This is a genomic window from Vibrio fluvialis, from assembly GCF_900460245.1.
GTDB classification, from domain to species: Bacteria; Pseudomonadota; Gammaproteobacteria; order Enterobacterales; family Vibrionaceae; genus Vibrio; species Vibrio fluvialis.
The window spans coordinates 115,343-230,685 of sequence record NZ_UHIP01000001.1 but is presented as its reverse complement, the minus strand read 5'-3'; the positions used below and the strand labels follow the sequence as shown (position 1 = coordinate 230,685).

General features: G+C 51.3%; 118 protein-coding genes (2 of these 118 running past the window's edge). 36 read left to right on the top strand and 82 right to left on the bottom strand.

All coding sequences use genetic code 11. The features are described from left to right. Both fbp and ppa read left to right on the top strand, forming a co-directional pair. Positions 1–345, top strand: the final stretch of a protein-coding gene (fbp, locus tag DYA43_RS01125) for a class 1 fructose-bisphosphatase (RefSeq protein ID WP_020329516.1). It extends 666 nt beyond the left edge of the window; only the last 345 of its 1,011 coding nucleotides appear in the window; its start codon lies beyond the left edge, outside the window; it ends in the stop codon at positions 343–345. 228 nt (positions 346–573) lie between these two features. Then, the gene (gene ppa / locus DYA43_RS01120; RefSeq protein ID WP_020329515.1) at positions 574–1,104 is read left to right on the top strand and encodes an inorganic diphosphatase; all 531 of its coding nucleotides are present in this window, start codon (positions 574–576) and stop codon (positions 1,102–1,104) included. 50 nt (positions 1,105–1,154) lie between these two features. Here the strand turns inward: ppa and DYA43_RS01115 are convergent, their stop codons facing one another. From DYA43_RS01115 to tamA, 3 genes are read right to left on the bottom strand one after another with little or no spacing between them, the layout of a single operon-like run. After that, complete coding sequence (locus tag DYA43_RS01115; protein WP_047458682.1) at positions 1,155–1,502, bottom strand: gamma-glutamylcyclotransferase family protein; 348 nt, start codon at positions 1,500–1,502, stop codon at positions 1,155–1,157. Between the two features lie 46 nt (positions 1,503–1,548). Continuing rightward, the gene (gene tamB, locus DYA43_RS01110) at positions 1,549–5,310 is read right to left on the bottom strand and encodes an autotransporter assembly complex protein TamB (protein WP_062789283.1); all 3,762 of its coding nucleotides are present in this window, start codon (positions 5,308–5,310) and stop codon (positions 1,549–1,551) included. Further along, positions 5,307–7,022: an autotransporter assembly complex protein TamA gene (gene tamA / locus DYA43_RS01105; protein WP_062789281.1), complete on the bottom strand. Its 1,716-nt coding sequence runs from the start codon at positions 7,020–7,022 to the stop codon at positions 5,307–5,309. Before tamA ends, tamB begins: the two co-directional genes overlap by 4 nt. A 146-nt stretch (positions 7,023–7,168) precedes the next feature. Here tamA and msrA point away from each other — a divergent pair, with 146 nt between their 5' ends. The 8 genes from msrA (at position 7,169) to DYA43_RS01065 (ending at position 13,358) form a co-directional block, all read left to right on the top strand. Continuing rightward, the gene (msrA, locus tag DYA43_RS01100) at positions 7,169–7,804 is read left to right on the top strand and encodes a peptide-methionine (S)-S-oxide reductase MsrA (protein WP_061057173.1); all 636 of its coding nucleotides are present in this window, start codon (positions 7,169–7,171) and stop codon (positions 7,802–7,804) included. A 110-nt stretch (positions 7,805–7,914) separates the two neighbouring features. Next, the gene (locus tag DYA43_RS01095) at positions 7,915–8,466 is read left to right on the top strand and encodes a YtfJ family protein (protein ID WP_055451919.1); all 552 of its coding nucleotides are present in this window, start codon (positions 7,915–7,917) and stop codon (positions 8,464–8,466) included. 105 nt (positions 8,467–8,571) lie between these two features. Beyond that, entirely contained in the window at positions 8,572–8,865 is a 294-nt protein-coding gene (locus DYA43_RS01090) for a DUF2607 family protein (RefSeq protein WP_061057172.1), read from the top strand. Between the two features lie 64 nt (positions 8,866–8,929). Beyond that, positions 8,930–9,607: a zinc uptake protein ZrgA gene (gene zrgA / locus DYA43_RS01085; protein WP_061057171.1), complete on the top strand. Its 678-nt coding sequence runs from the start codon at positions 8,930–8,932 to the stop codon at positions 9,605–9,607. A 54-nt stretch (positions 9,608–9,661) separates the two neighbouring features. Then, positions 9,662–10,378: an ABC transporter ATP-binding protein gene (locus tag DYA43_RS01080; protein ID WP_061057170.1), complete on the top strand. Its 717-nt coding sequence runs from the start codon at positions 9,662–9,664 to the stop codon at positions 10,376–10,378. After that, positions 10,375–11,634 (top strand): ABC transporter permease, encoded by a 1,260-nt coding sequence (locus DYA43_RS01075; RefSeq protein ID WP_061057169.1) that lies wholly within the window; start codon positions 10,375–10,377, stop codon positions 11,632–11,634. The genes DYA43_RS01080 and DYA43_RS01075 overlap by 4 nt, the downstream gene beginning before the upstream one ends. A gap of 25 nt (positions 11,635–11,659) precedes the next feature. Then, positions 11,660–12,160, top strand: a complete 501-nt coding sequence (locus tag DYA43_RS01070) for a DUF3299 domain-containing protein (protein ID WP_020429090.1) — start codon at positions 11,660–11,662, stop codon at positions 12,158–12,160. Between the two features lie 298 nt (positions 12,161–12,458). Beyond that, the gene (locus DYA43_RS01065) at positions 12,459–13,358 is read left to right on the top strand and encodes a TIGR03899 family protein (RefSeq protein WP_020329503.1); all 900 of its coding nucleotides are present in this window, start codon (positions 12,459–12,461) and stop codon (positions 13,356–13,358) included. Between the two features lie 69 nt (positions 13,359–13,427). On the opposite strand, the gene cysC is transcribed toward DYA43_RS01065, so the two are convergent. The 5 genes from cysC to cobA all read right to left on the bottom strand — a co-directional run bounded on the left by cysC (position 13,428) and on the right by cobA (position 19,154). Continuing rightward, complete coding sequence (gene cysC, locus DYA43_RS01060) at positions 13,428–14,048, bottom strand: adenylyl-sulfate kinase (protein WP_020329502.1); 621 nt, start codon at positions 14,046–14,048, stop codon at positions 13,428–13,430. A 29-nt stretch (positions 14,049–14,077) separates the two neighbouring features. Continuing rightward, positions 14,078–15,802 (bottom strand): SLC13 family permease, encoded by a 1,725-nt coding sequence (locus tag DYA43_RS01055; RefSeq protein WP_020329501.1) that lies wholly within the window; start codon positions 15,800–15,802, stop codon positions 14,078–14,080. Positions 15,803–15,848: 46 nt separating this feature from the next. Continuing rightward, the gene (gene cysN / locus DYA43_RS01050; protein ID WP_061057168.1) at positions 15,849–17,276 is read right to left on the bottom strand and encodes a sulfate adenylyltransferase subunit CysN; all 1,428 of its coding nucleotides are present in this window, start codon (positions 17,274–17,276) and stop codon (positions 15,849–15,851) included. Positions 17,277–17,293: 17 nt separating this feature from the next. Beyond that, positions 17,294–18,202, bottom strand: a complete 909-nt coding sequence (cysD, locus tag DYA43_RS01045) for a sulfate adenylyltransferase subunit CysD (RefSeq protein WP_020329499.1) — start codon at positions 18,200–18,202, stop codon at positions 17,294–17,296. A 73-nt stretch (positions 18,203–18,275) separates the two neighbouring features. Beyond that, entirely contained in the window at positions 18,276–19,154 is an 879-nt protein-coding gene (gene cobA, locus DYA43_RS01040) for a uroporphyrinogen-III C-methyltransferase (protein WP_020329498.1), read from the bottom strand. A 304-nt stretch (positions 19,155–19,458) separates the two neighbouring features. Here cobA and cpdB point away from each other — a divergent pair, with 304 nt between their 5' ends. Further along, a complete protein-coding gene (gene cpdB / locus DYA43_RS01035; RefSeq protein ID WP_061057167.1) occupies positions 19,459–21,420 on the top strand; it encodes a 2',3'-cyclic-nucleotide 2'-phosphodiesterase in 1,962 nt (653 codons plus the stop codon). Between the two features lie 85 nt (positions 21,421–21,505). Continuing rightward, positions 21,506–22,072, top strand: a complete 567-nt coding sequence (locus DYA43_RS01030; protein WP_024373769.1) for a Crp/Fnr family transcriptional regulator — start codon at positions 21,506–21,508, stop codon at positions 22,070–22,072. A gap of 3 nt (positions 22,073–22,075) precedes the next feature. Here the strand turns inward: DYA43_RS01030 and dbpA are convergent, their stop codons facing one another. Then, positions 22,076–23,458 (bottom strand): ATP-dependent RNA helicase DbpA, encoded by a 1,383-nt coding sequence (gene dbpA, locus DYA43_RS01025; RefSeq protein ID WP_020329495.1) that lies wholly within the window; start codon positions 23,456–23,458, stop codon positions 22,076–22,078. A gap of 170 nt (positions 23,459–23,628) precedes the next feature. On the opposite strand from dbpA, the gene DYA43_RS01020 reads away from it, so the two are divergent. Beyond that, positions 23,629–24,081, top strand: coding sequence for a GNAT family N-acetyltransferase (locus DYA43_RS01020; RefSeq protein ID WP_061057166.1), 453 nt, complete (start codon positions 23,629–23,631; stop codon positions 24,079–24,081). Beyond that, the gene (locus tag DYA43_RS01015; protein ID WP_081094793.1) at positions 24,078–24,983 is read left to right on the top strand and encodes a DMT family transporter; all 906 of its coding nucleotides are present in this window, start codon (positions 24,078–24,080) and stop codon (positions 24,981–24,983) included. Before DYA43_RS01020 ends, DYA43_RS01015 begins: the two co-directional genes overlap by 4 nt. Here DYA43_RS01015 and DYA43_RS01010 read toward each other — a convergent pair. Continuing rightward, positions 24,929–25,507: a LysM-like peptidoglycan-binding domain-containing protein gene (locus DYA43_RS01010; protein ID WP_020429107.1), complete on the bottom strand. Its 579-nt coding sequence runs from the start codon at positions 25,505–25,507 to the stop codon at positions 24,929–24,931. The two genes, DYA43_RS01015 and DYA43_RS01010, sit on opposite strands and share 55 nt — an antisense overlap. Before the next feature lie 230 nt (positions 25,508–25,737). Here DYA43_RS01010 and bamJ point away from each other — a divergent pair, with 230 nt between their 5' ends. Both bamJ and DYA43_RS01000 read left to right on the top strand, forming a co-directional pair. Next, entirely contained in the window at positions 25,738–26,358 is a 621-nt protein-coding gene (bamJ, locus tag DYA43_RS01005) for a BamJ family beta-barrel-assembly machinery protein (RefSeq protein ID WP_020329492.1), read from the top strand. A 99-nt stretch (positions 26,359–26,457) separates the two neighbouring features. Beyond that, positions 26,458–26,946 (top strand): DUF2780 domain-containing protein, encoded by a 489-nt coding sequence (locus tag DYA43_RS01000; RefSeq protein ID WP_020429109.1) that lies wholly within the window; start codon positions 26,458–26,460, stop codon positions 26,944–26,946. Positions 26,947–27,012: 66 nt separating this feature from the next. On the opposite strand, the gene rplQ is transcribed toward DYA43_RS01000, so the two are convergent. From rplQ to rnr, 30 genes are all read right to left on the bottom strand, one after another. Further along, positions 27,013–27,399 (bottom strand): 50S ribosomal protein L17, encoded by a 387-nt coding sequence (gene rplQ, locus DYA43_RS00995; protein ID WP_001216360.1) that lies wholly within the window; start codon positions 27,397–27,399, stop codon positions 27,013–27,015. A gap of 26 nt (positions 27,400–27,425) precedes the next feature. Then, positions 27,426–28,418: a DNA-directed RNA polymerase subunit alpha gene (locus DYA43_RS00990; protein WP_004728619.1), complete on the bottom strand. Its 993-nt coding sequence runs from the start codon at positions 28,416–28,418 to the stop codon at positions 27,426–27,428. A gap of 24 nt (positions 28,419–28,442) precedes the next feature. Further along, the gene (gene rpsD, locus DYA43_RS00985) at positions 28,443–29,063 is read right to left on the bottom strand and encodes a 30S ribosomal protein S4 (RefSeq protein WP_020329490.1); all 621 of its coding nucleotides are present in this window, start codon (positions 29,061–29,063) and stop codon (positions 28,443–28,445) included. A gap of 27 nt (positions 29,064–29,090) precedes the next feature. Beyond that, the gene (rpsK, locus tag DYA43_RS00980) at positions 29,091–29,480 is read right to left on the bottom strand and encodes a 30S ribosomal protein S11 (RefSeq protein WP_001118870.1); all 390 of its coding nucleotides are present in this window, start codon (positions 29,478–29,480) and stop codon (positions 29,091–29,093) included. Between the two features lie 19 nt (positions 29,481–29,499). Then, positions 29,500–29,856: a 30S ribosomal protein S13 gene (gene rpsM / locus DYA43_RS00975; RefSeq protein ID WP_020329489.1), complete on the bottom strand. Its 357-nt coding sequence runs from the start codon at positions 29,854–29,856 to the stop codon at positions 29,500–29,502. 149 nt (positions 29,857–30,005) lie between these two features. Next, on the bottom strand, positions 30,006–30,119 hold the full coding sequence (rpmJ, locus tag DYA43_RS00970) for a 50S ribosomal protein L36 (protein ID WP_000868186.1): 114 nt from the start codon (positions 30,117–30,119) through the stop codon (positions 30,006–30,008). A gap of 37 nt (positions 30,120–30,156) precedes the next feature. After that, positions 30,157–31,491 (bottom strand): preprotein translocase subunit SecY, encoded by a 1,335-nt coding sequence (gene secY / locus DYA43_RS00965; protein WP_004728616.1) that lies wholly within the window; start codon positions 31,489–31,491, stop codon positions 30,157–30,159. A gap of 20 nt (positions 31,492–31,511) precedes the next feature. After that, positions 31,512–31,946: a 50S ribosomal protein L15 gene (rplO, locus tag DYA43_RS00960; protein ID WP_020329488.1), complete on the bottom strand. Its 435-nt coding sequence runs from the start codon at positions 31,944–31,946 to the stop codon at positions 31,512–31,514. Positions 31,947–31,951: 5 nt separating this feature from the next. After that, a complete protein-coding gene (gene rpmD, locus DYA43_RS00955; RefSeq protein ID WP_000201159.1) occupies positions 31,952–32,128 on the bottom strand; it encodes a 50S ribosomal protein L30 in 177 nt (58 codons plus the stop codon). A 7-nt stretch (positions 32,129–32,135) separates the two neighbouring features. Further along, entirely contained in the window at positions 32,136–32,639 is a 504-nt protein-coding gene (gene rpsE, locus DYA43_RS00950) for a 30S ribosomal protein S5 (RefSeq protein ID WP_004728614.1), read from the bottom strand. Positions 32,640–32,654: 15 nt separating this feature from the next. Further along, positions 32,655–33,008: a 50S ribosomal protein L18 gene (gene rplR, locus DYA43_RS00945; RefSeq protein WP_020329487.1), complete on the bottom strand. Its 354-nt coding sequence runs from the start codon at positions 33,006–33,008 to the stop codon at positions 32,655–32,657. A gap of 9 nt (positions 33,009–33,017) precedes the next feature. Further along, positions 33,018–33,551 carry a 50S ribosomal protein L6 gene (gene rplF, locus DYA43_RS00940; protein WP_020329486.1) on the bottom strand — a complete coding sequence of 178 codons (534 nt, stop codon included), beginning with the start codon at positions 33,549–33,551 and terminating at the stop codon, positions 33,018–33,020. 12 nt (positions 33,552–33,563) lie between these two features. Next, a complete protein-coding gene (rpsH, locus tag DYA43_RS00935; RefSeq protein WP_020329485.1) occupies positions 33,564–33,956 on the bottom strand; it encodes a 30S ribosomal protein S8 in 393 nt (130 codons plus the stop codon). A 29-nt stretch (positions 33,957–33,985) separates the two neighbouring features. Next, the gene (gene rpsN, locus DYA43_RS00930; RefSeq protein ID WP_020329484.1) at positions 33,986–34,291 is read right to left on the bottom strand and encodes a 30S ribosomal protein S14; all 306 of its coding nucleotides are present in this window, start codon (positions 34,289–34,291) and stop codon (positions 33,986–33,988) included. Between the two features lie 17 nt (positions 34,292–34,308). After that, a complete protein-coding gene (gene rplE, locus DYA43_RS00925; protein ID WP_020329483.1) occupies positions 34,309–34,848 on the bottom strand; it encodes a 50S ribosomal protein L5 in 540 nt (179 codons plus the stop codon). A 24-nt stretch (positions 34,849–34,872) separates the two neighbouring features. After that, the gene (gene rplX, locus DYA43_RS00920) at positions 34,873–35,190 is read right to left on the bottom strand and encodes a 50S ribosomal protein L24 (protein WP_020329482.1); all 318 of its coding nucleotides are present in this window, start codon (positions 35,188–35,190) and stop codon (positions 34,873–34,875) included. A 14-nt stretch (positions 35,191–35,204) separates the two neighbouring features. Then, positions 35,205–35,576, bottom strand: a complete 372-nt coding sequence (rplN, locus tag DYA43_RS00915) for a 50S ribosomal protein L14 (RefSeq protein ID WP_004394532.1) — start codon at positions 35,574–35,576, stop codon at positions 35,205–35,207. 162 nt (positions 35,577–35,738) lie between these two features. Beyond that, positions 35,739–35,993, bottom strand: a complete 255-nt coding sequence (rpsQ, locus tag DYA43_RS00910) for a 30S ribosomal protein S17 (protein ID WP_020329481.1) — start codon at positions 35,991–35,993, stop codon at positions 35,739–35,741. Further along, the gene (gene rpmC / locus DYA43_RS00905; RefSeq protein WP_020329480.1) at positions 35,993–36,184 is read right to left on the bottom strand and encodes a 50S ribosomal protein L29; all 192 of its coding nucleotides are present in this window, start codon (positions 36,182–36,184) and stop codon (positions 35,993–35,995) included. The genes rpsQ and rpmC overlap by 1 nt, the downstream gene beginning before the upstream one ends. After that, on the bottom strand, positions 36,184–36,594 hold the full coding sequence (rplP, locus tag DYA43_RS00900; protein ID WP_004728605.1) for a 50S ribosomal protein L16: 411 nt from the start codon (positions 36,592–36,594) through the stop codon (positions 36,184–36,186). The genes rpmC and rplP overlap by 1 nt, the downstream gene beginning before the upstream one ends. 11 nt (positions 36,595–36,605) lie before the next feature. Further along, positions 36,606–37,307 (bottom strand): 30S ribosomal protein S3, encoded by a 702-nt coding sequence (gene rpsC / locus DYA43_RS00895; RefSeq protein ID WP_020329479.1) that lies wholly within the window; start codon positions 37,305–37,307, stop codon positions 36,606–36,608. Positions 37,308–37,326: 19 nt separating this feature from the next. Beyond that, positions 37,327–37,659 carry a 50S ribosomal protein L22 gene (rplV, locus tag DYA43_RS00890; protein ID WP_020329478.1) on the bottom strand — a complete coding sequence of 111 codons (333 nt, stop codon included), beginning with the start codon at positions 37,657–37,659 and terminating at the stop codon, positions 37,327–37,329. A 10-nt stretch (positions 37,660–37,669) separates the two neighbouring features. Then, entirely contained in the window at positions 37,670–37,948 is a 279-nt protein-coding gene (rpsS, locus tag DYA43_RS00885) for a 30S ribosomal protein S19 (protein WP_004394525.1), read from the bottom strand. 21 nt (positions 37,949–37,969) lie between these two features. Next, positions 37,970–38,794, bottom strand: coding sequence for a 50S ribosomal protein L2 (gene rplB, locus DYA43_RS00880; RefSeq protein WP_061057165.1), 825 nt, complete (start codon positions 38,792–38,794; stop codon positions 37,970–37,972). A 16-nt stretch (positions 38,795–38,810) separates the two neighbouring features. Further along, the gene (gene rplW, locus DYA43_RS00875) at positions 38,811–39,113 is read right to left on the bottom strand and encodes a 50S ribosomal protein L23 (protein WP_020329476.1); all 303 of its coding nucleotides are present in this window, start codon (positions 39,111–39,113) and stop codon (positions 38,811–38,813) included. Next, positions 39,110–39,712, bottom strand: a complete 603-nt coding sequence (gene rplD / locus DYA43_RS00870; RefSeq protein ID WP_020329475.1) for a 50S ribosomal protein L4 — start codon at positions 39,710–39,712, stop codon at positions 39,110–39,112. The genes rplW and rplD overlap by 4 nt, the downstream gene beginning before the upstream one ends. Positions 39,713–39,728: 16 nt before the next feature. After that, on the bottom strand, positions 39,729–40,358 hold the full coding sequence (rplC, locus tag DYA43_RS00865) for a 50S ribosomal protein L3 (protein WP_020329474.1): 630 nt from the start codon (positions 40,356–40,358) through the stop codon (positions 39,729–39,731). Between the two features lie 14 nt (positions 40,359–40,372). Further along, entirely contained in the window at positions 40,373–40,684 is a 312-nt protein-coding gene (gene rpsJ, locus DYA43_RS00860; protein ID WP_001181007.1) for a 30S ribosomal protein S10, read from the bottom strand. A 426-nt stretch (positions 40,685–41,110) separates the two neighbouring features. Beyond that, on the bottom strand, positions 41,111–41,851 hold the full coding sequence (gene rlmB / locus DYA43_RS00855) for a 23S rRNA (guanosine(2251)-2'-O)-methyltransferase RlmB (RefSeq protein WP_061057164.1): 741 nt from the start codon (positions 41,849–41,851) through the stop codon (positions 41,111–41,113). Between the two features lie 10 nt (positions 41,852–41,861). Beyond that, entirely contained in the window at positions 41,862–44,309 is a 2,448-nt protein-coding gene (gene rnr, locus DYA43_RS00850; protein WP_020329472.1) for a ribonuclease R, read from the bottom strand. Positions 44,310–44,491: 182 nt separating this feature from the next. Here rnr and DYA43_RS00845 point away from each other — a divergent pair, with 182 nt between their 5' ends. Next, on the top strand, positions 44,492–46,327 hold the full coding sequence (locus DYA43_RS00845) for a DUF3413 domain-containing protein (protein ID WP_061057163.1): 1,836 nt from the start codon (positions 44,492–44,494) through the stop codon (positions 46,325–46,327). A 53-nt stretch (positions 46,328–46,380) separates the two neighbouring features. Here DYA43_RS00845 and motX read toward each other — a convergent pair whose 3' ends face one another. From motX to kefG, 7 genes are all read right to left on the bottom strand, one after another. Further along, entirely contained in the window at positions 46,381–47,016 is a 636-nt protein-coding gene (gene motX / locus DYA43_RS00840) for a flagellar protein MotX (protein WP_024373776.1), read from the bottom strand. 225 nt (positions 47,017–47,241) lie between these two features. Further along, positions 47,242–48,558, bottom strand: a complete 1,317-nt coding sequence (locus DYA43_RS00835) for an adenylosuccinate synthase (RefSeq protein ID WP_020329470.1) — start codon at positions 48,556–48,558, stop codon at positions 47,242–47,244. A gap of 127 nt (positions 48,559–48,685) precedes the next feature. Beyond that, positions 48,686–49,627 (bottom strand): isoaspartyl peptidase/L-asparaginase family protein, encoded by a 942-nt coding sequence (locus tag DYA43_RS00830; protein WP_020329469.1) that lies wholly within the window; start codon positions 49,625–49,627, stop codon positions 48,686–48,688. Between the two features lie 154 nt (positions 49,628–49,781). Continuing rightward, on the bottom strand, positions 49,782–50,351 hold the full coding sequence (gene slyD / locus DYA43_RS00825) for a peptidylprolyl isomerase (RefSeq protein WP_020329468.1): 570 nt from the start codon (positions 50,349–50,351) through the stop codon (positions 49,782–49,784). Between the two features lie 164 nt (positions 50,352–50,515). Beyond that, positions 50,516–50,731, bottom strand: a complete 216-nt coding sequence (locus tag DYA43_RS00820; RefSeq protein WP_047458615.1) for a YheV family putative zinc ribbon protein — start codon at positions 50,729–50,731, stop codon at positions 50,516–50,518. A 13-nt stretch (positions 50,732–50,744) separates the two neighbouring features. Continuing rightward, positions 50,745–52,547 carry a glutathione-regulated potassium-efflux system protein KefB gene (gene kefB, locus DYA43_RS00815; protein ID WP_020429265.1) on the bottom strand — a complete coding sequence of 601 codons (1,803 nt, stop codon included), beginning with the start codon at positions 52,545–52,547 and terminating at the stop codon, positions 50,745–50,747. 1 nt (position 52,548) lies between these two features. Further along, on the bottom strand, positions 52,549–53,118 hold the full coding sequence (kefG, locus tag DYA43_RS00810; protein ID WP_061057162.1) for a glutathione-regulated potassium-efflux system ancillary protein KefG: 570 nt from the start codon (positions 53,116–53,118) through the stop codon (positions 52,549–52,551). 136 nt (positions 53,119–53,254) lie between these two features. Between kefG and DYA43_RS00805 the strand changes: the two genes are divergently transcribed. The 6 genes from DYA43_RS00805 to crp all read left to right on the top strand — a co-directional run bounded on the left by DYA43_RS00805 (position 53,255) and on the right by crp (position 58,876). Further along, on the top strand, positions 53,255–55,177 hold the full coding sequence (locus DYA43_RS00805) for an ABC transporter ATP-binding protein (protein WP_020329464.1): 1,923 nt from the start codon (positions 53,255–53,257) through the stop codon (positions 55,175–55,177). After that, positions 55,174–55,647 carry a TIGR02444 family protein gene (locus tag DYA43_RS00800; protein WP_020329463.1) on the top strand — a complete coding sequence of 158 codons (474 nt, stop codon included), beginning with the start codon at positions 55,174–55,176 and terminating at the stop codon, positions 55,645–55,647. Before DYA43_RS00805 ends, DYA43_RS00800 begins: the two co-directional genes overlap by 4 nt. Before the next feature lie 112 nt (positions 55,648–55,759). After that, positions 55,760–56,737, top strand: coding sequence for a hydrolase (locus DYA43_RS00795; protein ID WP_020329462.1), 978 nt, complete (start codon positions 55,760–55,762; stop codon positions 56,735–56,737). A gap of 91 nt (positions 56,738–56,828) precedes the next feature. Beyond that, a complete protein-coding gene (locus tag DYA43_RS00790) occupies positions 56,829–57,038 on the top strand; it encodes a YheU family protein (protein ID WP_061057161.1) in 210 nt (69 codons plus the stop codon). 94 nt (positions 57,039–57,132) lie between these two features. After that, positions 57,133–58,002 carry a phosphoribulokinase gene (locus DYA43_RS00785; RefSeq protein WP_004728583.1) on the top strand — a complete coding sequence of 290 codons (870 nt, stop codon included), beginning with the start codon at positions 57,133–57,135 and terminating at the stop codon, positions 58,000–58,002. 241 nt (positions 58,003–58,243) lie between these two features. Further along, positions 58,244–58,876: a cAMP-activated global transcriptional regulator CRP gene (gene crp / locus DYA43_RS00780; RefSeq protein WP_004728582.1), complete on the top strand. Its 633-nt coding sequence runs from the start codon at positions 58,244–58,246 to the stop codon at positions 58,874–58,876. A 119-nt stretch (positions 58,877–58,995) separates the two neighbouring features. Here the strand turns inward: crp and DYA43_RS00775 are convergent, their stop codons facing one another. From DYA43_RS00775 to DYA43_RS00755, 5 genes are all read right to left on the bottom strand, one after another. Next, complete coding sequence (locus DYA43_RS00775; RefSeq protein ID WP_020329460.1) at positions 58,996–59,790, bottom strand: DUF1338 domain-containing protein; 795 nt, start codon at positions 59,788–59,790, stop codon at positions 58,996–58,998. A 185-nt stretch (positions 59,791–59,975) separates the two neighbouring features. Further along, on the bottom strand, positions 59,976–61,433 hold the full coding sequence (astD, locus tag DYA43_RS00770; RefSeq protein WP_024374086.1) for a succinylglutamate-semialdehyde dehydrogenase: 1,458 nt from the start codon (positions 61,431–61,433) through the stop codon (positions 59,976–59,978). A gap of 33 nt (positions 61,434–61,466) precedes the next feature. Further along, positions 61,467–62,486, bottom strand: a complete 1,020-nt coding sequence (gene astA, locus DYA43_RS00765) for an arginine N-succinyltransferase (protein WP_020329458.1) — start codon at positions 62,484–62,486, stop codon at positions 61,467–61,469. Positions 62,487–62,585: 99 nt separating this feature from the next. Further along, positions 62,586–63,797, bottom strand: coding sequence for an aspartate aminotransferase family protein (locus DYA43_RS00760; protein WP_020329456.1), 1,212 nt, complete (start codon positions 63,795–63,797; stop codon positions 62,586–62,588). Between the two features lie 432 nt (positions 63,798–64,229). Then, a complete protein-coding gene (locus DYA43_RS00755; protein ID WP_061057160.1) occupies positions 64,230–64,808 on the bottom strand; it encodes an aminodeoxychorismate/anthranilate synthase component II in 579 nt (192 codons plus the stop codon). Between the two features lie 177 nt (positions 64,809–64,985). Between DYA43_RS00755 and DYA43_RS00750 the strand changes: the two genes are divergently transcribed. Next, complete coding sequence (locus DYA43_RS00750; protein WP_061057159.1) at positions 64,986–66,257, top strand: NAD(P)/FAD-dependent oxidoreductase; 1,272 nt, start codon at positions 64,986–64,988, stop codon at positions 66,255–66,257. A gap of 75 nt (positions 66,258–66,332) precedes the next feature. On the opposite strand, the gene DYA43_RS00745 is transcribed toward DYA43_RS00750, so the two are convergent. The 13 genes from DYA43_RS00745 to pilM all read right to left on the bottom strand — a co-directional run bounded on the left by DYA43_RS00745 (position 66,333) and on the right by pilM (position 80,674). Continuing rightward, complete coding sequence (locus tag DYA43_RS00745) at positions 66,333–68,951, bottom strand: ExeM/NucH family extracellular endonuclease (protein WP_061057158.1); 2,619 nt, start codon at positions 68,949–68,951, stop codon at positions 66,333–66,335. A 308-nt stretch (positions 68,952–69,259) separates the two neighbouring features. Beyond that, the gene (trpS, locus tag DYA43_RS00740) at positions 69,260–70,276 is read right to left on the bottom strand and encodes a tryptophan--tRNA ligase (protein ID WP_004728575.1); all 1,017 of its coding nucleotides are present in this window, start codon (positions 70,274–70,276) and stop codon (positions 69,260–69,262) included. A 154-nt stretch (positions 70,277–70,430) separates the two neighbouring features. Next, positions 70,431–71,111 (bottom strand): phosphoglycolate phosphatase, encoded by a 681-nt coding sequence (locus DYA43_RS00735; protein WP_020329452.1) that lies wholly within the window; start codon positions 71,109–71,111, stop codon positions 70,431–70,433. Positions 71,112–71,148: 37 nt separating this feature from the next. Then, positions 71,149–71,820, bottom strand: coding sequence for a ribulose-phosphate 3-epimerase (gene rpe, locus DYA43_RS00730; protein ID WP_020329451.1), 672 nt, complete (start codon positions 71,818–71,820; stop codon positions 71,149–71,151). Between the two features lie 125 nt (positions 71,821–71,945). Beyond that, complete coding sequence (locus DYA43_RS00725; protein WP_020329450.1) at positions 71,946–72,776, bottom strand: Dam family site-specific DNA-(adenine-N6)-methyltransferase; 831 nt, start codon at positions 72,774–72,776, stop codon at positions 71,946–71,948. Between the two features lie 94 nt (positions 72,777–72,870). Beyond that, positions 72,871–74,379, bottom strand: a complete 1,509-nt coding sequence (locus DYA43_RS00720) for an AAA family ATPase (protein WP_061057157.1) — start codon at positions 74,377–74,379, stop codon at positions 72,871–72,873. A gap of 45 nt (positions 74,380–74,424) precedes the next feature. After that, complete coding sequence (gene aroB, locus DYA43_RS00715) at positions 74,425–75,510, bottom strand: 3-dehydroquinate synthase (RefSeq protein ID WP_024374091.1); 1,086 nt, start codon at positions 75,508–75,510, stop codon at positions 74,425–74,427. A gap of 27 nt (positions 75,511–75,537) precedes the next feature. After that, positions 75,538–76,056, bottom strand: coding sequence for a shikimate kinase AroK (gene aroK, locus DYA43_RS00710; protein WP_004728569.1), 519 nt, complete (start codon positions 76,054–76,056; stop codon positions 75,538–75,540). A 187-nt stretch (positions 76,057–76,243) separates the two neighbouring features. After that, positions 76,244–77,980, bottom strand: a complete 1,737-nt coding sequence (locus tag DYA43_RS00705) for a type IV pilus secretin PilQ (protein WP_061057156.1) — start codon at positions 77,978–77,980, stop codon at positions 76,244–76,246. A 24-nt stretch (positions 77,981–78,004) separates the two neighbouring features. Next, complete coding sequence (locus DYA43_RS00700; protein WP_020429290.1) at positions 78,005–78,517, bottom strand: pilus assembly protein PilP; 513 nt, start codon at positions 78,515–78,517, stop codon at positions 78,005–78,007. Then, a complete protein-coding gene (locus DYA43_RS00695) occupies positions 78,507–79,097 on the bottom strand; it encodes a type IV pilus inner membrane component PilO (protein ID WP_020429291.1) in 591 nt (196 codons plus the stop codon). Before DYA43_RS00695 ends, DYA43_RS00700 begins: the two co-directional genes overlap by 11 nt. Then, the gene (locus DYA43_RS00690) at positions 79,090–79,680 is read right to left on the bottom strand and encodes a PilN domain-containing protein (protein ID WP_061057155.1); all 591 of its coding nucleotides are present in this window, start codon (positions 79,678–79,680) and stop codon (positions 79,090–79,092) included. The genes DYA43_RS00695 and DYA43_RS00690 overlap by 8 nt, the downstream gene beginning before the upstream one ends. After that, positions 79,670–80,674 (bottom strand): type IV pilus assembly protein PilM, encoded by a 1,005-nt coding sequence (gene pilM, locus DYA43_RS00685; RefSeq protein WP_061057154.1) that lies wholly within the window; start codon positions 80,672–80,674, stop codon positions 79,670–79,672. The genes DYA43_RS00690 and pilM overlap by 11 nt, the downstream gene beginning before the upstream one ends. A 142-nt stretch (positions 80,675–80,816) precedes the next feature. On the opposite strand from pilM, the gene DYA43_RS00680 reads away from it, so the two are divergent. Next, positions 80,817–83,297, top strand: a complete 2,481-nt coding sequence (locus tag DYA43_RS00680) for a penicillin-binding protein 1A (RefSeq protein ID WP_032081685.1) — start codon at positions 80,817–80,819, stop codon at positions 83,295–83,297. Between the two features lie 60 nt (positions 83,298–83,357). Here the strand turns inward: DYA43_RS00680 and oxyR are convergent, their stop codons facing one another. Beyond that, entirely contained in the window at positions 83,358–84,254 is an 897-nt protein-coding gene (gene oxyR, locus DYA43_RS00675; RefSeq protein WP_020329438.1) for a DNA-binding transcriptional regulator OxyR, read from the bottom strand. A gap of 143 nt (positions 84,255–84,397) precedes the next feature. Between oxyR and DYA43_RS00670 the strand changes: the two genes are divergently transcribed. Then, a complete protein-coding gene (locus DYA43_RS00670) occupies positions 84,398–85,132 on the top strand; it encodes a glutathione peroxidase (protein ID WP_061057153.1) in 735 nt (244 codons plus the stop codon). Positions 85,133–85,261: 129 nt separating this feature from the next. Then, positions 85,262–85,525 (top strand): DUF3624 domain-containing protein, encoded by a 264-nt coding sequence (locus DYA43_RS00665; RefSeq protein ID WP_061057152.1) that lies wholly within the window; start codon positions 85,262–85,264, stop codon positions 85,523–85,525. Between the two features lie 198 nt (positions 85,526–85,723). On the opposite strand, the gene argH is transcribed toward DYA43_RS00665, so the two are convergent. The 4 genes from argH to argC form a co-directional block, all read right to left on the bottom strand. Further along, on the bottom strand, positions 85,724–87,598 hold the full coding sequence (argH, locus tag DYA43_RS00660; RefSeq protein ID WP_020429301.1) for an argininosuccinate lyase: 1,875 nt from the start codon (positions 87,596–87,598) through the stop codon (positions 85,724–85,726). A gap of 252 nt (positions 87,599–87,850) precedes the next feature. Then, a complete protein-coding gene (locus DYA43_RS00655; protein WP_020329434.1) occupies positions 87,851–89,068 on the bottom strand; it encodes an argininosuccinate synthase in 1,218 nt (405 codons plus the stop codon). Positions 89,069–89,152: 84 nt separating this feature from the next. After that, positions 89,153–89,944 (bottom strand): acetylglutamate kinase, encoded by a 792-nt coding sequence (gene argB, locus DYA43_RS00650; RefSeq protein ID WP_020429303.1) that lies wholly within the window; start codon positions 89,942–89,944, stop codon positions 89,153–89,155. Positions 89,945–89,953: 9 nt separating this feature from the next. Then, positions 89,954–90,958: an N-acetyl-gamma-glutamyl-phosphate reductase gene (gene argC / locus DYA43_RS00645; RefSeq protein ID WP_024373662.1), complete on the bottom strand. Its 1,005-nt coding sequence runs from the start codon at positions 90,956–90,958 to the stop codon at positions 89,954–89,956. 156 nt (positions 90,959–91,114) lie between these two features. Between argC and argE the strand changes: the two genes are divergently transcribed. The 3 genes from argE to DYA43_RS00630 all read left to right on the top strand — a co-directional run bounded on the left by argE (position 91,115) and on the right by DYA43_RS00630 (position 96,010). After that, positions 91,115–92,251, top strand: coding sequence for an acetylornithine deacetylase (argE, locus tag DYA43_RS00640; RefSeq protein ID WP_061057151.1), 1,137 nt, complete (start codon positions 91,115–91,117; stop codon positions 92,249–92,251). A gap of 229 nt (positions 92,252–92,480) precedes the next feature. Beyond that, on the top strand, positions 92,481–95,114 hold the full coding sequence (gene ppc / locus DYA43_RS00635; protein ID WP_020429309.1) for a phosphoenolpyruvate carboxylase: 2,634 nt from the start codon (positions 92,481–92,483) through the stop codon (positions 95,112–95,114). A 356-nt stretch (positions 95,115–95,470) separates the two neighbouring features. Continuing rightward, positions 95,471–96,010, top strand: coding sequence for a PadR family transcriptional regulator (locus DYA43_RS00630; protein WP_020429311.1), 540 nt, complete (start codon positions 95,471–95,473; stop codon positions 96,008–96,010). Between the two features lie 58 nt (positions 96,011–96,068). On the opposite strand, the gene cysE is transcribed toward DYA43_RS00630, so the two are convergent. The 5 genes from cysE to epmA form a co-directional block, all read right to left on the bottom strand. Further along, the gene (cysE, locus tag DYA43_RS00625; protein WP_020329428.1) at positions 96,069–96,890 is read right to left on the bottom strand and encodes a serine O-acetyltransferase; all 822 of its coding nucleotides are present in this window, start codon (positions 96,888–96,890) and stop codon (positions 96,069–96,071) included. Between the two features lie 93 nt (positions 96,891–96,983). Further along, positions 96,984–98,018: an NAD(P)H-dependent glycerol-3-phosphate dehydrogenase gene (gene gpsA, locus DYA43_RS00620; protein ID WP_061057150.1), complete on the bottom strand. Its 1,035-nt coding sequence runs from the start codon at positions 98,016–98,018 to the stop codon at positions 96,984–96,986. Between the two features lie 190 nt (positions 98,019–98,208). Beyond that, entirely contained in the window at positions 98,209–98,679 is a 471-nt protein-coding gene (gene secB, locus DYA43_RS00615) for a protein-export chaperone SecB (protein WP_061057149.1), read from the bottom strand. A gap of 162 nt (positions 98,680–98,841) precedes the next feature. Then, positions 98,842–99,276, bottom strand: coding sequence for a rhodanese-like domain-containing protein (locus tag DYA43_RS00610; RefSeq protein ID WP_020329424.1), 435 nt, complete (start codon positions 99,274–99,276; stop codon positions 98,842–98,844). Between the two features lie 170 nt (positions 99,277–99,446). Next, positions 99,447–100,421 carry an elongation factor P--(R)-beta-lysine ligase gene (gene epmA, locus DYA43_RS00605; RefSeq protein WP_024373666.1) on the bottom strand — a complete coding sequence of 325 codons (975 nt, stop codon included), beginning with the start codon at positions 100,419–100,421 and terminating at the stop codon, positions 99,447–99,449. Between the two features lie 306 nt (positions 100,422–100,727). Here epmA and frdA point away from each other — a divergent pair, with 306 nt between their 5' ends. From frdA to frdD, 4 genes are read left to right on the top strand one after another with little or no spacing between them, the layout of a single operon-like run. Next, the gene (frdA, locus tag DYA43_RS00595) at positions 100,728–102,533 is read left to right on the top strand and encodes a fumarate reductase (quinol) flavoprotein subunit (protein WP_020329420.1); all 1,806 of its coding nucleotides are present in this window, start codon (positions 100,728–100,730) and stop codon (positions 102,531–102,533) included. Continuing rightward, positions 102,533–103,273, top strand: coding sequence for a succinate dehydrogenase/fumarate reductase iron-sulfur subunit (locus DYA43_RS00590; RefSeq protein WP_020329419.1), 741 nt, complete (start codon positions 102,533–102,535; stop codon positions 103,271–103,273). Before frdA ends, DYA43_RS00590 begins: the two co-directional genes overlap by 1 nt. 2 nt (positions 103,274–103,275) lie before the next feature. Continuing rightward, a complete protein-coding gene (gene frdC, locus DYA43_RS00585) occupies positions 103,276–103,659 on the top strand; it encodes a fumarate reductase subunit FrdC (RefSeq protein ID WP_020429317.1) in 384 nt (127 codons plus the stop codon). Between the two features lie 10 nt (positions 103,660–103,669). Next, positions 103,670–104,032, top strand: coding sequence for a fumarate reductase subunit FrdD (frdD, locus tag DYA43_RS00580; RefSeq protein WP_020329417.1), 363 nt, complete (start codon positions 103,670–103,672; stop codon positions 104,030–104,032). Positions 104,033–104,144: 112 nt separating this feature from the next. Here frdD and efp read toward each other — a convergent pair whose 3' ends face one another. Continuing rightward, the gene (gene efp, locus DYA43_RS00575; RefSeq protein ID WP_020329416.1) at positions 104,145–104,711 is read right to left on the bottom strand and encodes an elongation factor P; all 567 of its coding nucleotides are present in this window, start codon (positions 104,709–104,711) and stop codon (positions 104,145–104,147) included. Positions 104,712–104,743: 32 nt separating this feature from the next. On the opposite strand from efp, the gene epmB reads away from it, so the two are divergent. Continuing rightward, the gene (gene epmB / locus DYA43_RS00570) at positions 104,744–105,766 is read left to right on the top strand and encodes an EF-P beta-lysylation protein EpmB (protein WP_061057148.1); all 1,023 of its coding nucleotides are present in this window, start codon (positions 104,744–104,746) and stop codon (positions 105,764–105,766) included. A 100-nt stretch (positions 105,767–105,866) separates the two neighbouring features. After that, a complete protein-coding gene (locus DYA43_RS00565) occupies positions 105,867–106,340 on the top strand; it encodes an MgtC/SapB family protein (protein WP_020329414.1) in 474 nt (157 codons plus the stop codon). Between the two features lie 59 nt (positions 106,341–106,399). On the opposite strand, the gene DYA43_RS00560 is transcribed toward DYA43_RS00565, so the two are convergent. From DYA43_RS00560 to groL, 6 genes are all read right to left on the bottom strand, one after another. Further along, on the bottom strand, positions 106,400–106,957 hold the full coding sequence (locus DYA43_RS00560) for a VC2662 family protein (protein WP_020329413.1): 558 nt from the start codon (positions 106,955–106,957) through the stop codon (positions 106,400–106,402). A 108-nt stretch (positions 106,958–107,065) separates the two neighbouring features. Then, positions 107,066–108,514, bottom strand: a complete 1,449-nt coding sequence (gene modF, locus DYA43_RS00555; protein WP_061057147.1) for a molybdate ABC transporter ATP-binding protein ModF — start codon at positions 108,512–108,514, stop codon at positions 107,066–107,068. 247 nt (positions 108,515–108,761) lie between these two features. Next, complete coding sequence (locus DYA43_RS00545) at positions 108,762–109,064, bottom strand: Ea8.5 family phage-derived protein (protein ID WP_061057146.1); 303 nt, start codon at positions 109,062–109,064, stop codon at positions 108,762–108,764. A gap of 37 nt (positions 109,065–109,101) precedes the next feature. After that, complete coding sequence (ltrA, locus tag DYA43_RS00540) at positions 109,102–110,796, bottom strand: group II intron reverse transcriptase/maturase (protein WP_061057252.1); 1,695 nt, start codon at positions 110,794–110,796, stop codon at positions 109,102–109,104. Positions 110,797–112,270: 1,474 nt separating this feature from the next. Further along, entirely contained in the window at positions 112,271–113,929 is a 1,659-nt protein-coding gene (ltrA, locus tag DYA43_RS00535) for a group II intron reverse transcriptase/maturase (protein WP_061057251.1), read from the bottom strand. A gap of 1,023 nt (positions 113,930–114,952) precedes the next feature. Then, positions 114,953–115,343, bottom strand: partial view of a chaperonin GroEL gene (gene groL, locus DYA43_RS00530; RefSeq protein ID WP_020329411.1) — the 3' portion only. 1,247 nt of this gene lie beyond the right edge of the window; the window shows 391 of its 1,638 coding nt (coding positions 1,248–1,638); the start codon falls outside the window, past its right edge — the gene reads right to left on this strand; the stop codon is at positions 114,953–114,955.

Here is a 115,343-nt window from a genome sequence, read left to right as displayed (position 1 = left end):
AAAAAGTACATTAAGTACTGTCAGGAAAATGTGCCGGAAGATGGCCGTCCTTACACTTCACGTTACATCGGTTCCTTGGTGGCGGATTTCCATCGCAACCTGCTCAAAGGCGGTATCTACCTCTATCCGAGCACGCAGAGCCATCCGAACGGCAAACTGCGTCTGCTGTACGAATGCAACCCGATGGCATTCCTGATTGAACAGGCTGGCGGCACCGCCTCTGACGGCGTCAACCGCATCATGGACATCAAACCGACCGAACTGCACCAGCGCGTCCCGTTCTTCGTTGGTTCGAAGAACATGGTGGCGAAAGTGGAAGAGTTCCTCGAAGCCAACCCAGATTAAGTCAGATAGCGCCGCACTTGCGGCGCTGTTTTTTAGGGCTGATAAAATTCAGGCAGTTAGCGGTAAGCTGTGGCCAATTGTCGTGCTTAGACTTAGGTTTACTTGGGAATCGGGCAATTTGAGAGTAAACTCTCTGCTTTGCTGTGCGTTGATTTTTGCACCTCAGCTAATCTTGAATAATAATAAGTCTCGATTTTTTGAAGTCCGGCTAACGAAAAGGAAACCTTAATGAGCTTAAACAATGTGCCAGCGGGCAAATCGCTTCCTGATGACATCTACGTTGTAATCGAAATTCCAGCGAACGCTGATCCGATCAAATACGAAGTAGACAAAGAGTCTGGCGCTGTGTTCGTAGACCGTTTCATGTCTGCTCCAATGTTCTACCCATGTAACTACGGTTACGTGAACCACACTCTGTCTCTGGACGGTGATCCGGTAGACGTACTTGTCCCAACTCCATACCCGCTTATCCCGGGTTCAGTCATTCGCTGCCGTCCGGTTGGCGTACTGAAAATGACTGATGAGTCAGGTGAAGACGCGAAAGTTGTTGCGGTACCGCACTCTAAACTGTCTAAAGAGTACGACCACATTCAGGACGTAAACGACCTGCCAGAGCTTCTGAAAGCACAAATCACTCACTTCTTCGAGCGCTACAAAGAGCTTGAATCAGGCAAGTGGGTTAAAGTAGATGGTTGGGAAGATGCAGCTTCAGCTCGCGCTGAAATCCTGACTTCTTACGAGCGTGCTCAGCAAAAATAAGCGCTAAGCAACGTTAAAAAAGCCAGCACGATGCTGGCTTTTTTTGTGGCTTAAATCCGTTGACACCAGTCACCGGAATCAATGATGGAATCGAGTCGGCTGGCATCCTGATAGATGTATATCCAGGCGGTGCCATAGGGGGTTTCAATCGTTTCACGTCGGTACTCCACTGGTACATCTTCCAGAACGTCCAGCTTCGCCAGCGTCTCCTCATCAACCCGATACACTTCACCATGAATCGACTGATGACCGGCGACTAAGCCCGGATACGGCCCCAAGTCGTGCAGCGCATATTCTGGCTGCGTATCAAACCGTCCGAGTTGTTCACTGTCGGTCAGATAGTTGTGATTGCTTTCGCCCTGACGCAACGTGCCATAAACAAATACCAGATGCTGCACACTCTTCTCCCTGTTTGCATTCGGCTCATTTTCGGCCGCCAACGCGTTAGTCAAACTCAAACCGGTACAGCAGATCGACACCACTGTCGAGACCTGAAACCGCCTCAAGATACAGATCTTTCATCAATCGGTAGCGAACCGTAAACTCGCCAACCGAGTTAAAAATACCCACACCGTACTTCACTTGCAAGCCTGGCAGAATGTAACCACTTACGGTGACCTGTGAGTCATCGCCCGAGCCGGCGGTATCAAGCTGCAAATCCTGCACGCCCAGCTCTTCGCCAATCTGGCCAACCACTTTACCGCTTTTCGCCAGACTCAGACCAATCAGGGTCGTGGTCATCGCGTTGCCACCCGTTTCACCATCAATGTCCTGACCGCGCAGCAAGTAAGACAGCGCGTTGGCCTGCGGCATACTCGGGTCGGAGAAAATCGACACCGTCGGTTCATCTGCCGGGCCCGTCACCTGCACCCCGGCAACCACATCGTCCTGAGTGTTGTCCGGGTTACGAATCGCTTTGATCGACACGTATGGCTGATCCACCGGGCCATTCATCAGAATCTTACCCTCCTGAATGATCAAGTCCTGACCAAACGAGCGGTACTGACCATCCTGAATATTCACCTCACCGGTCACAAATGGCCCCTGGTCTTTCTGGCTGACCTGCAAACGTCCCACCAGACCACCTTCCAAACCAAACGCACTCAGTTTGAAGTCATTACCAATCACGATGCTGACGTTGGTTTCGACGTTAAACGGTATGCTACTCTGCTCTGAAATCGGCTGCAGATCCGCATTCACCAGCACCTGATCTTTCGAGACACTGATCGCGCTCGGCGGCAGTTCTTCGACCACAATCCGTCCCCACGGCAGCGCTATCGAACCGTCGATTTTCGCCAGTTTCGGCTGCATTGCCAGCGTCAGATCGGGCACCACTTTCATTTTCACCATCGGCGGCAGATCCACCAGCAAAGACTCCGCTCCGACATGGGCATTGACCCGCCAGTCATCGAGTTGCTGCCAGTTGGCATCACCAGTCACGTTGAGTTTGCCATCGGTGGTTTCAATGCCCGCGTCCAACGTCGCCTGATAGCCGTTGAAGTTAACCGCCAGGGTGCCAGCGTTGATTTCCACTGGCGAAATGTCACCGCGTACCTGCATATCGCTGACACTAAAACGGCCATTGACCTGAGGATGCAACATCGCGCCGCTGAAAGTCACATCGGTTTCAATGTTGGATTTCACTTCGCTGTATTCGCCAATCAGCGGCGCGAGAAAATCGATGTTGAACGTAGTGAGCTTAAGCGCGCCCTGCATCTGCTTGTCTTCAGCGATGACATTCGGAATCGTCAGCTTGCCGCTGACATCTCCGTTGTCCGTCACATCCACCTGCCAATCGGCCTGCAGGCGGTTTTTCACCAACATCGCGTTGAGCTCAATCTTGTCCCAGCCGAGTTTGAGTGTCTGTTCCAGTTTCTGTTCCACATTGCCTTCAGGCATGCGAATTTTTGCCTTCACCTGCGGCGGTTGATCCGGTGACCACTTGGCCCACACGTCAGCATCCACGGAACCACGCAACAATGTTTCGGGTGGTAAGAAAGCTTTCACCTGAGCAAAGTCAAACTGATTGACCGACAGCTGCGCTTCGCCACTTGCACCGACGGTAGCTGGTTTATCCAGACACAGGGACGAACCCGCCTGGCGCCAGCAGTGAGCGGCGATCGTTGCGTTCTGCTGGTCAATATTGGCTTTGATCTCGGTTGCGTGATTGAGCTCCCACACGCCCTGTTGAGACTCAATCCGCGCACGCTCTAAACGCCCGTCCCAGATCATCGCGGGTTTCTCCAACAAGCTCCCCGCCACCGCAAGCTGCGTCGAGACTAAATCGGAGTCTACGTCGAGCGTCAGCTCATGCTGCGCCTGCGTGCCACGCGCAACCAGATTCACCGTGCGCACCACCTGATCCTGATACTCCATTCCTTGTACACGCAGACTGATATCCGCCTGCGGCGTTGGCATCGGCACCACACTGCCACTCAGAGTCACGTGTTTTACCTTTGCTTCTTGCTGCCAGGCGAGGCGGTCAGCATCAAGCGCCAGCTTCACTTTCGGCTCTTTAAGCGGCCCCAGCAACGTCACATCGCCAATCACCCTGCCTGTTAAATCCGGCATACTTTTGGCTAAATCCGGCAGATCGAGAGACAATCCTAAACGCCATGTTTTGTCCAACTGGCCCTGCGCCGTGACTTTGTTCGGCCCGTGCGCCAGTGTCAGTCCGGGAGTAGAAAATTTGAAATCACTATTTCCGCTGACATCCGACGCACTGAGCATGCCGTTAATGTCCAGCGGGTAGTCACGCACCATGCCATGAATCGCCAGAGTCGGCAGTTCAACTTGCCAGCCCCCCTGCTTGGTCAGTTGTCCTGAGGTCGCCACATCGCCGCTGACTACGCCTTCGGCTTGCGGCCATTGCAGTCCGGGCTGAATTTGCTTGAGGTTCAGTGAAGCCTGCCATTTGACCAATGCACTCCAGTCGGCACTGGCCTGCCCTTGAATATCCCCGCCCAGAGTATGAACCTTCAGTTCATTGAGCGAAATGCGTTGCAGATTCCCTTCACCTTGCAGAGCGACATCCACTTCCGGCACCGCATTGCCCTTCAGATGGCTTTGCAGCTCAAGCTGATAGCCTTGCAGCGATCCTTTGGCGGCGATACGCGGCGCTTCAACAAAATACTCGCCCTTTTCCACCAGCGGCCACTGCGCCTTGAGTGTGTCGATGGTGACATCAAACGGAAACTCTCTGTTCAGCGGTTGCAGTTTGGCATTTAATTGAGCTTCAGCGCGGCCTGCCAGCTGAGCTTTCAAGGCCAGATTGGCGACGCTGCCACTGGCGTTGAGCGTCAGCGTCTGCCCTTTGGCTTCTGCCAGTTTCGCGGTGGCATCGAGAGCGAGCGACAACGGATAATCGCCGCTCAGCGTGATTTGCGTATTGAGCTTGGCGTTCACTTGCGGCATGTCGAGTTCCAGCGTATCAACACTCACTTGTGACTGATAGGCGCTGGCTTTGAGCCCCAAATGATGAATCTGAATCGGCGTCTCTTGCACCAGCGTGAAATCACGCAGATCAAAGCGGTTCAGTTCGATTCGCAGCGGAATGATCACCTCTGGCAACACGATATCCTGAGCCGGTTCATTGGCGGCTGGCGGCGCAGCGGGGGTTTGTGTCTCAACTGCCGGGGCCAGTGCCACGCGCACGCCCTGCCAGTCGGTCTGGCCGATTCTCAGACGATTGCTCTGAAAGGCCGCGCTGGTCGCGAAATGTTGCCAGTCAAGCTGGTGACCCAGCACATTGAGGTGAATATCATCCAGCACCAAACGGCCCAGTTTGATCGGCACCGGCGTCGATAGATTGGTCAGCGGCTCAGACGGCGCGCTTGGAGGCTCGTCACTGGAAGCGGGCAGCGAAGGCAAATTGAGATGCAGGCCGCTAATGGCGACTTCATTCACACACAACACCGGATCCAGCAGGCAGCTGGCTTTCACTGCCAGCGTCAGACTGTCGACCTCGGTGTCGATGTTGAGCTCAGCATCGTTGAAGCGAACCTGCTGCAGAGTAAAACGGGGGAACAGCGCCCCCTGCGTGGCGCCAACGGAGAACTGAGGCAGCGCTTTTTGCGCCCCCCACACCACCAGATTCAAGCCTTGGTTGGTAAACAGCAATCCGGCAATCGCCAGCGTCAGAATGATGGTCAGAGCAACCAGAGCTGCGGTGAACCATTTGGTCCATTTGATCGCGCGCCTGATCATAATTCCGGCCCCAGCGTGAAGTGGATCTTGAAGCGGCTACCCGGATCTGAGTCTAACCCCCAGGCAAAGTCGAGGCGGATCGGGCCGACTGGCGAGATCCAGCGAATGCCAAAACCGGTACCGGTTTTCCAATCCGGTGTATCGTTAAATGCATCACCGTAATCAACAAACAGTGCGCCCCACCAGTTCCCCGTCAGACGGTACTGATACTCCAGCGAGCTGGTGGCGATGTATTTCGCACCGGTCAACGAACCACTTTCATCGCGTGGTGAAATCGATTCATAGCCGTAACCACGCAGGTTATTGTCGCCACCAGCAAAGAAACGCAACGATGGCGGCAACTTATCGAAATCTTCGGCAAAGTTCGCACCGCCATCCAGACGAATCAGACCGCGGTGGTTATTTCCGAGGCTGCGCAACCAGGAAGTGCCCGCCTGTACCCGTGTCACTCGAGTATCCGAGATAAAAGCCGGGTCGCCATATTCCAGCGTCATGGTTTGTTTGTCGCCCCAGGTGAGCAGCGAACCGTTCATGCGCGAACGGGTGCGCGTATAGGTCACACCGGGTAAGACGAATTGAGCCGCATCGTCCTGTATACCCTGTTCATAGTTTTCAATCAGATAACGAACGAACAGCGTGCGGTGCCAGCCGTTGTCCAGCAGCCAGTGGCGCTCCAGCGACAAGTTGGATTCAATACTTTTCGTATCACGATTATCGACGTGCTTCATCCCGTATTGAATGCGATAGTACTCATGCAATACGTCTTCGAGCGGAATCTTGTAGCCGGCAGTAATGCTCTGCTCTGGTGCGGAAATGGAAAAGCTGCTGTCAAAACTGTGGCCGCGTTCATTTACCCACGGTTTTTTCCACTTGAGTGAGCCACGCACCCCGACGTCGGTTGAATAACCGATACCCGTTTCGAGCTGGTTACGCGATTGCGGTGCCAATGAAACATTCATCGGCAGCTCGCGGCCATTGGTCAACTGACTGAGATCGGGTTCAACCAACACCGACGAAAACCAATCGGTATTAGAGAGGTTCTGGTTAAACAGCCCCACCTGTGACACCAGATACGGGTCACCCTGTTTGAACGGTTGTAGCGAGCGCACACGGTTTTCGTAGATTTGGCTACCGGTAATCGTGCTGGCACCAAAGTGATAGCGAATGCCACTGGCATAATGCAGACGCACAAACGCTTCATTGAGCTCTGGCGCGACTTCAAGTTTGCTGACGATGTACTCGCCATCAAAATAGCCTTTTTGCAGCGCCAAGTTGCGCAGACCCGATTTCAAGCTGTCGTACTGACCATGATTGAGCGGCTCACCAACCGTCAGACCGCTGCGGCGAATCAGGCGCTGAAAGTCTTTGTCGCTCTCCGCTTCGCCTGTGATCACGATGTCCACCAGCTTAAGACGCACCACTTCCCCCGGCTCCACCGTCAGGGTCATCGCCTGATTAGGTTTGGTGACATCAAAGTCAAATTGCGGGTGGTAGTAGCCCAGTGCATTGAGCGCCTCGGTGATGGTTTTCTCCAGACGCGACTGAAAGCGCAACTGAGTGGAGTAGTCGCTCTTGGGTATAGAAGAGAGATAAGCATCGACATTGTCTTTCAGCCCGCTTTCCAGCCCTTTAATGGTTAAATCCACGTCGGCGAAAGAAGCAGCAGAAAAGCATAAAGCCGAGATTAGCACTGGTAATGGGGTTCGTCTCATGCTTAATTATTGGCGTTATACAGCAGTTAAGATTTAGCTAGTTGAGAATCATACCGTCAATATGCAATTTAGTCTGTATGAAAACAGTCAATTATCCGGTCTCTCTGTTCATGGTCACACAGTCAGCGAATTAAAAAGGAAATATCATGTTAGACAAACAAGTGATGGTCACCGCTGAAACGGCATTACCAGGACGCTCGACTCCTATGAGTCTAGAAGACACTCACTTCGTCAATCAAACCAGTCTTTCGGCAGCACCCGCAGCGGGTCAGGAAGAAATTCTGATCGGCATGGGCTGTTTCTGGGGCGCAGAACGCCTGTTCTGGCAACTGGATGGCGTAGTCTCAACGTCGGTTGGTTACGCAGGCGGCTACACGCCAAACCCGACTTACGAAGAAGTGTGTACCGGACGCACTGGCCATACCGAAGTGGTACGCGTCATCTACAACCCAAGTGTACTGTCACTGAACGCCCTGCTGCACGCATTCTGGGAACGCCATGACCCGACGCAAGGCATGCGTCAGGGGAACGATTTGGGTACTCAGTACCGCTCCGCGATTTACACCTACAGCGACGAGCAGCAGGCTATTGCCGAGCAGAGCAAAGCCGATTATCAGGCGCTGCTGGAAGAGCACCAACGCGACCTGATCACCACTGAGATTCTGCCAGCGGGTCCTTACTACTTCGCGGAAACCTACCACCAGCAATATCTGGCGAAAAATCCACAAGGCTATTGCGGCTTGGGCGGCACTGGTGTGTGCTTCCCGCCGAACCTGGCGTAAACCGCTCTGATGCTTCAGGTTGCCGGAACCCACATTCCTGTAACCTGAATTTTTCGCAACCTCATTTTCTGTGCTATACCTTTGGGTGCTCAACCAAAGGAACAAAAACAATGAAAAATAAAACACTTATCGCCTTAATGCTGGCGTGCTCTCCAACCCTCGCTCTCGCTCACAACATTCAGCTCGGCCAATCGGTGCCGAATGTCGAAGTCGACAGTTACGGGGAAGTTGTTCTGCAAAACAAAGATACCACCTTCCAACCCTGGAACAGTGCTCAGATGCCGGGCAAAGTTCGCATCATTCAGGCGATTGCCGGGCGGAGCAGTGCGAAAGAGATGAACGCGGCGCTGATGGCCGCCATCACTGCCGCGCACTTTCCAGAAGAGCAGTACCAAACCACCTCGATCATCAACCAGAATGATGCAATTTGGGGAACCGGTTCATTCGTGAAATCGTCCGCGCAGGACAGCAAGAAAGAGTTCCCATGGTCCTCTATCGTGCTGGATAAAGCCGGAAAAGTTGCGAAAAGCTGGGATCTTCAGGAAGAATCCTCTGCAATTATCGTTCAGGATAAAGCGGGGAAAGTGCTGTTTGTTAAAGAAGGTTCACTCAGCGAACCGGAAATCGAACAAGTACTTGGCCTGGTGAAACAGAGCCTGTAATTCTCATGCCGTGAGGAGAAATCTCTGCTCACGGCACAATCCGTACTTGCCTCTACGTCTAATTGTTATACTATAACAATTCTTTTTTCATCCAGTGGATTCACCATGAACCATAGCCTGCACAGTCTGCGACTGCATGCTCGGGTAGTCACCTTAATGGCTATCCTGCTGACGCTATGGCTCAATTTTGCTTACGTCGAACATCAACTGGATATCACGCCATCGCATCACACGCAGCATCATTGTCAGCTATTTTTCGGTGCCCATCACGGCCTTGCCGCTACACTGCCAGAACTGCCGGTGTGGATCGAACACGATTATCTGCAGCCCGTCGCGGCCACGCTGAACATTACTCGGCTCTATCTGGCCTATCTGGCCCGCTCACCGCCCACTCTGTAAATCACTGCTATTTCCGCGTGCTGTGCGCGCCTATTACCTATTTCAGTATTTATGGAGTCAAACAATGTTTACTAAACCTGTGCTGGCACTCAGCATTTCTGCCGCTCTGTGTGGCAGCGCTTTCGCTCAAGAAGAATTTCGCCAACACGAAGCCCATGTCCATGGCCATGTCGAACTCAATATCGCTCAGGATGGTCAGGATCTTTTGATTGAAATCACCGCGCCAGGCGCTGACGTGGTGGGTTTTGAACACGCACCGCAAACAGATGAGCAGACACAACGCCTCAATCAGGCGCTGGATAACCTCAACAACGCCGAAGCGATTTTCACCCTGAGTGACGGTGCGCGTTGTCATCTGGAAACGGCCAACGTCAAGCATACATTGGGTGGGGCGGACGACCACGACCACGACCACGACCACGACCACGACCACGACCACGACCACGACCACGACCAGCATGATGATCATGACCACGAGCAACATCAAGGCCATGATGACCATGAACACCACGATGATCATGAACAGGCGCATGAAGGTCATGAGCATCACGACGAGCACCAGCACGGTTCGTTCACAGTACAATATCAGTACCATTGCGATCAGATTACTGAGCTGAAGCAAATCGATAGTCACTGGTTTGAATTGTTCCCGAACACCCAGGAAATGGACGTGAATCTGCTGACCGACAGCGTACAGACGGCGACGGAACTGCGTCCGGGTCAGGCTCGAATTTCACTGTAATGGACCTCTCGGGTAAGTACTTACTTACCCGAGACTATTTTGCAAGGAACTGTTATGAGTGAACTCCATCTCTATTCGGCCAAGCAGGTGATCGAACTCAATCAGGTCACTTTTCGCTGGCCAGACAGCGACAGCCCGACATTAGATATCGAAAAGCTGAGTGTCGCAGCCAAAGAGCATCTGTTTATCAAAGGCCCAAGCGGGTGCGGTAAATCCACCCTGCTCAGCTTGCTGACCGGCATCAATACCGCCAGCAGCGGCGAAGTGCGCCTGCTCGGACAAGATTTGAGTCAGCTAAAAGCCAGCGCCCGCGATCGCTTTCGCGCCGATCATATTGGCTATATCTTTCAGCAGTTTAATCTGTTGCCTTATCTGTCAGTGATCGACAACGTTATTCTGCCGTGCCAGTTCTCGGCCCTGCGCCGCAGCAAAGTCAACGAGCCTTTAACTGAGCGGGCCAAAGCACTGCTGACGCGTCTGCACTTGCCGCAAGCTCTGCTGGAAAAACCAGTTGTAGAACTGAGTATCGGCCAACAGCAGCGCGTGGCCGCCGCGCGCGCCTTGATTGGCGAGCCACATCTCATCATCGCCGATGAACCGACTTCGTCACTCGATTACGACAATCGCAGCGCTTTCATTGAATTGCTGCTGGAAGAGGCAAACCGTGTCGGCTCTACCTTGGTGTTTGTCAGCCATGACCCGACACTGGAAAGCTTGTTCAGCCGCAGTGTTCACTTACCTACTCTCAACCGTGCGCGAGGGATGTTATGAGCGTCACCGTCAAACTGGCCTGGAAAAGCCTGCTCAACCGCAAGACTACCGCGCTGCTGACGGCTCTGACCGTCGCCATTTCCGTTATTCTGCTGCTGGGTGTAGAACGCATTCGTACTCAGGCCAAAAGCAGTTTTGCCAACACCATATCGGGTACCGACCTGATCGTGGGTGGCCGCAGCGGACAGGTCAATCTGCTGCTCTACTCGGTCTTTCGCATTGGTAATGCCACCAACAATATCGACTGGAAAAGCTATCAGGAATTCAGTACTCATCCGGCCGTGAAATGGGCGATTCCGATTTCACTGGGCGACTCGCACAAAGGCTTCCGTGTGATGGGGACTAACCATAGTTACTTTGAACACTATCGCTATGGAAGTAAGCAACCACTTACTTTCTCGCAAGGTCGCGAGTTCAACGGTTTGTTTGAAACCGTGCTGGGCGCCGATGTCGCCCGTCAATTGGGTTACCACATTGGCAGCCAAATCATTATTGCTCATGGTATCAGTGACGTCGGTTTTGCCCGTCATGACAATCTGCCCTTTACCGTGGTGGGTATTCTGGCGCCAACAGGTACCCCGGTTGACAAAACCGTTCATGTTTCGCTTGGTGCCATTGAAGCGATTCACGTTGGCTGGGAGTCCGGAGCGCATCTGGGAAATACTCCGGATGCCGCTCAGCTAGAGCAGCGTCAGTTCGAACCCAAGCAGATCACCGCGATGATGATTGGTCTCAAATCCAAAATTCAGACATTTGCACTGCAACGCCAGATCAATGAGTATCGCAAAGAGCCGCTCAGTGCCATTATGCCTGGGGTCGCGCTGCATGAATTATGGGGCATGATGTCGGTGGCAGAACAGGCGCTGATGGCGGTCTCAGTATTTGTGGTGGTCGCCGGGCTGCTCGGCATGCTCAGCAGCCTGCTTACCAGCTTGCAGGAGCGCCGACGGGAAATGTCGATTCTGCGTGCCATGGGTGCCCGGCCACAGCATGTATTCGCGCTGTTGGTGAGTGAAGCCAGTGTACTGACATTCTCAGGCATCGTGCTCGGGCTGGCCGGACTCTATGCCCTGCTGGCGATCGCCGCACCATTGATTGAAAGTCAGTATGGCATCCGTCTGCAGCTGGAATCGCTGTCCGGTTATGAGTGGCAGCTGCTCGGCTATGTGCAAGCGGCTGGCATCGTGATTGGCTTTATTCCCGCGCTGCGCGCCTATCGCCAGTCGCTCAGCGACGGCATGACGATTCGACTGTAAACAACCTGAATAACTGGGGAAAGAGATGAAAAAATGGCTGGCGAGCGCCGCCCTGATGCTAATGACTGTCGTCGCGGCACCTGCATTTAGCAGTGATGAGGTCTTGAAACTGGACTGGATCGATTTGATTCCGGAAAACGAACGCAATCTGTTTGATCAGCAGGGCATGCCGATGCCGGATCACAACGGCAGCGCACCAGCCAAGCAATCCAAAATCGGCCATGTGCGTTCTGAACTTAATGGCAGCACGGTAAAAATTCCCGGCTTCGTGATCCCATTGGAAGGGGATGAAAATACCGTCACGGAATTTTTGTTGGTGCCGTATTTTGGTGCCTGCATTCATGTGCCACCACCGCCACCGAATCAGATTATTTACGTGAAATTCCCGAAAGGTGCGCCAGTGCAGGAGCTATGGGATGTGGTGTACGTGATTGGGACGCTCAAGACGGAATCGGTCAGTTTGGATCTGGCGGAAACAGGCTATGTGATTGAAGGCAGTGAGATCGCCGAATACGACGATATGTAAATCGTGTTAACAACCAAGTAACCTATTGATTGTGCTGTCTAAACGATGTACTTGGAGAGATACGTCAGTACTCCCAGATAAACAACGAATAGTAGAGCAATCGATAGGTGCTTGCGCAGCTTTATATCCTTCCCGTATTTCATTGGCACCCCCACAAACAGCGGTAACAATTTTAACAAATTATTATCATTTGGCATAGCGCAAATTTGTGCGCTGCAACCAAGAGTTTCGCTGGAGGCAACACGGCAGACAGGGTACATTTTAAACCATGTCCGAGAAGCATAACTGCTGGTAAAACATGGCCGAATCGAAACAACCTGTAGTGATTGATCACGAGCCGACTTCCGGTTCATCGCAGGAAAGAAAATCCAATTACGTCAAAGACAGCGCCAACCGCATTTTTAGTATCGCGCAGCAGCATGGTGTTGATGCTCTGCTGCTGAGTGAAGCTCCGAAGAAAACCCCGCTCGACCGCGCGTTGAAGCGCGAGCGTGATCGTAAAGAGCAGCGTCAGAAGAATCTGGAGCAGATTGTGCGTCTGGCCCATGTCTCATGTCGCAATGAGACGGCCGGCGATCCGGATCAGGACTGGCTGTACCGCTTTTTCGACATGGCACAGGACATTCACAACTCGTCCATGCAGCGCTTGTGGGCTCAGGTACTCAAACGTGAAGTGACCAACCCGGGCTTTACCTCGATGAAAGCGCTAAAAGTACTGCAGGACATGACGCCCAAAGAAGCACAGATTCTGCAACGCGCGGCGGGGCTGGCTTGCAGTTTTGGCAGTGACCAGAGCCTGAAACTGCTGTTCGGGCTGAAGATTCAAAACAGCTTGTTCAGTTTTGGCAAGCGGGCGGTGACCAACACCCTGAATATCGGCAGCCACCAGATGCCCTACTCCAACTTACTGGTGTTGATTGAGCTTGGTCTGCTGCATGCCACCGAACTGGAATCCGGCGAAATTGAACTCGACCCGCCACTGACGCTGAGCTATCAGGGCAAGCATTTATCGCTCAACGCCAACTCGCGCGGCGTGCGTCTGCTCTACTACCGCTTCTCCCCTACCGGCAATGAACTGTGTCGCCTGCTCGGCAACAAGCCGAACATGGGCTACTACGATCAGCTGGTGGCACTGCTGAGCCAGAAATTTACCGTGCACACCGAAGCCAGTGCGTCGACCATTCACCACACGGTGTAATGGCAAACCGCAGAGACAAAAAAGTCAGGCTAAGCCTGACTTTTTGTTTATCGCTTTCAGTCCATGGATTTACTGAGCAATGATGCCGCGCGCGTTCAGCTCAGCCACACACTGCGCCACCAGCTCATCGATACTGGCATCGCCGGCAGGCAGGTCGATTTCCGGATTGAGCGGCGCTTCATACGCAGAATCAATCCCGGTAAAATTGGCGATCTCGCCGGCACGAGCTTTCTTGTACAGCCCTTTCGGATCGCGCTGCTCGCACACTTCCAGTGACGTATTGACGAACACTTCGATGAACTCTCCCTGCGGCAACAAGTCACGCACCAACTGACGCTCTGCGCGGTGCGGCGAGATAAATGCCGTCAGCACAATCAGGCCTGCATCGACCATCAGTTTGGCCAGTTCACCAATACGGCGAATATTTTCGCGGCGATCCTGCTCAGAAAAACCCAAATCACTACACAGGCCGTGACGCACATTGTCGCCATCCAGCAGATAGGTGTGATAACCCAGCGTCGCCAGACGGCTTTCCAGCGCGCCAGCCACGGTTGACTTGCCCGCACCAGACAGGCCAGTAAACCAGAGTACCGCTGGTTTCTGCTTTTTCAGCTCAGCGCGAAAGTGTTTATCAACCGAGTGTTGATGCCACACGATGTTGTCGTCTTTCACATTCGATGCGGTGCTCATATGTCATCCTTTTGCACAGATTTTAAAAATTAAAACGGAAAAAATACCGGGATCAGCGTCAACACCAACGTTGAGTAAACCAGCGAAATCGGAATGCCGACTCGCACATAATCACTCAGTTTGTAATTGCCCACGCTGTACACCAACAGATTGGTCTGATAACCGTAGGGCGAGATAAAACTCGCGCTGGCGCCAAACAGCACCGCCATGATGAACGGCATCGGATCCACGCCATAGCCCACAGCCATGCTGTAGCCAATCGGAAATGCCAGCGCCGCCGCCGCGTTGTTGGTAATGAGTTCCGTCAGTACCAGAGTGACCAGATAGGTCGCCACCAGCGCCCCGAAGACACCCCAGCCATTAAAGGCCTGAATAAACATTTGGCCCATGCGCTCGGATAAGCCGGACGAAATCATCAACTGCGCAATCGACAACGCCGAGCCGACGATCACCACGATGTCGACCGGGAAACGGCGACGTAGCTCACTGATTTGCACAATGCCAAACACAAACAGCAGCAGCAGATACGCCAATAGCCCTTTGATGATCGGCACAAACCCCAGTAGCGACGCGCCAATCACAGCGGCAAACCCCACCAGCACCAGAGTGGATTTACTGGTGTCGAGTTTGGCGCTGGAATCCAGATCGTTGATCAGCACGAACTCGCGACTGTTGGCACGGCGCTGCGCATCGAAGCGTTTGCCCGGCACCAACACAAGTGTGTCACCTGCGGTCAGCGTAATATTGCCCAGCCCGCCTTCCAGCCGTTCATGCCCACGACGAATCGCCACCACCACCGCATCAAAACGGTCGCGAAAACGGCTCGATTTGAGGGTTTTGTTGCAGAAGCTTGCCGAGGAGCTGACGACCACTTCAACGAAGTTCTGACCGTTAAGGTGATGCTGGCCAAACAGTGTCAGACCCTGAATTTCCTGCAGCGTCGAGACACTTTCCACATCGCCACAGAACAGCAGACGATCGCGCGCCTGCAATACGAAATCCGGACCGACCGACGGTACGCTTTCACCATCGCGAATCACTTCGGCGAGAAACAGCTTACGCAATGCGCGCAGGTTGTTTTCGGCAATACTGTGTCCAACCAACGGCGAGCCCGGCTCAACAATCGCTTCAAGGAAATACGGCAGATCGTCCTGATTCTGTTCATCATAACTGGGCAGCAGATAGCTCAGCGGGATCAAAATGATCACCCCGCCCACCAGCACCGCCAGACCGATCATCGAGGGCGCGAAAAAGTTGAGGCTTGGCAGTCCGGCATCTTCGACAAAGCTGTTGATGATCAGATTGGTTGAGGTGCCGATCAACGTCAGCGTGCCCCCAAAGATCGCGGTGTACGACAGCGGGATCAATAACTTCGACGGCGCATGCTGTTGATTGCGTTTGATCGCGCCAATCAGCGACACCACCACAGCGGTGTTATTCGTGAATGACGAGAGAAACGCGGTCGACAAGCCCAGTTTGGCCACCACGGTGCCCAAGTTGCCTTCTGAAATATTGCGGCTCACCCAGCTTACCAAACGCGTTTTTTCCAACGCGCTGGAGGCTAAGATCAACAAAACCAGAGTCAGCAGAGACGTGTTGGTGAAGTTCGACGCCAGCGCGTTCACATCCATCATGCCGGACATAAACGCCACAAACGCCGCGCCGGCAAAAATGAAACTCGGCTTAATTCGCGTGACCAGCAGACAGGTCACGATGCCCAGCAGAATCGCCAGTACCAGCCCTTGTTCCCACATAACACATCCCTCAACACGAGGGTGGTTACCCACCCTCCATCACTTATTACTTAAGCAATTGACTCAGATCCTTGGCATCCCAGTGTGGGAAGTGCTTACGAATCAGCGCGTTGAGTTCAACTTCAAACGCAGAGAATTGACCTTCGGCTTGCGCCACGCTTTGCAGACTGTCACGCACCAGGCCTGCGCCAACGGTGACGTTGGTCAGACGGTCGATGATGATGAAACCACCGGTGTCTGCGCAGTCGAGATATTTGTCCAGTGCGACAGACTGATTGAACGTCCACTCACACAGACCAATGCCGTTCAGTGGCAGTTCTGCTGCCTGATAAGTCGACAGATTGTTGATGTCGTATTGGTGACGAATCGCTGAAACCTGACCGACCGTCTTCTTACCGGCGATCTTCACATCGTAATCACGGCCCGGTTGAAGCGGTTGCTCCGTCATCCACACCACATCGGCCAGCAGATGATTGGTGCTTTCAACCTGATCCTGCTCCAGCACAATCAGATCGCCGCGGCTGATGTCAATTTCATCCGCCAGCGTCAGCGTCACCGCCAGACCAGCGCGCGCTTCTTGCAGATCGCCATCAAACGTCACGATGCGAGCGACTGTGGAGGTTTTGCCTGACGGCAGTGCTTTGATCTTGTCGCCCACTTTGACTGAACCCGACGAGATCGTGCCAGCAAAGCCGCGAAAATCGAGGTTTGGACGGTTAACATACTGCACCGGGAAACGGAACTCGCCGCTGCCTTTTTCCTGATCAACATCGACGGTTTCCAGCAATTCGAGCAGTGACGGACCTTGATACCAGTCCATGTGCGCGCTTTTATCTACCACGTTGTCGCCTTCCAGCGCCGACAGCGGAATGATCTGAATATCGATATCGCCGTGCAGGTGTTTAGAAAACTCAAGGTACTCGGCACGAATCTCTTCAAAACGCGCTTGCGAGTATTCAACCAGGTCCATCTTGTTGACCGCTACCACGAAGTGTTTCAGGCCCAACAAGTTCGAGATGAACGAGTGACGACGCGTTTGATCCAGCACGCCTTTACGCGCATCAATCAGGATCACCGCCAGATTACAAGTCGACGCACCCGTCGCCATGTTACGGGTGTACTGTTCGTGTCCCGGCGTATCGGCAATGATGAATTTGCGCTTCTGCGTCGAGAAGTAACGGTACGCAACATCAATGGTGATGCCCTGTTCGCGTTCAGCTTGCAGGCCATCGACCAGCAGCGCTAAGTCCGGGCGCTCACCCGTGGTACCGACACGTTGGCTGTCGGAATGCACCGCGGCCAGTTGATCTTCATAAATCTGTTTTGAGTCGTGAAGCAGACGACCAATCAGTGTACTTTTACCATCGTCTACCGAGCCACAGGTGAGGAAGCGAAGTAGCGATTTGTGTTGGTGTTGATTGAGGTAACCTTCAATACCTAGCTCAGCAAGTTGAGCTTGAACTGCACTATTCATTTTCTTTCCTTAGACCCTTAGAAGTAACCTTGACGTTTTTTCAGTTCCATCGATCCAGATTGATCGTGGTCGATCGCTCGGCCTTGACGCTCACTCGACGTCGCCACCAGCATCTCTTCGATGATTTCCGGTAGTGTTTTGGCGTTCGATTCAATTGCGCCAGTCAGTGGGTAACAGCCAAGCGTTCGGAAGCGCACGCTCTTGTGTTCAATCTTTTCGCCTGGTTGCAGCTTCATGCGGTCGTCATCCACCATGATCAGCATGCCGTCACGCTCGACCACCGGACGCACGTCCGACAGATACAGCGGTACAATTTCGATGCCTTCTAAGTAGATGTATTGCCAGATATCCAGTTCGGTCCAGTTCGACAGTGGGAACACACGAATGCTTTCGCCTTTGTTGATCTGGCCGTTGTAGGTTTTCCACAGCTCAGGACGCTGGTTTTTCGGATCCCAGGTGTGGTTCTTATCGCGGAATGAATAGACACGCTCTTTCGCACGAGATTTTTCTTCGTCGCGGCGCGCGCCACCAAAGGCCGCATCAAAACCGTACTTGTTCAACGCCTGTTTCAGACCCTGAGTTTTCATGATGTCGGTGTGCTTCGAAGAGCCGTGATCAAACGGGTTGATACCCATCGCCATCCCTTCCGGGTTTTTGTGCACCAGCAGCTCGAAACCGTATTTCTTCGCTGTCGCATCACGGAACGCGATCATGTCGCGGAATTTCCAGTCGGTATCGACGTGTAACAATGGGAATGGGATCTTGCCCGGATAAAACGCTTTGCGCGCCAGATGCAGCATGACCGAAGAGTCTTTACCGATCGAATACATCATGACGGGATTGGCAAATTCCGCAGCCACTTCACGAATGATGTGGATACTTTCTGCCTCAAGCTGTTTTAAATGGGTTAAGCGTTGTTGATCCATTTTGCGTGCTTCCTTTTAGCTGCCTGTTGGCTTGAAAGACCCGCGACCGGGTCTCGCAATTTGAATAATTGGGTTATGCGTATTGGTATTGAGCTGACGGGTTGGTGTTGTCACCAAACCAGGCCAGTTTGTCGGCCAGCGTCACGACTTCACCAATGACAATCAGTGACGGCGACTGAGCATGTGCCGCTAACTGAGGTAACTCACTGAGTGCGCCGCGAAAAACTTTCTGCGTTGACTGCGTGCCACGTTCGATGATCGCAATCGGCGTACTGGCGTTACGGCCATGTTCAATTAGCTGCGTGGCGATGGTGCTCGATTTCATCAGCCCCATATAAATCACCAGCGTCTGTTGACTGCGAGCGAGCGTTGACCAGTCCATATCGGCGGCTTCGGCTTTCAAATGACCAGTGACAAACAGCGCGGACTGCGCGTAATCACGGTGGGTCAGCGGAATACCGGCATAGGCCGTTGCACCAGCAGCGGCAGTAATGCCCGGAATAACCTGAAACTGAACGCCAGCATCAAACAGCACTTCCAGCTCCTCACCGCCACGACCAAACATAAAAGGATCGCCGCCTTTGATGCGCACCACACGGTGGCCTTGCTTGGCAAAATCGACCAGCAACTGGTTGGTTTTTTCCTGCGGCACGCTGTGATGACCCGCGCGTTTACCCACACACACCAGAATGGTGTCACTTGGGATCAGGGCCATAATGTCGTCAGACACCAAGTAGTCATACAGCACCACATCCGCCTGTTGCAGATAGCTGAGCGCTTTCACCGTCAGCAGCTCCGGATCACCCGGCCCGGCACCCACCAGTGCCACCTCTCCCGGCTGCAGTTGGCTGCGGGCAATCTTGGACCATGTCTGGTTGTGTGCGCCGCCATCGACCGCCACTAAGCGTGGAGCTGCTGTTGTCAGCGTTGACACTGTTTGTGAACCCGCCATGTTTTGTCATCCCTTACCCGATTGATGATTGCATTATGGGCAGTTCCTTTTATTACCTGAAATTCTAAAATTTCATTTTTTATTCGAAAAACTGATATAGGATTGGCACAGTTGAAGCATTGAGGGGGCAAAAATAGCGGGCAAGGGGTGAATAAGAAGTGCGCGAACGGTCCGGAAAATCTCGCTTTCTGTACGCAATAAGGTGCTTAAAATCACATTTCACTATCCATTGAAGTCATTGTTTCATCACTATTTGTTACATTTATCGAGTTATTGACTTCCCTCAACCCGATTGGAGCGCACCATGACAGCGGCAATCAAACCATTATCTGTCGCCATTCTCGGCGGCCTGCTGACGTTAGCTGGCCCGGCGATGGCAGAAACGATCAAACTTCGCATTATCGAAACCACCGACATCCACACTAACCTGATGGATTACGATTACTACAAAGACAAACCATCGCAACAGATTGGTCTGGCGCGAGCGGCCAGTCTGGTCAAAGAAGCGCGCAGCGAAGCCGCCAACAGCATTCTGGTGGATAACGGCGATTTGATTCAGGGCAGCCCGATGGGCGATTACATGGCGGCCAAAGGCATTAAGCCGGGCGAAGTCCATCCAGCCTACAAAGCGATGAATCAGCTCAGCTACGATGTGGGCAACATCGGTAACCACGAATTCAACTACGGGCTGAAATTTCTGCTCGAAACGATCAACGATGCGAACTTCCCCTACATCAACGCTAACGTCTACGACGCAAAATCAGGCGAGCACTTCTTTAAGCCGTATCTGATCAAAACGCACACCTTTAAAGACACCGATGGCAAGGCGCATCAAGTTAAAGTCGGTTACATCGGTTTTGTGCCACCGCAAATTCTGGTGTGGGATAAGAAGAACCTTGACGGCAAAGTGATTGCCAAAGACATCAAAGCCACCGCCGAAAAGCTGGTGCCGGAAATGCGCGCTCAGGGCGCGGATGTGATTGTGGCCATTCCTCACTCTGGCGTCTCTTCCGACCCATACAAACTGGGCGCGGAAAACTCGGTTTACTACCTCACGCAGGTACCGGGTATTGATGCCATTGCCTTTGGTCACTCACACGCGGTGTTCCCGGGTAAAGACTTCTCCTCTCTGCCAGGGGCTGACATCACGCAAGGCACGATTAACGGCGTGACCGCCGTGATGCCGGGTCGCTGGGGCAGCCATGTCGGGGTTATGGATTTGACGCTGGAACAAAAAGGCGGCCAGTGGGTAGTAACGCATGGTCAGTCAGAAGCGCGCCCTATCTTCGATAAAGCGCACAACCAACCGCTGGTTGATGCCGACAAGGGCATCGTTAAAGCGCTGGAAGCCGATCACAAAGGCACGCGTGACTTCGTCAACCAGCCGATCGGACAAGCCAACGATGTGATGTACAGCTATCTGGCACTGGTACAGGACGATCCGACGATTCAAATCGTCAACCTGGCGCAGAAAGATTACGTCGAGCGCTTCATTCAGGGCGACCCGAATCTGGATGGTCTGCCGGTACTGTCTGCCGCCGCGCCATTTAAAGTCGGTGGACGCAAAAACGATCCTTCTAACTTTACCGAAGTGGAATCAGGCGAGCTGACATTCCGCAACGCCGCCGACCTTTACCTTTACCCGAATACGCTGGTGGCAATGAAGGTGTCCGGTAAAGAGGTCAAAGAGTGGCTGGAATGTTCTGCGGGACAATTCAATCAGATCGACGTGAATTCTGAGCAACCGCAATCGCTGATCAACTGGGATGGTTTCCGTACCTACAACTTTGATGTACTCGATGGCGTGAACTATCAGATTGATGTAACTCAGCCAGCCAAATACGATGGCGAATGCAAGGTAACCCATCCGAATGCGCAGCGTATCGTCAATCTGACCTATCAGGGCCAAGCGATTCGTGATGATCAAACCTTCCTGATCGCGACCAATAACTACCGCGCCTACAGCAACAAGTTCCCGGGTACGGGTAGTGAGTTCATCGCGTTTGATTCTCCGGACGAGAACCGTACTGTGGTCGCCGATTACATTTCGCGTGTCAGCAAAGAGCAAGGACAAGTGACGCCAAGTGCGGACAACAACTGGTCATTTGCGCCCATCCACAGCACGCATAAACTCGACATTCGTTTTGAGACCTCACCGAGTGACAAAGCGGCGCAGTTTATTGCCGATAAAGGCCAGTATCCGATGAGTAAAGTGGCCACCGATGAGGTGGGCTTTGCGGTGTACCGTATCGATCTACAAAAGTAACCCGATATTGAGTACAGTATCAGCCGCAGCATGTGCTGCGGCTTTTTTATGGGAGCAAACCGGCATGTCATTCGCCGAGACAGACATTCAGCAGCAGTTTCATCAGTTGATGAGCGAACACGGTTTTAGCAGCGACGAGACAGCCGAACTGCTGGCAGCCGCGACACCGCTGGAGCTGCCGACACGCCATATTCTGGTCAATCAGGGGGAAAACCCGACGCATTTTTACTTCATCTGTAAGGGAATTTGCCACGCCAGCTACCTGACGCCAGAAGGCAAGGAGTTCAGTAAGGAGTTTTACTGGGAACAGGATTGGATCATTGGTTTTGAAAGCCTGATTCACCGTGCTCCGTCGCCGTATCTGCTCGAGAGCCTCACGCCGGTCACGCTGCTGTGCTTACCGATTGAGTATCTGCACCAATGGCGTCAACGCTTTCATCCGTTGTATATCAAGCTGCTGGAAGCGCAGCTGATGCACAAGGAAAACAAAGAACGGTTTATGTTGCTCTATCGCCCAGAACAGCGTTATCAGGTGATGTGTCAGCAGTTTCCGGAATTAATTCCGCGCGTCAGCGACACCCACATCGCCGCCTATCTGGGGATCACGCCCATCAGTCTCAGCCGAATCAAAGCCCGGCTGAGAAACGAGTGATGCTTATTTGATGTAACGGGCGCGGAACTGACGGCCTTTCATTTTGCCGTTGCTGAGTTTTTCCAGCGCCACTTTAGCCACGCTCTTTTGCACCGCGACATAGGCGCGCATCTGGAACAAGTTGATCTTACCGATCTGATCCGCCGTCAGGCTGCCATCGCTGGTCAGCGCGCCAAGAATATCACCCGGGCGCACTTTCTGTTTCTTACCGCCGTCGATCTGAATCGTCACCATGTTCGAACGGTATGGCGCGACACCTTTCACCGGTGCAGGCAGTTCAGCTGGTGACACCACGATGTCCATGTACTCTTCGATCTGCGCGATGCGATACATCTCTTTATCGCTGAAGAAACTGATCGCCAGACCTTTACTGCCCGCGCGACCGGTACGGCCGATGCGGTGTACGTGCACTTCCGGATCGCGAGACAGTTCGAAGTTAAATACCGCGTCCAGGTTGTCGACATCCAGACCACGCGCCGCAACATCCGTGGCGACCAGAATTGAGATACTCTTGTTGGCAAACTGCACCAGCGCCTGATCGCGCTCGCGCTGTTCCATATCACCATGCAGTTCAATCACACTGAAGCCTTTGTGGTGCAGCTCATCGGCCACGCTCTGCACTTCACGTTTAGTGTTACAGAACACCACCGCCGATTCCGGTTGGTGATTCAGCAGCAGTGTCGCCAGCGCTTCATCACGCGCTTCCGTGCCTTCAACTTTGTAGAACTGTTGGCGAATACTCGATGCTTCATGTGTCGAGGCCACTTTGATCATCAGCGAATCGTGGGTCACCGATTGAGCGATCTCTTGAATCGCTTGCGGATAGGTGGCACTGAACAGCAGTGTCTGACGCTGTTTTGGCGCTTCGGCGATGATCGCATCCAGCGCTTCCTGAAACCCCATCTCCAGCATACGATCCGCTTCGTCGAGTACCAGAGTGTTAAGTTCTGACAGGTCGATACGTCCTTTGGACAGGTGATCCAGAATACGCCCCGGTGTACCCACCAGAATGTGCGCGCCGTGCTCCAGCGAACCAATCTGAGGCCCCATCGGCATACCGCCACACAGAGTCAGCACTTTGATGTTGTGAATCGCGCGTCCGAGCGTGCGAATATCGGTGGCGACCTGATCGGCCAGCTCACGAGTCGGACACAGCACCAGTGACTGCACACGAAAACGCTTCACGTTGAGGTTTTGCAACACGCCCAGACCAAACGCTGCGGTTTTACCTGAGCCGGTTTTCCCCTGACCAATCACATCCTGACCGTTGAGGATTGCTGGCAGAGATTGCGCCTGAATCGGCGTCATATGAGTAAACCCCATGGTATCGAGGTTTGAGAGCAGTTCTGGCTTGAGGTTCAAAGCAGCAAAAGATGTTGGGTTCAAGGGAGTGTCCTTAGGTCAGACGAAAAAACGAGCGGCTATTATCGTTATTTTAATCGTCAGCACCAGTGAATATTGATTTAATTTTTTTGCTGCCGACGCTTAACTTTTGTTAATGCTGAAGCCGGAGTGCGCTGCTAGAGTAAAGCGCTAACCATCCTAAGGAGTGACGCATGGTAACCTGGCAATGCCTTTCTTTTTCTGAACTCACCAACCACCAACTGTACGAACTGCTTAAACTGCGGGTCGACGTGTTCGTCGTTGAACAAACCTGTCCCTATCCGGAACTCGACAACAAAGATATTGCCGAAGGCGTCAAGCATCTGCTTGGCTACCGAAATGGGCAGTTGATCGCCTGTTCTCGTCTTCTACCAGCCGGAGTCAGCTACCCCAGCGTCAGTATCGGCCGTGTCGCGACATTGCAGACCGCCCGCGGAGATGGTCTTGGCCATCAACTGATTCGCGAAGCACTCGAGCAGTGCCAAAGCTTGTGGCCCAATCAGGCAATTGAGATCGGCGCGCAGGAGCATCTGTCGGAGTTTTATGCCCGTCACGGTTTTGTACGAACCTCATCCACCTATCTCGAAGATGGCATTGCGCATGTGGACATGAAGCGCGGCGCATGACTCCTCATACCCTGGCACTGTGGTTACTGGTTCTGGGCAATCTGGCCGCGTCACTCTCGGATGTTGCGGTCAAGCTGCTTGATGGGGAAGTGTCGCCCTTTCAGTATATGTTTTTGCGCCAGTTGATTTCGTTGGTTGTCATTCTGCCCATGTGGTGGCGGCAACCTCGCGCGCAGCGCGCATTGCTGAATCCAGGCGTAACCACATTACGCGCCCACCTGGTATTAATCGGCAGTGGCTGCATGTTGGTTGCGATTACCTATTTGCCGCTGGCGACCGCGAATGCGGTGTTTTACGCCGCGCCATTGTTGATGCTGCCGCTCTCAATCGTATTGCTTAAGGAAACACCCGGACTGGGCAAAGTCGTGGCGACGGTATTGGGGTTTATTGGCGTGTTGGTGGTACTGCGTCCCTCGCAGTTTCACTGGGCAGCCATGTTTGCACTCGGGACAGCGATGACGTTAGCCCTGTTTAACATTCTGGCGCGGAAGATTCCCGCGAGGCAGACAGTCGTCACGACCCTGATGTGGACTTCGCTGTTTTCGTTGCCGCTGTCGGCGACTCTCACCTTGTGGCGATGGCACCCGATGACTCTGGAACAGATCGGCTGGGTTGCCAGCAGTGCGCTGTTAGTTCTGACCTACAACGGCCTCGCTGTCGCCGCCTACCGACGTGCGCCAGCCAGCCAGATTGCGCTGGCGGAGTATTCGGGATTGATTTTCGTCGCACTGATGGGAATGTGGTGGTTCAACGAGATGCCTGATAGCCTGACCTGGCTTGGCATCGCGCTGATTGTGTTACCGCTGCTGCCCGTCAGAATTCTCAAACGGGCAAGCCAAGCAGGGCGTCATTTGCTGCGGCCAAAGCCGCCGTCGGACAAACGGAAAAACATCACCGATTGATTATTTTTCTCGAGTTGCAGAATGTCCAACTTACCCTCACTGGAGAGTTTAAACCGAATCAGTTGGCCCTGTTGAATTTGGCTCAGTGGTTTGTCACTGCCTTCGATTTTCACCAGATCGTTCAAATCGGCCATTGGCAGTTCGTTGTTACGAAACACCTGCGAAAGCGTATCACCTTGCTGCACGATGTATTCATGCCACGCAGTCGATTTGAGTTTGCTTTGCTCTGCTGACTGCTGCTCACTCAAACCACGGGTATTAATGTTCACTTCCACACGCTGGCCTGACGCTGGCGTTTGTGGTGCTTCAGCCGAATGCTGAGGCAACGGAATCACCATCAATATTAAAACCACCGGCACCAACACCATCAGAGCACGTTGATGCAACTTTGGCAGTCGTTGCCAGAACTGCACCACTTTTTGCTGATATTGGCGCCAGTCAAATTGGAAGTCGATAGCTGCCCACTTGCTTTGAATCAGTGCGAGATAATCTGTCTGTTGCTTTTTCTTATGTCGACGATTCATGTTAATCCGTCCCTAAAATCCTTGCCACAGTATAAAAACTCATGTGCCGAGAGTATAGAGGCAGGCCCCTAATCTGCTAAAGGTTGACATAATCCTGAAGATTTTCCTCTGGTATTCTGCACAAAGTCACACCTTGCGCCCTTATTGTAACGATTTCCCGCCGGGCGTTTCATCCCTATGCTGAACCTGTTATCCTGTGGCCTTTATTGATACGACAAAGAGTGACTTTTATGTCTGACGTAAAATTTGAAACCGTAGAACAGAAAGCAAGCTACGGTATCGGTCTGCAAATGGGCCAGCAACTGGCAGGTAGCGGTCTGGAAGGCTTGAGTGTTGATGCAATTGCAGCGGGTATTGCCACTGCACTGGTTGGCGACATGCCAGCAATTGAAATCGATGAAATCAACCAAGCTCTGCAAGCTCTGCACATGCGCGCTGAAGAAGCACGCCAAGAAGCAGCAAAAGCAGCAGCCTCTGAAGGTGATGCATTCCTGAAAGACAACGCTCTGCGTTCAGAAGTAACCGTTCTGGAATCTGGCCTGCAGTACGAAGTGATCACTGAAGGTACTGGTGAAATCCCAACTGCAGATAAAGCAGTACGTGTTCACTACCACGGTGAACTGGTAGACGGTACGGTATTCGACAGCTCAGTATCGCGCGGTCAACCAGCTGAGTTCCCAGTGACTGGCGTAATCAAAGGTTGGGTTGAAGCACTGCAACTGATGCCTGTGGGTTCTAAATGGAAACTGTACATTCCACACGATCTGGCATACGGCGAGCGTGGCGCAGGTGCCGCTATCCCTCCATTTGCTGCCCTAGTATTTGAAGTGGAACTGCTGGACATTCTGTAAGCAGAACGAATTAGCAAAGAATTAACATCAAGCGGCGCTCAGCGCCGCTTTTTTTATCTAAACTTAAACTTCAGCCAACATTTAGGAATGACCGTCATCATGAAACACTCTCTCGTCTGGACACTGATGCTAGGAACCGTATTCAGTGCCCCAAGTTATGCCTTCCTCAACCTAGGCAGCAGTAACGATGATCTCGCCAGCATGGTCAGCAGTACGCTCAGTCAGGCAGAAAGTAATTCAGCACTCATCTCTCAAGTAACCAGCCAACTCCCGATCTCCGATCAACAAGCCACTGGTGGGGTTGGAGCACTATTATCTTTGGCACAAAACCAATTATCCGATAGCAACAGCGCTGAGCTCAGCAAACTCATTCCGGGTATGGATCAACTGACCAATCTTAATCTGTCAGGCAGCAAAGACATGTTGTCGGGCATTCAAAGCTTAGAGTCGGTGAATAAAGTGTTTGAGCAACTGGGTCTGGATTCGAGTATGGTGTCGCAGTTTGCACCACTTCTACTGCAATATCTGACGGGTCAGGGTGCCAGTGAAGGTTTGCTCAGCTCGCTGAGCAGTTTGTGGGGAGCATAAAGCTTTTCAGAAACATCAGATACAAAAAAGCCGAGCAGATGCTCGGCTTTTTTAATCACGAACTGATTACTCAGCAGCAGCTTCAACAGCAGCTTCTGGGCGATCAACAAGCTCAATGTAAGCCATTGGAGCTTTATCGCCTGCACGGAAACCACACTTCAGAATGCGAGTGTAGCCGCCTTGACGTGCAGCGAAACGTGGACCTAGTTCGTTAAACAGTTTAGCAACGACTTCGTTGTCACGAGTGCGTGCAAATGCTAGACGACGGTTAGCAACACTGTCAGTCTTAGCTAGTGTAATCAAAGGCTCAACTACGCGACGTAGCTCTTTAGCTTTTGGCAAAGTAGTCTTGATAACTTCATGACGTACTAGAGAGCTAGCCATGTTGCTGAACATCGCTTTGCGATGACTGCTGTTGCGGTTGAGTTGACGACCACTCTTACGATGGCGCATGACCAAATCCTTCTAACTAGTATCGATTAATCTTCAGCGATTGACGCTGGCGGCCAGTTTTCTAGGCGCATGCCCAGAGACAGACCACGTGATGCAAGCACGTCTTTAATCTCTGTAAGAGATTTCTTACCAAGGTTAGGCGTTTTAAGTAGCTCAACCTCAGTGCGCTGTACTAGATCACCGATGTAGTGAATCGCTTCTGCTTTCAGACAGTTAGCAGAGCGAACTGTTAGTTCAAGATCGTCTACAGGACGCAGTAGGATCGGATCGAATTCAGGCTTCTCTTCTTTCTCCTCAGGAACTCGTACATCACGTAGATCTACGAATGCATCCAGTTGTTCAGCAAGAATAGTTGCTGCACGACGGATTGCTTCCTCAGGTTCAAGAGTACCGTTAGTTTCCATATCGATAACTAGCTTGTCCAGGTCAGTACGTTGTTCAACACGCGCTGCATCAACAGAGTAGGCAATTTTGTCTACTGGGCTGAAAGTCGCGTCGACAAGCAGACGACCAATTGGACGCTCGTCTTCTTCGGTATGGATACGCGCAGAAGCTGGAACATAACCACGACCACGTTCAACTTTGATACGCATAGCGATCTCAGCGTTGTCATCAGTTAGGTGACAAATAACGTGTTCAGGGTTTACGATCTCTACATCACCATCATGGGTGATGTCACCTGCAACCACAGGGCCCGAGCCTGATTTGTTTAGTGTAATGAACACTTCATCTTTGCCTTCGGCAACGCGAACAGCCAAACCTTTCAGGTTCAGTAGAATCTCAAGGATATCTTCCTGAACACCTTCTTTGGTGCTGTACTCGTGAAGTACGCCTTCAATCTCTACTTCTGTTACGGCACAACCCGGCATAGAAGATAGAAGAATACGGCGAAGTGCATTACCCAGAGTATGGCCGAAACCACGCTCTAATGGCTCAAGAGTTACTTTTGCGTGTGTCGTGCTGATTTGTTCGATATCAACAAGACGTGGCTTAAGAAATTCTGTTACAGAACCCTGCATTGTGTCCTCTCTTTAGTTTAAACCTTACTTAGAGTAAAGCTCGACGATCAATTGTTCGTTGATGTCAGCTGATAGATCTGAACGTTCAGGCAAACGCTTGAAAGTACCTTCCATCGTGCTAGCATCTACTTCAATCCAAGTTGGTTTTTCGCGTTGTTCTGCAACTTCTAGAGCTGCTTTAATGCGAGATTGCTTTTTCGCTTTCTCACGGATTGCAACAACGTCGTTAGCCGCAACATTGAAAGAAGGAACGTTTACAACTTTACCGTTAACTAGGATAGCTTTGTGGCTAACTAGTTGGCGTGCTTCTGCGCGAGTTGCGCCAAAGCCCATGCGGTAAACTACGTTGTCTAGACGACCTTCAAGAAGCTGAAGTAGGTTCTCACCAGTGTTACCTTTAAGGCGAGCTGCTTCTTTGTAGTAGTTACGGAATTGTTTTTCTAGAACGCCATAGATACGACGAACTTTTTGCTTCTCACGAAGCTGAACGCCATACTCAGATAGACGACCGCGACGAGCGCCGTGTACACCTGGTGCGTTATCGATTTTACACTTGGTATCAATCGCACGAACGCCTGACTTAAGGAACAAGTCAGTACCTTCGCGGCGGCTAAGCTTCAGCTTAGGACCCAAATATCTTGCCATGATCTTTCTCCAATGTTCCCAGAAACGTTAAACGCGACGTTTCTTAGGTGGACGACAACCGTTATGAGGGATTGGTGTCGCATCAACGATGTTAGTGATACGGAAACCAGCGGCGTTCAGTGCGCGAACAGTAGATTCACGACCTGGACCAGGACCCTTAACCATAACTTCCAGGTTCTTCAGGCCATATTCTTTAGCCATTTCAGCACAACGCTCAGCAGCAACCTGTGCAGCGAACGGAGTTGATTTACGAGAACCACGGAAACCAGAACCACCTGCAGTAGCCCAAGCTAGTGCATTACCTTGACGGTCAGTAATGGTAACGATTGTGTTGTTGAAAGATGCATGAATGTGCGCTACGCCATCAGCAACTTGCTTGCGTACACGCTTACGTGCGCGAGTTGGTTGTTTAGCCATTGTACTCTACCCTTCCCGATTATTTCTTGATCGGCTTACGCGGACCCTTACGGGTGCGAGCATTGGTTTTAGTACGCTGTCCACGTAGTGGTAGACTGCGACGATGACGAAGACCACGGTAACAACCAAGGTCCATTAGACGCTTGATGTTCATGGAAACTTCACGACGTAGATCACCCTCTACAGTGTATTTAGCTACACCATCACGCAGTTGATCGATCTGCTCTTCAGTTAGTTCACTGATCTTAACACTTTCAGCAATACCCACTTCAGCTAGGATAGCTTTAGAACGAGTTTTGCCGATACCGTAGATCGCTGTTAGTGCGATTACAGCATGTTTTTGATCAGGAATGTTAATGCCTGCTATACGGGCCACTATTCACTCCTAGTACTTTCTATAAAAGAATTATCCGCAGCAAAGCCCGTAGAGGATACGCTGCGGGATACTACTTCTTTTGCACGCAAAAGGTAGGCCGAGGAATATACTCGACCGACCTTTACTTTTCAAGTAAAAATTTCTGCTTATTAGCCTTGGCGCTGCTTGTGCTTTGGCTCACTGCAAATCACGCGAACGACACCGTTACGCTTGATAACTTTACAGTTACGGCAGATTTTTTTAACGGAAGCACGAACTTTCATTGCTAAACTCCGTAAATCTACTCTGAATGGCGACCGATTAACGGCCGTAACCCTTCAGATTTGCCTTTTTCAACACAGACTCATATTGATTTGACATCATATGTGTCTGTACCTGTGCCATAAAGTCCATGATTACGACAACTACAATCAGTAGTGATGTGCCGCCGAAGTAGAAACGTACGTTCCAAGCGACCATCATGAACTCAGGGATCAGACAGATGAAAGTAATGTATAGCGCACCAGCAAGGGTTAGGCGAGTCATTACTTTATCAATGTATTTAGCTGTCTGTTCACCTGGGCGGATACCGGGTACGAATGCACCAGACTTCTTCAGGTTATCTGCTGTTTCACGTGGGTTAAATACCAACGCTGTATAGAAGAAACAGAAGAAAATAATCGCTGCTGCATAAAGCATTACATACAGAGGCTGGCCTGGGCTAAGAGCCAAAGACACATCAGTTAGCCAACCGAATGTGCTGCTCTCACCGTTCTGACCGAACCACTGAGCCAGTGTTCCAGGGAACAGGATAATGCTTGATGCAAAAATCGCAGGGATAACACCCGCCATGTTGATTTTCAACGGCAGATGCGTGCTCTGCGCTGCAAATACTTTACGACCTTGTTGACGCTTCGCGTAGTTCACGACGATTCGACGCTGACCACGTTCCATGAAAACAACGAAGTAAATAACAGCAAAAGCTACTACTGCGATTAACAGTAGAAGAAGTACATGCAGTTCACCTTGACGCGCTTGCTCGATTGTTTGTCCGATTGCTTTTGGCAATCCAGCAACAATACCTGCAAAAATTAGCAATGAAATACCATTACCAATTCCACGCTCTGTAATTTGTTCACCTAACCACATCAGGAACATGGTGCCGGTTACTAAACTCACGGTAGCAATTAGCGTAAACATGGTTTGGTTGATAACAACCAGATTGTCGACCATGTTTGGTAAGCCAGTTGCAATACCAATAGCTTGGAAAGTTGCAAGTACAAGCGTGCCGTAGCGCGTATATTGGCTGATCTTACGACGGCCTGCTTCACCCTCTTTTTTGAGTTCCGCTAACGCTGGATGAACTACAGTCAACAACTGAACAACAATAGATGCCGAGATATACGGCATGATGCCCAGTGCGAATATAGATGCACGCGAAAGTGCACCACCAGAGAACATGTTAAACATTTCAATGATGGTGCCTTTTTGCTGTTCGAACAAATCGGCAAGTACAGCAGCGTCAATACCAGGAATCGGCACAAAAGAGCCTGCTCGGAATACTAGAAGCGCACCCACTACGAATAACAAGCGCGACTTCAGTTCACTTAAGCCGCTCTGAGCACTACGAAAATCTTGTCCTGGTTTCTTAGCCATCTGTACCTCAATCCTCGAGATTATTCCTCGATTTTACCGCCTGCAGCTTCGATTGCAGCTTTAGCGCCTTTAGTCACGCGCAGACCTTTAACAGTCACTGCTTTGTTGATCTCGCCAGAAAGAACAACTTTAACAAACTCGATGTTCTTAGTAACGATGTTAGCCGCTTTCAGGCTGTTCAGATCAACTACGTCACCAGTTACTTTCGCTAGCTCAGCTAGACGAACTTCAGCAGACACTAGGCTCTTGCGAGAAGTGAAACCGAATTTTGGTAGACGTTGTTTCAGAGGCATTTGACCGCCTTCAAAACCTGGACGAACAGTACCGCCAGAACGTGACTTTTGACCTTTGTGGCCACGGCCACCAGTTTTACCAAGGCCAGAACCGATACCACGGCCTAGGCGCTTCTTAGAAGGCTTAGAACCCGCAGCCGGTGATAGAGTATTCAAAAGCATTATGATTACTCCTCAACTTTAACCATGTAGTAAACCTTGTTGATCATACCGCGCACGCACGGAGTATCTTCAAGTTCTACTGTGTGGTTGATTTTACGAAGGCCTAGACCGCGCAAAGTAGCTTTGTGCTTAGGCAGGCGACCAATTGAGCTTTTAGTTTGAGTTACTTTAATAGTTGCCATGGTGTTCTTACTCCGAAATAGATTCAACAGTCAGACCACGTTTAGCAGCAACCATTTCAGGTGACTTAACGCTTGCTAGTGCATCGATCGTTGCACGAACGATGTTGATAGGGTTCGTAGAACCGTATGCTTTAGACAGAACGTTGTGTACACCAGCAACTTCAAGTACTGCACGCATCGCACCACCTGCGATTACACCAGTACCTTCTGCAGCAGGCTGCATGTAAACTTTAGAGCCCGAATGGCGACCTTTCACCGGGTGGTGAAGAGTACCTTCGTTCAGAGCGATCGTAGTCATGTTACGACGCGCTTTTTCCATTGCTTTTTGGATCGCTGCAGGTACTTCACGAGCTTTGCCGTAACCGAAACCTACACGACCGTTACCGTCACCAACTACAGTCAGTGCAGTAAAGCTCATGATTCGACCACCTTTAACCGTCTTAGAAACGCGGTTAACGGCGATTAGCTTTTCTTGCAAATCATTCGCTTGAACTTGTTGTTCTTTAGCCATCTTTCCAACCCTACCTTAGAATTTCAGACCAGCTTCGCGAGCAGAGTCTGCTAGCGCCGCCACTCGACCGTGGTATTGGAAACCAGAACGATCGAATGCAACTACCGTTACGCCTTTTTCAAGCGCACGCTCAGCAACTGCTTTACCAACTGCTTTTGCTGCTTCGATGTTACCAGAGTATTTCACTTGCTCACGGATCGCTTTTTCTACAGTAGAAGCGGCTGCGATAACCTCAGAGCCATTAGCTGCAATCACTTGAGCGTACACGTGACGAGGAGTACGGTGTACTACTAGGCGAGTTGCACCCAGTTCTGCAATCTTACGACGTGCACGTGTAGCACGACGGATGCGAGATGCTTTCTTATCCATAGTGTTACCTTACTTCTTCTTAGCTTCTTTACTACGCACATTTTCATCTGCGTAACGAATACCTTTGCCTTTGTATGGCTCAGGCGCGCGGTAAGAACGAATGTCAGCCGCAACTTGACCGATGACTTGTTTATCACAACCAGTCAGGATGATCTCAGTTTGGCTTGGACATTCGGCTTTAACGCCCTCTGGCAGTTCATGCTCAACAGGGTGAGAGAAGCCTAGGGTCAGACCTACAGCGTTGCCTTTGATAGCAGCACGGTAACCAACACCTTTAAGAACTAGCTTCTTCGTAAAGCCTTCAGTAACACCAACAACCATGTTGTTTACAAGAGCGCGAGCAGTACCTGCTTGAGCCCATGCATTTTCAACACCTTCACGAGGGCCGAAAGTCAGGTTGTTTTCTTCCTGTGCGATCACTACGCCATTGTGAACAACGCGAGTTAGTTCACCTTTAGCGCCTTTAACAGTGATCTCTTGGCCGTTCAGTTTCACCTCTACGCCAGCTGGAATAGCGACAGGTGCTTTAGCAACACGAGACATTTTCTACTCCTATTACGCTACGTAAGCGATGATTTCACCACCAAGACCTGCTTTGCGAGCAGCGCGGTCTGACATCAGACCTTTGGAAGTGGAAACAACAGCAACACCAAGACCGCCCATCACAGATGGCAGCTCGTCTTTCTTCTTGTAAACACGAAGACCTGGACGAGAAACGCGTTTGATTTGCTCGATTACTGGTTTTGCTTGGAAATACTTAAGAGTAATTTCCAGCTCAGGTTTTGCTTCGCTTTCAACAGCGAAGTCAACGATGTAACCTTCAGCTTTAAGTAGTGCAGCAATTGCAACTTTAAGCTTTGAAGAAGGCATTTTAACAGCAACTTTGTTTGCTGCCTGACCGTTACGAATACGGGTCAGCATATCCGAAATCGGATCTTGCATGCTCATAAACTTTACTCCAAATGATTAAGTGGCAATTACCAGCTAGCCTTACGAAGTCCAGGAATCTCGCCTTTCATGCAAGCTTCACGAACTTTGATACGGCTTAGACCGAACTTACGTAGGTAACCGTGTGGACGACCAGTTTGGTTACAACGGTTGCGCTGACGTGATGCACTTGAATCACGTGGAAGAGATTGCAGTGTCAGAACTGCGTTCCAACGATCTTCTTCAGATGCGTTTACATCGCTGATGATAGCTTTAAGCGCTGCACGCTTTTCAGCGAACTTAGCTACTAGCTTTGCACGTTTTTCTTCACGTGCTTTCATTGATTGTTTAGCCATAACAGTAACCCTTCACCTTACTTACGGAATGGGAAGTTAAAGGCAGCCAGCAGAGCACGGCCTTCCTCATCGTTTGCAGCAGTTGTCGTGATAGTAATATCAAGACCGCGCACACGATCGACTTTATCGTAGTCGATTTCCGGGAAGATGATTTGCTCGCGAACGCCCATGCTGTAGTTACCGCGACCGTCAAAAGACTTAGCGCTAACACCACGGAAGTCACGTACACGTGGTAGAGCGATCGAAATCAGACGCTCCAGAAAATCCCACATGCGTTCGCCACGCAAGGTTACTTTACAACCAATTGGGTAGCCTTCACGAATTTTGAAACCTGCAACAGATTTACGTGCTTTAGTCACCAGTGGCTTTTGACCAGAGATGATAGCCATATCAGCTGCTGCGTTTTCTAGTAGTTTCTTATCGTTGATTGCTTCACCAACGCCCATGTTGAGGGTGATTTTCTCAATTCTAGGGACTTGCATGACGCTTGTGTAACCGAACTGTTTGGTCAGTTCAGCGACTACAGACGACTTGTAGTAATCATGCAGTTTCGCCATAGTAGAACTCCAAATTACTTCTAATTAGTTAGAAACGGTTTCGCCGTTAGACTTGAAGAAACGAACTTTCTTGCCGTCTTCGATACGGAAACCGATACGGTCCGCTTTACCAGTTGCTGCGTTGAAAATTGCAACGTTAGAAACATCGATAGCTGCTTCTTGCTCTACGATACCGCCTTGGATACCTAGTGCAGGAACAGGTTTCTGGTGTTTCTTAACAAGGTTGATACCTTCAACGATAACTTTACCAGTTGCTAGAACCTTAGTTACTTTACCTTTCTTGCCTTTATCTTTACCGGCAAGAACGACTACTTCGTCATTACGACGGATTTTAGCTGCCATCTTTTACGTGCTCCTTACAGAACTTCTGGAGCCAGTGAAACAATCTTCATGAATTTCGCGTTACGAAGTTCACGAGTCACTGGACCAAAGATACGTGTACCGATTGGTTGCTCGGTGTTGTTGTTCAACAATACGCAAGCATTACGGTCGAAGCGAATGACAGAACCGTCTGGACGACGAACGCCTTTACGGGTGCGAACTACCACCGCCTTCAGTACATCACCTTTCTTAACTTTACCGCGTGGAATTGCTTCCTTAACAGTAACTTTAATGATGTCGCCAACGTGGGCGTAACGACGGTGAGAGCCACCCAGAACCTTAATACACATTACGCTGCGAGCGCCTGAGTTATCAGCTGCGTCCAGCATACTTTGCATTTGGATCATGTTAGTGCTCCGCTAAATATTTAAATTAACTAGACCCATCTCGGGTCGGGCTGCCTCTTTAAAGGGACGCGAATTGTACCACCCTTTTTTGTGATTGGGTAGTCAAAAAACAAGCGGCCCCAAAAATAATTGGGGCCGCTTTTTTTAGTAGTTCAAGCTAAATTAGATTTTTGCTTTTTCTACTACTTTCACCAAAGTCCAAGACTTAGTCTTAGACAGTGGACGACACTCTTTGATTTCAACTAAGTCGCCTAGGCCACATTCGTTGTTCTCATCATGTGCGTGTACTTTAGTCGTGCGCTTAACGAATTTACCGTAGATTGGGTGCTTTACGAAACGCTCGATAGCAACAGTGATAGACTTGTCCATCTTGTCGCTAGTAACACGACCTTGTTGGGTACGAATTTTGTCGCTCATTATGCGCCTGCCTTCTCAGTCAAAACAGTTTTCACACGTGCGATATCACGGCGGACAGCTTTCAGAGTATGAGTTTGCTGTAGTTGACCAGTTGCAGCTTGCATGCGCAAGTTGAACTGCTCTTTAAGCAGATTCAGTAGCTCTGCATTAAGCTCTTCAACGCTTTTCTCGCGTAGATCTTGTGCTTTCATCACATCACCTGTTTAGTTACAAATGTAGTCTTGAATGGCAGTTTACGCGCCGCTAGACGGAACGCTTCACGAGCCAGTTCTTCAGGTACACCATCAACTTCGTACATAACCTTACCAGGTTGGATTTGGGCTACCCAGTACTCAACGTTACCTTTACCCTTACCTTGACGAACTTCTAGTGGTTTTTCTGTGATTGGCTTGTCTGGGAACACACGGATCCAGATTTTACCTTGACGCTTAATGTGACGCGTCATCGCACGACGTGCCGCTTCGATTTGACGAGCAGTTAGACGACCACGGCCTACAGCTTTCAAACCAAAAGAACCGAAGCTTACTTCTGTACCTTTTGCCAGACCACGGTTACGACCTGTATGAACCTTACGGAACTTAGTACGTTTAGGTTGTAGCATCTGTCGACTCCTTACTTACGGCCTTTACGCGGCTTCTTGTTAGGCTTGTCAGCCTTTGGCTCTACTGCGTTAGCAGCTGGCATACCGCCTAGAATCTCACCTTTGAAGATCCAAACTTTAACGCCGATTACACCGTATGTGGTGTGAGCCGAAGAAGTTGCGTAATCAATGTCAGCACGTAGAGTGTGTAGAGGCACACGGCCTTCACGGTACCACTCAGAACGTGCAATTTCAGCACCGCCTAGACGGCCGCTTACTTCCACTTTGATACCTTTAGCGCCTAGACGCATAGCGTTTTGAACTGCGCGCTTCATAGCACGACGGAACATAACGCGACGCTCTAGTTGAGACGCGATGCTATCAGCCACTAGTTGGCCGTCTAGCTCAGGCTTGCGTACTTCAGCGATGTTGATTTGCGCTGGTACACCTGCGATTTTCGCTACTGCTGCGCGTAGCTTCTCAACGTCTTCACCTTTCTTACCGATTACAACGCCTGGACGAGCAGTGTGAATAGTCACACGGATGCTCTTAGCAGGACGCTCGATAACGATGCGTGAAAGAGACGCTTTTGACAGTTCTTTAGTTAGGAACTGACGTACCTTGAAGTCGCCGTCTAGGTTGTCAGCGAAATCTTTGGTGTTAGCAAACCATGTAGCATTCCAAGGCTTAACGATGCCTAGACGAATACCATTTGGATGTACTTTTTGACCCATTGCTTACTCTCCTAGTCTCTTAGCGATCTGCGACAACCACAGTGATGTGGCTTGAACGCTTCAAGATACGATCCGCACGGCCTTTAGCACGAGGCATAATACGCTTCATGACTGGGCCCTCATCTACGAAGATTTTAGCGACACGTAGGTCGTCGATATCAGCACCTTCGTTGTGCTCCGCGTTCGCGATAGCTGACTCTAGAACTTTCTTGATCAGTTCAGCAGCTTTTTTGTTGCTGAAAGTCAGAACTTGTAGAGCCTGGTCAACTGATTTACCACGGATTTGATCTGCAACTAAGCGAGCTTTCTGAGGCGAAATGCGAGCAAAGTTATGTTTAGCTAATGCTTCCATTATTTACTCCTTAACGCTTCTTAGCTTTCTTATCCGCAGCGTGACCGCGGTAAGTGCGAGTTGGTGCAAATTCACCCAGTTTGTGACCGATCATCTCGTCAGTTACAAAAACTGGAACGTGTTGACGACCATTATGGACAGCGATGGTCAAACCGATCATTGTTGGAATGATCATTGAACGACGGGACCAAGTCTTAATAGGCTTTTTGTCTCCGCTTTCCACCGCTTTCTCTACCTTCTTCAGCAAGTGTAGGTCAATAAATGGACCCTTCTTGAGAGAACGTGGCATGGCGATTCCTCTTTAAATAGATTACTTGTTACGACGACGTACGATGTACTTGTCAGTGCGTTTGTTCTTACGGGTCTTGAAGCCTTTAGTTGGCATACCCCAAGGAGAAACAGGGTGACGACCACCAGAAGTACGGCCTTCACCACCACCGTGTGGGTGGTCAACCGGGTTCATTACCACACCGCGAACGGTTGGACGAACACCGCGCCAGCGGCTAGCACCAGCTTTACCCAGTTCACGTAGCATGTGCTCAGAGTTGCCTACTTCGCCGATTGTTGCACGGCCTTCAGACAATACTTTACGCATTTCGCCAGAACGTAGACGGATAGTTACATATGAACCGTCGCGAGCAACGATTTGAGCATATGCACCCGCAGAACGAGCTAGCTGTGCACCTTTACCAGGAGTCAGTTCAACACAGTGAACTGTAGAACCTACTGGGATATTGCGCATTGGCAGAGTGTTACCCGCTTTGATCGGTGCATCAACACCAGATTGGATAATGTCACCAGCTTGCATACCTTTTGGTGCAATGATGTAACGACGCTCACCGTCTGCGTACAGAACTAGAGCGATGTTAGCGCTACGGTTTGGATCGTATTCTAGGCGCTCAACTTTCGCTGGGATGCCATCTTTAGTACGTTTAAAGTCGATTACACGGTAGTGTTGTTTGTGACCGCCACCGATGTGACGAACAGTGATACGACCGTTGTTGTTACGACCACCGTTCTTAGAGTTTTTCTCTAGAAGTGGTGCGTAAGGCTTACCTTTGTGCAGGTCAGCGTTAACAACTTTAACTACGTGACGACGACCAGCCGAAGTCGGCTTACATTTAACAATAGCCATTTTTCAACTACTCCTGTTATTCCGCGCCGCCAACAAAGTCAAGATCTTGACCTTCTTTCAAAGTTACGTACGCTTTCTTCACGTCTGAACGACGGCCTTGGCGTAGACCTTGACGCTTGGTCTTACCCTTAATGATAAGAGTGTTTACAGACTTAACTTCAACTTCAAATAGCTTTTCTACAGCTGCTTTGATCTCTTTCTTAGTTGCATCTTTTGCTACTTTGAAAACGATAGTGTTCGCTTTCTCAGCAGCCATAGTTGCTTTTTCAGAGATGTGCGGTGCACGTAGAACTTTTAGTAGACGCTCTTCACGGATCATGCCAGCATCTCCTCAACTTGCTTAACTGCAGCAGCAGTCATAAGAACCTTGTTAAATGCAATCAGGCTTACTGGATCGATACCAGAAGCGTCACGCACGTCAACTTTGTACAGGTTACGAGCAGCTAAGAACAGATTCTCGTCTACTTCGCCAGTAACGATTAGTACATCGTTAAGCTCAAGTTCTTTAAGCTTAGCTACTAGCTCTTTAGTTTTTGGTGCTTCAACTGAGAATTCTTCAACAACGATCAGACGCTCTTGACGAACTAGCTCAGACAGAATGCTCTTCATAGCACCGCGGTACATTTTCTTGTTTACTTTTTGGCTGTGATCTTGTGGTTTCGCAGCAAAAGTAACACCACCTGTACGCCAGATTGGGCTACGAATTGTACCAGCACGTGCACGGCCAGTACCTTTTTGACGCCATGGCTTAGCGCCACCGCCAGAAACTTCTGAACGTGTCTTTTGAGCACGAGTACCTTGACGAGCACCTGCTGCGTACGCAACAACTACTTGGTGTACAAGAGCTTCGTTGAACTCACGTCCGAAAGTAGTTTCGGAAACAGTTAGTGCGTTAGCACCTTTAACCATCAATTCCATTACTTACTCCTAGACGTTATGCTTTAACAGCTGGTTTAACGATCACGTTACCGCCAGTTGCGCCAGGGACTGCACCTTTAATAAGAAGCAGATTGCGCTCAGCGTCAACACGTACGATCTCTAGGTTTTGAGTCGTTACACGCTCAGCACCCATGTGACCTGCCATCTTCTTGCCTTTGAACACGCGGCCTGGAGTCTGACATTGACCGATAGAACCAGGAGCACGGTGAGACAATGAGTTACCGTGAGTCATATCTTGAGTACGGAAGTTCCAACGCTTAACAGCGCCTTGGAAACCTTTACCCTTAGATGTACCAGTAACGTCTACTTTCTTAGTTTCGTTGAACAGTTCAACAGTCAGTTCAGCACCAACTTCAAACTCTTCACCGTTTTCCAAACGGAATTCCCAAAGACCGCGACCAGCTTCAACGCCAGCTTTAGCAAAGTGACCTGCTTCAGCTTTGTTTACGCGGTTAGCTTTCTTAGAACCAGCAGTTACCTGGATTGCAGCGTAACCGTCAGTTTCAAGAGTTTTCACTTGAGAAACGCGGTTTGCTTCAACTTCAACAACAGTTACTGGAATAGAAACGCCGTCTTCAGTAAATACGCGGGTCATGCCCACTTTACGACCGATTAGACCAATCATTCTTCTAATCTCCCTTAACCTAGGCTAATTTGTACGTCAACGCCCGCAGCAAGGTCTAGACGCATCAGAGCATCAACAGTTTTGTCTGTTGGCTCAACGATGTCGATTAGACGTTTGTGAGTACGGATTTCGTACTGATCACGAGCATCTTTGTTAACGTGTGGAGAGATAAGAACTGTGAAACGCTCTTTACGAGTTGGCAGTGGGATTGGACCACGAACCTGTGCGCCAGTGCGCTTAGCTGTTTCAACGATTTCCGCGGTAGAAGCGTCGATCAGTTTGTAATCGAATGCTTTTAGGCGGATACGGATACGTTGGTTCTGCATGAGACAGAGCTCCAATATTAAAAAATTACACAAACAATATCGCCACTCAAACTCGTCAAGACGAGAGAATGCCGATTGATTTATGTGAAACCGTAGCATCCAAGATTAGGACGCATTGTCAGCTAATAGGTGATTAACCTGAACTATCGCGAAGATAGTGAAAGCTAAATTTTTATTAACTGCGAACATAAGCTGAGTTTACATTACCTAACGAATCCTGAGATTCGCCAGCTCCTCGCTGCTCATTGGTTCACAACTGGCTTAACCAGTGGGGCTGCATTATACAGATCACCCGCTTCCATGCAAGCAGTGTTTGAAAAATAATCGCTATTTATTCTAAGCCACTGATTCTTTCAGCGCCCCACTGGCTCCAATAAAAAACGCAGGCGTTTCAGTCTGCGTTTTACTGTTGCACTGACTGGCGACTTAAGCCAGAGAACGCTGACGTACCGCTTCAAACAGACAGATGCCGGTCGCTACAGAAACGTTCAGACTGGACACGCTGCCTGCCATTGGGATTTTGATCAGGTCATCGCAGGTTTCGCGGGTCAGACGGCGCATGCCATCCCCTTCCGCGCCCATCACGATAGCCAGAGGCCCGGTCAGCTTGCTCTGATAAATGTCATGGGTAGCTTCACCCGCCGTGCCGACAAACCAGATGCCTTTTTCCTGCAGCGCACGCATGGTACGCGCTAAGTTGGTCACACGTACCAGTGGCACGGTTTCCGCTGCGCCACAGGCCACTTTACTGACGGTCGCCGTCATCGGAGCCGACTTATCTTTGGGCACGATTACCGCAGCAACACCAGCAGCATCCGCGTTACGCAGACACGCGCCCAGGTTGTGCGGATCGGTCACGCCATCCAGCACCAACAGCAGAGGCTGTGAATGCTGAGCCAGAATGTCATCCAGATCGTTTTCGTTCAGTTGTTTCGCCGGTTTGACTTTGGCAATCACGCCTTGGTGATTGGCACCCTGCGCTTTATCATCCAGAGCTTTGCGGTTCATCTCCTGAATCGAGATACCCAAACGCGTCAGTTCATTCAGCACGGGGAGCAAACGGTCATCCTGACGACCTTTCAACACATAGGCTTCCACAAAACGGGCCGGATCGCGCTCAAGAACAGCGTTCACCGCATGGATGCCATAAATAAATTCGTTACTCATTGTTTACCTATTACTTTTTCGCTCGCGCTTTGTCGGCTTTACTGCGAGCTTTTTGCTTACGCGCTTTTTCTGCTTTGGTTTTTTTGTGTTTTGGCCCTTTCGCTTCACCGGAATTATCCGGGCGCTTAGTGGGTTCAACCAAAGGTACGGCTTTGCCGCCACGGGTCGCCGCTTCTTTCTTGCCTTTGGCTTTAGCCTTCGCCTCAGCCGCGCGTTTCTTCGCCGTTTTACCTTCGCCGCGTAGCTTACGACTTGTTTCGACTAATTCAAAGTCTATTTGGCGATCATCAAGGTTAACTGCCAGCACTTTGACTTTGACAGCGTCGCCCAAACGGTAAATCGCACCAAACGATTCGCCAATCAGGCGCTGACCAATCGGGTCAAACTGATAGTAATCGTTGGCCAGAGTAGAAATGTGCACCAGACCATCGATGTGCAGCTCTGTCAGACGAACGAAGAAGCCAAACCCCGTAACATTAGCAATCACACCGTCGAGCTCTTCACCAACGTGATCTTGCATGTACTCACATTTCAGCCAATCAGACACTTCGCGAGTCGCATCATCAGCGCGGCGCTCGGTCATCGAACACTGCTCACCGTAGTAATCCATATCATCAAACGAGTAATGATAACCACCCGTTGGTGTCCAGCGATCCTGATTGCGGCCTTCCTCTTTGGCAATCAAATACTTGATTGCACGGTGCAGCAGCAAATCCGGGTAGCGGCGGATTGGTGAAGTGAAGTGCGCATAACGTTGCAGCGCGAGACCAAAGTGACCTGCATTGTCCGCGTTATACACTGCTTGCTTCATTGAGCGCAGCAACATAGTCTGAATCAGTTCTTTATCCGGGCGCTCGCCAACCTGACTCATCAGATGCGCGTAATCGGTCGGTGACGGTTCCAGACCGCCGCCCAGATCCAGGCCGAGTTCACCGAGGAAATCACGGAAACCCATCAGGCGCTCTTCACCCGGCGGCTCGTGAATACGGTATAGCGAAGGCTCTTTCGCCTTCTCAACCAGAGACGCTGACGCAATGTTAGCCATGATCATGCACTCTTCGATCAGCTTGTGTGCGTCGTTACGTTCCAGTGGTTCAATGCTTTCAATCTTACGTTGCGCATTGAAAATGAATTTGGTTTCTACAGTTTCGAACTCAATCGCACCGCGTTGTTCACGGGCATCTTTTAGCACCTTGTACATGCGATGCAGCTCTTCCAGGTGCGGAACCAGTTCGGCATAACGCACACGCAGCTCTTCGTCACCTTCCAGAATGTCGTGCACTTTGGTGTAGGTCAGACGCGCATGAGAGTTCATCACCGCTTCGTAATGTTTGTAACCAGAGAGCTTACCTTTCTCGGAGATGGTCATCTCACACACCATACACAGGCGATCCACCTGCGGGTTGAGTGAACATAAACCATTCGACAAGACTTCCGGCAACATTGGCACCACTTGTGATGGGAAGTACACCGAGTTACCACGATGCGTGGCTTCTTTATCAAGAGCGGTGTTCGGACGCACGTAGTAACTCACGTCGGCAATCGCAACCCACAAACGCCAGCCGCCACCTTTCTTCGCTTCACAGTACACCGCGTCATCGAAGTCGCGCGCGTCTTCGCCATCAATGGTCACCAAAGGCAGAGCTCGCAAATCCACGCGGCCCTGTTTGGCTTCTTCCGGTACTTCTTCACCCAGACCAGCAATCTGCTGTTCCACTTCTTGTGGCCAAACATGCGGGATCTGGTGAGTACGAATCGCAATCTGGGTTTCCATGCCCGGCGCCATGTTTTCGCCCAGCACTTCCACCACTTTACCCATCATGCCGCGGTTACGACCGCCACGATCGGTAATCTCAATCACCACCACGTTCCCCATGCGCGCACCGCCACGCAGTTCATTTGGGATCAGAATATCCTGATGAATACGCGAATCATCTGGCACGACGTAAGAGTAACCGTGTTCAAAGAAGAAACGGCCGACAATTTGCGTCTGACGCTCTTCCAGCACGCGGACCAGACGCCCCTCTTTTCTGCCGCGCTTATCGGTACCCGTTGGCTGAACCAGTACCAGGTCGCCGTGGATAATAGTCCGCATCTGATGATGAGGAAGAAGAATATCGTTATCTTTGTTGGTGCTGCCTTCCGGGCGCACCCAGCCGTGACCGTCCTTATGACCAATCACATAGCCTTTCACCATTTCCAGTTTCTCTGGCAGCGCGTAACACTGACGGCGGGTAAACACCAGTTGGCCATCACGCTCCATCGCACGCAGACGACGGCGCAGACCTTCATACTGATCTTCACCGGACAGTTCCAGCGCTTCGAACAAATCATTACGGTTCATCGGCACATTGGCCTTAGTCAGAAATTCAATGATGTATTCGCGACTTGGAATTGGGTTGTCATAGTTATCAGCTTCGCGATCCGCAAAAGGATCAACATGGGTGGTGTCAGACATAGGCAGACCTGCTTATTTAGGTAGGGGATTACAGTATATCCTACTGAGTTCCTAAGCTTAAGGACTAATACCAATATCCTGAACAAGATCACCAAACCACAAGATGTGACATGGCTCAAATAATTCGGTACATTGAGCGCCCTTTATTTTCACATTCAATCCCGTCAGGGAACTCAATTCTCATGCTGTTAACCATTCGACAAAACGTTCGCTGGCTTTTTAGCCACTTTATTTTGAACACTGTTTTATTCTCAATATTAGGCTTGCCTTATCTGACATGGATGACCCCACCCGACAATGATGTCATCGCTCAACTGTATTTATTCACCACCCAGGCAGGTTTGTTTGGTCTGTTTGCCGGGCTGATTGCTACCATCATGTTGCCACTGTGCTGGCTACCCCTGCGTGTCGTCCGGCCGTTGGCCATCTTGGTTACCTGGCTGAGCTCGGTCCTGCTGCTGATTGATGTCGCGGTTTATCAGCAATACCGTTTTCATCTCAGCGGTTTTATTTGGGAGCTTTTGCTGCACGGCGGAGACGAGGTCATCAGCCTCTCTTGGTATACTATCGCCATCGCAGCTCTGCAGGTCCTCGGTGTGGCTGTGGCTTGCTTGGTCATTGCACTGATGAGTAACTACCTTGCCAAACGGAGCCTACGTTGGATGGTCGGCGCGAGTATAATTTGGCTTGCTTCACTGCTGGTTAGTCAGTCGATTCACATGTGGCGTGATGCCCACTATGACACGACCGTACCCAGCTACAGCGTGCACTGGCCACTGTATTATCCGCTGACCGGCAAGCGCCTGTTGGACAAACTCGGGCTAGTCGATACACAAGCCGTGCGCGAACAGAGCTTGACGTTGCCACGTCCAAGTCATTCACATCTCAACTACCCGCTGCATCCGCTGGACATTCGTCAGCCAGAGCAGACGCCTAATATCCTGTTTATTGCCATTGATACCTGGCGTTATGACGATGCCAATCAGGATGTCACGCCGAACATTGCCCAATTTGCTCAGCGCTCGCTGCGTTTTGAGCAGCATCTCAGTGGTGGTAACTCCACTCAGGCAGGTATTTTCAGCTTGTTTTACGGTTTACCCGCGACGTATTGGGACTCGTTTCATGCCACCCAGAAGCGCCCAGCAATGATGAAAGCTCTGGAAGCGCTTGATTATCAGTTTGCCATTTACGCCTCTGCGCCGCTCAACAGCCCGCCGTTTGATCGCACGGTGTTTCGTGGCATCGATAATCTGCGTGTTGATACCCCTGCCGAGACGTCACCGCAGCGCGACCAACGCATCACTGATGACTTTGTCGATTTCCTCAAGACACGGAACACGAATCAGCCCTACTTCGGCTTTTTGTTTTATGACTCGGCCCACGCGACAGAATTTCCGGCTGACATGGAGCCGCACTTTACGCCGTCGTGGAATCGGGTTGATCACATCAAGCTGGATAACGATTTCAACCCAGAGCCGTACCGTAACCGCTATCGCAATGCCCTGTATTACATTGATGGACAAATTGAGCGAGTACTGAACGCCGTTGAAGCGCAAGGCGGGCTGGAGAACACCATCATCGTTATTACCTCAGATCACGGTCAGGAGTTTAACGACAACCACAAGAACTATTGGGGCCACGGCAGTAACTACAGCATGGCGCAAATCCATGTTCCGCTGTATATCTATGTGCCGGGTGAACGACCGGAGAAAATCGACTGGAAGACAACGCATCTGGATATTGCCCCAACATTTATGCATCGGGTGCTTGGCGTGCAAAATTCGACCGATGATTATTCCGTCGGCTATGACCTGCTTGATACGGAACGTGACAGAGGGTGGCTGATCATCGGCAGCTATTTCAACTACGCACTCGTAGCCGACGATGAAATCATGGTGACTTATCCCAGCGGCGCGGTACAGACTATGACACCGCAACTCGAGCCGAAGCGACAGCGTTCACTCAGCAGTGGCGATTTGATGCAGGCGCTGAAACAGATGAATCGATTTTTGAATTGATGGAATTGATCAGGTTATGACAACCTTTGGTAACGGGCAGGTATGAGTTCCCGTTACCAAAAGGTTCCGCGGCGTTTGGCGCGAGCGATGATGTTTTCCGGCATGCGTTGTTCCAGCCCTTGGCGCAGAATCGCAATGCGGTTATGGGTACGTTTGTCCGCCGTGACTGAGTTGTACAGCCAGCGGTATGCATCTTCGTAGTCGAGCGGACTGCCATAATCACGCAGCAACAGTTCCGCCAGCTGAATACGTGCATTCAGGTTACCCATAGCCGCCGCTTCACGCAGGTATGGGATCGCGCGCTCTTTGTCCTGCTGCACCAGTGTGCCACGCGAATAGTAACGCCCTAACTGCTCCAGTGCTTCCGGCAGGCCCTGATGCGCAGCGTTTTCCATGTAGTAAAGCCCCAGCTCCACATCCTGGTTCACACACACGCCCCACGCCAACATGTCGCCATACAAAAACTCGTACGACGGTAGATTGATGCGGGTTGCACGGGCAACGATGTCTTCCACCAACTGACAGTTATCAGCCTTCACACGCTCAAGGTGCTTATTTTCTGAGATTAATTTGATCAGCTCTGCTTCTGAATAGATCGGCACGGGTTCTCCGACTTCCGCCACACTGGCGTGACTGAAAGTCGAATAAAATGCTAACACTAGAGAAGCGGCTACCGTTCGTAGCTTCATACCTGCACTCTTCGTTCACTCCGATAGCCATAACAGTATAGCGCGTCGTCGGCGCTGGCTCGGTCTGATTCCTGTATCGGCCATTTGGCGGCACGCTTTAGTGAAAACTTACCAATCGGCGGCAATTTTTTGCCACCAGCGCACAAAATAGCATCACCTCAGAGAAAGCAACAGGTATAAAAAAGCCGACCTGTTTGGCCGGCTTTTCAATATCAACAGTTCAAATTACACGTTGAATGGGTGTACTTTGATGATGGTTTCGTTACGGTCTGGACCCGTAGAGATGATGTCAACCGGAACACCAGTCAGCTCTTCGATACGTTTGATGTAATCAAGCGCAGTTTGAGGCAGCGCATCGATAGATTTAGCACCGAACGTTTTTTCAGACCAACCAGGCATGGTTTCGTAGATAGGCGTTACGTTTTCGTACGCATCTGCAGCCATTGGCGAGACTTCAAGCACAGAACCGTCAGCCATTTGGTAACCAGTACAGATCTTGATTTCTTCTAGACCGTCTAAGACGTCCAGTTTGGTCATACAGAAACCTGTAATTGAGTTGATTTGAATAGCACGACGCATGGCAACCGCATCGAACCAACCAGTACGACGCAGACGACCCGTTGTTGCACCAAATTCAGCGCCAACAGTACCCAAATGCTTACCAACTGGATCTTGCTTCTCTTTACCATCGTACAGTTCTGTCGGGAACGGACCTGCACCCACACGAGTACAGTACGCTTTCGCAATACCCAGAATGTAACCCAAGTGACGAGGGCCAAAACCAGAACCTGCCGCAACGCCACCTGCCGTGGTGTTAGAAGAAGTTACGTATGGGTAAGTACCGTGGTCGATGTCCAGCAGTGTGCCTTGTGCACCTTCGAACATGATCTTGTCGCCGCGCTTACGTGCTGCATCCAGCTCGTCAGTCACGTCAATCACCATGGAAGTCAGCAGATCGGCGTAACCCATGGCTTGTTCAAGCACGTCTTCGTAGCTGACAGGTTCAACTTTGTAGAAGTGTTCTAGTTGGAAGTTATGGAAAGTCATAACTTCTTTTAGTTTCTCAGCGAATGCGGCACGGTCAAACAGGTCGCCAACGCGCAGACCACGACGTGCTACTTTGTCTTCGTAAGCTGGACCGATACCACGACCAGTCGTACCAATTGCTTTATTACCACGAGCAGCTTCACGCGCTTGGTCCAGAGCAATGTGGTAAGGAAGAATCAGAGGACAAGCTTCAGAAATGAAAAGACGCTCTTTAACAGGAACACCGCGGTCTTCTAGACCAGTCATTTCTTTGATTAGTGCATCTGGTGAAAGTACAACACCGTTACCGATAATGCATTTCACGTTGTTGCGAAGGATACCTGATGGAATCAAGTGAAGAACGGTTTTCTCACCGTCGATTACTAGAGTGTGACCTGCGTTGTGACCGCCTTGGTAGCGAACCACGTATTTTGCATCTTCAGTTAAAAGGTCTACGATTTTACCTTTACCTTCGTCACCCCATTGGGTGCCAAGAACGACTACGTTATTTCCCATCTTTCCAAGTCTGTTGCTAGTTAAAAATGGATTCTAGCACCGAATCTGATTCGATGCAGTCATTTTTTAAGCATGAAAATGTCTTAAAAAATGACGGATAAAATCCATTCAGTTATGACAAAAATATTCACTCATCTGCATAAATTTTGACGAGTAAATCCCCTTGGCGATCGATGCCTGCGCGGTACATGCCACTGCTGTTCATGGCGAAGTGAATCTCACCCGATGCGTCAATCGCGATCAAGCCGCCCTCGCCACCCATCGTTTTCAGTTCGCCCTGAATCACCTGCTCACACGCGGTATGCACATCTTCACCCAGATAACGCATACGCGCCGCCACATCGCCCGCCACCATTTTGCGAATAAAGAACTCACCCATGCCCGTCGTCGATACCGCCACATTACCGTTTTCTGCCACGGTGCCGGCACCAATTAGCGGTGAATCGCCAACCCGGCCAAACTTCTTGTTGGTGATACCGCCTGTACTGGTCGCGGCCGCCAAATTACCCAGCTGGTCGAGCGCCACCGCACCAACGGTGCCAAACTTCTTGTCATCCGGATATTTGGACTCTGAAAGTGCAAACAGCCCTTTTGATTTCATCGATTGCAGCTGTTCATAGCGACGTTCAGTGAAAAAGTAATCTTGTTCGGTATAGTCGTAGCCTAGCCCAAACGCAAACTCTTCCGCCCCTTCGCCCATCAGCAGAACATGGTCGCTGTGGCGCATCACATCACGCGCCAGCTCAATCGGATTACGAATATGACGCACCCCCGCGACTGCACCCGCATCCATGTGGCGACCGTGCATCACCGAGGCATCCATTTCGACCATTTCTTTGTTGGTCAGCACTGAGCCTTTGCCTGCATTGAACAGCGGTGAGTCTTCCAACACTTTGACCGCCGCGACCACGGCATCCAGCGCATCACCGCCCTCGCTCAGCAATTGATGTCCGGCGCGCACTGACTGTTCCAGTACCATCAGGATGTCGTTTTTCAGCTCCTCGCTCATCTGTGAGCGTAAAATGGTGCCGGCACCACCGTGAATAGCGATAGCAAAAGGTTGAGACATGTTCGATTCCTTAACCGTCAAACGGCAAATCCTGCCGCAGAGCGCGCTGGATTACAGCGCATAAAAAAGCGCCAACCGATCACTCGATTCGCGCTTTCTGTGTCTTGCTCCGGCCAAGGCGTTTACCCCGGCCGAAGTCGCTTGTCACTGAGACTTAGTGGCAGTGACCGCCGCCACAGCAGCCGCCTTCGTGATCATGACCGTGATCGTGGTCGTGATCATGGCCACCGCAACAACCGCCTTCGTGGTCGTGATCGTGTGCCTGGTGGATGTGACCGTGTGCGATCTCATCTTCAGTCGCTTCGCGCAGTGCCACCACTTCGCATTCGAATGTCAGAGTGTGGCCAGCCAGCATGTGGTTACCATCAACCACCACTTCGTCGCCGTCGACTTCTGTGATTTCAACTGGGATTGGACCTTGGTCAGTGTCTGCCAGGAAACGCATGCCCACTTCGATTTGATCTACGCCTTGGAAAACGTCAGCTGGTACGCGCTGAACCAGCGCATCGCTGTGCTCGCCGTATGCGTCTTCAGGTGCGATAGTCGCAGTGAATTTGTCACCAGCAACTTTGCCTTCCAGTTCACGCTCAAGACCAATGATCAGGTTGTTGTGACCATGCAGGTAATCCAGTGGTGCTTCCACTGTTGATTGGTCAACCACGATGCCATCTTCCAGTTTGACTTGGTAGGCAAGGCTTACAACCACGTTCTTTTCAATTTTCATAACGGCTCCAAGGAGTTGTGTATTCAATACTCAATTCGCGCCAGCATGCTGACGACTGAGATGGCCGATATTATGGAGTAATCCCCCAGTCACCTCAAGCCATCTGTGATCGCCGCTCCGTTGAAGACAGGCTGAATCTCCATGTTGGCGGCGCCTGCGGCAATTTATTCCGGTTTAAAAATACCGATCATCTGATCGCTGCCATGCTCACTGCTTTCCACCGATTTCGGTTTGCGCTGCTCGTGATAGTCACACTCGACACACTCGACCAGCTCAATGTTGTTTTCTATCCACCAGCGCAGCGTATCCTGCGCCTTGCAGCTCGGGCAACTCGCACCGGCGATAAAGCGTTTCTTTGATTTTACGTTATTGGTGTTCACGTTCTTGGTCCTGTTACTTTTCCCAATAGCCGCGCGATTGACGATCGTTGTCCATCTCACGGCCAAAAATTTCTTCCAGTTCTTTACGTGCTTCTTTGGCGCGTAATGTCAGTTTTTTATCTTCACTGTGTTGCGGCAGCAGCTCTTTAAGCATTGCACTGTCGAGCCTGCGGAAATGCGCTTCGGCCCGCTTCGCCTCATACGGATGCATGCCCAGCGTAACCAGAGCCTGTCGGCCGAGATCCAGCGCGCCGAGGAACATTTCTCGCGAATAACGCTCCACGCCGTGGTTGAGCAGTTGATACGCTTCCACCCGGCTGCGGGCACGGGCGAGGATCTTCATGCGCGGGAAGTGATGCTGACACAGCTCGACAATTTTCATCACTTCATCCGGTGCGTCGGTACAAATCACGATGGCTTCCGCCTCTTCCGCTCCCGCCGCGCGCAGCAGTTCGAGATGCGTGGCATCGCCGTAAAACACCTTGTAACCATATTTGCGCAGCAGTTTAATCTGACTCGGGTCACTCTCCAGCACGGTGATTTTAATCTTATTCGCGTACATCAGACGACCAACAATTTGGCCAAAGCGGCCAAATCCGGCAATGATCACACGGGGTTCTTTGTTGACGATATCACTGTCGAGTGCTTCATCTGCCGATACATTGAGGTTGCGCGCAAACCATTTGCGTTGCGCAGCGAGGATCAGCGGTGTCGTCACCATCGACAAGCTCACGACCACCAGCAGGAATGACACCTGCTCACTGTGCAGTAAACCTTCACCCCTGGCCGCAGTGAAGATCACAAACGCAAATTCACCGCCCTGACTGAGAATCGCCGCCATGTTACTGCGCGCTTTTGCCCGCGTGCCGGACAAACGGGCCAGCAGATACAAAATCAGCCCTTTGACCACCACCAAGCCAACGACCGCCAGCAGCACCTGCACGGGCAGTAAAGCCAGCAGGCCGAGGTCAACCGCCATACCGACCGCGATGAAAAACAGACCGAGCAACAGACCTTTAAACGGCTCAATCGCAATTTCCAGTTCATGGCGAAATTCACTCTCCGCCAGCAGTACACCCGCAAGGAAGGTACCCAGTGCCATCGATAAACCGAGATTTTGCATCAGCAGCGCAATGCCGATCACCAGCAACAGCGCAGCGACGGTGAACAACTCACGCACGCCACTCAGCACAATATAACGAAACAGCGGACTGAGCAGATAATGACCGCCAACCAGCAGCCCAACTATGCCACACAGCATCCACACGCCATCCAGCCAGTTTCCCGCAGTATTCCCCGCCAACACTGGCATCAATGCCAGCATCGGGATCACCGCGATATCCTGAAACAAGAGCACCGCAAATCCCGACTGCCCGGTTTCACTGCGCGACAGCCCCTGCTCTTCAATCACACGCAGCGCAATCGCGGTCGAAGAAAGCGCCAGCCCCATTCCGACCACCAGGCTGCTCTGCCAGGCAAGCCCCAATAAATGAGCAACACTGGCCAGCACTGCCCCCGTGACCAACACCTGCGCGCCGCCCAGGCCCAGAATCGGACCGCGCATCTGCCACAGTTTTTTCGGGTTCAACTCAAGACCAATCAGAAACAGCAGCAGCACCACGCCAAATTCGGCGAAATGCAGAATCGCGTTCACATCGCTGATGAGTCCCAGCCCCCACGGACCAATCGCGACCCCAGCCAGCAAATAGCCGAGTACCGACCCCAAGCCCGCGCGCTGCGCCAGCGGCACTGCCACCACAGCAGCCGTCAGGAACACCACACCGCTCTGCAGGAAATCTCCGGTTAACGAGGCCATGTTACTGTCCTCCTCCGTTGAATGGGTCTTGCAGCCACTGATAATATTCTTCCGCGTGCTGATAACGTTCTACTTCGCTGACGTTGCGCGCCCAGTACAGCACCAGCGGCTCCACCCACTGCATGCAGCACAATGCTGCGGTCAGTTCAAACGGCTGGAGAATTTCGCCGATGGTATAGCGGTTGTAGCCGTCTTTGGTGAATGCATCCCGATGACCACCGGTGGTCACCACGCTGCGCCACACTTTGTCTTTCATCGCGCTTTCATTGCCGAACGCAAAGCCTTTGCCGAGCACGCGGTCAATCCATTCTTTCAACAGTGCCGGGCAGGAATACATGTACAGCGGATGCTGGAACACAATGACGTCATACTGCAGCACACGCTGGTGCTCGGTATTCACATCAATGAAGAAGTCAGGATAAGTGGCATAAAGATCGAGGATAGTGACGTGTTCCAGTGTGGCGATCTTTTTGATCATCACCTGATTGGCAACCGAATGATCCGGCTCAGGGTGTGCGTACACCACCAGAACTCTGGGCTTATTGGCTGTGAACGTTTCAGCGTTTGTCATTCCTTGACCACACTCCGTTTTGTTAACAATAAGTGACTTAGCATCATAACCCAATTTGCATAATGATCGACATTTATCCTTATTCCCCCTACTATTCCGGGCGAAAAAGTTTAAGGCCAAGACAGACGATATTTTTATGATTACCTTCTCTGACATTCAGTTACTGCGCGGTGGAAAACCACTGCTCGATCAGGCTTCGGCCACCATTCAGCCCGGCGACAAAGTCGGCCTGGTCGGGAAGAACGGCTGCGGTAAATCCACGCTGTTCGCACTGCTGAAAGATGAACTGAGCATTGATGCCGGTTCGTTCAGTAAACCGGCGCAATGGGAACTGGCCTGGGTGGCGCAGGAAACTCCGGCACTGGATCGCAGCGCATTGGAATACGTCATTGACGGCGATCGTGAATACCGTGATTTAGAACGCCAGTTGGCCCAAGCCGAGCTGGCGGATAACGGCAACAAAGTGGCCGAACTGCACGGCCACATTGAAACCATCGGTGGTTACAGCATTCGCGCCCGCGCTTCCGAGCTGCTTGATGGTCTGGGCTTTTCTCAGGAACAGATGAGCTGGAGTCTGACTCAGTTCTCCGGTGGTTGGCGTATGCGCCTCAACCTGGCTCAGGCGCTGATTTGCCGCTCAGACCTGCTTCTGCTCGACGAACCGACCAACCACTTGGATTTGGATGCCGTCATGTGGTTGGAACGCTGGTTACAAAGCTATCCGGGCACGCTGATCCTGATCTCTCACGACCGCGATTTTCTTGATCCGATCGTCGGCCGCATCATTCATATCGAAAACGAAAAGCTCAACGAGTACACCGGTAACTACTCATCGTTTGAAACTCAGCGCGCGCAGAAGATGCTGCAACAACAAGCCATGTTCCAGAAGCAACAAAAGCAGATGGCTCACATGCAAAGTTACATCGACCGCTTCCGTTACAAAGCATCCAAAGCCCGCCAGGCGCAGAGCCGTATTAAGGCTCTGGAGCGGATGGAGAAAGTGCTGCCGGCGCAATTTGATAACCCGTTCAGCTTTGAGTTTCGCGAGCCATCGGCGCTGCCAAACCCCATTCTGATGATGGATGAAGTCAGCGCAGGCTACGGCGATCATCTGATTCTGGAAAAAATTCGCCTCAATCTGGTACCGGGCAGCCGCATCGGTCTGCTGGGCCGCAACGGCGCCGGTAAATCCACGCTGATCAAACTGCTGTCGGGTGAACTGAAACAGCAAGGCGGTGACCTGACCTATTCGCAGGGCGTGAAGATCGGTTACTTTGCCCAGCATCAACTGGAAACACTGCATCCGGAAGAAACGCCGCTACAACACATGATGCAGATTGCCCCCGACAAGAACGAGCTGGAACTGCGTAATTATCTAGGCAGCTTCGGTTTCCACGGCGACAAAGCACTGGATAAAGTTGGCCCGTTTTCCGGCGGTGAAAAAGCGCGTTTAGTATTAGCGCTGATCGTGTGGCAAAAACCCAACCTGCTATTGCTCGACGAACCGACCAACCACCTGGATCTCGACATGCGACAGGCGCTGACGTTTGCACTGCAAAGCTTTGAAGGCGCAATGGTGATCGTCAGCCACGACCGCTACCTGCTGCGCGCCACGACCGATGATCTGTACTTAGTGCATGACCACCAGGTTGCGCCGTTTGATGGTGACTTGACGGACTACTACAAGTGGCTGACCGATCAACAAAAAGCCGAACGTAAAGAGACACAGGCGCAAGCTCCGGCGAAAGACAACACCAACAGCGCCGCGGCGAAGAAAGAGCAGAAACGCCGTGAAGCCGATTTTCGCAAACAAACCGCACCAATTCGCAAAAAGCTGACACAGCTGGAAACGAAAATGGATAAGTTGAATGCCATCGTCGCCGAGGCTGAGGAACAATTGTCCGATTCCTCACTGTATGATGCGGAAAATAAAGCTAAACTTACTCAAGTACTCGCTACTCAGGCCAGTGCCAAGTCCGAACTCGAAGAAATCGAAATGGACTGGATGGCAGAGCAGGAAGTCTTGGAAGAGATGGAACAGGAGTTCAACAGTCAATGAGCCAAGAGCACGTCAGAATCCCTCTAACGCTGGAAAGATTATGGCAATTCAGTTTGCAGTATTACAGCGTGCGCGAGGTGAAAGAGGCGTGCTTAAGCCTGCAGAACAACTTCAACGGCAACGTCAATCTGCTGCTGCTGCTCAAGTACCTCGACGAGCAGCAGGTGACGCCGCAGGAACACGACTGGCAACAGGTGGTTGACTGTCTCAGCCGCTCCGAAACACTGATCCACAGCTATCGCGACATGCGCCGCAAGATGAAAGCGCATCTGCCGGATACGCTCTACCGAGAAGCGCTGCAATTTGAACTGCAACTCGAAAAACAGCAGCAATCGGATTTGGTCGACTGCATCAATCGGCTGACGCTGGAAAACAGCCACGGTGAAGCCCTGACACTGCGTTACTGCCGCCAACTCGGCGCAGAGCATCTGGGCACCGTGTTTATGAAGCCAGTACCACCATCCTTCTGATCCCGCCTGTTTTGGGCAGCGCTTCATAAAAAACCACCACGACTCGCCGAATACGCCAATCTGGGGTAACTTGGGTATATACTCATTAAATCACTTTGTATTGGTTTGAATTATGACCCAGTTTGTTGCCGCAACCGGCCTGAAAAACCCGCATCTGCAAACGCTGTTTCCGCGTTTTATTCGAAAGAAAGCACTGTTTGAACCGGTGTGGCAGACGCTGGACACTCCGGACGGCGACTTTCTCGATCTCGCTTGGAGCGAAGACCCACACCACGCTAACGCGCAAAACAAACCGCTGTTTGTGCTGTTTCACGGTTTAGAAGGCTGCTTCTACAGCCCTTATGCTAATGGCCTGATGCACGCGTTTGCCCGCGACGGCTGGCTGTCCGTGATGATGCATTTTCGCGGCTGCAGCGGCAAACCGAATCATCTGGCTCGTGCTTACCACTCCGGAGAAGTGCAGGATGCGCGCTTTGTGCTGGAAACCCTGCGCGAACAATTTCCTGAGCAGACCATGATTGCGGTCGGCATTTCGCTCGGCGGCAATATGCTGGTCAACTATCTGGCCGAGTTCAATGCCGATCCAATCGTCAGCGCAGCGACCGTGGTCTCGGCGCCGCTCGATCTCGCTGCCTGTTCCGAGCGCATCGAACGCGGCTTTTCCAAGCTCTACCGCACTTACCTGTTGTCGTCGCTCAAACACAATGCGCTGCAAAAGCATCACCTGCTCAAGGGCGAACTGGGCTTGTCCTATCACAGCATCAAACGCGTGACCCGTTTGCAAGAGTTTGATGACCTAATCACCGCGCCGCTGCACGGTTTCAAGGACGCGCAGGATTACTACCAGCGCTGCTCGGGGATCAACAAGCTGAAAGACATTCGCGTGCCCACGCAAATCATCCATGCCAAAGACGACCCGTTCATGACCGATGCGGTGATCCCGAAATTTGTCCTGCCGGAAAACATCGATTACCGTCTGTTTGATCAGGGCGGCCATGTCGGCTTTCTCAGCGGGTCGCTGCTTAAGCCGCAATTCTGGCTCGAACAATCCCTGCCGGCTTACTACGCCAGTCTGCGCGATAAAACTTAGTGCGTTGCCAAGTTGCTGCGACCTGACGCTGGACCGCTGAGGCGTTATACTTGGCAGCATTCAACCACGAACATAAAAGCAAGAGGTATTTATGATCGTTCCGTGGCAGCAAATTGCGCCCGATACGCTCGACAATCTGATTCGTGAATTCGTGCTGCGCGAAGGCACCGATTACGGTGAAGTCGAGATTTCTCTGCAAGATAAAGTCGATCAGGTTAAGGCTCTGTTGCAATCCGGAGAAGCCGTGATCGTCTATTCAGAATTGCATGAAACCGTTGATATAAAAGTCAATCATCGTTAACGGGTGACAACAGCAAAGTTTTACGTGCTATAGTGATTCGGCTTGGGCTGTACTGATACAGCCCCGTTTTAAGGACTCAGAGACAAGGTTTGTCATGTCAGCGAAACACCCAATTATTGCCGTCACCGGTTCGTCGGGCGCCGGCACAACCACGACCTCAGAAGCGTTCCGTAAGATGTTCAATATGATGGACATCAAGCCCGCTTGGGTGGAAGGCGACAGCTTCCACCGCTTTACCCGTCCGGAAATGGACGTCGAGATTCGCAAGGCGCGCGAGCAAGGCCGCCACATCAGCTATTTTGGTCCGCAAGCCAACGACTTTACCGCACTGGAAGACTTTTTCCGCCAGTTTGGGAAATCCGGCACCGGCCAGGTCAGACGCTATCTGCACTCGTTTGACGAAGCCGTGCCCTACAATCAGATGCCGGGCACCTTTACCCCATGGCAACAACTGCCGGAAAACTCCGATGTACTGTTCTACGAAGGACTGCACGGCGGCGTGGTGGATGGCGAAGTGAACGTCGCGCAGCACGTCGATTTTCTGATTGGCATGGTGCCGATTGTGAACTTGGAATGGATTCAAAAATACGTACGTGACACGCGCGATCGCGGCCATTCCCGGGAAGCGGTGATGGACTCCATCGTGCGTTCGATGGACGATTACCTCAACTACATTACGCCGCAGTTCTCGCGCACCCACATTAACTTTCAGCGTGTGCCGACCGTCGATACCTCCAACCCGCTCAACGCGAAAGGCATCCCCAGTCTGGATGAAAGTTTTGTCGTCATTCGCCTGCGTGGGATTAAAAACGTCGACTACCCTTACCTGCTGGCGATGATTGATGGTTCGTTCATGTCGCGTCACAACACCATCGTGGTGCCGGGCGGGAAAATGGGATTTGCGATGGAGCTGATCGTCAGGCCGCTCCTGCAACAATTGATAGAATCAGGGAAAATTGGCTAGTCAACGCCCTACTGTGTCGATTACTTTTCATACCGTGATCATGTGCACAGTTTTGCGTAGATTATCCCCTGTCCTACACGATTAAAATCAAGAAATCGTTTTGGAAAAAGGATACTATTCCATACCGAAACACAAGATAACTTGCAGCAATAAGAAAGTCCTCTTATTCTAGTGAATCCAAATAAGGCTTCGCTAAAATATGGATAGCAGCAAGCGTACCCTGCAGAGGAAGTGAGATATTATGGTTCTAGGTAAACCTCAAACCGACCCGACACTAGAGTGGTTTCTTTCACATTGTCACATTCATAAGTACCCTTCAAAAAGCACGCTAATTCACGCGGGCGAAAAAGCAGAGACTTTGTACTACATCGTTAAAGGTTCTGTTGCGGTACTGATCAAAGATGAAGAAGGTAAGGAGATGATTCTGTCTTACCTGAACCAAGGTGACTTCATCGGTGAGCTTGGCTTGTTTGAAGAAGGTCAGGAGCGTACTGCCTGGGTTCGTGCAAAATCTCCTTGTGAAGTCGCGGAAATTTCATTCAAGAAATTCCGTCAGCTGATTCAGGTTAACCCGGACATCCTAATGCGCCTGTCTGGCCAGATGGCTCGCCGTCTGCAAGTGACTAGCCAAAAAGTGGGTGACCTGGCGTTCCTAGACGTAACTGGTCGCATCGCGCAGACCCTACTGAACCTGGCGAAACAACCAGACGCCATGACCCACCCAGACGGTATGCAAATCAAGATCACTCGTCAGGAAATCGGTCAAATCGTTGGCTGTTCTCGTGAAACCGTTGGCCGCATCCTGAAGATGCTGGAAGAGCAGAACCTGATTTCTGCACACGGTAAGACTATCGTGGTATACGGTACTCGTTAATCGTCACCGAGACAGAATAGGAAAAGCCACCTTGCGGTGGCTTTTTTATTTGCTTGTGGCCAGGAGAGAGGAAGGTTGTCCGCCACTGGACTACAGACAACCCAAAGCCACTCGCGAAATTACTTGCTGTCGGTACTTTCGAAAATCTTGTCTGCAGAAGCGGCCACAAAGCCTGTGTAAAGTTCACCGTTGCCCATTGGGTAGCGCTTGGCAAACTCATAAAAGCCGCCCGGAATGATTTCTGTGCCTTCAATGAAGGTCACCGGCACTTTGTCTGCCATCGTTGATGACTGCTCCAGCAGCACCTCTGGTGAGCCCTTCACTTCGCCACCAGATTCGTTGATGGTAAAGCCTGCGCTGCGCAGATGATCGTTCACCTGTTTCACTTCATCCAACGCATTCAGCTGGTTAACGCTCACCGTAAAATGGTTGGCACCATAACCGTGTGCTGCCAGCCAAGAGGCGTATTCGCTCTCTTTCGCCAGTTGCAGATAATCGGCATAGCTCAGATCCCACAGACGGCCACCGTAGAGGAAAGCATCGCCTTCCAGCTTCGTGGCATCAACTTGCGCCACCAGCTTAGCAACAATCGCTTGTAGCTCTGGTGAACACTCTTCCACTTTCAATTCACTGATGAACACTTTGGGTTGCAGCGGATCCGGATGCTCGAAATGTTTCGCTACCAGTTTTTTGCTTTCAAACACGTAATCACCGCACGGCTTGTAGCCCAGCGCCAGAAACGGTTTCGCCAACGTATCAATCCCCAGCGGTGCCACGTTAAACGTACGCAGGGCGATGTGATCGTTGATCAGCGCTTCGTCTTCCTGAAGCAACTGGTGTACTTTGTCGGCCGACGGGCAAAGACGTCGAATATAGTCATTCCATAGGGATTCAAAGAGAACTGCTGGCGTCATAACGCCTCCTTGTCTGCGCTGCTCTGCAAGCAACCTGGGTTATTGGATTCTGTTGCCCAAGTGACCACTCACTACTTGGGGCTAATATGAATATTTATTGTTGTAATAGTAAAAAGTGGCTACCCGGTCCGAAGCCCGAGAAGGACCGGGTAGCCTTCAGCCTGTGACGTTAGCTAAATCGTAAATTACAGTTCGATACCCGGACTCAACGTGGCTGGCAGTTCGGTTGCCGAACCTTCCATCGACGCCATCGGGTAGGCACAGTAGTCCGCCGCGTAGAACGCACTTGGACGTAGGTTACCCGACGCACCCGGACCACCGAATGGCGCATCGCCACTCGCGCCCGTCAGCTGACGGTTGCGGTTCACAATGCCGGCGCGAATGTGGTCAACAAAGTATTCCCATTCGCTGTCATCGGTGGTGACCAGGCCAGCCGACAGGCCAAACTGGGTGTCATTGGCCAGTTCAACCGCCTGAGCCAACGTTTCGTAACGCACCACTTGCAGCAGCGGGCCGAAGTACTCTTCGTCCGGCAGCTCGGCAATCGGGGTCACATCGATGATACCCGGAGTCACAAACGCCGCTTCCAGACCGCGCGCTTCAACCAGAATTTCGCCGCCTAAAGATTGCAGGTTTGCCTGCGCTTTGAGAATAAAGTCCGCGGCCGCTTTGGAGATTTGTGGCCCCATAAACGGTGCGGGTTCAGCAAATGGCTGGTCGATGCGCAGTTTCTGAGTCGCTTCAACCAGACGCGTGATCAGCGCATCGCCCTTATCACCGTGTGGTACGTACAAACGACGAGCACAGGTACAACGCTGACCGGCACTGATGAAGGCCGATTGAATGATGGTATAAACGGTGGAATCCAGGTCGCCGTAGTGATCAGAGATCACCATCGGGTTGTTGCCGCCCATTTCCAGCGCCAGCATTTTACCTGGCTGACCCGCAAACTGACGGTGCAGCAGATGACCCGTGTTAGCACTGCCGGTAAACAGCAGACCATCGATACCTTTCGACTGCGCCAGCGCAATCCCGGTCTCTTTACCGCCTTGTACCAGGTTCAGAACACCCTTAGGCAGACCCGCTTCTTCCCACAGTTTCATCGCGACTTCACCCGTCCAAGGTGTTTGTTCAGACGGTTTGAATACCACGGTGTTACCCGCCAGCAGCGCTGGCACGATGTGGCCGTTTGGCAGATGGCCCGGGAAGTTGTACGGCCCAAAGACCGCCATCACGCCCAGCGGACGATGACGCAACACGATTTGGTTGCCCGCCGCTTCACGCACGGTTTCACCGGTACGGTCGTGGTAAGCACGAATCGAGATCGCAATCTTGCCAGCCATCGCAGCGGCTTCCGTGCGGGTTTCCCAAATCGGTTTACCAGTTTCTTTAGCAATCACTTCAGCGATCGCTTCAGCGTTGGCTTTGACCTTTTCAGCAAACGCCAGCACTACTTTTTCGCGTTCCGCGAATGGCAGTTTCTTCCACTCAACAAACGCAGAGCGCGCGGCTTTTACGGCATCTTCAACCTGAGCTGGCGTGGCACTGTCGCCCTGCCAGACGATTTCGTTGTTGTATGGGCTCAAAGAGGTGAAGTGTTCACCCTGACCAGCCACCCATTGACCGGCAATCCACTGAGTCATTGTCTTATCCTTCAATTCGTTACTGTGCTCTGACTATTGAGCAAGGATGCGCAGGAAGTCGCCATTGTCGACTTGCAGCGCTTCAGCCACTTTAGGCGCAATAATCACGGTTCCACGCTCACGGTTATAGGCTGCTTTCGCCGCCGTCGCGCGGAAATGTTCAAAAGAGGTATTACACATCAGGAAATCCTGCGAGCTGGAGTGCTCGGCGATTTCCACTTTGGCACGTACGGAATCACGTACCGACTCGATATTGCGCAGGTCACATTCTACTGACGGGCCCGCATCAAAAATGTCCACATAGTTGCGGCAGGTGAAGCCTTCTTTTTCCAGCAGCGCCAACGCCGGACGGGTTTTCTCATGCACCTGACCAATCACTGCCTGCGCTTCTTTGCTCAGCAGGTTGATGTAAATCGGCAGTTTCGGCATCAGATCGGCAATGAAGCCTTTCTTGCCAATACCTGTCAGGTAATCCGCCATGGTGAAGTCGATTGAGAAAAAGTGTTCCTGCAACCATTTCCAGAACGGTGAGTTACCCTGTTCATCAGAGACACCGCGCATTTCAGCGAAGATGGTTTTAGAGAAACGATGCGGATGTTCCGCCATCATCAGGAAACGACATTTCGACATCAGACGCCCGTTCAGACCTTCACGGAACGGAGCGCGCAGAAACAGCGTGCAGATTTCCGAACAACCGGTGTAGTTGTTACCAAACGTCAGCAGCTTAACCACATTGTTGACGCCCAGTTTTGGCGACGCGTGCACGATGGTGCTGATGTGGTAAGAGTAAAACGGAATATCCCAGCCCACGGAAGCTTCAACACCTGTGGTCCCCGCGACTTCACCCGTTTCGGAATCAAAGCCAACCATCAGGTAGCCTTCATCGCCCGGCTGGTTCACGTCGGGTTTGGTAAAGCTGTATTCGGAATGTTTAATGCGATTGGTTAACAGTTCTTCGTTAACCGGCAATGAGGTGAATCCATGACCCGATTCCACTGCGCAGGTGTGCAGCGCCTCGTAGTCTGAAATTGCAATAGGGCGAACAACTAGCATCAATACTCCCTCCAGATGCAAACAGGTCTGAATGCCTCGACCTGATAACGTCGCCATACCGCCCCCATCCCATGGGTTTGGTATGGCGTACGGGCTCGCTTAAACTAGGGTAGCAATTGCTTTGTCTAGTCGTGCTAAGCCTTCTTCGATTTCTTCTTTAGTAATAATCAATGATGGGGTCATACGAACAACGTTCGCACCGGCCACCAACAGCATCAGACCTTGTTTACCTGATGCGACCAACACGTCACGCGCACGGCCTTGCCACTCGTCGTTCAGCGCCGCACCTAACAGCAGGCCCTGACCGCGAACTTCTTTGAACAGGTTGTACTTCGCGTTGATCTTTTGCAGACCTTCACGGAACAGCGCTTCACGCTCTTTGACGCCAGCCAACGTTTCTGGCTTGCTCACCACATCCACGACGGCTTCTGCAACCGCACATGCCAGCGGGTTACCGCCGTAGGTCGAACCGTGCACGCCCACTTTCATGTGCTCTGCCAGTTTCGATGTGGTCAGCATCGCGCCGATTGGGAAACCGCCGCCCAGTGATTTGGCAGTACTCAGAATGTCCGGTGTCACACCGATACCTTGGTAAGCGTAGAAGTGGCCGGTACGACCGTTACCCGTTTGCACTTCATCGAAGATCAGCAGCGCATTGTGTTTGTCACACAGCTCACGCACAGCCTGAACAAATTCTGGTGTTGGCGACACAATACCGCCTTCGCCTTGCAGAGGTTCCATCATGACAGCACAAGTGCGGTCAGAGATGTGCGCCTGCAGCGCTTCCACATCGTTGTATGGCAGATGCGTCACATCACCTGGTTTTGGACCAAAACCGTCCGAGTAAGCCGCTTGGCCACCCACAGTCACGGTGAAGAATGTACGGCCGTGGAAACCTTGTTTAAATGCAATGATTTCAGACTTTTCAGGGCCATAAACGTCCGCAGCGTAACGACGTGCCAGTTTCAGTGCCGCTTCGTTTGCTTCGGCGCCCGAGTTAGCAAAGAACACTTTTTCCGCAAAGCTGATTTCAGTCAGCTTCTTCGCCAGACGCAGTGCTGGTTCGTTTGTCATCACGTTGCTCAGATGCCAAAGCTTGTTGCCCTGCTCTGTCAACGCGTTCACCATTGCTGGATGACAATGACCTAAACAGCTCACCGCGATACCGCCGGCAAAATCGATGTACTCGTTGCCCTGCTGATCCCACACACGTGAGCCCTGTCCCTTAACCGGGATGAATTCCATCGGGTTGTAACAAGGCACCATTACCTCATCAAACAAACCGCGTTCTACTTTAATTTCCACTGTCATTGCACATTCCTTCTCGATACCGCATGCCTGGCAGAAAGGCAGTCCTTTCACAAAATCCCGACGTTGAGATTTTGTTTTGCATATAAGCCGATGCAGCATTGTATTTACAAATTATTAACCAATTCAATAGTGATTTATTCTTTCAGCCAGCCGATTCAGCTCACAATCTTCACCACTAGTGATTATTTATGCACCAAGTAAACGCTTTTATGAAGTACTTTTTCATTATGGGTAAAAAAAGCCGTGCCACACCACGGTCAGATCAGGCGTAGCAAGGGATCGGCAGGATCTGCGGCGAATAAATTTTCAATGTAGAAAAAAAGAAATTTAGATGACGAAAATGTTAAGAATAGTGATCGTGATCAGGAAAAATCGCGCAGGCGTCCACGACCACGATTCGGCGGCAGCGTACGGTTTTACTGGGATGAGGGATTATCGGCGCAGGAAATTGGCCAGCAGTTCATGGCCTTGCTCGGTTTTGATCGATTCCGGATGGAACTGCACTGCATCAATAGGCAGAGTTTTATGCTGGTAGCCCATGATCTCGTCCGGAGTGCCATCCGGCAGCTCCGTCCAAGCCGTCAGCTCAAAACAGTCCGGTAAGGTGCCGTTTTTCACCACCAGCGAATGGTAGCGCGTGACGGTGAGCGGATTATTGAGTCCGGCGAACACGCTGCGCCCGGTATGACGCACCGGAGAAGTCTTTCCGTGCATCACCTGACGGGCACGCACCACTTCACCACCGAACACCTGCGCAATCGCCTGATGGCCGAGGCACACCCCCAGAATCGGCAGCCGGCCGGCAAAATGCTCAATCGCCGCCAGTGAAACGCCGGCTTCATTCGGCGTACATGGCCCCGGTGAAATCACCAGATGGCTTGGCGCCAGCGCTTCAATTTGCTCCAGCGTGACTTCATCGTTACGCACCACTTTCACCGTCGCACCCAACTCGCAAAAGTACTGGTAGAGGTTGTAAGTGAATGAGTCGTAATTATCGATAATCAGAAGCATAACGTCGCCAGCGTGAGACAAGAACCCCTCGCATTCTACAAATCAGCGCGCCAGATTCAATCAATAAAGCAGATTTCATCACGTTTCTCTCATCTTCGACTTAAGAATAATGGCACGGCCATTTTCATTAGCTACTATTAATTTAGTTATTACTAATTAATAGTAAGGAAGAACGAGATGAAGAGGACCATCGTTATCGGCGCCGGGTTAGGCGGCATGTCTGCCTGCTACGAACTACGACAAAAACTGCCTGCTGACCATGAAGTCATGTTGATCAACGAAGGCTCTGAATTTCACTTTATTCCGTCCAATCCCTGGGTTGCATTGGGAGAACGGACCAAAGAGCAGGTGATTCTCGAACTGAGCCCCTACGTGGACAAATTCGGCATTCCCTTCAACACGTCAGGGGTAACCGCCATCGACGCCCAAGCGCACTCACTGAGTACTGGCGATGGTCAACAGTATTGTTACGACTACCTTGTCATTTGCAGCGGTCCGAAACTGGCATTTGAAGCGGTACCGGGCTCAGGGCCGGAGAACGGCTACACCCAATCGATCTGCACGGTTGATCACGCGGTGAAAGCTTACCAAGCTCTGCAGCAACTGGTCGACAATCCGGGACCGGTCATCGTTGGCGCCATGCAGGGTGCAAGCTGTTTTGGCCCCGCCTACGAGTACATTCTGTCGCTCGAAAGCCATCTGCGTAAACTCAAAGTCCGCGATAAAGTGCCTATGACGTTTGTCACCAGCGAGCCCTATATCGGCCACATGGGCCTGGGTGGCGTGGGGGACTCCAAAGCGCTGATGGAACATGAATTCCGTGAACGCGGTATCAAATGGATTTGCAATGCTCGCGTCACTCAATTTGAAGCAGACGTGGCACACATTGAAGAGCTCAATCGCAAAGCCGAAGTCGATTTCGAACATGCACTGCCCTTCAGCATGGCGATGTTCCTGCCTCCGTTTAAAGGCTCAGCGGCGATTGCGGCCGTACCGGACCTGTGTAACCCGAAAGGTTTTGTCATGACTGATGAATACCAGCGCAGCCCGGTGTACGACAATATTTTTGCCGCTGGCGTGTGTGTGGCTATTCCGCCTCTGGAGCAAACTCCCGTGCTGGTGGGTGCTCCCAAAACGGGTTTTATGATTGAATCGATGACCACGGCCATTGTGGAGAATATTCTCAGCTTGGAGCGCGGTGAAGCGATGCACACCAAGCCGACACTCAATGCGGTGTGTCTGGCAGATATGGGCGATAAAGGGGCAGCTTTTGTCGCATTGCCACAAAATCCTCCGCGCAACACGAACTGGACGGGGATGGGGCAATGGGTACATTTGGCCAAAATTGCGTTTGAGAAATACTTTCTCTACAAAGTGAAGAAAGGCACCAGCGAGCCGATTTATGAGAAATACATAATGAAAGCAGCCGGCATTGAGCGCACCAAATAGCCGTTAGTGCTTACCTGCCCCGGCAGCAGACACAAAAAGGGGAGCATGATGCTCCCCCTCAGTTTATCACTCGACTTAAGCCGATTTACGACGCCACCAACCTAAACCCAGTAGCAACCCCAACCCTACCACGCTGAATGAGCCGCCGTAGATATTGAGCTCAACCACGGCTGGATCATGGTCAGAAGCGCGGAAATGGTCCTCATATTTCGGCAGATCGCCTTTGTATTCATCGTTGTAGTCAAACAGCGTCGATTCGCCGCCGTTGATGTGCCAGTCAATGGCATCGACGACACGCAGCTTCAGACTGTCGCTGACCAACAGATGATCGAGCGCGCCCACTTCGTCGTTGTACGAGTAGCTCCAGCTGTTGTCTTTGTGCGCCAGTTCCATCGCACTCAGGTAACCGAAACCTTGCGTGATCACCGCGCCGTCATCGCCAAACTGGGGTTGTTCACCAATCACGGTATTGCGCGCTGCCTTAATGACTTTGCCGTATTTCTCTGGCGTGTAGTCAGTCAGAACCAGCATCGGATCTTCCTTGCCGTACGAGTTCATGTCGCCAAGAATCACTTTGTGACCGTCGATTTTCGCCAACGCTTCACCCAGTGCCACCGCTCCGGCAACACGGAAGTTCTCACACGAACCCTGCAGATCGGCATCCGCGCCGCCCTGCCCGCCTTCACTGACCGGCGCCGCATCTTCCCAGCAAGCTGAACCTTTGGATTTAAGGTGGTTGACGGCAACGGTGATGGTCTCGTTCCCGCCTTTGACTTTAAAGGTCGGCGCCAGCGTATCACGCTGGTAGTTCTTACCATCTTCAATCACTTTGCCTTCCTCATTCAGCACTTCAGGTGCTTGCTGACTCGGCATTGGGATCACTCGGCTTTGCAGCAGTTTGACCACTTTGTCGCGATAAATTACGCCCGTGGTGATCGCGTCGCTGCCAACCGAATCTTTCTCATCGGTCTGACCATCCTGATTCGAATCCACAGCTACAAACTGGTAGCGTTTTTTCTTGTCATCGATACGTTCATTGAGTTGATCGACCAGTTGGCGAATCGCCGCACCATCACCAAAACCGTTGTTCTCAATTTCCATCAAGCCGACGATGTCCGCATCCAGACGCAAAATCGCATTGACGATCTTCGCCTGCTGCATCGAGAACTCAGTAAAGTTGCTGGCACCGCGGTTATCACCGTGCTGATTCGCGTCACCACCATAAGGAGAATTGAAGTAGTTGAGGACGTTAAACGACGCGATGCGCAAATCCCCTTCGTACATCTTAGGTTTTGCGGTACGCGGATCGTTGTGGACCAGATTGTCCTGGCTGATGGTGTTGGTCACCACCAGACGGTATTCGCCGTAGCTGTAGGTCACCACGCCTTCCACATCGAACAGCGTATCATCCACACGAATGTAGTCTTCCGTTGAGCCATCCTGATCGATATCGCTGCGGCCAAATTGCGGGTAGTAAGGGATCTGACCATCACCCGCTTTGGCATCCGATTCGACAAACAGTCGGCGCTGAGCGTTGTCGAGGCTCTGTTGCTGAGCCTGTTCGGAACCTGCCGGGAACAACTGGTTCGGCTGCATGTTCACACGCCCTTGGGCGAGCACCATATTGTTGCGGCGCGCATCGTAATCGTAACCAAAGGTGCGGGTGACACGCATATCCAGCGCTTTAGGCAGCGTCACCAACATGCCTTCGTAGCGTTCCATGGTTTGGGCAAAGTGCTCGTCGCTGCCCAAAATGGTGACCTCGTGTGCGGTCGGTGCGGCTTGTTCGGACAATTTTTCCCACTGATTGTTCTCTACTTTCAGTTGGGTCAGATTGTAGTACTCCTGCACTTTACCGCGGGTACACACGACATCCCCCGGCTGAAGATCGCTCGACGACTGACCGGTAAACACAAACAGCCCTTCTGAAGTCAACGGATTGTTATCATCGTCCAACGCTTGCAGATAGAACCCTTTGGTCAGGCCACCCGTCACCGCACTGACCACCCCTTTCACCGTGTATTCGTCGTCGGTGATGTACGGATAACCGTTGATAAACGGTGACGTATCGCCCTCGCCCTGAATATCCTGAATAGAGGTAAAGGTTGGCTCGTTGCCATCCTGATTACAGGTGAACGCCTCAGGCAGCTCTGTATCAAGCGAACCCAAACCGTCGATGACATTGGCATCCCACACCATCCACTGCTGTGGCTGATACACCGCCGATGGCGTCAGCGCATCAGCTTGGCGCACCAGAGTGCGGTCTTTCCCGAAATCGGCGCCGCCCATGTCGCCAATGACATCATGCACGGAACCATCACTGTTAAGCAGCGCCACCGGGTCGTTGCCATTAAAATTGATCACGCTGTTGTTGCTGATATCGGTGACCGCCTGAATGTCACTGTTGGCGCCGGAGTTAGACAGCACCAACACATCGTGTGCGGCGATCACTCGGCCGCTCAGCGGCAGGATTTTATCCCAGCTGCCACTGCCGTTGGTCGACATTGCCAGCGAGTAGCCATCCAGACTGACCGACGCGTCGCCCGTGTTGGCGATCTCGATCGCTTTGTTGTAACTGCTGCCCTCAACGTATTGCGACAGCACAATCTCCGCGCGCGCTGGCGCACTGAGTCCCGCAGCAATGGCCAGCGCCAGTGCCGAAAAAGAAACTGAAAAAGTGGGTTGGGTATGCATGATTAGCCTCGTCATCCCTACGATGTAATCTAGGTATGAAGTTAAGTGCGATGTGTCACATTCATCACTGCAACACGGTTAAAAACATAAACCAGTGTTGTGCTTTTGACTGCAAATACAAACCATTCACTATGCATATCGAGACATATCTCGCATTCTTATGATCAATGTTTGAACCGAACGCAAAGTTTCAACAGTTAACGTAAAAACTTAAATGAAGGTTAGATTAAACATTGATTACAAAGAGATTTCCTCAAGGCATAAAAAAGCCCCGGACAATGCCGGGGCTTTTTATATTCAGAGAAAGTTTACGGGCGAGCCACAAAACCAACGGCATCAAACACTTTCTTCAGGGTTTGCAGTGCACGCGCTGAGGCTTTCTCTGCGCCATCACGCATCACACTGTCGAGGTACGCGCGATCTGCACGCACGCGGTGGTATTCAGCTTGAACCGGTTCTAACATCGCCACCAGCGCTTCACCGACGTCTTTCTTAAACGGACCGTACATTTCCACGCCCGCGTATTGCGCTTCAATTTCGGCAAACGTTTTACCGGTAGCCGCTGCGTACAGCCCCATCAGGTTCGAGATGCCTGCCTTCGCTTCTACATCGTGTGCGATGCGTGGCGGCGTATCTGTGTCTGTCTGGGCTTTGTTGATCTTTTTAATGATCGACTTCGGATCTTCCAGCAACGTGATCACGTTCTTGCGGTTGTCATCCGACTTCGACATTTTCTTGGTCGCATCTTGCAGGCTCATCACGCGTGCATTCACGGTCGGAATGTACGGCTCCGGCACTTCAAAGATTGGCGTTTCAGGACTGTAGATGTTGTTGAAACGGGTGGCGATATCGCGCGCCAACTCCAAGTGCTGCTTCTGGTCGCTGCCTACAGGCACTTGGTGCGCGCCGTACAACAGAATATCCGCAGCCATCAGAACCGGGTAGTCAAACAGACCGGCGTTTACATCGTTCGCGTAACGCGCAGACTTGTCCTTAAACTGAGTCATGCGGCTCAGTTCGCCCATTTGTGTGTAACAGTTAAGAACCCAACCCAATTGAGCATGCTCTGGTACATGTGACTGAACAAATAGCGTGCTCTTTTTCGGATCAACACCAACGGCCAGACAGATTGCCAATGCATCCAGTGTTGCTTCATGCAGCGCTTTCGGATCCTGACGAACCGTGATCGCATGCAAATCCACTACACAGTAGTGACAATCATAGTCGTCTTGCATCTGTTGCCATTGACGTAGAGCACCCAAGTAGTTACCGATACTTAGTTCACCTGACGGTTGAACACCACTCAATACGATGGGTTTGCTCATGAGTATGATTTCCTTGTTACTTAATATGAGATAAGACAGAACAAATCTGTGAAAAAGGCGCGCCCAGACCACTCTGAGCGCGCTTTTATTTGAAAAACATCAAACCAGCAGTGTACTCATTAACGAGTATTTTGCCAGCGAAGATTGCGGTCTTTTACGCAGAAACGAGCACAACATCGAGCAATTGCGCGATGTTATCCGCCACCACATCCGGCTCAGACGCAGCGATGGGTTCGCCGTGGTTGTAACCGTAAGTCAGACCGAACGACGCACAGCCGGCATTTTTCGCCGCCAGAATGTCGTTCTTGGAATCACCGACCATCAGCATTTCGCTGGCGCTCAGCTGGTGTTTGTCCAGCAGCCAGTTCAGTGCCATCGGATCCGGCTTCTTGTTCGGGAAGGTATCGCCGCCAATCACGTCACTGAAGTAGCCATCAATACCATGCTGAGCCAGCACGTGCGGCACAAACTTCGACGGTTTATTGGTCACCAGCGCCAGAGTGAAACCCGCGCGGTGCAGCTGCGCCAGCGTCTCTTTAACATTGGCGTAAAGGTGGCTCAGCTTGTGGCCAGTCTGCTCATAGAAATCATCAAACAGCACGCGCGCTTTGCTGCGCACTTCGTCGCTCAGTGACGGATCAATCGTCAGGCTCTGGCTCAGAGAGCGGGCAATCAGCACATCGGCACCATTACCGACATAATCGCGCACCTGCAGTTCAGTCACGCCAGGGAATCCCATCGCGCGCACCGCTTGATCGGCGGCAACCGCCAAGTCTGGCACGCTGTCGAGTAACGTGCCGTCGAGATCAAAAGCGATCAACTTAATTTGGTTCAAAACAATCTTCCTAAGGCTTTTTAATTGTAATCGGTTGTTATTCTACGCGAGCCAGCTCTGCACGCATCGCGTCCACGACCGCTTTGTAATCTGGCTGACCGAAAATCGCCGAACCAGCCACGAACATATCCGCACCGGCTGCCGCGATTTCGCGAATGTTGTCCACTTTCACACCGCCGTCGATTTCCAGACGAATATCACGGCCGCTGTCATCAATCAGTTTGCGCACCGCACGCAGTTTATCCAGCGTATGCGGAATGAATGACTGACCGCCAAAACCCGGGTTGACCGACATCAGCAGAATCATATCCACTTTGTCCATGATGTAATCCAGATGGCTGAGTGACGTTGCCGGGTTAAGCACTACGCCCGCTTTACAGCCGTGCTCTTTGATCAGTTGCAGTGTACGGTCAACGTGCTCAGACGCTTCAACATGGAAAGTGATCATCGAAGCGCCGGCTTTAGCGAAATCAGGAATGATGCGATCGACCGGTTTGACCATCAAGTGAACGTCAATCGGTGCGGTAATGCCATAATCACGCAGCGCTTTACAAATGGGCGCGCCAAACGTCAGGTTAGGTACGTAGTGGTTGTCCATCACGTCAAAGTGAACCACGTCGGCACCCGCCGCCAGGACTTTTTCGACGTCTTCCCCGAGACGGGCAAAATCTGCAGAGAGAATGGATGGAGCAATGAGAAAATCTTTCATACCTGACCTCTTAGGCGATGGAATGCAGTGAACAGTTTATGTTCGACATTCTACCTAAGGGAGCGGAGAGATCCTAGCGCCAAGGGCCAGGCCAGCAGGCAAATCTGCACATTCGGCGCCAGTTATTACAAATCCTGTTGAGCCGGGCTGAACAGCGCCAGCAGTTCGTCCACCTTGTTGCGACCCGCGCCGTTGCGACTGATGGTACGCTTCACTTTCACCACATTGAGCTGCGCGCCATGGTACAAACGGCGGGTCAGAATGGTGTCGTGGTTGGAAATCAGCACCGGAATGCCGCGTTCTGTCGCGGTTTTCTCGGCGATATCGGCCAACGCAGCCTGGTCATCAAGTGTAAAGCCATTACCCGCGTAAGACGTAAAATTGGCCGTCGATGACAGCGGCGCGTACGGGGGATCGCAATACACCACGCTGCTGGCTGCCGCGCGGCGAAACGTCTCGTCGTAACCAGCACAGATAAAAGTCGCGCGCTGCGCTTTTTCGGCAAAGAATTCCAGTTCAGCTTGCGGGAAATAAGGTTTTTTGTATGAACCAAACGGCACATTGAAACCGCCTTTTTTGTTGTAACGGCACAAGCCGTTAAAGCCAAAACGGTTCATATACAGAAAGGCCAGTGAGCGGTACATGATATCGTCCGTCTGATTAAACTGCTGACGAATCGACAGGTACGCTTCTTTGCGATTGTTTTCCGGCGTAAACCAGCGCTTGGCTTCGTCGATGTAATCGCTTGGACGCTCTTTAAGCAGATTGTAGAGATTGATCAGATCCGGATTGATATCCGCCAGCAGGTAATGCTTAAACTCGGTGTTGAGGAAGATAGACCCAGCGCCGACAAACGGTTCAACCAGTTCATCAGCCGGTGGCAGGTGGCGTTGAATGTCTTCGACGAGGCCAAACTTTCCCCCCGCCCATTTCAGAAAGGCACGCTGCTTTTTCATCTACTGCTCTAATCAATCACCGAAAAAATAAGGCTGCGGAATGTAACACATTTTGAGGCCAGACCCAACGTAAATGGCACCTAACGGCGCAGCCTTACTGGCCACGCTCAATTTCCCGGTGTACCTGACTGAGCGATTTGGCCCATGGCCCCATCGCCTGCAACGATTTCGGCAGCGTTTCCACCGCATCGCGCGCCATCTGAATGGTTGGGTAGTTACTGTAGGTAATGATGTACCACTCGACATCGTTGCGCAGTGTCGGGTAGACATTCACTTTGCCTTGCAACTGATGACGTTCGATGAACGTCTGCACTTCGGCCAGCGAGTTGACCGCCGCCAGTTGCAACGTGTAGCTGCGTGGCGACATCGCTTTCAGCTCTTCACGGCCAAAAGAGAAAGTAATCTTGGTTTGCGGTGGCGTTTGCTCTGCTGCGGCTGGTTGTTCTACCGCCGGTGGTGATGCCAGTTGCGCCGCTTGTACTGTTTCTGCGGCCACTTTGGGTTGTGCGTCAACTTGAGGCGCCGCGGCCACGACCTTATCGATCGCTGAGGTATCGGCGGCCTGCGGTTTGCCTTCCAGCAACGCATCAACAACATCAGAGGTGATCACGACACGCTGCTGATTGCTGTCTGCCTGACCCACACCTTCGGTGGACTCTTTCACATCCGGTGGCAAGGCAGAAGAATCGTCTTCTAACTGCGCGGGCTGAGTATCGCTCTCTGCCAGCACTGAATCCATTTTGGTTGACGAACCGGAAGCCGTGTTGAGCGTCGGAATCGCCGTTTGTTCCTGATTTTGTGCCAGTTGCTGCGCTTTGTCGTCCGGTGATGGCTGCGACAGCATCCACCAGTAGCCACCACCAATCAGCAGTAACAGAATCAGCACCAGCAGCGTAATCTTCAACGGCGAACCGATGATGGAACGAATCACAATACGTTTTTCCATTTTCTGATCTGCGAGTGCCATAATCTCTCCCGGTAACGGCTGCACTTTTTTGTAGGCCTGACGAACCTGACGTTCCATATCGTCTTCAACATAACGCATGACGCGCTGCTCAAACAGCCTGTCACACTCATCTTGTGAGAGCGCCTCAATTTCGAGGTCAATCGGTTTGAGTTCCTGACCATAGCTCAGACGAGTCAGCAGAGCGTCCAGACTGTTGGACTGCGCAAACAGCACAACGTTCACTGTCCAGCGCGGGTTGCTCTGCGCTTCCAGTACCCACATCCACAATTCTGAAATCATCGTGTCCGTGAGCAGATGAGCGTCGTCGACCACCACCACGATATCGCAGCTGCTGTCTTCAAACAGGCGGGAAAAACTTTCGATCAGGGAGTCTTTAGGATTGAACAGCGGTTCCGACACCAGTTGAGTCAGCAACGTGGTGCGGCGCTGCTCGTCATCCTGATTCGGATGGCACATTAATAGCGACTGGTTTTTGTCGTCTGCCCAATGTTCCAGATAACGTTGGGCCAGCCAGGATTTACCCGCACCCAGCGGACCGACCACATTGACGAAGTTGGAACCAAAACGGGTCAGCAGCTGCAAGCGTTCAAGCAGCTCCACCTGGGAATCCAACGTCAACTCATGTGCCAAACTCATGAAGATTCCTAATGACAGTCAGTAGTCATACTGAAAAAGTTCGAATTACACCGTACGGCAGTAGTCGATGGCTTGTTCAATCACCGCTTCAGGTACCCCTTTGACCACATCGGATGTACCGATACTGGTCGGTAATACCAAGCGTAGCTCACCTGCCAACACTTTTTTGTCGCGCATCATGTGTTTCATGAAATCGTCGAACGACATGCTGTCCGGTGTATGAACCGGAAGGTTGGCTTTTTGCAAAATCGCCTGAATGCGATCCAGTTGCTCTTGAGAGATAAGCCCTTGAAGCTGAGCGGTTTTTGCCGCCATCACCGTACCTGCTGCCACGGCTTCACCGTGTAGCCAGTTACCATACCCCAGTTCTGCTTCGATCGCATGACCAAATGTATGACCCAGGTTCAACAACGCGCGAATACCCGACTCTTTTTCATCCTGCGCCACCACTTCCGCTTTGATCTGGCAGCAACGGGCAATCGCATAGGAGAGTGCCTGCTCATCCAGCGCATAGAGTGATTCCATGTTCTGTTCCAGCCAGACAAAGAAGTCGTAATCGTAAATGATGCCGTATTTGATCACTTCCGCCATTCCCGCCGCAAATTCACGCGCAGGCAGTGTCGACAAACAGTTGGTATCAATGATAACCGCTTTAGGTTGGTAGAAAGCACCAATCATGTTTTTGCCCAGTGGATGGTTCACCGCGGTTTTACCACCAACGGAAGAGTCCACTTGCGAAAGCAGTGTAGTGGGAATCTGAATAAAATCGACACCGCGTTGATAGCAGGCAGCCGCAAAGCCAACCAGGTCGCCAATCACGCCACCACCGAGAGCCACAATCACCACATCGCGGCTGTAGTTGTGCTCAAGCAGATAACTCATAACGGTATTGAAGGTATCGAGGCTTTTGTATTGCTCGCCATCCGGCAGTTCTAACACTGCAGACTGACAGCCTTTTTGATCGAGCAGAGCCGTGATTTTACCAGCATACAGCGGAGCCACTGTATGGTTGGTGATGATCAGAACTTTTTGTTTTGCGGATAAAGAAAGAAGAGCCGGATCATTGAATAATCCGGCACCAATTGAGATTGGGTAGCTACGCTCATCTAAACTGACCGTAATCCGTTCCATGGTTCGTACTCCAGGTAAAAGAACAACTTAATGTTCTTCTAGCATTTTTACGATCTGGTTGGCTACCACTTTTGCACTTTGATCGTCGGTACGTACCGTAATGTCTGCAATTTCTTCGTACAGAGGGTTGCGCTCACCCGCTAGGGTTTCAAGAACTTCGCGCGGATTATCAGTTTGCAGCAACGGGCGTTTCTTGTCGCGGTTAGTGCGCGCCAGTTGTTTTTCAATCGTCGTCTCAAGGTAAACAACAATGCCACGTGCAGAAAGACGGTTGCGGTTCTCTTTACTCTTTACGGAACCACCACCAGTGGCAAGAACAATACCTTGTTCTTCAGTGAGATCGTTGATCACAGCTTCTTCGCGCTTGCGGAAGCCTTCCTCACCTTCGACATCGAATACCCATGCGATATCGGCACCTGTGCGTTCTTCAATCACTGTATCAGAGTCGACAAACTCCATATGCAGTTGTTGAGCAAGGTGTCTACCAATTGTGCTTTTGCCGGCGCCCATTGGGCCAACAAGGAAAATATTGCGTTTTTCAGCCATGTTTAGCAGTAATTTACAACGTTAATTCAATGACATCGCCACAAGGTTGCGCCAGACAGCAGTCAGCGATAGGAATGCTTGTGGCACCTATTCCTCACAGATATTTCGTGATAAGACCCGAAATTATCTAGATCTGGTGCCACTAATGCAACTTTAATTTTCTTTGACTGACAAGAATGACGATAAGTTACTGAATCACAACTTTCGGTGTTACGAAGATCAGCAGCTCACTTTTGCCCATTTGTTCGTAGCTGCGACGGAACAGCGCGCCCAACACAGGCAAGTCACCCAGCAGCGGCACCTTGTCGACTGAATTCGTAATACTGTGCTGAAAAATGCCGCCCAGAACCACGGTTTCACCGTTGTTGACCAGCACCTGTGTACCAATGCGCTGCGTGTTGATCGCCACCGCCTCGCCAGTACCGGTTTTCACCACTTCACCCGGCCGATCCTGAGTAACGCTCAAATCCAGCACCAGACGGTTATCGGGGGTGATTTGTGGCGTCACTTTGAGGCTGAGTACTGCCTTCTTGAATGCCACACTGGTGGCGCCACTGGATGAGGATTCCAAGTACGGAATCTCAGTACCCTGCTCAATATACGCCGGCTGCTTGTTGGTCGTGATCAGTCTCGGACTGGAGATGATTTCCGCTTTTGACTCGCGTTGCATGGCTGACAGTTCAAGATCGAGCAAGGTATCTGCGCCAAGCTTGGCGACCTGAAACGCAATGCTGGACGCATTGGCTGAGGTGGCTGCGAGGTTAACGTTGAGGAAATCATCAATCGCAACGCCATCACCAGAACCGCCACTATTATTACCGCCATCGTACAAACCAATTGCCCCCAGATTGCTTTCAATCGAGCCACCCGTGGTCGTGCTGCCATTGGTGGAGCTGAAACCCCAGCGCACACCCAGTTCATCCAAGTTACCTTCATTGACCGTCACAATACGCGCTTCAATCTGTACTTGCTTGACCGGAATATCGAGCGACGCCACGATATCGCGAATCACAGCAATGTTCTCCGGCAGTTCACGAATCAGCAGCGCATTGGTGCGTTCATCAATGCTGATCGAGCCACGCTCCGACAACATATTGACCGCCCCATCGCCGCCAATCATCTGCGCAATGTCAGACGCTTTGGCAAAGTTGATGATGAGAATATCCGATTGCAGATCGCCGAGTTCTTCCGCCATGCGGGCTTTTTCCAACTGCTGCTTTTCACGCAGATCCAGCTCTTCTTTGGGCGCCACCAGAATCACATTGCCGTCGACGCGCTTATCCAGACCTTTGACTTGCAGAATAATGTCCAGCACCTGCTGCCAGGGCACGCCATCAAGGCGCAGCGTCAGGTTGCCGCGCACTGAATCGGAAACCACCAGATTGAACTCATTGTAGTCTGCGATCAACTGCAGCACATTGCGCACCGGAATATCCTGAAAGTTAATCGAAATCCGCTTGCCTTCTTTTTCTAGTACGCTTTTTGGTTTGGCTTTCTCCTCGGCTTTTAGCTTGCGGATCACCACTTCCAGATAGTTACCCTTCAGGCTGTAATCATAATTGAACTCCCCCTGCACCGTTGCGACCAACAAGGTGCTGGGCTGCTGGCGGAACACTTCGATGTTTTCCACTGCGGTGGCAAAGTCGCGCACATCGAGCAGGTAGAGTTTGTCGTCACTGACATCGGTTTTCAGCAGTTCGATATTCAGGCCTTGCTCGGTTTTCTGCACATCCACCACGGCCGAGGCGGAAGCCAGTTCGACAATCAGTACCGCCGCTTTGTCTTTGTTGATGCGAAAATCGATATTCTTCAGCTGATTGGCCGCCGCCTCCTGAGCAAGTGTGGCGGCAGATAACAGCAGGCATGCGCCCACAAACAGACAACGTATTCCCCACGCCGTGGAGGCATTTAGTCCTTTAATCATAGTTATGTCTCTAAACTCAAAATTTTATTTCAAAGCCAATTTAACGTTGCGTTGATTCCAACATCCCAATCCGTCCGGCAGGGTCTCTTTGATCAGCAGATAATCGTCTGCCACGCGGGTCACTCGACCGTTGTTCAATCCCAGGTACTGTCCTGCTTTAATTTTCATTACCGAACCTTGCGGCGTTTGAATCAACGCGGAGACAGAGCCACCACTGCTCATGACACCTCGTAAACGCAGTTGACTGAGAGGGTAACGCTCCAGCGAACCACTTTTGGCGCGCGGTGAAGGTTGCCAGCAATCCGATTTCATTCGCGGTTGGTTTTGCACCAGCGCTTCCTGAGGCAAGACAAACGGCTCACGCTGATGATGTTGGGCATAATGAAACACGTCGAACTGAACTACCGGAGCCAGTGTCGCCACTTCACGCTGCGCCTGCTGTTCGACGTGTTTAACGTAATCGGATAGCGATTCCTGATTGGCTTTACAACCACTGAGCAGTAGTGCTCCTAACAGCCAGCAGCGCTTATTTTTCATCGCTCACCTCCGGTTTGAACTGATAGGTGTAAGCGCGGACGCGAAAGTGCAGCGTGCTGCTCTCCTGACTGACGCGCTGCCAATCGACATCGTCAAAGTTGATGATGCGTGGCAAGCGCGCAATCGCTTCGGAAAAGTCGCCGATGTTGTGATAATTGCCGGTCAGTTCGATATTGAGTGGCAGACGATAGAGGAATTCCTGATTCTGCTTCTCCCCCCAGTCAATCCGCGTGAACGTCAGCGTGTTTTCCAGCCCCAGCTCGTTAACCGACGCCAGCATACTGGCAAGCTCTTTTTGCACCGGCAGTTGACGCAGCAGGAAGTCATACCGTTCTGCCAGTTCATCCAGTTGGGTTTTGAGTTTGGGTAACGTGGCCACTTTGCTGGCTTTGATACGTATCGTCGATTTGAGCGTTTGTTCCTGCTGTTTTAAACCTTCGAGCGCATCCTGCTTGGGCAACATATACAACCAATAGCCCGCACCTTGCAGAGCCAGAACCAGCAGTAACAACACGGCCAGCTGAGGCAACAAAGGCCATTCAGCGATTTCATCCAGTTCCAGTTCCTGCAAGTTAGCCATGTTTCTCTCCTGTCACGGTGGCGAGCGGTTTATGAGCTGACGCATGAAACAGAAATGACACCTTAAAGCTCTGAAATTGTTTACCAAAACGTCGATTACCTGACACGATCGAATGCATACCGACCTCAGACAGTTGGGTCGATTTTTCCAGATTGTCGAGCATGGTGGCGAGTCGGGCAGTACTGTCACTGATGCCGCTGATTTCAATTTCTTCGCCGTTCATTTTGATCTTGTCGACGTAGACACCTTCCGGAATCAGTTGCGGCATCAGGTTCATGAACTCTGTGGTCTTATTGCGCTTTTGCTGTAACGATTCGACGATATTGAGCCGGGTCAGCAGCGCTTTATGCTCTTGCTCGGTCACTTTCAGCTCGGCAATCTGCGCATCCAGTTGGCGAATGTGCTGATTGAGAAATGCCAGTCGCTGCTGCTGAGCCTGAGTTTGCTGATCGAGATAAAAGCCAGCGCCCCACTGCACGCCCAATGCCACCATCAACGCGAGCACGCACAGTCCGACGAAGCGGCGTTTGTGCGCCTCGCGCTGCGCTTCACGCCAGGGAATAAGGTTGATGTTATGCAGCATGGCCGTTCTCCAGCCAATTGAGCCCGCGCAGCGCCAAGCCTGCCGCAGTGCTAAAACGCTGCAAATCAACCTGAGGCTGGCGGCGTAGCGATGCGCGGCAAGTAAACTCCGCCAGAGGGTTAAACAGCTCGCAAGGCAGAACCAGACGTTCGCTAATCGCCTGCGCCAAACCTTCCGTTGCCGCGCCGCCACCGGATAGCCAGATACCGGCCAGCGGTTGATGGCCTTGCAGAGAAAGAAACAGCTGGATCTGGCGCGCCAGACGCTCAACCAACTCCTGAATGAAGTGTGCTTGCGGGCTGGTAAGGTCAGCGTTACCACCGGAGGTCGCCGCAACCAGTTGGCGGGTTCCCAACGGAATGTCTTTGTAAAACGGCGTTTTATCGGCAAAGTCGATGCACAATGAGGTTTGGCTGAACCCGACATCGACCAGCATCCAATCGGTGCGTTGCTGAGCACGGCTGACCCATTGCCAGATATTGAGCAGGCCGTGAATCTGCATATCAAACAGCAGCGGCTCAAAACCCGCTTTGCTCATCGCAGACAAACGGTTGTCGATCACTTCACGTCGGGTTGCATAGACCTGATACGTCAACGAACTGCTGCGCCCCAGTGTTTTTTCTCCGGTGACAACGAAATCCAGGCTCAACTCTTCGATGGGTAGCGGCGATTGATGGGAAAAAGCCTGATAGACCGCGAACTCTTGTTCGCTGGCATCCAGTTCGCTATCTATCTGTAATACCTTACTTATTACTGCGTTGTCCGGTACAGCCAGCGCCACTTTACGACTAAATAGCGGTAATCCCTTTTTTAGTTCTTTGAGTTTCTTTACAATTTTCTGATAATTCAGCGTGTGGTTATCAGCGAAAATATCCTCGGATACGACTATCTCTTGGTAACCGACCAGCGAATACGATTCGCCTTTCGGTTTTAAAACCACCGCTTTAATACTGTGGTGGCCAATATCGACACCTGTAACTAATGATTTACCCATGCCATTTACTCCGGTGACTACACTCAGTGGCGCGCATTTATTTATTTGAAAAATAGTCACGCTACATTTTTAAGTGCTGCGTTTTTAGTCTAGAGTACAAGGGTTTGCATTAGGGCAGCCTCTACTAAACAGGGATTCTCCGGTGAAGTTCATAAAGCGTTTATTAGTATTTTCATTGATTTGCATTATTCTTGGAGTCACTACAATCTTTGGCTTCTACTTCTATGTGAAGTCTGATCTCCCAGATGTGGCAACGCTGCGCGACGTGCAGTTGCAGACGCCAATGCAGGTTTTCAGTCAGGACGGTAAACTGATTGCTCAGTTTGGGGAAAAGCGTCGTATTCCACTCAAACTGGATGAAATGCCGAAAGAGCTGATCGAAGCGGTCATCGCAACCGAAGACTCCCGTTTCTACGAACACTATGGTTTTGACCCGATTGGTATTACCCGTGCGGCGTTTGCGGTATTGGCGTCCGGCAGTGCTTCTCAGGGCGCGAGTACCATTACTCAGCAGCTCGCTCGTAACTTCTTCCTTTCTAACGAGAAGAAGATCATGCGTAAAATCAAAGAGATTTTCATCGCTGTCCACATCGAGCAACTGCTGACCAAAGACGAAATTCTTGAGCTTTACCTGAACAAAATCTACCTCGGCTACCGCTCCTACGGGGTTGGCGCCGCGGCTCAGGCTTACTTCGGCAAAGAAGTGAAAGACCTGACGCTGGGTGAAATTGCGATGATTGCCGGTTTGCCAAAAGCGCCATCGACCATGAACCCGATCTATTCTGTTGAGCGTGCGACCAACCGTCGTAATGTGGTTCTGCTGCGCATGCTGAACGAAAAATACATCACCCAAGAGCAGTACGATGTGGCGCGTAACGAGCCGATGGAGTCACGTTATCACGGTGCGGAAATCGAGCTTAACGCCCCGTATGTGGCGGAAATTGCTCGCGCGTGGATGATCGACCGCTACGGCGAAGATGCCTACACCTCCGGCATGAATGTCTACACCACGGTGGATTCAAAACTGCAGAAAGCAGCAAACAAAGCCGCGCTGGATAATCTGTTGGCGTACGATGAACGTCATGGTTTCCGCGGCGCAGAAAAAGAGCTGTGGAAATCGGGGCAAGCCGCCTGGGATGAAGACAAGATTGCTGACCACCTGAAAAACGAGCCGACTTACAACGATCTTTACCCAGCGGTGGTTCTGAAAGTCGACAGCAAATCAGCGCAAATATGGGTGAAGGGCTCTGGCCTGCAAACCATCGCTTGGGATGATATGAACTGGGCACGTCGTTTCATTACTGATGAACGCCAGGGTCCACTACCAGGCAAAGCTGATGACATTCTGGCTGTTGGCGAACAAATTTGGGTTCGACAGCTACACGAAGACGGCGCCGAGCAACAACACTGGAAACTGAGTCAGGTTCCGAATGCGCAAACGGCCTTTGTCGCCATGAATCCGGAAAATGGTGCCGTACTGGCGCTGGTTGGCGGTTTCAACTTTGTGCACAACAAATTTAACCGCGCGACCCAATCGGTACGTCAGGTGGGTTCAAGTATCAAACCGTTTATCTACTCAGCGGCATTGGAGAAAGGTCTGACGCTGGCGACGCTGATCAACGACGCACCAATTAACCAGTGGGATGAAAGTCAAGGCACCGCATGGCGTCCGAAGAACTCGCCACCAACTTACGGCGGCCCGACTCGCGTACGCATCGGTCTGGCACAGTCGAAAAACGTCATGGCGGTACGCGTGCTGCGTGAGGTCGGCCTTGACGATACCCGTCAATACCTGACTCGTTTTGGCTTTGAACTCGACAAACTGCCTCGTTCTGAAACCATTGCACTGGGCGCAGGCAGCCTGACTCCGGTCAAAATGGCGCAAGGTTATTCAGTCTTTGCCAACGGCGGTTACTATGTGGAACCGTTCTACATCAGCAAAGTTGAAGGTCCTTATGGCGATCTGGAATTCGAAGCCAGCCCGAAAGTCGTGTGTCACAGCGGTTGTGAGTCAAGCCTGAGCAACGGCGTTGACGAGCAGGATGTGGATACTCCGTACGCACCAAAAGTGATCTCTGAACAGAACGCTTTCCTGGTTCGTCAGATGATGTACAGCAATATCTGGGGTGGCGGTGACTGGCGTGAAGGCACCGGCTGGAACGGTACTGGCTGGCGGGCACAGGCGCTCAAGCGTCGTGATATCGGCGGTAAAACCGGTACGACAAACGATTCGAAAGACGCATGGTACAACGGTTATGGCCCAGGTATTGTCGCCACCGCCTGGGTTGGTTTTGATGAGCACAGCCGCAACCTCGGTCACACTGTCCCTAACCCGGCGATTGAAGATGATGTCTCGGGTGCCGAAGCGGGTGCGAAAACCGCACAGCCAGCGTGGATTGAGTTCATGGGCTTAGCTTTGAACGGCGTGCCTTATCAGGAACAAAGTATTCCAGATAATATCGTCCGCGTTCGTATCGACCGTGATAGCGGCTTACTGACCAACAAGCTTGATTCCAGCTCCATGTTTGAGTACTTCATTGACGGAACTGAGCCAAAAGACTACGTGACGGAATCGACGACCAACAGCATCTACACCAGCGAAGACAACGAATCGCTGTTCTGATGGCAGAAAATAAAAAAGAGGCTGAATATTCAGCCTCTTTTTTTATGCGTAGCATCAGAGTCAGTGCACGGTTGCCATCAAGCAGTCACGCATCGCACTGGCCAGATTTTCAAATCGTTGACGCAGCGGAGAGCCCGGGCGGTACACCAGCACCAAACGGCGTGACGGTACAGGGTTGACGGCTTTGATGTAACACACGCCATCTTTTTCTTTTTCCCCCGGCAGAGACAATTGCGGCAACAGCGTAATACCAGCACCAGCCGCGACCATATTACGCAGCGTTTCTAAACTGGTGGCTTTGAAACGTTCGTCATCTTTGGCGCCTGCGGCGAAGCAGAAACCCAGCGCCTGATCGCGCAGGCAGTGGCCGTCGCCAAGCGCCAGCACAGTTTTACCATTCAGTTCCAGCATGTCCACTTCGTCACGTCCGGCCCATTCATGGCCGCACGGCACTGCGATGCTCATCGGTTCGCTGAAAATCTCAATCTCTTTAAACGGCGCGGTCTCTTCCACCGATGCCAATACCAGGCAATCCAGCTTACCCTCTTCCAGCTGGCGCACTAACTGGTGAGTCTGCGCTTCGTGCAGATACAGCTCCAGTTCCGGAAAACTCTCTTTCAGGGTCGGTACAATCCGCGGCAGCAGATAAGGCCCCAGAGTCGGAATAAAGCCAATATGCATCGGGCCTGTCATCGCGCCGCTCTGGCCGCTCGCCATATCTTTAAACGTTTTAACTTCCGTCAGAATCCGCTTGGCCTGATCCACCAGCTGCAAGCCCGCATCGGTAAACAGCACGCGGCGACTGCTACGCTCAAGCAACACGGTTCCCAGTTCGTCTTCCAGCTTACGAATTTGACCACTTAAGGTAGGCTGACTGACAAAGCAGGCCTCAGCGGCTTTACGAAAATGCTTGTGCTCAGCCAACGCCACCAAGTATTCAAAATCTCGAATGTTCATCTTGTACCTCGATAGAATTCACCTATCAAAACCATAACATCAAACGATTAGAGCTATCAAAGTTTTTCTTTAATAATAACCACAACTTTACGGAGACCACGCTCTCCCTTGAACCTCATTTCAAAACTTAAGAAGGAAAAACCATGTTTGCATCGAAAGAAGGCCAGGCTGTCCCACAAGTGACCTTTCCGGTTCGTCAGGGTGATACTTGGGTCAACGTGACCAGCGATGAACTGTTCAAGGGTAAAACCGTGATCGTATTCAGCCTGCCGGGCGCTTTCACTCCAACCTGTTCATCCAGTCATCTGCCGCGCTACAACGAGCTGTTTCCGGTATTTAAAGATCACGGTGTAGACAGCATTCTGTGTTTGTCGGTCAACGACACCTTTGTAATGAATGCGTGGAAACACGATCAGGAAGCAGAACACATTCAGTTTATTCCCGATGGTAACGGTGAGTTTACCGATGGCATGGGCATGTTGGTCGATAAAAAAGAACTCGGCTTTGGTAAACGTTCATGGCGCTACAGCATGCTGGTCAAAGATGGCATCGTTGAGAAAATGTTCATCGAACCGAATGAGCCAGGCGACCCGTTTAAAGTATCGGACGCCGATACCATGCTCAGTTATCTGGCCCCGGACTTCAAAACGCAGGAGTCAATTACCGTCTTCACCAAACCCGGTTGCCCGTTCTGTGCCAAAGCCAAACAAAACCTGATTGACGCCGGTCTGCAATACGAAGAAGTGATTCTGGGCAAAGATGCCACCAGCGTGAGCCTGCGCGCTATTACCGGCCGTACCACAGTGCCGCAAGTTTTCATCGGTGGACGCCACATTGGTGGCAGTGAAGAGTTAGAAGCGCACTTGCTCAACCGCTAATTTCATGCCGATAGCCCCTTCGTTCAGGGGCTTTTTTTTCGTCTGCATCGGGATGATTTCGCTTTGCCGCTCTGCTTACGTATACTGAGTGCGGTGTCGTATCAGAAAATATCAAAGTGAGGCGATTCGATGGCGTGTAATGATTGCCGCGAAAACTGGTTCTGGAAAAAAATTGGCCGCTGTCAGCGCTGCATGGATCAACTGACGACGCTGTCGGTCCTGTGTTGGGTGGTGTGGTACTTTGCATTCAAAGACGATCCGCGCAGCATTCAGTCGATCGCCTTGATCGTTGCCGGTTTTGCGTTTAACGCGTTGCTGTTTCTGCATCTGTGGATGAAGTATGTCATTCTGCCATGGCGCAAACGCCAAGGTAATGATAATCCGGGTGAATAGCAGGCTGAAACTTTTATTTGGCGGGGCCAGAAAAGAAAAAAGCCCTAAAACGAATCTTGTTTCAGGGCTCTCTTAGATTCTTCTAAGAAAAAGCAGTGGTACAGTTATAGACCGAGCTTCCTCTCAATGGTTCCCAAAAAAATCGATCTTTTTTTGATCTTTTTGAGCAATAAAATCTAACTCTTTATATTCAATCGCTTATGCAACACTAGCCTTAATGATCAATTGATCATCCAGATTCACTTCCAGTGCCACTTCATCACACGCATGCTGACGCGGACACTGCTCGCAATCTTTCAGCACTTTCTCAGGCAGCAATGTTTTCGAAGTCGGAATGAAGTCCAGCTTCATAAAGAACTCTGGTGTACGCGTCAGCACAAACACTTTCTTGATCGCCATCTGACGGGCTTTCTTGACGAGATAATCGACAATCGCAGTGCCTTGACCTTGCCCCTGCCAGCCAGCTTCCACACCCAGTGAGCGAATCTCGGCTAAGCCGGAGTCATACACATAGAGTGACGCGCAACCGGTGATTTCACCATTATGTTCCGCAACGGCAAACGAACCGATATCGCGCACGATTTCATTACGTGAGCGCGGCAGGTTTTCCCCCATGTTAGCCCAGTAAGTGACCATGCCTTCCAACGTTTCAATGTCGGTCAGACGTGCAGGACGTACTTTCACCGATGACGCATCACGTTTGGACAGACGTTTCTCAGCTTGTTCCACCGCATACGCGACCTGATGTGGCGCCACGCCGCCGAGAGCGCTGCGTTTTTCCAGACACGATTCAATGGTCAGAATCGCATACACATCATTTTCAATCACCGGTGAGAAGGCTTTCAACTCTTCCAGTGACAGCTCTTCCAGCGCGCAGCCTTTGGCAATGGCACCCACGACCGCAACCCCGACAATATGGTGCGCTTCACGGAACGGAATGCCTTTCGCGACCAGATAGTCTGCCAGTTCGGTTGCGTTGGCATAACCTTGTTTCGCCGCTTCCAGCGTACGTGCACCGTTCACTTTGATGCCTTCAAAACACAGTGCCGCCATTTCCATACAATCGTTCCAGGTGTCGAGCGCGTCGAACAGACCTTCTTTGTCTTCCTGCATGTCTTTGTTGTACGCCAGTGGCAGCGCTTTAACGGTCATCATCATACCGGCCAGTGAGCCATACACACGGCCGGTCTTGCCACGAATCAGCTCCAGCGCATCCGGGTTTTTCTTTTGTGGCATCAGTGATGAACCCGAAGTGACGGTATCCGCCAGTTCAATAAAACCCGACTCGCCTGAGTTGTAGAAGATCATGTCTTCAGCCAGACGTGACAGGTGCAGCATTGAAATTGACGCGGTGGTCATCAGTTCCATCACGTGGTCACGGTCCGATACGGAATCGAGCGAGTTACGGGTCGCACGACGAAAGCCGAGATTGTGTGCCAGTTTTTCACGGTCAATCGCATAAGCGGTCCCCGCCAGCGCGCCAGAGCCCAATGGGCAAGTATCCAGACGTTTGATGGCATCACTCAGACGTGAGTAGTCACGCTCAAACATTTCGACATACGCCAGACACCAGTGCGCAAACGTCACTGGCTGAGCCCGTTGCAGGTGAGTGTAGCCCGGCAGAACCGTGCCCTGATGTTCTTTGGCCACTTCCACCATTTTGTTTTGCAGGCGGTCCAGCGCGATCAGCAATTGCTGGCCCTGTTGACGACACCACAGTTTCAGGTCGGTGGCCACCTGGTCGTTACGCGAACGGCCAGTGTGCAGTTTTTTTCCTAAATCGCCGACTTTGCTGATCAGTTGCTGCTCAACCCAAGAGTGAATATCTTCCGCATCCGACAGCAGAATCTGTTCAGGATCTTCCATCACTTCCAGCTTGAGCTCATTGAGCGCCAGTTCCAGCTTTTGCTGCTCTTCTTCGCTCAGGACATTCACTGACAGCAAAGCTTTAGACCAGGCAATTGAGCCGACAATATCTTGCTCAGCCAATCGGTAATCGAAGCGCAATGAATCATTAAAGTCTTTGAATCTTGTATCTGCCGCTTGGGTAAATCTTCCGCCCCATAATGCCATTGCGTGTCTCCTAATGCTCACTCGTCACTTGCTGTGCTAGTATAATATCCGACCTGAATCAGGCGATTTATTGTGTTTGTCAAAGTTACGGGAAGTTGAACAAAAAATAAAGTAAAAATTCATTTTTTAAACATAGTTATTCAGTAACTATTCCCGCATTAATCTGCTTATTATCTCAGACACAACAAAGCCCGCTTGCTACGCAAACGGGCTTTTATATTTATGTCAGGTTTTGACTATTTATTTCACTGATTATTTCTTCGCCGCGGCGCTTAACGCACGGATACGGCTAGACAGTGAGTACAGACGGATGAAGCCGCCAGCGTGGCTTTGGTCGTACACGTCGTCCGCACCGAACGTTGCAAACTCTTCAGAGTATAGGCTGTTTTCAGAACGTTTCTGAGTTGCCGTTGCCTGGCCTTTGTAAAGCTTGATCACCACTTCACCATTCACGTCCTGCGCCAGCTCTTCTGCCGCGGCAAACACTGACTTACGCAGTGGCGTAAACCAACGGCCATCGTACACCAGGTGAGACGCTTTGATGCCCAGCTCTTCACGGAACTCAAACGCGGTTTTGTCCAGAACCAGCTGTTCTACTGCACGCAGCGCTTCCATCATGATGGTGCCCCCCGGAGTTTCGTAACAGCCGCGAGACTTCATGCCCACCAGACGGTTTTCCACGATATCGATACGACCCACACCGTGTTTCACGCCTTTCTCGTTCAAAGCAACCAGTGCGTCGTAAGGTGACAGCGCTTGGCCATCAACCGCAACCACTTCACCTTTCTCGACTTTCAGCGTCACGTATTCCGCTTCGTTTGGTGCTTGCTCTGGATCGACTGTCCACGCCCAGCAATCGTCGTTAGGTGCGTTCCAAGTGCTTTCCAGCACGCCACCTTCTGTGGAGATGTGCCATGCGTTCGCGTCACGCGAGTAGATCTTAGTCAGTGAAGCCGCACATGGAATGTTACGCTCTGCGAGGTAATCCAGACACTCTTCACGGCTGACCAGATCCCATTCACGCCAAGGCGCAATCACGTGCAGATCCGGAGCTAGAGCCGCAAAAGCACCTTCGAAACGAACCTGATCGTTACCTTTACCGGTACAACCGTGAGCCAGTGCATCCGCCCCCACTTTACGTGCGATTTCAACTTGCGCTTTAGCGATCACCGGACGCGCCATTGAAGTACCCAATAGGTATTTACCTTCGTAGTAAGCACCGGTTTTCAGCGTTGGGTAGATGTAATCTTTGACTAACTCTTCTTTCAGATCGACGACGTAACACTCCGAAGCACCTGATGCGATCGCTTTCTCTTCAATGCCGACCAGCTCGTCCGCGCCTTGGCCGACATCGGCCACGAACGCCACGACTTCACAGTCATAGTTTTCTTTCAGCCATGGAATGATGACTGATGTATCCAGACCGCCAGAATATGCGACAACCACTTTGTTTACTTGAACTTTGCTCATTACTTCTCTCCAACTTCCTGGCTCTGCGCTTGGCGGTCAGTGCTCAGGTTTATGTCCATTAATTCGTTTGTTATTTCAATTCGTTTATTCAGGCAGAAACTGCGTGCCGATGCTTTGTCCGGCGAACAGCTTGGCCAGCTTTTCCGGATAGCGCCAGGTCGCCACTTCAATCGGGCGGCCCAGATCTTTGGCCGCTTCCAGCGCTGCTTTGACCTTAACGATCATGCCGTCAGTAATCACTTTGCCGGCAATCAGGGCATCCGCCTGCTTCTCATCCATGCTTGGGATCAGATGACCTTTGCCATCCAACACACCACTCACATCCGACAGCAGCACCAACTCTGCGTCCAGCGCGCCCGCAACGGCAACCGCTGCCTGGTCAGCATTGACGTTCATCATCTGCCCCTCAGCGGTCAGGCCGATTGAGCTGATGATTGGCAGTGCACCCGCCGTCAGCAGCGCTTCAACAATCTTGGCATCGCCCGCTTTCGCCAGGCCCACCGCGCCCAATTCCGGATCCAGCTCGACCACCTGACACAGGCCGCCGTCAGCCAGACACAGGCCCACCGCATTGAGACCATCTTTGATCGCCTGCCCTTGCAGCATTTTGTTCGCTGTCCCCGCCAATGCTCCGGCAATCACCGGGATCTGGTCATAAGGCGTCACACGTAAACCGTCTTTTTTCACGGTTTTGAGCTGCAGTTTTTCCATCAGTTCGTCCACGAGGTAACCACCGCCGTGTACGATCACAATTCGTCGCTGTGCTTGGGCTTGATACTGGGCGATTGCGCCGAAAAGCTTGCTGAGTGTCTCTGCACACGACAGAGCGGCACCACCTAACTTAATCACCAATGGATTTTGCTTTGTATCCGTCATTTTTAACCCTTACACCAAAGCGGTTAGTTCATCGAAACCGTAGTGAATGTTTAAACACTGCATCGCTTGACTCGATGCACCTTTCAATAAATTGTCTATCGCCGAAACGACGATGATGTGCTCACCCTGCACTTTCCAACCGATATCGCAGAAAGGTGTGAATTCCACATCCTGAATTCTTGGCAGTGTGCTGGTATGCAGACGCACTGCTGGTTTGCCGTGGTATGCCTGCTCAAACGCTTTAGCAACCTGAGCCGCCGTCACACCCGCGGCGAGCTTCATCGTGATGGTAGCCAGAATGCCACGCTTAAAGTTGCCCAGGTGCGGAGTAAAAATCACATCGCAATCGAGATGCGTCGCGATTTCAGGCTGGTGACGATGGGTAAACACACCGTAAGGCTGCAGGCTGACTTCGCAAAAGCTGTTGGTCATGCTGGCTTTACGCCCGGCACCGGAAACACCGCTTACCGCATTGATGACTGGCCACTGAGATTTATCCACCAGGTCCGCCACCAGCAGCGGCTTAATCGCCAGTTGCGATGCGGTTGGGTAGCATCCCGCAACTGCGATCAGCTGACTATTAAGAATAGCTTCCTGATTCCACTCGGCCAGTCCGTAAGCCGCTTCAGACAACCAGTCACCATGCTGGTGTTCGAAGCCATAAAACTGTTGATAGAAACCTTCACTTTGCACGCGGTACGCACCTGACAGGTCGAATACCTGACAGTTGTTGGCGAGAAACACTGGCGCGAGGTCATGGCTGACTTCATGCGCGGTCGCAAGAAACACCACGTCCGACGCTTTGGCCACCTGCTCTACATCCAGCAGCGCATGGACGGGCATATCCACCAGCCCAGCCAGTTTGCCGTGCAATTGAGCAATCGACTTTCCGGCATCTGCGCTGTTGGCGGAAACGTATAAACCTGATAGCGTGAGCTCTGGGTGTTTGTGAACCATAAGAGCGAGCTCTGCTCCGGTATAACCGCTTGCGCCGATGATGGTGGTTTTTAGCATCTCAAAACATCCAAAAAGAAGGTGAATAACAACATTTAAAACTGACTATTAATTTCAAAAAAGACCACTTTAATCGGTTTTTTATTCATTAAAAGTGATTTAATATGTGTTTTACATTTTCAGCGTTATTCTGTCAATAGTAGGAGCGAAGATAATATGCAATTACCCAGTTTCCTCGAAGTCTATGAAGGCTTGATTTCGACCCCGTCGATTAGCGCCACGGATCCCAAGTGGGACCAAGGTAATGAGCAGGTGATTGCCAAACTGGCAGGCTGGCTGACCGATCTCGGCTTTAAAGTAGAGATTGATCAGGTTGCGCCGGGTAAACAGAACCTGATCGCCAAAAAGGGCGAAGGGGAAGGCGGCCTGTTACTGGCTGGCCACAGTGATACCGTTCCGTTTGATGAAGGGCGCTGGAACTACAATCCTCATGCGCTCACGCAGGATAACAACCGTTTTTACGGGCTCGGCACCGCCGACATGAAAGGCTTCTTTGCCTTTATTTATGAAGCAGTGAAGAAGGTGGACTGGAGCAAGCAGAACAAGCCGTTGTATGTGCTGGCGACCTGTGATGAAGAAACTACCATGCTGGGCGCGCGCCACTTCACGCAAAACGCGCCGTTCAAACCGGATTACTGCATCATCGGTGAGCCGACCAGCTTAATACCGATCCACGGCCATAAAGGCCATGTGGCCAACGCCATTCGAGTGACAGGGAAATCGGGCCACTCATCCAACCCGGCACTGGGTGTGAACGCGATTGAGATCATGTACGAAGTGCTGTTTGCGATGATGCAACTGCGCGATAAGCTGGTGAAAGAGTACCATCATCCGGGATTTGAAATTCCTACCCCTACGCTGAACCTTGGCCATATTCACGGCGGCGATGCGCCCAACCGTATCTGTGGCTGCTGTGAACTGCATTACGATGTACGTCCGCTGCCGGGCATCAGTTTGGATGGCTTGGATAATATGCTGCGCGGCGCGCTGAAAGAGGTGCAAGAGAAATGGCCGGGCCGTATCGAACTGGAGCCGCTGCACGAAGCGATTCCAGGTTACGAATGCGCGCACGATCATCCGTTTATTACCGGAGTAAGTGAAATTTGTGGTCATGAACCACAAACCGTTAACTACTGTACGGAAGCACCGTTCTTGCAAGAGCTGTGTCCGACTTTAGTCTTAGGCCCGGGCTCAATCGATCAGGCACATCAGCCGGACGAATTTCTGGCATTTGACTTTATCGATCCGACCATCAATGTGCTGTCCAAAGCTATGGTCAAATACTGCTTTTAAAGTGTGAACAAGCTGTTACGTGGCCCTGAGGCGGTTTTACCCTTCAGGGCTTTTTGTAAGAAAATTTCAACAAAAATGGATATTTATCCTAACAGATGTTCAAAAGATCCAACCGAGAAATAAATGGAATCTTAGTCTGCTGCGTTTGACGGCACTAGACAAATTTCGTTAGATTGTGTACTTAAAGAAAAGAACAATGGATGTAATTTTTTTACAAGGCAGGATGACAATGAACGAAAAATACGCCGCGCTCAAAAGTAACGTGAGCATGCTCGGTCGACTACTGGGTCAGACTATCCAGGATGCGGATGGTGACGTTATTTTAGAGAAAGTGGAGACCATCCGAAAACTTTCTAAATCTGCCCGCGCCGGCAATCAAGCTGATCGTGAGAATCTCATTGAAGAGATTAAAAGCCTGAATAACGATGAGCTGACTCCGGTCGCTCGCGCCTTCAACCAATTCCTGAATCTGACCAATATCGCCGATCAGTACCACACCATTTCGCGTCATTGCGAAGAGCATGTGTGTGAACCGGATGCGGTGCATTCGCTGTTCAGCAAACTGAGTCAGAACGGCATCAGCAAGCTGGATACCGCGCAGGCGGTTCGCGATCTGAATATTGAACTGGTATTGACTGCGCACCCGACGGAAATCACCCGTCGCACCATGATCAACAATCTGGTAAAAATTAACGAATGTCTGTCCAAACTGGAACTGAGCGATCTTTCTTCTAAAGAACGCCTAAAAACTGAGCGTCGTTTAGAACAGTTGATTGCCCAGGGCTGGCATTCTGATGTCATCCGTAAACAGCGTCCAACCCCGCTGGATGAAGCCAAATGGGGCTTCGCTGTGGTTGAGAATTCACTGTGGCAAGCCGTGCCAGAATTTTTGCGTGAACTGAATGAGAGCGTGAAAGAGTATCTGGACGAAGGCCTGCCTATCGATGCCCGCCCAGTGCACTTCTCATCGTGGATGGGCGGTGACCGCGACGGCAACCCGTTTGTCACCCACTCCATCACACGTGAAGTGATGCTCCTGTCGCGCTGGAAAGCCGCGGACCTTTATCTAGGTGACATTAACGAGCTGGTTGCCGAGCTGTCGATGACCAAGTGCAATGATGCGCTGCGCGCGCTGGCTGGTGAAGAAGAACATGAACCGTACCGCGCGGTACTGAAACGCGTTCGTTCCCTGCTTCAGGAAACACTGGAAATTCTGGATGCGAAAATTCACGGCCAGAAGCTGGCAGTGAAAGCACCGCTGCAGAATGTCAGCCAGCTGTGGGACCCTCTGTACGCGTGTTACCAATCCCTGCATGAATGTGGCATGGGCGTGATCGCCGACGGCTCACTACTCGATACCCTGCGCCGCGTCAAAGCGTTCGGTGTTCATCTGGTGCGCCTCGACATTCGTCAGGAAAGTACTCGCCACGCCGATGCGCTGTCTGAACTGACTCGTTACCTTGGTATCGGTGATTACAATCAGTGGAGCGAACAGGATAAGATTGCCTTCCTGACCAACGAACTGGCCTCAAAACGTCCGCTGTTGCCGCGTGACTGGGAGCCGTCAGCACCGGTCAAAGAAGTGTTCGACACCTGTAAAATCGTTGCCGCGCAGCCGCGTGAAGCGTTTGGCGCTTACGTCATTTCGATGGCGCGCACCGCATCCGACGTGTTGGCGGTTCACCTGCTGCTGCAAGAATCCGGCTGCCCTTACCGTATGGACGTATGTCCACTGTTTGAAACGCTGGACGACCTCAATAACGCTGAAAAAGTCATTACCCAACTGATGGGGATTGATCTGTACCGTGGCTTCATTCAGAACCATCAGATGGTGATGATTGGCTACTCTGACTCAGCCAAAGATGCCGGCGTCATGGCGGCGGGATGGGCTCAGTACCACGCGATGGAATCACTGGTTAAAGTGGCCGAAGAAGCGGGTGTTGAACTGACCCTGTTCCACGGCCGTGGTGGTACCATTGGTCGTGGCGGCGCCCCTGCGCACGCAGCACTGCTGTCTCAGCCACCGAAAAGCCTCAAAGGCGGTCTGCGCGTGACGGAACAGGGTGAGATGATTCGCTTTAAACTCGGTCTACCGGAAGTGGCGGTCAACAGCTTTAGCCTGTACGCCAGTGCAGTGCTGGAAGCGAACCTGCTGCCACCACCAGAGCCAAAACAGGAATGGCGCGATCTGATGAACGTGTTGTCGGAAGTCTCATGCGAAGCTTATCGCGCCGTGGTGCGCGGCGAGCCGGATTTCGTCCCGTACTTCCGTCAGGCCACGCCAGAACTGGAACTGGGCAAATTGCCGCTCGGTTCGCGCCCGGCAAAACGTAACCCGAACGGGGGCGTAGAAAGCCTGCGTGCGATTCCATGGATCTTCTCCTGGAGCCAGAACCGTCTGGTGCTGCCAGCCTGGCTGGGTGCCGGTGAAGCGATTCAATATTCGATCGATAAGGGTCATCAAGCACTGCTGGAAGAGATGTGTCGTGAGTGGCCGTTCTTCTCGACCCGCCTGGGTATGCTGGAGATGGTGTACACCAAATGTAACATGGACATTGCGCGTTATTACGATGAGCGTCTGGTGGATGAATCACTGCGCCCACTCGGTCAGCGTCTGCGCGATCAACTGCAAAAAGACATTAAGACGGTGCTCAACGTAGAGAACAATGAGAACCTGATGCAGAGCGATCCGTGGGGCCATGAGTCAATTCGTCTGCGCAACATCTACGTGGAGCCATTGAACATGCTTCAGGCCGAACTGTTGTACCGTACGCGTCAATCTCAGGATGCGGATCCGGAACTGGAAGAAGCCTTGATGGTGACGATTGCGGGTATCGCAGCAGGTATGCGCAATACTGGCTGATTACCAGCATAAAAATCCAATTGTTAACAAAAGATCGCCAAATGGCGGTCTTTTATTTTTTTGGATGATTTTATTGAGAATAATATCAGTTTTTTTATGAAAAACGTCATTGTATTCTACTTTATGCTTATTATTTAGATATACTACTGCTCCTCTGCGACATCCATTCAAACACTACAAGTCGCAGTCCGATATGCAAAGACATATCAATCCTAGGTGATAAACGGCTTTAAAGGTGACAAGGACAGCACTCCGTTGCTGGCAAGACTCAAACCCAGAATCTTAGTGTACCAATAGAAGTACGCACGATGGCTGAGTCTACTGTTAGAAGTTTATTAACCATTTGGATTGAAGACATGTCATTACCACACGTTATCCTTACTGTTCTTAGCACACGCGATGCAACCGGATACGACATCACTAAAGAGTTTTCTGCAAGCATTGGCTATTTCTGGAAAGCCAGCCACCAACAAGTTTACCGCGAACTGAACAAGATGGGTCAGCAAGGCCTGGTAACTTGCGTACTGGAACCTCAGGAAGGCAAACCGGATCGTAAAGTTTATTCGATCACGGACTCTGGCCGCAGTGCTCTGGGCGAATGGTTCGATCAACCAACCGCGCATCCGACAGTAAGGGATGAATTCAGTGCTAAATTGATGGCTTGTGCCGTTCAGCCAGCCGACCCATACCGTGTTCAGCTTGCTGAACTGGTGGAAGAGTCACGCAAACTGGTCGCACATTACAAAGAAATCGAAGCGGCGTACTATGCGAATCCAGCGGTCATGGACAAGCAGCAACGTCTTGAGCGTCTGACTCTGCGCCGCAATCTGCTGGTGCGTCAGGCCTGGATTCAGTGGGCCGAAGAAGTGGTCGCTGAACTGGACGCCATGGCGTAAACAGAAAAAAGGGATGATGCTCAGCACCATCCCTTTTTTGTTGTCTGTAACCGGCGGATCAAATACCGTCGCCACCGATGAAGGTTTGTGAGCGACCGTTAAAGTTCTGGTCCATATCCAGTGAAGGTTTGTCGGTTTTCGGACGACCGACGATACGCGCAGGTACACCGGCCACAGTGGTGTGCGGCGGAACCGGTTGCAACACCACCGAGCACGAGCCGATTTTCGCCCCTTCGCCAACTTCGATGTTGCCAAGAATTTTCGCCCCGGCACCAATCATCACCCCTTCGCGGATTTTCGGGTGACGGTCGCCGCACTCTTTACCAGTACCGCCCAGCGTCACGTCTTGCAGAATAGACACATCGTCTTCCACCACCGCCGTTTCACCGATCACAATGCCGGTAGCATGGTCGAGCATGATGCCGCGGCCAATACGCGCTGCCGGGTGAATATCCACCTGACACGCGACAGAAATCTGGTTTTGCAGGTAGGTCGCCAACGCCTGACGTCCCTGGCGCCATAGCCAGTTAGCCACTCGGTAGCCTTGCAGCGCGTGATAGCCTTTAAGATACAACAGCGGCATCGAATACATGGACACTGCCGGGTCGCGGTTCACTGTCGCACAAATATCACACGCCGCCGCTTCGGTGATTTTAGGATCAGCGGCAAACGCCTCCTCCACCACTTCACGCACAGCCATCGCCGGCATCGAGGCGGTATTGAGCTTATTCGCCAGAATATAACTCAGCGCCGCCGACAAGCTTTCATGTTTAATAATGGTCGCATGGTAGAAGCTCGCCAGCATCGGCTCCTGCTCTGACTGCTCGCGGGCCTCATTAATGATGGTCTGCCAGACTTTGTTTTGTGCGCACTGTTTCATTGATCACTCTGCCTCGGGCTTTTCCCGGCATGGCCTCACGCCGGGTCGCTCTTTTAATCCTTCAAAAAATGCCAAGCAGCTTAGAAGCTGTGGTTATCGTTCTGCTTTTTTATCGCGCGCCAGCAGATCTTGTGCTGCCATGCGTGCGTCTTTTCCTTGATACAATACTTGATAAATTTGTTCAACTATTGGCATCTCAACACCCATGCGTTGAGCCAGCAGCCACACCTCTTTGGTGTTGCGATAACCTTCCACCACCTGGCCGATTTCCTGCTGTGCCGTATCGACATCTTTACCTTGACCTAAGGCCAGACCAAAGCGGCGGTTACGCGATTGGTTATCGGTACAGGTCAGCACCAAATCACCGAGTCCAGCCATGCCCATAAAGGTTTCCGGCTGCGCGCCGAGTGCTGCGCCCAGGCGAGTCATTTCCGCCAGACCACGGGTAATCAGTGCGGTACGCGCATTGGCACCAAACCCAATACCATCAGACATCCCCGCGCCAATCGCAATCACGTTTTTCACCGCGCCGCCAAGCTGCATACCGATGAAATCGCTGTTGGCATAGACACGGAACGTTTTGCTACAGTGAATTTTCTCCTGCAACTCTTTGACAAACTGCGCATCCGGTGATGCAACCGAGATGGCGGTTGGCATCCCCATGGCTAACTCTTTAGCAAACGTCGGACCCGACAGCACCGCCAGCGGGTGCGATTCGCCCAACACTTCGTGAGCCACGTCCTGCAGCAGGCGGCCGGTTTCCGGCTCCAGACCTTTGGTTGCCCAGCAGATACGAGTGTCTTCACGCAGGTAAGGTTGCAGATTCTTAAGCACAATCGCAAACACATGGCTCGGTACAACCACCAGCAGATCGCGGCTCGCTTGCACCGCTTTTTGCAGATTAGACTCAATGATCAGCGACGGTGGAAAATCGATACCCGGCAGAAACTCGTGGTTCGCCCGATCAGCTTGCAGCTGCGCCATATGCTCGGGATCGTGTCCCCACAGCACGACATTCGCGCCATTACGAGCCAGAGAGATGGCCAGTGACGTACCGTACGAACCCGCGCCAATGACGGTCATTGAAATCGCTTTACCGTAGGCATTGTTTGTGTGTGAATCGGTCATTGTTCCGCCTGATGGATAACAGTTGTTCTAATTCTATACCCAAAACACCTTGGCATGCAGACGCAGCTTGGTATTTCTCCGGGGGTAAAAACAAAAATGCACATCGCACCATGCTAGGAAGATGCGCTGTGCATTAGCGTTGCCCCTCAACGCCTATGGTGAAGAGAGGCATGCAGTGAGAAGCGGCAGCTTATGCTTGCGCTTCTTCACCTTGTGCAGCTTGTTGTTGCAGGTAGTTCATGAACAGAGCGTCAAAGTTCACTGGCGCCAGGTTCAGTTGTGGGAACGTACCTTTCACAACCAAGCTAGCAATAGTTTCGCGCGCGTATGGGAACAGGATATTCGGGCAGAATGCACCCAGGCAATGTGCCAGTTGGCCAGCTTCCATTTGGTCTGCAGTAAAGATACCCGCTTGTTGTACTTCGCACAGGAATGCGTTTTCTTCTGCGTTTTTCACGGTCACAGTCAGACGTAGCACCACTTCGTATACACCGTCGCCCAGTTCACGGCTTTGCGTGTCCAGATCCAGTTTCACATCTGGGTTCCACTCTTTTTGGAACATCGTTGGCGAGTTTGGTGCTTCAAAAGAAACATCTTTCAGGTAGATGCGTTGAATTGCGAAGTTTTGTTGTGGAACTTGTTGTTGTGCTGCTTCAGCCATGATTTTGTCCTTAATACAGAGAATTTCGAGTCATTGTCCTGAGACTAACCGAGAGCTGGCGGGATCACTAGAGGGGAAACCCAATCCGTGCCAAGCATCACAACTCTTGGTTTCAGGCGCCGACATTTTATTCAGCGCCTGTTACAGAACGTTCGTGACCGATTATTTTTTGCCACGAACCAGAGGTAGATTCGCTTCGTTCCAAGCTACCAGGCCATTTTTCAGCAGGTTGACGTTTGCAAAGCCTGCTTTCGCCAGCAGCTCAGCACTTTCACGCGCTGTCTGACCAGTTTTGCATACTACGATGATTGGGTCAGATTTGTGGCTTTCAAGGGCAGCCAGGTTACCGGCTTTGATGTCCGACGGTAAAATGTGAACTGCGTCGGTAATGTGACCACGTTTGTAATCTTCTTTGGTGCGAATATCCACCACCACACCGTTTTCACGGTTCATCAGGTGCGTCACCTGAGAAGCGGTCACTTCTTTGTAAGCAGCCGTTGATGATTTATAGATGCTGACGATCAACGCCACCAAAATACCTACCCAGGCCAGTGATAGGATCATGTTCTGTTGGAAAAACTGAATGTATTCTTGCATATCCTGCGCTCTTGCAATGGTGGATCAAAACAGCCAAAGAGTATAACGAGGTTGCCAGCCTGACGCGAGCGCTTACCGCGCAGAATCGCTGACTTAGGCCACGAAAATGATCCTCGTCAGGCTGCCAACTGGCCAACCGTCTTCATTCGGGGTCAGCCAGTTTGTCTGTGTTACGCACGTGGAAACGGAAACGCGGTAACTGTATCAATATGATCTTCACCCAGCGCCAGCATGATTAAACGGTCGATACCCAGCGCCACACCAGCACACTCCGGCAACCCGGCTTCCAGCGCGGCAATCAGATGATAGTCAATCGGTTGTGGCGTAAGCCCCATTTCGATGCGTTTGGCATTGTCGGCTTCAAAGCGCGCCAGCTGTTCGCGAGGGTTATCCAATTCGTGGAAACCGTTCGCCAGTTCAATACCTTTGAAGTAGACCTCGAAGCGATCCGCCACACGCGCATCGTTCGGGTTAATTTTCGCCAGCGCCGCTTGCGAGGCCGGGAAATCATACACAAATGCCGGCACGTGCTGACCAATCTTCGCTTCAATACCCATGCTAAACAGTAATTGCAGCAATGTATCGCGATCCTGTTCCGGCTCGGCGATATCGCTCAGCCCCAGCGTTGCCGCGGCCTGCTTGAGCTCGGTCATGCAGCCTTCCAGCGGGCACACGCCCAGCACATCAAGAAAGGCCTGCTGGTAGGTCATGCGTTCGGCGGGGCCGGTTTGCAACGTCATTTGCAACAGCGCATCCATCTCATCCATCAGATCGTGATGGTCGAACCCGACTCGATACCACTCCAGCATGGTGAATTCAGGGTTGTGGTAGCGGCCGTTTTCTTCATTACGGAACGCTTTGCCCATCTGATAAATCGAACCACTGCCGGCAGCCAGCAAGCGCTTCATGTGAAATTCCGGACTGGTCATCAGATGCAGTTTACGTCCGTCGGCGTAACCCGGGCCGACAAATTCGGTCTGAAAAGTATGCAGATGCACATCGGTCACGGTGGCATGACTCATCGCTGGTGTATCCACTTCCAGCACATCACGCTCAGCAAAAAACTGACGAATGCTACGCAGCAGCGCAGCACGTTGTTTGAGTTGCTCAATTGATGCGGTCGGCATCCATTCTGACTTGCTCATATTCGGTCTTCACATAATCACAGAGGAGGCCGATTTTACTCTGAAGTAGAAAAAATCCAAACCCGTGCGTGATCGAAATCACACAAAGAGGAATAAGTATGCTCGCACTTGCATTACCGAAGCAAAAGCCCAACAGAATCAATTTTTTCAGCCTACTCCTCTTCTACACTAGCCCTACCACTTTGGTACAAGTGGAAAGTAGCGAGTACCGAGAAGAAGCTTCCCTTCATATCGAACAAGCTGCGAATAATAATCAGGGACCGTTGTCTGGTCCCAATAAAAAACTCACTACACTGGAGGATAACTGTGCAAACTATCACCACAGATATCGCAGTCATCGGCGCCGGCGGCGCTGGTCTTCGTACTGCTATTGCAGCGGCTGAAGCAAACCCGAACTTGGAAGTCGCGCTTATTTCCAAAGTTTATCCAATGCGCTCTCATACGGTCGCTGCAGAAGGTGGCTCCGCAGCAGTTATCAAGGAAGAAGACAGCCTGGACAACCACTTCAACGATACCGTTGGCGGTGGCGACTGGCTGTGTGAACAGGATGTTGTTGAATATTTCGTTGCGAACTCGACACGCGAAATGATCCAAATGGAGCAATGGGGTTGCCCTTGGAGCCGTAAAGAAAACGGCGAGGTCAACGTGCGCCGTTTTGGTGGGATGAAAGTCGAACGTACTTGGTTCGCGGCCGATAAAACCGGCTTCCACATGCTGCACACCCTGTTCCAGACTTCAATGAAGTACCCTCAAATCAAACGCTTTGATGAATACTTTGTGGTTGACCTACTGGTGGTTGACGGCGAAGTGCAAGGTCTTATCGCCATTCACATGTCAGAAGGTGAACTGGTGACCATCAAAGCGAAATCTGTCGTGCTGGCGACTGGCGGTGCAGGCCGTGTTTATCACTGCAACACCAACGGCGGCATCGTAACCGGTGACGGCATGGCGATGGCTTACCGCCACGGCGTTCCACTGCGTGACATGGAGTTCGTGCAATACCACCCAACGGGTCTGCCAGGTACCGGTATCCTGATGACCGAAGGTTGTCGTGGTGAGGGCGGTATCATCGTCAACAAAAACGGCTACCGTTACCTGCAAGATTACGGCATGGGACCGGAAACACCGGTTGGCCAGCCAAAGAACAAATATATGGAACTGGGTCCACGCGACAAAGTTTCTCAAGCGTTCTGGCATGAGCAGCAAAAAGGCAACACCATCAAACACCCACTGGGTGATGTGGTGCACCTCGACCTGCGTCATCTGGGCGAAGAATACCTGCAAGAACGTCTGCCATTCATTTGTGAACTGGCGAAAGCGTACGTCAACGTCGATCCGGCGAAAGAGCCGATTCCAATTCGTCCGACAGTGCACTACACCATGGGCGGTATCGAAACCAACGGCGAATGTGAAACGCGTATTCAGGGTCTGTTCGCGGTGGGCGAATGTGCATCGGTCGGTCTGCACGGTGCAAACCGTCTCGGTTCTAACTCGCTGGCTGAATTCGTGGTGTTTGGTCGCGTCGCGGGTGAACACGCCGTGAAACGCGCAGAAGCCTTCCAAGGCTGGAATGACAGCGCCATCGACGAGCAAGTGAAAGCGGTTGAAGCACGCATCCAGGCGCTGCTGAACCAAGAAGGCGACGAAAACTGGGCTGACATCCGTACTGAAATGGGCCATACCATGGAAGCGGGTTGTGGTATCTACCGTCAGGAAGATCTGATGGAAGAGACCATCAAGAAACTGGCGGAACTGAAAGAGCGCTACAAGCACATCAGCATCAAAGACAAAGGTAAAGTGTTCAACACTGACCTGCTGTACGCCATCGAAGTCGGTTATGGGCTAGAAGTCGCGGAAACCATGGTTCACTCTGCGCTGCTGCGTAAAGAATCCCGTGGCGCGCACCAACGTCTCGACGATGGCTGCACAGAGCGTGACGATGTGAACTTCCTGAAACACTCGCTGGCGTTCTACCAAAACGGTGATGCACCGAAGATCGATTACAGCGCAGTCACCATCACAAAATCTCAGCCAAAAGCACGTCTATACGGTGAAGCGGCAGAGAAAGCTGCAGCGGCCGAAGCAGAGAAGAGCGTAGAGGAGCAGAAATAATGTCAGCGAACCGCATTCAAAAAGTGGAAATCCTGCGCTACGACCCGGCAAAAGACGCAGAACCTCATCTACAAGGGTTTGAAGTTCCGTTTGATGAAACCATGTCGGTACTGGACGCGATCGGTTATGTGAAAGACCACCTGGACAAAGATCTGTCTTACCGCTGGTCTTGTCGTATGGCGATCTGTGGTTCATGCGGCATCATGGTCAACGGCGTGCCAAAGCTGGCATGTAAGAGCTTTTTGCGTGACTACCCAGACGGCGTGAAAATTGAGCCACTGGCGAACTTCCCTATCGAGAAAGACCTGATTGTTGACATGACCCCGTTCATCGAGCGTCTGGAAGCCATCAAACCGTACATCATCGGTAACGATCGTAAACCGGAAGACGGCACCAACCTGCAAACGCCGGAGCAGATGGCGAAATACAAACAGTTCGCCGGTTGTATCAACTGCGGTCTGTGTTACGCAGCCTGTCCTCAGTTTGGTCTGAACCCAGAGTTCATCGGCCCTGCGGCTCTGACACTGGCTCACCGTTACAACCTCGACAGCCGTGACAACGGTAAAGCCGAACGTATGAAGCTGATCAACGGCGAAAACGGTGCCTGGGGTTGTACGTTTGTCGGTTACTGCTCTGAAGTGTGTCCAAAACACGTTGACCCAGCGGCAGCGGTAAACCAAGGCAAAGTGGAGTCTTCCATGGACTTCGTCATTGCAATGCTGAAACCACAGGAGGCCTGAGGATGAGTAATCGTAAACCTTATGTTCGTGAAGTGAAACGTACCTGGTGGAAAGATCATCCGTTCTACCGCTTCTACATGGTGCGTGAAGCGACCGTACTGCCGCTCATCCTGTTCACCCTGTTCCTGACTGTGGGTCTGGGTGCATTGGTGAAAGGGCCTGAAGCGTGGAATAGCTGGCTGGCCTTCATGGCGAACCCAATCGTCATCGCGATCAACATCGTTGCGCTGGCAGGTAGCCTGTTCCATGCGCAAACCTTCTTCAGCATGATGCCGCAGGTGGTGCCAATTCGCCTCAACGGCAAGTTGCTGGACAAGAAAATCATCGTACTGACTCAGTGGGCAGCGGTAGCTTTCATCTCACTGATTGTTCTCTTCGTGGTGTAAGGAGCCTATTGTGATTAATACCAATCCAAAACGTTCAGACGAACCCGTATGGTGGGGCCTGTTTGGTGCCGGTGGTACTTGGTTTGCCATGATCACGCCAGTGACCATTCTGGTGTTGGGTATCCTTGCGCCGCTCGGCATCATTGATGCTGAAGCGATGAGCTATGAACGTGTGTCTGGTTTCGTGACCAGCATCATCGGTGCGCTGTTTGTGATCGGCACATTAGCGCTGCCGATGTGGCATGCGATGCACCGCGTGCACCACGGCATGCATGACCTGAAATTCCACACTGGAGTGGCAGGTAAAATCGCGTGTTACGGCTTTGCGGGCATCATTTCAGCGCTGGCTGTTGTGTTTATCTTCATGATCTAACACGCTGTAAAAACGCAAAGGCAGGTATCCCACCTGCCTTTTTTTGTGCTCAATTCCTTTTCAGGCAACAAAAAACCAGCGCTAAGCGCTGGTTTTTTTATCAAGCGTTAACTTACTTCACGCGGCTTACGTATTCGCCGCTGCGAGTGTCAACTTTGATTACTTCACCGATTTGGATGAATAGTGGAACACGCACAACCGCACCGGTTGATAGTGTTGCTGGTTTACCACCTGTTCCCTGAGTATCGCCTTTCAGGCCTGGGTCAGTTTCAGTGATTTCCAGTTCCACGAAGTTTGGTGGCGTGACTGAAATTGGGTTACCGTTCCACAGAGTCAGTGTACACGTGTTGTTCTCTACCAACCATTTTGCGTTTTCGCCAACCGCTTTCATGTCAGCTGGGATCTGCTCGAACGTTTCGTTGTTCATGAAGTGGTAGAACTCACCGTCGTTGTACAGGTAGTCCAGGTCGATATCCATGACGTCGGCAACTTCAACAGTGTCACCAGACTTGAATGTTTTTTCCAGAACTTTACCAGAAAGCAGTTTACGGATTCGTACGCGGTTGAACGCCTGACCTTTGCCCGGTTTTACATACTCGTTTTCGAGAATGACACACGGCTCATTATCAAGCATAATTTTAAGACCGCCTTTAAATTCATTCGTGCTAACAGTAGCCATTATTTCCTCTTACATTCTTCGAGTTAAAGTTAATGCCGCACATCATAACCCGAAAAGTCGATTCTGTTGAGCAAAACTGGATCCAACAGCTCGCGAATGGGATCTCCGATCCTGCTCAATTACTTCAGCAGCTCGGCATCAATCCTCAGCCATGGAAAAACGGCTTTGACGCGCGCAAATTGTTTGCGCAGCGGGTGCCGCAAAGTTTTGTCGATCGGATGGAAAAAGGCAATCCGTACGATCCGCTGTTGCGTCAGGTACTGCCGCTCAGTGAAGAGTTTGAGGTCCATCCGGGCTACTCCGAAGACCCTCTCGAAGAGCAGAACAACACCGTACCTGGTTTGTTGCATAAGTATCGCAACCGCGCGCTGATGATCGTCAAAGGTGGTTGTGCGATTAACTGTCGTTACTGTTTTCGGCGTCACTTTCCCTACGCCGACAACAAAGGCAGCAAAGCGGCATGGCAGCAAAGCCTGGATTACATTGCTTCGCAACCAGAGCTCAATGAAGTCATCCTTTCCGGTGGCGATCCGCTGATGGCCAAAGATCAGGAACTGAGCTGGCTGATTGAGCGTATCGGCGCCATCAGCCACATCAAACGCCTGCGCATTCACTCGCGCCTGCCCGTGGTGATTCCGGCCCGAGTGACCGATGAACTGGTGGAACTGCTGGCGAATACCCGCCTTCAGGTGGTACTGGTGACGCACATCAACCACGCCAACGAAATCAATCTCGAACTCAAACAGCAGATGGCACGCCTGCGTGCGGTCAATGTTACCCTGCTGAATCAAGGCGTGATGCTCAAAGGTGTGAATGATAGCGTTGCAGCGCAAGTGGCGCTGAGTGAAACCCTGTTTGATGCCGGCATTCTGCCTTACTACATGCACGTGTTGGATAAAGTGCAGGGCGCGGCCCATTTCTACATCAGCGATGCAGACGCCAAAGCCATCATGAGCGGGCTGCTGGAGCGCGTCTCCGGTTATCTAGTACCAACCTTAACGCGTGAGATTGGCGGTCGTAAGAGTAAAACCCCTCTCGATCTTCACCTTGAGTAACAAGTAACCGTTATCCACACCACTAAAAGCTTTTATTCGCTTCGGATTCTGATTGCGCGCATACTGCGCGTTTTTGTTCCTCAGTACGTTTAAGGCCATTATGTTTTCGTTGGATACTGTTTTTGATTTTGGCCCGTTCAGTTGGCCGGCACTGATGTGCTGTGCGATTAACGGTTTGCTGATTGGCATTGAGCGCCAAACACGCGGTAAGCCCGTCGGCATTCGAACCTCGATTCTGATTATTTCCGGAACCTATCTGTTTATGGCAATGGCGGTATCGCTCTCCCCCAACACGCTCGATCAGGCGCGCGTATTGGGCCAGATCATTACCGGCGTCGGCTTTCTTGGTGCGGGCGTGATGATGACTCAGGATGGCAAGATTCACGGTGTGACGTCCGCGGCAGTGATCTGGGTATTGGCCGCGCTCGGGCTGATGATTGGTTTGGGGTATCAGTTGCAATCGGTCGTGATTACCCTATTGGTACTGTGCGTGTTGTACGGGGTGGATAAGGTCGAAAATACCTTTCAGGGCCTGCGCCGCGGCGTACATCAGCGTTTTCGCCGCCGCCATTAAACTCCCTAGAAATAAAAAAGCGTTGCTCACAGGCAACGCTTTTTTCATTCAACCAACGCTTATTTCGCGAAGTTGATGATCGGGAAACATTTGAAGAAACCGTTGTCGGCGCAGTTGATCAGGCCAACCTGCACCCCTTCAATCTTCGACGTTTTGTTGAAGATACCGACCTGCACGGTTGAGGTGTCAGAGAAGTTCGCTGCCCCCACATCCACCATGGTGTTGCCTTCTGAGTAGTTCACAAAGCTGACGTTTGCCCCTTTCACATCATTGGTGATGTTGACCGCACCGACGTTCGCACCCACCGTTTTACCGGTGTTCCAGTTAAACAGACCCAGTGACGCACCGGTCATTTCCTGATTGATTTTGTGCGCGCCGAAAATCCCCAGGTTCACACCTGTGGTGGTTTGCGTTTCTGACATACCGATGATGGCTAAGTCCAGGCCTTTGACCTGATCCACATTGCCATACAGTGCCGCCACGCGCACACCCGCAACCGCGTTATCATCCGGGGCATTAAAGTTGTTGATTGAAGAGAACATGACCGGTGTTGATGCCATCGCAGAAGTTGAAGCCAGAGCGGCAGCCACTGCCAGCGCTGAAACGATCTTTTTCATACTAACCTCCATCGTGGGATAGTTTTGCTTGTCTACCCGCCTATTATGGCCGACAAATTGACCAACGATTGTTAGTTTTCGGTCATGCTTATGGCTAACCAACTGAATTCACGCTGTTGAGTGAATTCTCACGCAGTAGCCTCCACGCTCCTGAGCCTCGAAGTCGACAAAGTGCTGAATCGCATCCAGTGCATCTTCCTCGTGGTGCGTCACATACAACAGTTGGCTGATTCCCGCTGAGGCAATACGATTGAGCGCGTGAAACACCAGCTTGCGATTCAGGTAATCCAGCCCTTGATACGGTTCGTCGAGGATAAGCAGTGCGGGCTGCTTTATCAGCGCGCGGCCAATCAGCAGCAGACGCTGCTGGCCGTAATCAAGATTGCGGAAGCCGACTTTCTCCAGTTCACTCATCTCCAACAGTTGCAGCCACTCACGCGCCAACAGAATCTCTTTTTTGCTCGGCTGCTGATAGAGGCCAATCGAGTCGTAAAAACCCGATACCAACACTTCCAGCGCACTGCAATTGACGCGGTATTGCAGATGCAGCGCCGACGACACCACGCCAATGTGCTTTTTGACGTCCCAGATGGTTTCGCCGCTACCGCGCTTCATGCCAAGCACAGTAATATCATTGCTATAACACTGCGGATGGTCACCGAGAATCAACCCGAGCAGCGTACTCTTACCACACCCGTTGGGCCCACGAACCTGCCAGTGCTCACCCTGCCGAATCTGCCAGTTTACGCCATGAAAAATGGGCGCATCGACGTACTCAACCGTGACATTGTTCATTTCCACCAACGGATCCGGATAACTGTGCGCGCTCTGATGAGCCTCCAGCAGTGCCAGCATAGCGTCACTGCGGCTGTGCGACAGCGCTTTCATTTGCGCCATCAGCGGATGATTGAGCCAGGCATCGCGAGTCAGTATCTGCGACAAGCTTTGCTCGCCAAACAGAGCGACATGAGTAACAAACGGCGGCAATTCATCTTCGCGCGAAGTCACAATCAGCAGTTGCATCTGCTGCGCCAGTTCCTCAAGTAGTTGAGAGAGATGCGCGCGGTGAGCAATATCTAACCCGGAATAAGGTTCATCGAGGATCAGCAGTTGTGGCTTAAGGGCCATCGCCCGCGCCAGCATCACGCGGCGGGTTTCGCCAGTAGAAAGCTGACGAAAACCGCGCTGACGCAATGCCAGCAGATCGGTTTGAATCAGCAAGGCTTCCAGTGCCTCTTCACCGCAGCCGGTTTCCAGAATCAACTCCTGCACCGTCGAACCATAATCAATCTGGTCCATAAAATCGGTGTCGTCTTTTTCCAGTTCCAAATCCAGCAACCGCTGCTGCTCATGCAGCGAGACACACGCCACCACACCCGGCATGTCACTCACCTCACCTTGTTGCGGCGTCAGCTCCCCACTCAGAATACGCACCAACAACGAGGCGGCGTGGCTGTGGGTAGAAAACATGCCCCAGTGTTCACCCTTGGCTAACGCCCAGTGATCGATAGACAGTGAAACCGATTCGGTGTGATGCTTAAGCTGCTGAATTTTCATATTTACCTTTCCTTGGAGACTGATTTTTCAGTGTGCAGAAACACTGCACAAATTTCTAGCGGATTTTCAGGCATAAAAAAGCCGGAGCATTCACTCCGGCTTTTTCGTTTCAGGCTGGGCGCGAATGTCGGGTAGCAGCAGCGCATTACTGCGCCACCGCCCCCTAAGAACCGTACGTGCGAGTTTCCCCGCATACGGCTCAAGCCTTTATAAGCCCATATTTAAAATACCGGCCAGCAACACATTATCAGTCATCTCCGTTAATCATCTCATCACAATGGAAGCATACTTCACCTGAATGGTCACCTGATTGAACGGTATTTTCAATGGCATCGATCATGTCCTGTTCCGAGTCGAATACATTACCCAGATCACCCGAGGCATACATATCAGCACCTAAATCATAGGCATCTTCTATGTCCCCGGAACCCTGAAATACCGAGCTGTCGCAGTACTCGCAAAGTTGAAGAACTCCGGCTTGTATTGCTATATCAGTGGCTACATCAAACTTATGTTGCTCATTCTCCATATGTCTTTTGATAGTGCTCATAGCTAATTCCTCAGGTCGTCACAATGAATTATTGATATTAGTCCCGACTACTATGAAACGTTGTGAGATAACCGTCGTTATGTACCTGTCTATGACAATTGACATGTAACATCATCAAATTAGAGCTAGCGTCCGTACCACCGTCAACTCGTCTGACAATATGGTGAATGTCCCATTCATCTTCCGAGTTAAATTGCTGGTGGCAAACCGCACATTTGTAATCTTGTCTCTCAACAATCTTCCATAACTTCATGTTACCCGACAAAGACTTCTTAAGCCTTTGCATCTTCAGACGCTCAAAATATTGTTCGTCTTCCGGTAGGTAGCAATTAGCCATTGCTCTAATCTTTACATGCTTGTCGATTTTCACTCTCGCTGCGCTGAGCAAACGGTAGTGTCCATCTTCCCCTTTTGGTTTTGGTGCACTGAATACCCAGTTTCTGTCCCCCACTGTTTTAAAGTATTTCTCTTTAATCCAGCGTTTGCGACGGTTGCTGTGTATCCGACGACACCACTGCCATAACATTTTCCAGATCCGATAGTCGACATACTTGAATGTCTCGCTCGCGCAGACCCAACGGTGGTAATTGCACCACCCCCGTATCATCGGATTCAGCTTGGCGATCACCGCTGATGCTGGCACCGTTTTATGGCGATTGAGATAATCCCGAATGTTACGCAGAAATGTCTTTACGTTTTTGTTCGATGGCTTAATTAGCATCTTGCCGTCGTACTTACGTAAATTCTGCCCCAGAAAATCAAACCCCTCATCCACATGGGTAATTAGTGTTTTCTCATCAGAAAGTTCCAGCCCTCGTTCAGCCATAAAGGCTTTCACTATTGGTAGAACATCCTCTTCCAATAACTCTTTCGAGAGACCAGTGATGATAAAATCATCCGCATACCGTACATAGTTGACCTTGGTTTTATAGCTGGCTTTGGTGTTCTTCTTCCCGAAGTGAGATTCAAGCACCGTTTCCAAACCATCTAATACCATGTTGGCAAGCACCGGAGAGATAATCCCACCTTGCGGCGTGCCCGCCTCCGTCGAGTTAAATTTTCCAGATTCCATGAATCCGGCTTTCAGCCATTTCTTGAGTATCGTCTTATCCATAGGGATATTACCGATAAGCCAGTCATGGCTGATAAAGTCAAAACACCCTTTGATATCGCCCTCCAGTACCCAACGGGCACTCGCCTTGCGGCTGAGATTCACGAAGCATTGTTCGATGGCATCAGCACAAGAGCGATTCGGACGAAAGCCATAGCTGTTCCGATCCGCCGTGGTTTCCGATATGGGCTCAAGAGCTAACAAGTACAGTGCTTGCATTGCCCTATCACGCATGGTTGGTATCCCCAGCGGTCTCTTCTTACCATTGGCTTTGGGAATATAGACTCGCCTGAGCGGTTTGGGCTTATAGCCCGTTCGCTTTAGCTGTTCTATTGCCTCCCATTTCTTTGCAGGTGTATTCCAGGTTTCCCCATCAACCCCAGCGGTGTTTTTCCCCCTGTTTTCGGTGACTCGCCGAATGGCGATCACCTTGGCAGCAAACGATCGGGTTAACATGCGTTGCAGTCTTTTAACCTGTCGCCAGTCAGACTTTTTCGTTGCCTTCGCGATCCTGACCTGTAGTCTTCTCACTGTCTGGTGCATTAGCGGCCAGTCGATACTGTGCCAGTGCTCCATTAAGTGGGAGGACGCAGGTAACTTATGCGTTGTTGCTGTACTCATCTTGCTTTCCTCCATAGCCCTCCTGGAGAAAAGCTATTACCCCTACGGGGATAGCTAATCCCCGTTGGGCTAATTTATTAGATGACTTTACATGTTTTCACACGATTAAAGACCAGTTGGAAGTCTGCACCATTTCTGGTTAGGACAAAGTTTGAATCCTTATCAAAGCCATTACAGCTTTGCATTCGCTTTTTCCAACCTCCTTTACCCACTTATTCATCAGTCTTCCTTACGGTCGACCTGCCTAAATCAAAATTGTATTTAGGCAAATAGTTGGGCTTACCGAGTTTCATTGTAATTACACAAGCAGTTTAGGTTCTGTCTATCCACCGGAGGTCTCATGACGACGTGTTCCCAGATGTAAAAGGAACAACCGACCTCGAACCTTTTGGTCAGAGCGTATCAACAATCTTTCGCTCATTGCGGCTGACGGTGTTTATCAACAGTTCACTTACGTTAACCATGCTGCTTAGCCTAGCCCTCAACCCACATATTGTTTATGGATTGCTCATTGCCCTCACGGGTTTCGAGTTGCTTTCGCAGAGGTACATTGTCAGGGAGCTTCGCACAAAACCGTTACCAGTTATGCACTACCCCTAGGCTACTGTTAGTCGTATAACAGGTCTCACTTGCATCCGTGTAAACTTGAATACCGAGACAATAGTTACAATGACTTACGCCCGAAGGACGCTACAGTAATGAATCGCGTTGATCATGCTTAACAGCAATATTTTCGGATTGGCGTTTGATCGGCAGGCGAACCGCCGCTTTTTGCCAGTAGCACAATATGGCTTTCCTAGATATGACTTTTTGAACGGCAGCGAATGCGCCAATTTTAAGCTAATCGCACGGGTGCGATCAGGCGAACATTCCCGTAAAGGAATGCCGTTGATCGGATTGTGCAATCCGACCAACGGATTTCGACTACTAAGTTTGCGAGTGTGGGAAATAATCACTAATATAAGTTAGTAATCACTTCGGCCGTAGCCCGCGAGGTTAGCGACCTCCGCGACTCTCGTCGCGCGTCGGGTAGCAGCGGCGCATTACTGCGCCACCGCCCCCTAAGAACCGTACGTGCGAGTTTCCCCGCATACGGCTCAAGCCTTTATAAACCGATATACACGTATCGGCCAGTAACGACAAAGTTGACCAAAAGCAATTTATTGCATAGCCTTAATGCAGTTTCGATCATTTAGTCCTTTTGTTGGAGAAAGTGGCGGTCTCAGGCCATATCTGATTCTTAGCCATGAGCGTTTGCTAAACGATACCTCGTTTAACATCGTATCGCGGGTTCTTTTACGGCTTTCCGTAAATCTAACCCTTACTTTAACCCCAACCTAAGGAGCTTTGTATGAAGATAGAGTTTAAGATCGAAATAGACCCAGTTCTCGTTATCCTCTTTTTGAAACTTTCACTAATGGTACTCCTGTAAGTCGGTAATGAGGGGGCAGAGGCGCCCTCCTTTACTTTCCTTCTATGAGTGTACCTGCCTATGACAATTGACATGCAACATCACCAAATTAGAGCTATTGTCCGTACCACCGTCAACTCGTCTGACAATATGGTGAATATCCCACTCATCTTCCGAATTAAATTGCTGGTGGCAAACCGCACATTGGTAATCTTGTCTCTCAACAATCTTCCATAACTTCATGTTACCCGACAAAGACTTCTTGAGCCTTTGCATCTTCAGACGCTCAAAATATTGTTCGTCTTCCGGTAGGTAGCAATTAGCCATTGCTCTAATCTTTACATGCTTGTCGATTTTCACTCTCGCTGCGCTGAGCAAACGGTAGTGTCCATCTTCCCCTTTTGGTTTTGGTGCACTGAATACCCAATTTCTGTCCCCCACTGTTTTAAAGTATTTCTCTTTAATCCAGCGTTTGCGACGGTTGCTGTGTATCCGACGACACCACTGCCATAACATTTTCCAGATCCGATAGTCGACATACTTGAATGTCTCGCTCGCGCAGACCCAACGGTGGTAATTGCACCACCCCCGTATCATCGGATTCAGCTTGGCGATCACCGCTGATGCTGGCACCGTTTTATGGCGATTGAGATAATCCCGAATGTTACGCAGAAATGTCTTTACGTTTTTGTTCGATGGCTTAATTAGCATCTTGCCGTCGTACTTACGTAAATTCTGCCCCAGAAAATCAAACCCCTCATCCACATGGGTAATTAGTGTTTTCTCATCAGAAAGTTCCAGCCCTCGTTCAGCCATAAAGGCTTTCACTATTGGTAGAACATCCTCTTCCAATAACTCTTTCGAGATACCAGTGATGATAAAATCATCCGCATACCGTACATAGTTGACCTTGGTTTTATAGCTGGCTTTGGTGTTCTTCTTCCCGAAGTGAGATTCAAGCACCGTTTCCAAACCATCTAATACCATGTTGGCAAGCACCGGAGAGATAATCCCACCTTGTGGCGTGCCCGCCTCCGTCGAGTTAAATTTTCCAGATTCCATGAATCCGGCTTTCAGCCATTTCTTGAGTATCGTCTTATCCATAGGGATATTGCCGATAAGCCAGTCATGGCTGATAAAGTCAAAACACCCTTTGATATCGCCCTCCAGTACCCAACGGGCACTCGCCTTGCGGCTGAGATTCACGAAGCATTGTTCGATGGCATCAGCACAAGAGCGGTTCGGACGAAAGCCATAGCTGTTCCGATCCGCCGTGGTTTCCGATATGGGCTCAAGAGCTAACAAGTACAGTGCTTGCATTGCCCTATCACGCATGGTTGGTATCCCCAGCGGTCTCTTCTTACCATTGGCTTTGGGAATATAGACTCGCCTGAGCGGTTTGGGCTTATAGCCCGTTCGCTTTAGCTGTTCTATTGCCTCCCATTTCTTTGCAGGTGTATTCCAGGTTTCCCCATCAACCCCAGCGGTGTTTTTCCCCCTGTTTTCGGTGACTCGCCGAATGGCGATCACCTTGGCAGCAAACGATCGGGTTAACATGCGTTGCAGTCTTTTAACCTGTCGCCAGTCAGACTTTTTCGTTGCCTTCGCGATCCTGACCTGTAGTCTTCTCACTGTCTGGTGCATTAGCGGCCAGTCGATACTGTGCCAGTGCTCCATTAAGTGGGAGGACGCAGGTAACTTATGCGTTGTTGCTGTACTCATCTTGCTTTCCTCCATAGCCCTCATGGAGAAAAGCTATTACCCCTACGGGGATAGCTAATCCCCGTTGGGCTAATTTATTAGATGACTTTACATGTTTTCACACGATTAAAGACCAGTTGGAAGTCTGCACCATTTCTGGTTAGGACAAAGTTTGAATCCTTATCAAAGCCATTACAGCTTTGCATTCGCTTTTTCCAACCTCCTTTACCCACTTATTCATCAGTTTTCCTTACGGTCGACCTGCCTAAATCAGAATTGTATTTAGGCAAATAATTGGGCTTACCGAGTTCCATTGTAATTACACAAGCAGTTTAGGTTCTGTCTGTCCACCGGAGGTCTCATGACGACGTGTTCCCAGATGTAAAAGGAACAACCGACCTCGAACCTTTTGGTCAGAGCGTATCAACAATCTTTCGCTCATTGCGGCTGACGGTGTTTATCAACAGTTCACTTACGTTAACCATGCTGCTTAGCCTAGCCCTCAACCCACATATTGTTTATGGATTACTCATTGCCCTCACGGGTTTCGAGTTGCTTTCGCAGAGGTACATTGTCAGGGAGCTTCGCACAAAACCGTTACCAGTTATGCACTACCCCTAGGCTACTGTTAGTCGTATAACAGGTCTCACTTGCATCAATGTAAACTTGAATACCGAGACAATAATTACAATGACTTACGCCCGAAGGACGCTACAGTAATGAATCGCGTTGATCATGCTTAACAGCAATATTTTCGGATTGGCGTTTGATCGGCAGGCGAACCGCCGCTTTTTGCCAGTAGCACAATATGGCTTTCCTAGATATGACTTTTTGAACGGCAGCGAATGCGCCAATTTTAAGCTAATCGCACAGGTGCGATCAGGCGAACATTCCCGTAAAGGAATGCCGTTGATCGGATTGTGCAATCCGACCAACGGATTTCGACTACTAAGTTTGCGAGTGTGGGAAATAACCACTAATATAAGTTAGTAATTACTTCGGCCGTAGCCCGCGAGGTTAGCGACCTCCGCGACTCTCGTCGCGCTACATCATGCCGCCCATGCCACCCATACCGCCCATATCAGGCATTGATGGGCCATCTTTCTTCGGCAGATCAGTCACCATCGCTTCGGTAGTGATCATCAGGCCAGCCACAGACGCTGCGAATTGCAGTGCGCTACGAGTCACTTTGGTTGGATCCAGAATACCCATTGCGATCATGTCGCCGTACACGCCAGTTGCCGCGTTGTAACCGTAGTTACCTTCGCCAGCTTTCACGTTGTTAGCAACCACTGAATCTTCGTCACCTGCGTTTTTCGCGATTTGACGAATTGGTGCTTCCATCGCACGCAGAGCAACGCGAATACCCACGTTTTGCTCTTCGTTGTCGCCAGTCAGTTCAGTCAGTTTTGATGCTGCGCGAATCAGTGCAACA

Bases quoted from the DNA above. Each gene is read 5' to 3' on its own strand.
- ppa (WP_020329515.1), top strand. From the start codon at position 574: ATGAGCTTAAACAATGTGCCAGCGGGCAAATCGCTTCCTGATGACATC.
- tamB (WP_062789283.1), bottom strand. From the start codon at position 5,310: ATGATCAGGCGCGCGATCAAATGGACCAAATGGTTCACCGCAGCTCTG.
- tamA (WP_062789281.1), bottom strand. From the start codon at position 7,022: ATGAGACGAACCCCATTACCAGTGCTAATCTCGGCTTTATGCTTTTCT.
- msrA (WP_061057173.1), top strand. From the start codon at position 7,169: ATGTTAGACAAACAAGTGATGGTCACCGCTGAAACGGCATTACCAGGA.
- DYA43_RS01095 (WP_055451919.1), top strand. From the start codon at position 7,915: ATGAAAAATAAAACACTTATCGCCTTAATGCTGGCGTGCTCTCCAACC.
- DYA43_RS01090 (WP_061057172.1), top strand. From the start codon at position 8,572: ATGAACCATAGCCTGCACAGTCTGCGACTGCATGCTCGGGTAGTCACC.
- zrgA (WP_061057171.1), top strand. From the start codon at position 8,930: ATGTTTACTAAACCTGTGCTGGCACTCAGCATTTCTGCCGCTCTGTGT.
- DYA43_RS01080 (WP_061057170.1), top strand. From the start codon at position 9,662: ATGAGTGAACTCCATCTCTATTCGGCCAAGCAGGTGATCGAACTCAAT.
- DYA43_RS01075 (WP_061057169.1), top strand. From the start codon at position 10,375: ATGAGCGTCACCGTCAAACTGGCCTGGAAAAGCCTGCTCAACCGCAAG.
- DYA43_RS01070 (WP_020429090.1), top strand. From the start codon at position 11,660: ATGAAAAAATGGCTGGCGAGCGCCGCCCTGATGCTAATGACTGTCGTC.
- DYA43_RS01065 (WP_020329503.1), top strand. From the start codon at position 12,459: ATGGCCGAATCGAAACAACCTGTAGTGATTGATCACGAGCCGACTTCC.
- cysC (WP_020329502.1), bottom strand. From the start codon at position 14,048: ATGAGCACCGCATCGAATGTGAAAGACGACAACATCGTGTGGCATCAA.
- DYA43_RS01055 (WP_020329501.1), bottom strand. From the start codon at position 15,802: ATGTGGGAACAAGGGCTGGTACTGGCGATTCTGCTGGGCATCGTGACC.
- cysN (WP_061057168.1), bottom strand. From the start codon at position 17,276: ATGAATAGTGCAGTTCAAGCTCAACTTGCTGAGCTAGGTATTGAAGGT.
- cysD (WP_020329499.1), bottom strand. From the start codon at position 18,202: ATGGATCAACAACGCTTAACCCATTTAAAACAGCTTGAGGCAGAAAGT.
- cobA (WP_020329498.1), bottom strand. From the start codon at position 19,154: ATGGCGGGTTCACAAACAGTGTCAACGCTGACAACAGCAGCTCCACGC.
- cpdB (WP_061057167.1), top strand. From the start codon at position 19,459: ATGACAGCGGCAATCAAACCATTATCTGTCGCCATTCTCGGCGGCCTG.
- DYA43_RS01020 (WP_061057166.1), top strand. From the start codon at position 23,629: ATGGTAACCTGGCAATGCCTTTCTTTTTCTGAACTCACCAACCACCAA.
- DYA43_RS01015 (WP_081094793.1), top strand. From the start codon at position 24,078: ATGACTCCTCATACCCTGGCACTGTGGTTACTGGTTCTGGGCAATCTG.
- DYA43_RS01010 (WP_020429107.1), bottom strand. From the start codon at position 25,507: ATGAATCGTCGACATAAGAAAAAGCAACAGACAGATTATCTCGCACTG.
- bamJ (WP_020329492.1), top strand. From the start codon at position 25,738: ATGTCTGACGTAAAATTTGAAACCGTAGAACAGAAAGCAAGCTACGGT.
- DYA43_RS01000 (WP_020429109.1), top strand. From the start codon at position 26,458: ATGAAACACTCTCTCGTCTGGACACTGATGCTAGGAACCGTATTCAGT.
- rplQ (WP_001216360.1), bottom strand. From the start codon at position 27,399: ATGCGCCATCGTAAGAGTGGTCGTCAACTCAACCGCAACAGCAGTCAT.
- DYA43_RS00990 (WP_004728619.1), bottom strand. From the start codon at position 28,418: ATGCAGGGTTCTGTAACAGAATTTCTTAAGCCACGTCTTGTTGATATC.
- rpsD (WP_020329490.1), bottom strand. From the start codon at position 29,063: ATGGCAAGATATTTGGGTCCTAAGCTGAAGCTTAGCCGCCGCGAAGGT.
- rpsK (WP_001118870.1), bottom strand. From the start codon at position 29,480: ATGGCTAAACAACCAACTCGCGCACGTAAGCGTGTACGCAAGCAAGTT.
- rpmJ (WP_000868186.1), bottom strand. From the start codon at position 30,119: ATGAAAGTTCGTGCTTCCGTTAAAAAAATCTGCCGTAACTGTAAAGTT.
- secY (WP_004728616.1), bottom strand. From the start codon at position 31,491: ATGGCTAAGAAACCAGGACAAGATTTTCGTAGTGCTCAGAGCGGCTTA.
- rplO (WP_020329488.1), bottom strand. From the start codon at position 31,946: ATGCTTTTGAATACTCTATCACCGGCTGCGGGTTCTAAGCCTTCTAAG.
- rpmD (WP_000201159.1), bottom strand. From the start codon at position 32,128: ATGGCAACTATTAAAGTAACTCAAACTAAAAGCTCAATTGGTCGCCTG.
- rpsE (WP_004728614.1), bottom strand. From the start codon at position 32,639: ATGGCTAAAGAACAACAAGTTCAAGCGAATGATTTGCAAGAAAAGCTA.
- rplR (WP_020329487.1), bottom strand. From the start codon at position 33,008: ATGGATAAGAAAGCATCTCGCATCCGTCGTGCTACACGTGCACGTCGT.
- rplF (WP_020329486.1), bottom strand. From the start codon at position 33,551: ATGTCTCGTGTTGCTAAAGCACCTGTCGCTATTCCAGCTGGCGTAGAG.
- rpsH (WP_020329485.1), bottom strand. From the start codon at position 33,956: ATGAGCATGCAAGATCCGATTTCGGATATGCTGACCCGTATTCGTAAC.
- rpsN (WP_020329484.1), bottom strand. From the start codon at position 34,291: ATGGCTAAACAATCAATGAAAGCACGTGAAGAAAAACGTGCAAAGCTA.
- rplE (WP_020329483.1), bottom strand. From the start codon at position 34,848: ATGGCGAAACTGCATGATTACTACAAGTCGTCTGTAGTCGCTGAACTG.
- rplX (WP_020329482.1), bottom strand. From the start codon at position 35,190: ATGGCAGCTAAAATCCGTCGTAATGACGAAGTAGTCGTTCTTGCCGGT.
- rplN (WP_004394532.1), bottom strand. From the start codon at position 35,576: ATGATCCAAATGCAAAGTATGCTGGACGCAGCTGATAACTCAGGCGCT.
- rpsQ (WP_020329481.1), bottom strand. From the start codon at position 35,993: ATGAGCGACAAAATTCGTACCCAACAAGGTCGTGTTACTAGCGACAAG.
- rpmC (WP_020329480.1), bottom strand. From the start codon at position 36,184: ATGAAAGCACAAGATCTACGCGAGAAAAGCGTTGAAGAGCTTAATGCA.
- rplP (WP_004728605.1), bottom strand. From the start codon at position 36,594: ATGCTACAACCTAAACGTACTAAGTTCCGTAAGGTTCATACAGGTCGT.
- rpsC (WP_020329479.1), bottom strand. From the start codon at position 37,307: ATGGGTCAAAAAGTACATCCAAATGGTATTCGTCTAGGCATCGTTAAG.
- rplV (WP_020329478.1), bottom strand. From the start codon at position 37,659: ATGGAAGCATTAGCTAAACATAACTTTGCTCGCATTTCGCCTCAGAAA.
- rpsS (WP_004394525.1), bottom strand. From the start codon at position 37,948: ATGCCACGTTCTCTCAAGAAGGGTCCATTTATTGACCTACACTTGCTG.
- rplB (WP_061057165.1), bottom strand. From the start codon at position 38,794: ATGGCTATTGTTAAATGTAAGCCGACTTCGGCTGGTCGTCGTCACGTA.
- rplW (WP_020329476.1), bottom strand. From the start codon at position 39,113: ATGATCCGTGAAGAGCGTCTACTAAAAGTTCTACGTGCACCGCACATC.
- rplD (WP_020329475.1), bottom strand. From the start codon at position 39,712: ATGGAATTGATGGTTAAAGGTGCTAACGCACTAACTGTTTCCGAAACT.
- rplC (WP_020329474.1), bottom strand. From the start codon at position 40,358: ATGATTGGTCTAATCGGTCGTAAAGTGGGCATGACCCGCGTATTTACT.
- rpsJ (WP_001181007.1), bottom strand. From the start codon at position 40,684: ATGCAGAACCAACGTATCCGTATCCGCCTAAAAGCATTCGATTACAAA.
- rlmB (WP_061057164.1), bottom strand. From the start codon at position 41,851: ATGAGTAACGAATTTATTTATGGCATCCATGCGGTGAACGCTGTTCTT.
- rnr (WP_020329472.1), bottom strand. From the start codon at position 44,309: ATGTCTGACACCACCCATGTTGATCCTTTTGCGGATCGCGAAGCTGAT.
- DYA43_RS00845 (WP_061057163.1), top strand. From the start codon at position 44,492: ATGCTGTTAACCATTCGACAAAACGTTCGCTGGCTTTTTAGCCACTTT.
- motX (WP_024373776.1), bottom strand. From the start codon at position 47,016: ATGAAGCTACGAACGGTAGCCGCTTCTCTAGTGTTAGCATTTTATTCG.
- DYA43_RS00835 (WP_020329470.1), bottom strand. From the start codon at position 48,558: ATGGGAAATAACGTAGTCGTTCTTGGCACCCAATGGGGTGACGAAGGT.
- DYA43_RS00830 (WP_020329469.1), bottom strand. From the start codon at position 49,627: ATGTCTCAACCTTTTGCTATCGCTATTCACGGTGGTGCCGGCACCATT.
- slyD (WP_020329468.1), bottom strand. From the start codon at position 50,351: ATGAAAATTGAAAAGAACGTGGTTGTAAGCCTTGCCTACCAAGTCAAA.
- kefB (WP_020429265.1), bottom strand. From the start codon at position 52,547: ATGGCCTCGTTAACCGGAGATTTCCTGCAGAGCGGTGTGGTGTTCCTG.
- kefG (WP_061057162.1), bottom strand. From the start codon at position 53,118: ATGACAAACGCTGAAACGTTCACAGCCAATAAGCCCAGAGTTCTGGTG.
- DYA43_RS00805 (WP_020329464.1), top strand. From the start codon at position 53,255: ATGATTACCTTCTCTGACATTCAGTTACTGCGCGGTGGAAAACCACTG.
- DYA43_RS00800 (WP_020329463.1), top strand. From the start codon at position 55,174: ATGAGCCAAGAGCACGTCAGAATCCCTCTAACGCTGGAAAGATTATGG.
- DYA43_RS00795 (WP_020329462.1), top strand. From the start codon at position 55,760: ATGACCCAGTTTGTTGCCGCAACCGGCCTGAAAAACCCGCATCTGCAA.
- DYA43_RS00790 (WP_061057161.1), top strand. From the start codon at position 56,829: ATGATCGTTCCGTGGCAGCAAATTGCGCCCGATACGCTCGACAATCTG.
- DYA43_RS00785 (WP_004728583.1), top strand. From the start codon at position 57,133: ATGTCAGCGAAACACCCAATTATTGCCGTCACCGGTTCGTCGGGCGCC.
- crp (WP_004728582.1), top strand. From the start codon at position 58,244: ATGGTTCTAGGTAAACCTCAAACCGACCCGACACTAGAGTGGTTTCTT.
- DYA43_RS00775 (WP_020329460.1), bottom strand. From the start codon at position 59,790: ATGACGCCAGCAGTTCTCTTTGAATCCCTATGGAATGACTATATTCGA.
- astD (WP_024374086.1), bottom strand. From the start codon at position 61,433: ATGACTCAGTGGATTGCCGGTCAATGGGTGGCTGGTCAGGGTGAACAC.
- astA (WP_020329458.1), bottom strand. From the start codon at position 62,486: ATGCTAGTTGTTCGCCCTATTGCAATTTCAGACTACGAGGCGCTGCAC.
- DYA43_RS00760 (WP_020329456.1), bottom strand. From the start codon at position 63,797: ATGACAGTGGAAATTAAAGTAGAACGCGGTTTGTTTGATGAGGTAATG.
- DYA43_RS00755 (WP_061057160.1), bottom strand. From the start codon at position 64,808: ATGCTTCTGATTATCGATAATTACGACTCATTCACTTACAACCTCTAC.
- DYA43_RS00750 (WP_061057159.1), top strand. From the start codon at position 64,986: ATGAAGAGGACCATCGTTATCGGCGCCGGGTTAGGCGGCATGTCTGCC.
- DYA43_RS00745 (WP_061057158.1), bottom strand. From the start codon at position 68,951: ATGCATACCCAACCCACTTTTTCAGTTTCTTTTTCGGCACTGGCGCTG.
- trpS (WP_004728575.1), bottom strand. From the start codon at position 70,276: ATGAGCAAACCCATCGTATTGAGTGGTGTTCAACCGTCAGGTGAACTA.
- rpe (WP_020329451.1), bottom strand. From the start codon at position 71,820: ATGAAAGATTTTCTCATTGCTCCATCCATTCTCTCTGCAGATTTTGCC.
- DYA43_RS00725 (WP_020329450.1), bottom strand. From the start codon at position 72,776: ATGAAAAAGCAGCGTGCCTTTCTGAAATGGGCGGGGGGAAAGTTTGGC.
- DYA43_RS00720 (WP_061057157.1), bottom strand. From the start codon at position 74,379: ATGAGTTTGGCACATGAGTTGACGTTGGATTCCCAGGTGGAGCTGCTT.
- aroB (WP_024374091.1), bottom strand. From the start codon at position 75,510: ATGGAACGGATTACGGTCAGTTTAGATGAGCGTAGCTACCCAATCTCA.
- aroK (WP_004728569.1), bottom strand. From the start codon at position 76,056: ATGGCTGAAAAACGCAATATTTTCCTTGTTGGCCCAATGGGCGCCGGC.
- DYA43_RS00705 (WP_061057156.1), bottom strand. From the start codon at position 77,980: ATGATTAAAGGACTAAATGCCTCCACGGCGTGGGGAATACGTTGTCTG.
- DYA43_RS00700 (WP_020429290.1), bottom strand. From the start codon at position 78,517: ATGAAAAATAAGCGCTGCTGGCTGTTAGGAGCACTACTGCTCAGTGGT.
- DYA43_RS00695 (WP_020429291.1), bottom strand. From the start codon at position 79,097: ATGGCTAACTTGCAGGAACTGGAACTGGATGAAATCGCTGAATGGCCT.
- DYA43_RS00690 (WP_061057155.1), bottom strand. From the start codon at position 79,680: ATGCTGCATAACATCAACCTTATTCCCTGGCGTGAAGCGCAGCGCGAG.
- pilM (WP_061057154.1), bottom strand. From the start codon at position 80,674: ATGGGTAAATCATTAGTTACAGGTGTCGATATTGGCCACCACAGTATT.
- oxyR (WP_020329438.1), bottom strand. From the start codon at position 84,254: ATGAACATTCGAGATTTTGAATACTTGGTGGCGTTGGCTGAGCACAAG.
- DYA43_RS00670 (WP_061057153.1), top strand. From the start codon at position 84,398: ATGTTTGCATCGAAAGAAGGCCAGGCTGTCCCACAAGTGACCTTTCCG.
- DYA43_RS00665 (WP_061057152.1), top strand. From the start codon at position 85,262: ATGGCGTGTAATGATTGCCGCGAAAACTGGTTCTGGAAAAAAATTGGC.
- argH (WP_020429301.1), bottom strand. From the start codon at position 87,598: ATGGCATTATGGGGCGGAAGATTTACCCAAGCGGCAGATACAAGATTC.
- DYA43_RS00655 (WP_020329434.1), bottom strand. From the start codon at position 89,068: ATGAGCAAAGTTCAAGTAAACAAAGTGGTTGTCGCATATTCTGGCGGT.
- argB (WP_020429303.1), bottom strand. From the start codon at position 89,944: ATGACGGATACAAAGCAAAATCCATTGGTGATTAAGTTAGGTGGTGCC.
- argC (WP_024373662.1), bottom strand. From the start codon at position 90,958: ATGCTAAAAACCACCATCATCGGCGCAAGCGGTTATACCGGAGCAGAG.
- argE (WP_061057151.1), top strand. From the start codon at position 91,115: ATGCAATTACCCAGTTTCCTCGAAGTCTATGAAGGCTTGATTTCGACC.
- ppc (WP_020429309.1), top strand. From the start codon at position 92,481: ATGAACGAAAAATACGCCGCGCTCAAAAGTAACGTGAGCATGCTCGGT.
- DYA43_RS00630 (WP_020429311.1), top strand. From the start codon at position 95,471: ATGTCATTACCACACGTTATCCTTACTGTTCTTAGCACACGCGATGCA.
- cysE (WP_020329428.1), bottom strand. From the start codon at position 96,890: ATGAAACAGTGCGCACAAAACAAAGTCTGGCAGACCATCATTAATGAG.
- gpsA (WP_061057150.1), bottom strand. From the start codon at position 98,018: ATGACCGATTCACACACAAACAATGCCTACGGTAAAGCGATTTCAATG.
- secB (WP_061057149.1), bottom strand. From the start codon at position 98,679: ATGGCTGAAGCAGCACAACAACAAGTTCCACAACAAAACTTCGCAATT.
- DYA43_RS00610 (WP_020329424.1), bottom strand. From the start codon at position 99,276: ATGCAAGAATACATTCAGTTTTTCCAACAGAACATGATCCTATCACTG.
- epmA (WP_024373666.1), bottom strand. From the start codon at position 100,421: ATGAGCAAGTCAGAATGGATGCCGACCGCATCAATTGAGCAACTCAAA.
- DYA43_RS00590 (WP_020329419.1), top strand. From the start codon at position 102,533: ATGTCAGCGAACCGCATTCAAAAAGTGGAAATCCTGCGCTACGACCCG.
- frdC (WP_020429317.1), top strand. From the start codon at position 103,276: ATGAGTAATCGTAAACCTTATGTTCGTGAAGTGAAACGTACCTGGTGG.
- efp (WP_020329416.1), bottom strand. From the start codon at position 104,711: ATGGCTACTGTTAGCACGAATGAATTTAAAGGCGGTCTTAAAATTATG.
- epmB (WP_061057148.1), top strand. From the start codon at position 104,744: ATGCCGCACATCATAACCCGAAAAGTCGATTCTGTTGAGCAAAACTGG.
- DYA43_RS00565 (WP_020329414.1), top strand. From the start codon at position 105,867: ATGTTTTCGTTGGATACTGTTTTTGATTTTGGCCCGTTCAGTTGGCCG.
- DYA43_RS00560 (WP_020329413.1), bottom strand. From the start codon at position 106,957: ATGAAAAAGATCGTTTCAGCGCTGGCAGTGGCTGCCGCTCTGGCTTCA.
- modF (WP_061057147.1), bottom strand. From the start codon at position 108,514: ATGAAAATTCAGCAGCTTAAGCATCACACCGAATCGGTTTCACTGTCT.
- DYA43_RS00545 (WP_061057146.1), bottom strand. From the start codon at position 109,064: ATGAGCACTATCAAAAGACATATGGAGAATGAGCAACATAAGTTTGAT.
- ltrA (WP_061057252.1), bottom strand. From the start codon at position 110,796: ATGAGTACAGCAACAACGCATAAGTTACCTGCGTCCTCCCACTTAATG.
- ltrA (WP_061057251.1), bottom strand. From the start codon at position 113,929: ATGAGTACAGCAACAACGCATAAGTTACCTGCGTCCTCCCACTTAATG.